The organism is Clostridium sp. AF19-22AC (assembly GCF_003479085.1).
Classification (GTDB): Bacteria; Bacillota; Clostridia; order Lachnospirales; family Lachnospiraceae; genus Faecalicatena_A; species Faecalicatena_A orotica.
The window spans coordinates 1-115,343 of sequence record NZ_QUGN01000006.1; the positions used below are offsets into that span (position 1 = coordinate 1).

The window sequence follows — 115,343 nt, forward strand, 5'->3', positions numbered from 1 at the left end:
AGTAGTCTTGATTGACTACATCATTATTATACTAGGAGGTGATTAAGGGACTGAAAAAGCAGGGGTTTGAGATCGTACCGGTGTCGGAACTGATCTATAAAGACGGATACCATCTGGATGCGTCAGGAAGACAGATTAAAAATTAAATATTGCTCTTAGGATATAACAGCTGTGTATCTACCGGAATATGGAGCATGAGAAGTGGTTAGAAAGTGCTGAATTACATTAAAAAATATCGTAAATATCGTTAATTTTTACACTATTCTTTTCCGCATAATTAGTGTACAATATTAAACCGTGGCGACTATTGCCAGTAACTAAATAATTTCCATCAGGATAGATGGAATACTCTAAGATATTCAGGAGGGAACAGCCATGCCGGGGGAAACTTTGACATTAAATGCAGTAAGAGTGGGATTTTCAAATGTAAACGAGATTCAGGAATTTGTGCAGACAATCAAGGATTATAGAGGAGACCTTGATCTTGTTCAGGGGAGAATGGTTGTAGATGCCAAGTCGATCCTCGGAATCTGCAGTCTCAATATGCAGGAAGAGATGGAACTTCAGGTACATAGCGGAGATTTTGACAGACTTAGAGAGAAGATTTATAAATTCACAAGATAAAAGGATGTCAGTTACATCAGGATATGTGATCGGCATACACGAGAATATATAACCGGGAATTGACATTTTTAAAACAGATAGTTATAATAGGACGAAACAAGGGCGTTTTTCTTTAGAGGAAGAGCGCCCATTTTTATATTGTACTTTCAGGCAGGAGGGATAAAGATGTATAATTATACGAAAAAAGATATCCTGAATATGGCGGAGGAAGAGGATGTAGGGTTCATCCGTCTCCAGTTTACTGATATCTATGGAACAATGAAAAATATGGCAGTCACGATGAACCAGCTTAAGAAAGCACTGGACAATAAGTGCATGTTTGATGGATCTTCTATTGAAGGTTTTTCAAGGACCGAGGAATCCGACATGTACCTGTATCCGGATCTTGACACGTTTGCAATCTTCCCCTGGAGGCCGCAGCAGGGAAAAGTGGCAAGGTTTATCTGCGATGTGCGGCGGCCGGATGGGACACCTTACGAGAGCGACCCGAGATATGTATTGAAAAAGGTTGTGCGGGAAGCTGCGGAAATGGGATATACTATGAATGCAGGACCGGAATGTGAGTTCTTTTTATTTCACACAAATGATGACGGGCTGCCTACGACAATTACTCATGAGCAGGGCAGCTACTTCGATGTAGGCCCGCTGGATTTTGGCGAAAATGCAAGACGGGATATGGTGCTGACACTCGAGGATATGGGGTTTGAGATAGAAACGTCCCATCACGAAATCGCCCCTGCACAGCATGAGATCGATTTCCGCTATGACGAAGCGCTTGCAACGGCAGATAATATCATGACTTTTAAGATGGTAGTCAAGACGATCGCGAAACGCCACGGGCTCCATGCGACCTTTATGCCAAAACCAAAGATCGAGGTCAACGGTTCCGGAATGCATATCAATCTTTCTCTGGCAAAGGACGGGAAAAATATTTTTCAGGACAGCACTGATCAAAATGGGCTGAGCAGGGAAGCCTATTATTTTATGGGCGGACTGATGAAACATATGAAAGCGATCACATGCATTACGAACCCGACCGTGAACTCTTACAAACGTTTTGTGCCCGGATATGAGGCTCCGGTTTATATGACATGGTCTGCTAAGACGAGGGAGCCGCTTATCCGGATTCCTTCCATGCGGGGGGATGGTACAAGGATAGAACTGAGAAGTCCCGACCCGTCGGCGAACCCATATCTTGCGCTGGCGGTTCTGCTTGCCGCCGGCATGGACGGGATAAAAAACGAAATCATGCCGCCGGAAAGTGTGGATGCCGACGTACAGTCCATGACGGATGAGGAGAAAAAACGTCTGAACATAGAAGCGCTTCCGAAGAACCTGATGGAGGCGGTCAGCGAGCTGGAAAAAGACACCTTTATCCAGGATGTGCTCGGAGCTGACCTGACTGCCAAACTGATAGAGACGCATAAAAATGAGTATCATGAATACTGCATGCAGGTGACAGAATGGGAAATCAACAATTACCTCCATAAGTTATAAAATTTGTCTGTAACAGATAGGAAACCTGTCAGATTATGGCGGGAAAACCGGAAACAAAGGGACAGGAGGTGTGCAGAAGTGTGGGCAGTATTGTAGTTGTATTTCCGAAAAAAGAAACGGCAGTTAATATCCGCAATGTTTTAATGCGGGGGGGAATCGAAGTTGCCGGTATCTGCACAACCGGTGCCCAGACGCTCCAGTTTGCGGATAATCTGGAAGAGGGGATTATCATATGTGGATATAAGATGCAGGATATGTTATATTCAGAATTGAGGGAATGCCTCCCGGAGAACTTCGAAGTCCTTTTAATTGCCTCTGCGGACAAATGGGGGCAGGGTCTTGTAAAAGGTGTAATCGGGCTCCCTATGCCGATCAAAGTATATGATTTACTGAATACGATAGAAATGATGCTTCAGAACATGCAGCGCCGGCGCCGTAAGAGGCGGGAAGCGGCAAAAAACAGAAATGCGGCGCAGCAGCAGGTCATAGATCAGGCAAAGTCATTGCTGATGGAACGCAATCAAATGACGGAAGAAGAGGCACACCGGTATCTGCAGAAATGCAGTATGGACAGCGGAACCAATATGCCGGAGACCGCGCGTATGGTTCTGACAATCATGGAAGAATAACCAAAAGGGATGAAGGAGAACAGGAAAATGAAGTTTACAAAAATGCAGGGACTGGGCAATGATTATGTCTATGTGAATGGATTTGAGGAAAAGATAGAAAATCCGTCTGAACTGGCAGTGAAAGTCAGCGACCGGCATTTCGGAATCGGCTCAGACGGGCTAATACTGATTAATCCGTCCAAGGTGGCTGATTTTGAAATGGAGATGTACAATGCGGATGGGTCCAGAAGCGAAATGTGCGGCAATGGAATCCGCTGTGTGGCAAAATATGTTTATGATTATGGCCTGACCGATAAAACACAGATATCAGTCGAGACACTGGGCGGGATCAAATATCTGGACCTGACAATTGATAATGGAAAAGCGGTCCGAATTAAAGTCGATATGGGAAAACCAATTCTGGAGCCGGCAAAGATACCGGTTGTATCTGAAGGGGATATTGTTCTGGATGAGCCGATTCTGGTTGACGGAACAGAATACCGAATGACAGCAGTGTCTATGGGGAACCCTCATACAGTCGTTTATATGGATGATATTGAGCATCTAGAGATCGAAAAGACAGGGCCTAAGTTTGAAAATCATGAACGCTTTCCAAACCGCGTTAATGCCGAGTTTGTAAAGGTTTTGGACAGACATACCGTGCAGATGCGGGTATGGGAAAGAGGTTCCGGAGAAACACTTGCATGCGGAACCGGTGCATGTGCTGTTGCTGTTGCGTGTATCCTCAATGGTCTGACGGAAGATAAGGTTACAGTGAAGCTTCTCGGCGGTGACCTTCTGATCGAGTGGGACAAGGAGAAAGACACTGTATACATGACCGGTCCGGCGGAAGTCGTTTTCGAAGGAGAATGGAATCAATAAAGCAAAGGAGGAAGTTATGTTTAAAATCAATGACAATTATTTGAAATTACCGGGCAGCTATCTGTTTTCAACGATCGCAAAAAAAGTGAATGCATATACAGAGGCAAACCCGGATAAATCTATTATCCGTCTGGGGATCGGGGATGTCACACAGCCTCTGGCCCCTGCAATTATCGAATCCCTGCACAGTGCAGTAGACGAAATGGGGAACGCAGAGACATTTCACGGGTACGCGCCGGATCTTGGGTATGAATTCTTAAGAAGCGCAATGGCAAAAAATGATTATCAGGCACGCGGCTGTGATATAGCAGCAGACGAAGTATTTATTTCAGATGGTGCAAAGTGTGATTCCGGAAACATTCAGGAGATCTTCAGCACTGACAATAAAATAGCAGTATGTGATCCCGTCTATCCTGTCTATGTAGATACAAATGTGATGGCCGGACGAACCGGGATTTACAATGCAAAAACAGAAACATGGAGTGATGTCATCTATATGCCATGCACTGCAGACACCAATTTTGCCCCGGAACTTCCGAAAGAAACACCGGATCTTATTTATCTGTGTTTCCCGAATAACCCGACTGGATCCACTTTGACAAAATCACAGCTTCAGGACTGGGTAGATTATGCAAACAGGGTGGGGGCAGTCATCATCTATGACGCCGCATATGAGGCTTATATCTCCGAGGAGAATGTGCCGCATACCATTTACGAATGCGAAGGTGCAAGGACGTGTGCAATTGAACTGAGAAGTTTCTCCAAGAACGCCGGTTTTACAGGCGTACGCCTTGGTGCAACGATCATTCCAAAAGACCTGAAGTGTGGCGAAGTAACCCTGCACTCCCTCTGGGCAAGAAGACACGGCACAAAATACAACGGCGCCCCCTATATCGTTCAGAAAGCAGGGGAAGCAGTATACTCCGAAAAAGGCAGAAAACAACTGAAAAAACAGATAGCATACTATATGAATAACGCGAAAATCATCTATCACGGATTAAAAGATGCCGGGTATAACGTCTCCGGAGGTGTCAACGCACCATACATCTGGTTAGAGACACCCGAAGGAATGAGTTCCTGGGATTTCTTCGATTACCTGCTCGAAAAGGCCAACGTGGTAGGCACACCGGGCTCAGGATTCGGCCCAAGCGGAGAAGGATACTTCAGACTGACCGCATTCGGCAGTTACGAAAACACATTGGCGGCGATGGAACGAATCAAGGCACTGTAAAGCAGATGGGCTTTAAAGGGGTCTGACCCTTTTGAAGCCCGTTTTCAGAATATTCTGAAAATAACCATAGAATTATTTTTTTGATGGAAATTAAAAAAAGGGGTTGATTTTTTCGGGGAGTCTGATATAATAACGATGTTGCGTCGGACAAGACAAAACAAAATGCTGATGCGGATTGGTGTAATGGCAGCACAACAGACTCTGACTCTGTTTGTGAAGGTTCGAGTCCTTCATCCGTAGTTGAGAATCTGCGAAAGCAGATTCTTAATTTTCTCTTTACGAGAAGACAAGTTCATACATATCGGAGTGTGGCTCAGCTTGGTAGAGCGCTACGTTCGGGACGTAGAGGTCGCGTGTTCGAATCACGTCACTCCGATTAACTGAGTAAGATACCGGAATCCTTTGTAAGATGGGGATTCCGGTATTTTCTTTTTGTGATTATACCGCAGCTTTATATGGTGGAGCACATTCTTTTTGAGGGGTGTCCCAGCCACTCTTGTATTTCTTTTGGATGCCATCCAAGTTCGAATAATATGGAAGCCGTTGAATGCCTAAGTGAATGGAAGGTCATATCGGGTCTGCCAAAAATCTCTGCTAACTTTTTAAAGTGGTGATAAACATAATCAGGGCGTATAGAATGTCCATCATCCCATACGAATATCTCCTTATTGTCGACATATGTATCTCCATAAAATAATTTGTTTTCTTCCTTTTTTAGTACTACACCTTTAAAGAAAGATTCCATTTCTTGTGTAAGATAGTACGTTCAATTTTCAGTAAATGCCTTTTAAAATCCAGCGACTTTTCTGTTATACCAAATACCTCTGATCGTCTTAATCCATAATGCAGTGTTGTGTATATTATATGCTTGGTATTTAGAATATATCCTTCCCAATGCGAGTGCATAAAATATATCCCAATGGTGGAAAATTGTCCTGAAATGTTGAAAGCAATGGTTGTAGAAATCAATGAATCACAGGTTTAAGAAAAGGAGCAGTTGGGAAACAGCATATATGCATATAACAGACAGTCAGGGAAGGTTTACATTGCCCTGTAGAAATAAAACTTAACCTAGCCATTGTGCATATGATTTGTTACAATAATTAAAAAGCCAGAAAGATTGTTAGGAGTGCAAAATGGATTTAAAGAGAGATATATACGAAAATCTGCTGCAGTGGAAAAAAAGAGATTCTGGAAAGGTTCTGGAAATTAATGGGGCGAGACAGGTTGGCAAGACATATATACTGACCAAGTTTGCCGAGGAGAATTATAATAATTTTATTTACATTAATATGATGCAGACATCCGGGCAGGAGTTTATCTCCTGTCTGGATAAAGCGACGGAATGGGAGCCGGGGCAGAAAAGGATAGAGAAACCAATCCATAAGGCATTGGAACTGTTTGATCAGGAATTTACAGATGACCGCGAAACCATTATACTGATAGATGAAATACAGGAATCTGCTAAAGTATTTTCTCTTATCCGGCAATTCTCCCGGGAATTTGAGGCACATTTTATCGTGACTGGCAGTTACCTTGGAAAGACCGTACAGAAAGAATATTTTCTTCCGGCAGGAGATATTGAAACCATGACTCTGGAGACATTATCATATGAAGAGTTTCTGGAGGCGGCGGGAAAAAGAGACATCTACGACGGACTGGATTTGTTTGGAAGGGGCAGCCATGAAAAATACGATGAATTAAAGCAGCTATATGACATATATTGCCAAATTGGCGGATATCCTGCAGTGGTGAATGAATATTTTGAGTCGGGAGATTTGGACAAATGCCAAAAACTTCTGCAGGAGCTGATCAGTATTTTTATAGAAGAATCAGAGCGGTATTTTGACAATGTACTGGAGATGAACCTTTTCGAACAGATATTTCCTGCAATAGCCCAGACTATGGTACGAGAGAAAAAAGGTTCAAAAGACCTGATGACGGACTTATCGAAGATTATTTTTAAGGAAGAATCGAACAAAGTAACGAAGACAAGCATCCACAATGCGATTGCATGGCTGTACCGTTCAAATATCATAGGATATTGTGATAGAGTGAATGAAGGAGATATTCTGGATGTGACCTTTAACTGCCGTTTTTATTTTAAAGACATAGGTGTTGCACGTCTGTTTCTTAAGATGGCAGGAGCAGACCGACGAAATATTGAAGGGATAATAAATGAGAACTTTGTATGCCGTTATATAGAACAGATGATTCGTGAGATGGAAGTGGCAGGACGGTCACCTATGTTTGGACTGTATAAGGGCGGTGAGATTGATTTTATTGTGAAGAGCCTTCAGGACGAATGTGTCTACGGAATAGAAGTGAAGGCAGGGAAAGATATCGGGAAAACAGCCAACCGGATGCTGAAAGAGGGGAAGATCAGATATCTGTTCTTATTGAAAGGAGACACTTATGGCGGTGTAGCGGAGGGGAGAAAATATACAGTGCCAATATATATGGCAGGAAAATTAAACTTTAATGACAGATGATTTATTAACAAATAATTGCCTTTCAGGCATTTTAAAATATTGAGAGATAAGACGGCTGCCAGAGGTGATATTACTCTGGCAGTTTTTAATTCTCGGTAAATGGTAATTGCGATGAATATATTAGAAAAGGACGCGTATGGTTAGAAAAACAGTTTATGGATATGCAAGGGTCAGCAGTAGGGAACAGAACTCGGACAGACAGATAGCTGCACTTAGTCAGTATGTTCCTGAAGAAAATATTCTTGTAGATAAAGCAAGCGGGAGCAGCCTTGAACGTGAATCTTATAAGGCGTTAAAAGGTGCACTTGGATTGAGGCCGGGAGATACACTGGTTATCACATCTCTGGATAGATTATCCAGAAACAAACAGGATATAAAACAGGAACTGGAGTGGTTTAAGGATAATGGTATTCGATTAAAGATTTTGGATTTGCCAACTTCTCTAATAGAAGCACCGGAAGGGCAACAGTGGATTATTGAGATGATACAGAATGTTTTAATTGAAGTGTTGGCAAGTATCGCGGAGCAGGAACGCCTGACTATCAGGAAACGGCAGAGGGAAGGAATTGATGCCGCCAAGTTAAAAGGCAAACATCTCGGAAGACCAGCAGTACCAAGACCTCCAGATTTTGAACAGATATATCAGAGATGGAAACAGAAAGAAATCACGGCCAAAAAAGCCATGATTCAGTTGCATCTGTCAAGCAGCACATTTTATCGGTTCGTCAGGGCTTATGAGGATGAACATGTATCAAAAGCCGGTTCTATTTTGGCAGATAAACTAGAATAGGTAATTATACTTTTTGGGAGACAGCCTGATGTGGAATTCAGGCTGTCCCATAAGGTAGAGGTTGTGGGGAATATTAATATTAAGAGAATGAAAAATAATTATTGGGAAATAATTCTATATATGTTAAAATGATATATCAGCATAAGGAAACTGAAAATAAGAAGGGGAAATGTATGAATCAATTAAATGAATTTATTATATATGGTTTATGGGGAGAAAAAAATTATAAACTGAACTTTAACAATAATCGTTTGATTATTGTTGGAGAAAATGGGAGTGGTAAGACAACCATCTTAAGAATACTATATTATTGCTTGTCGAGTAATTGGTCGGAACTGAATAAGGAAGATTTTCAGCAAATTAAAATTACTTTCGGAAAGGAAAGTCGGAAATTTGATAAGGAGCAGTTAAATGAAATTAGAGAGTATGCATTGGCAAGCGATAATGAGATATTCCAACATATGCCTAGTTCAATGAAAGATGAAATATTTGAATATAAAAAAATGTTTTATCCATCAGAGCTTATAGAGATATTAAATAATTGCTCATTTCCTAAAAGATTTTTAGAGGAAATTTTAAGTATTCTTGAAGAATTAAGTAAAAAAATGCCCGAAGACATGAAAGAAATTACTGAGTGGATCAGTAATAATTTAAAATGTAAAATTATATATATGCCTACATATAGACGTACTGAGCATGTGATGAGTAAAAGGGGAGAATATTTTGGGAGAATAAACAGACATAGAAATATTCGAAGAAGAACCCAGAATAAATTTATGGAAATTTCTAATATGGGTATGCAAGATGTGGCAGATGCCATTAATAAGAACATAGTTTCTATCAAAGATGCGTATAACATAACAGCATCACGATTGAATTTAAACTGTTTTAGAGGAATTCTTATTCAGGACTATCAAAATCATTTAGAGTTGACAGAAGAAAGCACAGAGCCGGAATATATAGAAATGGTTTTTAATGGAATGAATTATATTGATATGCCAGAAAGTGAATTAATGCAAGTCAAGGATACTCTATTAGAAGTATTGGAAAAAAAGGATGATTACCAAGAGTATGATAAGATTGTGATATATTTTTACAATATGCTTGTGGAAAGATATGAGCAGCTAAAGGACAAAGAGAATAAATTAGAACATTTTTTTCACTCATGCAATTTGTATTTAAGTAATAAAAACTTTATTTATAAGCCAAACGAATTTAAATATGCTATCGAGGTTGATAGTAATAAACCGGAAAGAAAGGAGATTGGTTTAGAACAATTGTCTTCGGGAGAAAAACAAATAGTTGCACTATTTAGTTATCTATTCCTGTCAGATGATGATTCAATAATGATTTTAATTGATGAACCTGAATTATCTTTATCAGTAATGTGGCAGGAGCGGATACTTGAAGATATTACCGAAGGGGAGAATTGTGTTGCCTTAGTTGCTACAACTCAATCTCCATTTGTGTATGATAATTCACTTAGAACGGATGCTCATGCACTTGAAGAATTTTTAATATTGGAGTAGCAAATGATGAGTATTATAGAAGAACATTTACTTTATACCCAAAAAACGAATGTTTATTACCATAAATTTCTTAATAAATATAAAAAATACCAAATGCAGTTATTTTTATTTTGCGAAGGAAATGAGGATTTGAGTTATTATAATTCAGCATTATGTAAAACAATTCAGCTTCCTGAGGTATGTAATATACATAAAATATTTGTTGGTGGCAAAGCTAATGTCCTTAAGCTGCATAGAAATATGGACTGGCAAACATTTTGCAAGAAACAATTATTGTTTTTTGTAGATCAGGATTTATCTTATTGGATAGGAGAAGAGTATAAGGATGTAAATATATACACAACGGATAAGTATTCATTTGAAAATGATGCTGTAAGTGAAGACAAATTCATAGAATATTTGGAAGAGATTTATGGATTTACCAATGCAGAGGAAGCAGAGATAGAGAGAATAAGGGATATTTATAAGCAAAAGTTTTTAGTGTTCCGTGAAAAATCAAAATATTTAATGGCATCGTTGTATGTTAGTAATACTAAAAATAAAGAGCACCTAGCGAAATATATCGATATGAAAAAGTTGATAAGAGTCAGAAGAACAGAGATTTATGTTGACAGTATTGAAAATCAGAGTATATATGACTACATAAATGAGAAACTAAAGCTGGATGTTAGTGATGAGGAATTAATAGGGAAATCCATAAGTATGTTTGAAAAAAATGATTCTCATTATTTTGTAAGAGGAAAATGGGAATTGATTTTTATGATTAAAATGTTAGATTATATATATGAGGAAGGGGCAGTGTTAGCTCCCTCCTTATATAAGGATCACGGGAAGAAACCTAAAAAATTATGTGAAATAAATCCAAATAATGCGATGGTTATATTAGGTCCAAGGATTCAACCGCCTGTCAGTCTGCAAACTTTTTTTATTCACGTTTGCGAAGATTATTTGAAGCAGAGTGAATGTCAAGATTGTGGAAAGCAGAACTGCTATAAGAAGGGAGTGAAGTTTCCAAATGAGTAAGGTGATTTTGTTTAGTGGAGTACATGGAGTCGGTAAAGGGTATTTTTTAAAACAAAATATAACAGAGAAGGATAATTTAGTTTGTTGTACGGCTAGCATTCTGATTGAAAAATATAAAGTAAGTGATGATGCAGGATACAAAAGAGTAAGCAATATTAATGATAATCAAGATATTTTACTAAAGGCATTGGCAGAATTCAAAACAGAATATAAAGAAAAGAATATTTTATTAGATGGTCATTTATGTATGCTTAATAAAGACGGTCAAGTAACACGCATACCAGAAAACTTTGTTAAAAAAGCTGATATTTGTGGAATTATTATATTATCTGATTCAGCGGAAATGATTTATGATAGATTAAATTTGCGAGATAGTAAAACGCTACAAATAGAAAAAATCATAGAATTACAAAGAGAAGAGCAACTGTATGCTAAATATTTAAAGAAAAAATATAGGGTGAATTTTGAAAATGTTACTCATAAGTGTGATAGGAATGAATTTCTAAATTATGTCGAAGGAATGTGGTGATGACCAATGATTTTCAATAATAGTATGAGTCATAAAATCTTTGGAGAGTTAAACTTAAATGATGAGTTTTTTGATTCTTTAAAAAATGATTACCCCGGATTTGAAAAATGGTTTGAGAAAAAGAGGTATCAAGATGCTTTTGTACAGTACAACCAGTTTGGACAAATAGAAGGATTTTTATATTTAAAAGTTGAGGAAGGGATAGTTGGAGATGTTATACCCCAAATAAGAGCAGACAGAATCCTTAAAGTGGGTACTTTTAAGATCAATGCTCATAAAACCAAGCTGGGAGAACGTTTTATAAAAATTATATTAGATTATGCGTTGGAAGAACGGGTTGATGTATGTTATATGACAGTATTTGAACGGCATGTTGGCTTAATAAATTTAGTAGAGAAATTTGGCTTTAGGCGATATGGGGTAAAAGACAAGGAAATTGTTTTATTAAAGGATATGCGCAAAATTCAAGGTGATATAAACAAAGACTATCCTTTGGTTGATTTTATGAATGCAAGGAAGTACCTTTTAAGTATCTATCCCAAATATCATTCAGTTATGTTTCCTGATTCTATACTTACTACAGAAAATAAAAAAATAATTACAGATATTTCATACACAAATTCAATCCATAAAATTTACATTTGTTCTATGGCGGGAGTAGAAGAATTGAAGCGAGGAGATATAATAGTAATATATAGGACTGCATCAGAAGGTAGAAGTGCGGAATATTCAGCAGTAGCTACCTCGGTTTGTGTTGTTGATGAAATACATTTACAACAAGAATTTAGTGGTTTTGAACAATTTTATGATTATGCTTGTCAATATAGTGTTTTCAATAAAAGTGATTTAAATTATTGGTATCGACGTGGAAGCTGTAAAGCAATAAAAATGACATATAATCTTGCGTTGAAGAGAAGAATTGTACGCCATGATTTAATTGAGAAGATTGGATTAGAGCGGAATCAGTATTGGGGATTTTTTGAACTTTCAGATCAAGAGTTTGATAGGATACTTTCATATGGCGGAGTTATTGACAAAATAATAAGAAAAACAGAACAAACGTTCTAAAATACTTGAAAAAAAATCGGCTATAGAGTATAATAAAGCAATAAAAATAGCTTAGAAAGGCTGATTATAATGTGTACAATTTTATTATCTATTAATCCTGAACATGTAAATAACATTTTTTCAGGGAAAAAACTATATGAGTTTCGAAAAGTAGTTTGCAAAAGGAACGTAGAGAAAATACTGATTTATTCTACGAGTCCAGTAAAAAAGGTTACAGGTGAGGCTTATGTAGAAAAAATACTATATGATAAACCTGAAAAGGTTTGGAAGAAAACAAAACAGGCTGCTGGAATTGATAAAGAATTTTTTGATCAATATTATGCTAATTCAACAAAAGCTGTAGCCTTTCAATTAAAAAAAATAAAACAGTATAAAAATCCAAAAGATTTAGAGGAGTATGGTATTAAATGTCCTCCTCAGTCTTTTATTTATGTAGAAAATGTAAATTGAAATAGATATCTGCCCATTCTAACATTTATTCTAACAACTTTAAAACTACTGAAATACAGTTTACGAACAATAAGGCTATTCATTTCTCGCAATCCCAGAAATTCAGGGTGTTTTAAGCATATGAAGGTAATTCGATTACCTTAGAGTGCAAAGCCACCAAATTGTTCGGGACGCAGAGGTCGCGTGTTCGAATCACGTCACTCCGATTGACTGGAAAGCCAGTAAATATAAGGGATTGCGAATTTTCGCGGTCCTTTATTTTTGTTACTTTGAAGCTTGTCTGATGGTTTTGCCTAATAAAAATTTTAATTTCTGTGATATTTGGCGATACAAGCAGAGGGAAGTATGTGTGTAGAAAATTGTGATTGTAGGAAAAGACATGATATGATAAAATATCCACGAGAACAATCGTGTTGCAGGGTGCGTTGACCTCATTCTATAAGAATGGGGGTGATGCCTATGAAAAATCAAAACAACCATTTTGATTTTAAGGATTTGATGACCTTTGGTCTTTTCCTTCTGGCATTACTTACATTCGTTTTTACGTTTTGTAAGTAGTACTACATAGAAAAACCACCCTGATACTTTGACCGGTGCAGGGTGGAGTTTCTATTCTTTTAACTGGTCAACCCCTTGTGGGCGGTTGTTCCATTTATATTTATAATATAGCATAAGTCTTCAGCTGTTTCAAGAGTTATTCTCATAGATAGAGCTATTTATCACGAATGCTTATTCCGCATACCTCCCCTGGCCTCAGTCCAAAATTTATCTGATTCAATCCCTTTATTCTTGTTGGAAGATTTTTGAATGTTTTCTTTTCAGGGATTGCTTGCTGTATTAGGCTTACTCTGCCAAAGGTAGAAATAAAAAATCGGAAGTCATCCACAAGCAACAGGATTTCTTCCGATTTTTTTCACATATAGTGCGGGGGATCGCTTAATTATTTATTTTGATAATTTCGCGACACCCCCTTCTTTGTTTTCAGAAAAGATAAAATCAGGTCATATATAAATTTTGAATTGTGCAAAATTACCTACAGGCTTTTGCCTGTAACTTGCAAAGTGTTTCTGTGTTAGACAAAGTGTGCTAAAAAGGTTAGTATTTTATTAAAGAAATAGTAAAAATGCATATAAGAAAATTACTTGTCTTTCGATTCAGTGAAAAGCAGGCGGGCCTCTTTAAGAAAACAGATTTCGGCGGTGTGCAGATGTTTTCCTTTTTCATAGCAGATAGCGAGCTTGGGTTCAAACCCTGTGATATTGCTTATGTGTGATAAAGAAGTAATAGAAGTGTAAAAAATTTTGCCGTTCCTATCCGGCACTTGGCCATTGTGTCGGATAGGTCGGGCGTTAGGCTTCGGGCAAGTCAATCTTGCCGACAAAGCTGTAATAAATCTCAATGTCCTGCCTGCGGGTGCCGTTCTCGTCATAGCTACACTCATGCACGACGATTTTCTCAATCATTTCCCGCAAGAGGGTGGGGGTAAGTTCCTCAAAGGCAAGGTGCTTTCGGACGATACCCATAAACTTTTCCGCGTTGACGGTGGCGGCCTGCGACTTGTCCAGTTCGGCCTGCAAAGCGGCGGCGCGGTCTTTCAGTTCCCGCTGTTCCTGCTCATAGTCTGCCGACAGTTCCATGAAACGCTCGTCGCTGATTTTGCCGTTCACATTGTCCTCATACAGCCGCTTGATAATGCGGCTCACTTCGGCAATGCGCTCCTGCGCCTGTTCAAGCTGCTTGGTGGCTGCGGCGGTCTTTCTCTTGCCGCCGATCTCGTTCTGCTGGATAAGCAGCTTCACAAAGCGGCTCTCGTGCTTGGCGGCGTATTCGGTCACTTGCCGGAGATTGGAGAGGACACCGGCGGTCAACAGGTCGGTGCGGATAAAGTGCGCCGTACAGTCGCGGGTGCGCTTCTTGTAGCTGCCGCAGATGTAACAGTCCTGCTTGCGGTTCTTGTTCTGATACCGCTGCTGGTACATCACATGACCGCAGTCGGCGCAGAACAGCATACCGGAGAACAGCCCCACTTCATCATAGCGGTTCGGGCGTTTGCGCTGCTTGCGTAACTCCTGCACGCGCTCCCATGTTTCCCGGTCTATGATAGGCTCATGGTGGTTCTCAAAAATGGCCTGCTTCTCTACGGGGTTCTCTACACTGTGCTTGACCTTGTAAGAGGGCTTCTCCGTCTTGAAGTTTACCAGACAGCCGGTGTACTCCCGGTTTTCGAGGATATGAACAACGGTGTTCGTCGCCCATTTGCACTCATAGCCGGGGTGGTAGCGGCGGGTGCTGCCCGTCCTGCGGTATTCCAGCGTTCCCGGCGTAGGGATTTGCTGCTCCGTAAGCATACGGGCAATCTTGGTCGGGCCATTCCCGGCAAGGCAAAGCTGGTATATCTGCTGGACAACCGGCGCGGTTTCCTCGTCAACGAGATAGTTCTCGTCCTCGTCCATGAGATAGCCATAGACCGGCTTGCTGGTAACGGGCTTGCCGCTCATGCCTTTTGCTCGTTTTACTGCTTTGATTTTCTTGCTCGTATCTCTCACCAGCCATTCGTTGAACAGATTTCGCAGAGGGGTAAAATCGTTGTCCATGCCGCCGTTTGCGCTGTCCACATTGTCGTTGACAGCGATAAAACGCACTCCCTTTTGAGGGAACAGCATTTCCGTGTAAAACCCTACCTGCAAGTAGTTTCGCCCTAACCGGCTCATGTCCTTGACGATGACCGTACCCACTTTCCCGGCTTCAATGTCTGCAAGCATGGCTTGAAAACCGGGGCGCTGGAAGTTCGCGCCGGAAAAGCCGTCGTCGGTGTACCAGCGCAGGTTGGTAAAGCCATTCTGTTTTGCAAAGGCTTCGAGTATCCTTTTTTGGTTCGATATGGAATTACTCTCACCTTGCAATTCGTCCTCATGGGACAATCTCGGATAAAGGGCGGTAATGAGGTTTTGGGTGGCTTGTCTTAACATAAAATCCTCCGTTTCCGACAGCCAGCCCCACTATTCCGTAGCTTTATTGTACCACGGAATAGCGGGGGCTGTATAGCGGCAAAAGTGTAAAATCTGCTTCTTTATGGTTTGTCAAATTGCCGGTTTTTGTGTAGCAGCGGCTTCCGCTTCCAGTACCCGCGCCATTTTGTCGGCGGCGGTGGTGGTAGTGTCTTTCTTGAAATAGCCGGACACGACAAGGACGGAATTGCCCATGCGGATTTCCGTCACGCAGTCGGGGCGGCGGGCGGTGCGGGTGTCGTGCTGCTTGTTATCTGTCATAGGCAATACTCCTTTCAGTCGGTAATCAGTTTCTTCATGCTCTCCATTTTCCGCTGCGCGGCTTCCTGCCGGAAGTTGTCGCCGGTAAAGCGTACCGGGACGCACATGGAAAGCAGGCGGTCATAAATCCGGGAATGGGCGGTGTCCTCCGGGTTCCGCAGGTCGTCCAGCGTGAGGTTGGTCGTGACGATCAGCGGCTTGCCGCTGCGGTAACGGCTGTCAATCACATTGAAAACCTGTTCCAGCCCGTACTCGGTGCCGCGCTCCATGCCGAAGTCGTCAATGATAAGCAGCGGATAGCGGCAAAGGCGGGAAATGTACTCGTTGCGGTTCTCAAAGCTGGCGGCAAGGTCGTTGAGGATAAGGGCAAAATTCGTCATGTGGACGGGGATTTCTTTCTCCATAAGGGCGTTTGCGATACAGCCCGCAAGGTAGCTTTTCCCGGTTCCCACGCCGCCCCAGAACAGGCAGCCGATATTGTCGGCTCGCATATCCTCCCAGTGTTCCACATACCGGCGGGCAATCCCGGCCTGCGGGTTCCTGCCGTTGTCGTTCTCAAAAGTCCAGTCCCGCATGGTGGGGTCGGTAAAGCCCCGGCGTTTCAGTTCCTCCACGGTGTCAAAGTGCCTGCGCCGCTTCTCGGCGGCCTCCCGTTCCTCGCGGGCGGCTCTCTGGCAGTCGCACTCTGCCGGGTGGCGGTCGCGGCCAAAGATAGCGGCCTTATCCGGCGCAAAATAGGCTTCTTTCGGCTTGCGGCACCTGCCGCAGTACAGTAAACCGTCCTCGCCGGTGTAGTCCTCCGGCTCCGGGGTGGCAGTCGTCATATTCTCCAAAACAGCGTTGATTTCGTTCTTCATAAACTCTCGCCCTCCTTGCATGAGTAGTCAGGGATGCCCTTTTTCGGGGCGCCCTTTTTGTCGTTCCCCGCCCATATCCGAAGGGCGGCGGCATAGTTCTGGTAGCTTTTCCCGCTGGCGGCAAGGTAGCGGCTCATTTCCTCGATGAACCGTTCCAGCCTGTCGGGGTACTCTGCCTGCAACTCGTCGTATTCGGTCTGTGACAGAAAAATATTCTGGTATCGGCCATAGGGCGCGGGCGGCTCCCCACTCACTCCCTTTGTTTGGTTCTCTGTAAGGTTGTTTATAGTAGTTTGGTTAGGGGACGGTTTTCCGACCATCATAAGGTCGGTTTTCTGACCATCAGTTGGTCGGTTTTCCGGCTCTATGAGGGTCGGTTTTCCGGCCATCAGTTGGTCGGAAAACTGTACCTGTGGCACACGCGGCACTTTCACATACAGTCGGTTCGGTGCGGAGAAGCCGCCCCGTTCCCGTTCCAGCAGCCCCGCCATGTCCAGTTCATTCAGCGCCCCCTTTATGGTGGTGCTGCCTTTATCCAGTATTTCGGCTATCTCCGCGATGGGATAGATAATATAAATCCTGCCCTCGCCGTCCTGCCACTTGTTCTTCTGGGAGAGGGTGGAGCGGTCTAACAGCAGCGCATAGAGCAGCTTGGCGGTCTGGGAAATCTCCATTTTCAGCAGGAAACGGGGATAGGGCAGATAGGCGGGCAGCTTCGTGTCTGCCATGATATAATCAGCGATAGGATCACCTCCCTGTGTTCGGGTTGATTTTGACGGTTTGTACGCATTTAGAACGCTGTTTCCGGGGGAAAAGGATAAATGTATCGCGTACCCTTTGACACCCACGAAAAAAGCCTTGATTTATGCGGGTTTGAAAGGCTCTAAAGCGTGACATTTCTGCCTTTGTTTCTGCTTTCGCTCGGCGGCTTTGATTTTCTTCATGCGTCCGGCGCAGCCGGGGCAGTATTTTCCCCGGTTGGATTTGGGGACAAAGGCCGCGCCGCAGACGGCGCACCGTTTCCGGCTCCCCCGGTACAAGAGGGCTGCGGCCAGCTCCCCGTCAAGGGGCAGGACAGCCACACGGAACCAGCGGCACATGAGGGAAAAGGAAATGCTCTGGACGCATACGCAAGGCTCCCCGTCGTCCAACAGCAGGCAGTTCCCCTCGTCGTAGTTACAGCACTCATGCACCAGCCGCCGCGCCCGCCGGTGCTGGCGGTAGTCCATGCGGGGCAGGTTATCGCTCATGGCTCTGCTCCTTTCTGCGGCGGGGTTCCTCCCGGCGCAAAATCTGGTCGATGTTCCGCTTGACGGTCTGCAACTCCTTAAACCGCTGTTTCTGTGCGTGATAGGTGTTATACAGGCCGGATTTCTTGGAAACAAGCTGCTCGATCTCGTCCTGCAACGCTTTCCGGGCGGGCAGCCTGGTAATGCCATGTGCCTTGAAATACCGGGCGGCTGCGTCGGCTATGATAAAATCGCTCTCATGCGCCTGCCGGTATGCTTCGCGGGCTTTGGGGGATTTCTGCGCTTTCAGGCCGTCGCGGACGGGTTTGGTCTTGGCGTAGGCCAGCACCTGTCGCTGCAATTCCTTTTTCCCTTGCAGCTTCGTTTCCAGTGCTTTCAGTTCGCCGCTGGTCTGGCGCATTTCCTGATAGGCGGTATCAACGGCGGCTTCTAACTGCTCCGGGGAAGTGAAGCCGTATTCCTGATACACATTCAGCGTCGCGGCCATCTGTTTGAGGTTGTGCATGGTCGCCCAGCGTTCATAGCCCCGGCCTTTCCCCTCGGCTTTCTTCTGCTCAATGTCCACAAGCCGCTGCACATTCGGGGCGGTTCGGGCGGCTCTGTCTGCCCGCAGTTGGTCTTGGATAGAGGGCGGGGTGCTGGATATAGCCGCGGCCTTTTCTGCGGCTCTGGCGGCGTTCTGCTCCAAAACGGCAAGGACAGCGGCGCGGTCAAAATCGTCGCCCAGCTTGCGGGCGGAAATGGGCTTTGTCCTGTCCGGCGTGAGGTAACTAAGCCGCCCCCGGCTCTCCTTGACGGTCACGCCCTCCCGCAGCAGCAGAGAGGAAAAATCCTCGAATGAGGCCGCCGCAGACAGCGCGGCGCGTATGGTCTGCCGCAGCTTCTCTTTGTTCGTTTCAAACTTGGTCTGCCGGGGCGTGATACCGCCTGCAATCATGGGGGCGTTCTGCTTGTCCAGCGCGGCCTGTCCCTTTTTCTGCGCCCAATACTCCCGGTCTGTGACGCGGTTCTTGCTGCCGTTCAAGAGGTCGATTTGGTAAAGCCCCTCCCGGTGGCACATCTCCATGACTTCGGACTTGAAGTAGCGCAAGGCCGCGTCGGTACAGCGGTGCTTGCACCCGGCTTTCGTGTCGGCTGGCCTGTCCATGTAGGGCAGGAACGGGACTTCCTCTATCCGCAGCGAATTGATAACGATATGCACATGGATATTGCCGCTGTGGTTATGCCCGTCCGGGTGGGTGCATACAAGGGCTTGGTGGCCGGGGAAATGCTCGGCGCAAAACTTCTCGCCCAATTCCTGCGCCCGGTCTACGGTCAGGCCGTTGTCCGGGCCGTCCCGTGGGTCAAAGCTGATGATATAGTGGTGACTTTTCACATCTTCCCGCCGTTGGTTTTTCTCATAGCGGAGATTTGCCCGCATACAGGCAACGGCAAAATCCTCCCCGCCGCAGTTCAGCGTGGACAGCCGGTAGTCCTCGCGGGGGATAAGCCTGCCGGTTTCATCAAGGACGGGCTTCATGGTAAACTCGTCATGCTCAAAAAGCAGGTATTGTTCGGCGGCTCCGTAGTCGGCGTTTTTAGAGTTGATATGCTTGAGTGTTGCCAACCGCGTCACCTACTTTCTGTAAGATTTCATACTTGAGGGCGGCAAGGTCGGCTATGGCGGCGCGTACCTCGCCGGACAGCGCATTGTAGGGTACGCCGTACTCGTTCAGATACCGGGCAATCTGGTTGAGGTTGCCGCCGATCCTGCCGTACTCGGCTGTGAGTTTCCCGACAGCGGAAAGCAGCTCGTCATTGACCGCCGACACATGGATAATTGGGCGTATGGCGGTGCGCCGTATCGCCTGCCGGAGAAATTCGGACTGGCTGATACCATAGGGCGCAAGCCGCGCTGTGAAGTCGGCGTATTCATCTTCGGACAGCCGGGTTTTCACAACGCGGCTGCGGTGGGGCGTGTTGTATCGCTTCGGCATGGGCTGTAAACCTCCTTTCACTTATCACAAAAAATAGGCTGGTCTGTTAGGTATTTCCGGGGCAGTTCTCGCAAAAAAACGGCCTGCCGAACGGAAATCTTTTTGCGGCGCAAGCCGCCATAGCAGGGTTTGGGGAAGGCACTCCCCAACAAGTTTCCCGCGAGGGACAAAACCGCAGAATTGCGGATTTTGGCACCGTGGTAGAAACTTGCTCTAAGACTGCCGCAGACTGCCCCTGTCTGGTTTTTCCGTACATAGAACGGACAGGACAGGGCTTGCGGCCCGCTGTGGGCGGCCTTTTTTCCTTTCGCCAATATGACGCCGGAACGGGGCTTTGCTGCCCGCTGGCTGCGGCTTTTTCCCTTTCCGCTAAAGATACATTTCAAAGGCCGCCAGCTACCCGCTGGACGGGGATTTTTCAAAATTTCTTTTGCCTTAGTAATCCGGGCAACAGGATTTTGGCAACCGGCGGGGCAGAGAATTTTTCCTTTCACTCCCCACACCACCGCTCTTAGAAATTTGCCAAACGGAGCAGGCAGTTTTTTCTGGCTTCACCTACCTACTACGGGTGATTTTCGATTTTGCCAAATGGACACAAAAAAAGCAGCAAATCTTTTTCAGACTTACTGCTTTCGCTGGCCGCTGGTGGGCGGCTGATATTCAGTTTTGAAAGTTCGGGTCAGGGTGCCCCGAAGATAAAAAAACAACAGTATTCAATTTATTAAATAATTTCCTGTCGATTCCCTTTAATCAATACAGTTTGACCGTCAGCCAATTCAATCAAATCGTTCTTCGATATATCTCCAAAAGGGCTCTCTTTTTCAGCGTGTGGTATCAACGGATTTGCTAAATATCCTAATCCATCGGAAAAATTTCCGGCAGCAATCATACTACCTGCGCTAATTCCCAGATACACCAATCCATTCTCTATTGCTTGCTTTAGGGGCTTCGAAAATCCTGTTCTGTTTATTTCGCTAAGAAGCGTATGGGCATTTCCTCCACAAAAAGCAATCATGTCATATTGAGTGAGTTCTTGAACACTCATTAAGCGAAACGGTACAGGTATGTCACTAATATAACTTGAATATGTTCTTTTATATCCATCGGAAAGTAAAAACGCAAGATTATATATAAGAATATTATTCATAGGTATTCCCATATTCATAAGGCGCTCCATACATACAATGATTCCTTCTCGCGCACCATCATTTCCAACTGCGGCGGATGGAACCAAAATCGCTTTTGTGTTAATCGGTTCTTTTCCGATACATTTCCAAAATAATACCATAGTCTTTTCGTTTAAGCCACTTGAAGTTAAGAACAGGGTTCTCATAAACTTAGTCCTCTTTTAATTTTTCAAATTTCTGATTCTATGTAAGATGATAAAACATCAATTCATACCGAAATAATCCCATAATGTTAGTTATTTTGTTTTTTTTCAATACAGCTTACCATTATTATCACTATTCCGCGAGTATTAGATGACCTTAAATTCAATCTCTCCTTCTTGTATCTAACAAATATATTCTACTACCCCTGTTGTTTTTACTTTCTAATATACTTTTATGGTTAACTCATTGAAATCTACTATCAACAAAATCCAGCATTAAATTCTCTTCTCAGATTTTCGCACTACCATGCACATTTTTATAGAAATTATCAATACTATCTATTTTTTGTACCATTAGAAGTATCAATCCTTGTTCTACATTTCTTATTGCTACTAGACTTTCGTAAAGATGTTCTGTTTTGCTTTTTCAATTTTTTATTCATTTTTTGAAGTTTTTTATATGCATCTTGAAACTTTTTTTTCTTTTCATCTGTCAATCCAATTTTGGAGTAATAATAAATATTCATCCACTGCTCGGCCGTGATTAACGTATATGAATTTGAAAGACTAATTCTATTGGCTTTTCCCAATCTTTTGATTTGCTCATTAGAAAATAAAATAGAAAGTCTCTCTTTAGCAGTCTCTCCTTTAATATTAGTGTAAAAAAAAGCCACTAAATCTTTATAATTTTGAAGATCATCACCACTCAATCTATCATCCCATAACTGCATATGAAGCATAACTGTATCAACATTAGGCGAAGGAAAAAAATCGCTCCTTTTAAAACTATGTGTAATTTCTACCTTATATTGTGCCTTTATTATAGCAGCACGAAAACCTTCATATTTTTGTAATGGAATACCGCAATTCTTTTTAGCTGCCTCTCTTTGAATTATGATATTTATATCTGATGGTGGATTTACATCGTCTGTTAATTTCCTAATAATATCCGCTGTTATCTGAAAAGGAATATTGGAGAATATTTTATATCTGCGATTTAAAGGCAACTTATATTTTAAAAAATCACCAAATATATATGTAACATTATCATGACTGTGATATCTTACTAAATTATTATATAATTCTTGATCATATTCAACTGCAACAACCTCTCCAGCATGCTGAGAAAGTACATCTGTTATTATCCCTTTTCCAGGACCAATTTCAATAACATAATCTGTTACATCAATATTTGACTTGCTTATTAAACGTTCTACCAACTTTTTATTAACCAAAAAATTTTGTGAATATCCAAGATTTTTCATCTAATCGCACCTCATTCTCTATTTATTTTCATAACTATATACGAGTAAGCCCTAACGTTGCATAAAAAACAGCCCCTGTAAAACGATATATAAGTAAAGTGCGCCAATAACCTATTCTTTCAAACACGATGAATGACCATTGTAATTTCTTAAAAAATGTACAATTACTTTAAAATATTATATATCTGATCTTTACCTGAATCATTTGCTCACTATTGTTGTATCTATTTTCTTGCATAGACCATTTTTTTTGGGCACATACCAGTCTCACGGAACGACTGTTGCACATTTTCTAAAACATAGAAGACAAAATATTTTTACTCTATAGAATTCTTTCAAAAAATATAATTACTATTTGTCGATGGCTTTATTATACTATGACCGCTTACTTATGGGAATAGATGAATTGTAAACTTGCTGGTGAAAATCGCTAATGACAGTCGGTGTTCGTTCTTTGCTTATCGGTCAAAGCGAAATTTGAACAGCGCGGCGATTAGCTTCTGTTTTATATGTTCCTCAACCTCGGCGCTGACTTTCCCGTGTACTTTGGAACAGTATCGGATATATCCGACGTAGTGGGAAAGAACGGTGTCGATTGCGTCCGGGTCGCCCTCATGCGCCTTGACGATTGTTTCATAGGGGAGAAGTTTACTCATAGCGTTTTCCCTCCATGAGCCGCCGGAGCCGCTTCAAGGCAAGCTGGATATGCCGCCCTGCTGTGCTGCGTGTCCGTCCGATATGTACGCCGATCACCCGCTGCGGCTGGCGCAGGAAATAGTAACGGAAAATTTCTTCCTGTGTCTGCTCTGGCAAAAGGGCAAGGGCGGCGGCGAGTTCCGCATGGTACAGAACGGCGGTCTGGCCGCAGGCGGTAAAAAGATATTCTTCAAGCTGCTCCGGCTCGGCAAGCTGGACAAACTTCTCATTCATCAGATAGTCAAGGGAAACTTCCCGTTCCCACCTCCGGCGCAGCTTCAAAATTATATCTATGGCGGCGTGACGAATGACAACCTTGCAAAAGGCGTTAAAGGTGTACTGGATATGCACTTTGTAGGCTTCATCTTCGGTCATGGAAATTCCCCCTCTCTGATAATAGTGCGGGGCGGCAGCACTCCTTGCTGTCGCCCCTTGATTGCCTACCAGCAAAGGCGGGCGGGGCTGTCAACGGCGGCGCGGTACGCGCCGTTCATCTTGACCGTTGACTGGCTCGGCTGGCTTTGCTATGACAATATAGTTATTTCCAGTGCTTTAATTGCGAAAGGTACAAATCAAACTGATTACGTCTGGTTTCTTCATCTGCGTTATCGGGATTTGGCATATTCGCAACCAGATAATCCAATAAAGATTCCTTGGATTGATATGCAAATTTCCCATTAGCATAGCACCATTTACAATAGTCCTCGTTATAGCTTCCGTCTGGTTCTCGGCTAATCAGACCATCTTCATTCAATGGCATTCCGCAACACTGACAAACAAGTTGCCGTGGAGAACCCAGAAGCGTATTGATTGACACATCAAAAACTCGTGATAACAGTTTTAAGGTATCTGTATTTGGCTGCGTTTCGCCTGTTTCCCAGCGACTAACCGCCTGTCGGGTAACTTGCACACGTTCAGCCAGTTGTTCTTGCGTAAGGTTGTTTTTCTCGCGTAAATTTTTAAGAATACCTTGTATTTCCATGCCCGTCCCTCCTAAAGGTTGTTTTTACTCATTATAACTTCAAAATGGGGTTTTAACAAGCAACTCGCTGTTGCTGCGGAATAGTGGGCTGCTGTCTATCAATTCTTATGTGTTACTTTATGGCACATGAGCATTTGATCGGGTAATGAAGCAAATTATCTGCGGGCCGGGAGGGGGAAGCAAAAAAGCGCCGGTTCATGAAATCTGTCGGGGCCAGGAGGCATCCGGCACCCTTTACGCACATCTCAGCATTGAGGTCTCCGTTTTCAGAAAGGAATCCTATCTCGGGTGTGAAATTGTACTGTTGGAAGATGCTGTTCAGGTCACGCGCAAGCTGTCCCTGCCGGTCTTTCAGGACAAGGAACGGCATCTCCTTTAAAAGGGAGAGATCACGGGTCTCTATTAGTTTTTCTTCGATGGAAGGCCAGCGGTCACCGTATACCTTCTCTGCGAGGCTTTTGTGGAATATGGCATGGTAAGGATCATGGTTAATCAAAATCACATGCTCCAGTTCCTCATCCAGAGGCAGATAACTGATGTACAGGTCAACCCCGCGCATGTTGTGGGAAATGTCCGTATGCAGGCGTTTAACAACACTGACATCATACTGTGGGTACTTTTCGGAGAAACGCATCAGCAGGTCGGGCAGGAACGGGGGGACATCATAGGTCGAGATCCCAATCGTAATCTTGCTCCGGCGTTTCGTTGTCACGTTGTCAATATTGGCAAGCATCCGGTCATAGGCACTGAGGAGCTCCTTACCACCCTCGAAGAAGCACTCACCGGCAACGGTTAAACTCAATGGGGTTTCACGGTTGAAAAGAGGCACTCCGATCTCGCTTTCCAGCTTCTTGAGATGTTCACTTAAGGACTGCTGGGAGACAAATAATTTTCGCGCAGCAGCGCTGATGCTTTGTTCTTCTGCAATTGCCATAAAATATTTGATGTTTAAAAAATTCATATGGATTCATCCTTTGCCAAAGTGTTTCATTTATTGTAACATCAAAAGAATTTTCTGCGCAAGTGAAAGCTTAATATGCAATTTATTATTTTCAAAAACTGATACTGTTTCTATAAACAGTAACTAAAAATTAATTCTGTGAAAACAGAAAGGAAAATGTACGAAGTGGAGGTACAAAAATGGCTGGGAAAAAAGTGAAGAGGATGCTGGCAGTTTTATTGGCCGGAGCAATGGTTGTTTCGACGGCGGCCTGCGGAGGGAACAAAGATGCAGACACAAAGAGCAGTACAGACAGTGGTGACGGGGCAGCAGGTCAGGAAACTGTGGCTGCAGAAGGCGAAGAAGGCGCCCTTGTCGTAGGAATCTACGGAGGGTTAGACTCCCTGAACCCCTGGACAAGCGGACGAATTACAAAGGATATGGTTACATATGTGCTCTACGAGACACTCGCGAGCTGTCAGAGTGGTTCAAAGGATCTGGACAATATCCTGATGAAAGGATACGAGAAGGTAGATGACAATACTTTTGATGTTGAAATTTATGATTACATAAAAGATGCAGAAGGCAATGCCATCACAGCAGCTGATGTGGTTTTTAGTTTTGAACAATATATGCAGAATTGGGCAACAACAGTAGAAGCGGTTACAGCAAAGGATGATTACCATGTGGAACTGAAGCTGAACACAACGGCGGCAGGAGCTTTTGAGTATATTGTATGTAAGGTGCCGATTGCAAGTGAGAAGGCATACAATGACAGCGCGGACCAATTTGCATCTACATCCTGCGGTACCCTGCCGTATACAGTGGCCGGCGGAAAAGACTATGTAAACGGGACTAAAATTGTTGCAAGGAAAACAGGCACATACTGGCAGACGGATGAGAGTCTGATTTATCCCGGAAGCGCTGCAAATGCAGAGGTAATCCAGTTTGACATTCTGGAAGAACCTACACAGATGGCACTTGCTGTAGAAGAAGGAAGAATCCAGTTTGCACAGTACATCGACCCCAGCCTCCTGGATGAGGTTGCCGCAAAAGACAATCTGGAACTGTGTATGGTGCCGTCTTCTGAGGACCGCGGTATTATGCTCTGCATGACAGAAGACAGTCCATTCTATGATAATCTTGCCCTGAGGCAGGCAGTCCTGTATGCAATTGACAACGAGGCAGTAGCCGAGGCGTGCGGATACGGTTACGGTTCTCCTTCTATCGTAACGTGTGGGAATGCCGACCTGACGATCGGTTATGACTCTTCATGGGAGACAAAACCATATGATTATGACCCGGATAAAGCAAGAGAACTTCTGAAAGAAGCTGGATACGATGAAGGTAAACTGCACTTAAGACTGCTCTGCAATAATAATAAAACAATTACAACCATGTGGCAGATTATACAGGCAAACCTGCTGGATGTAGGAATCGATGCGGAACTGAATGTATGTGAAGGAACCACATATGGCTCCTACCGTGACGGTACAAGCGGACAGTATGAACTGGCATACGCAGGACCGGGTAATGGCGGATATGTAACATCTGATTTATGGAATACATTGTTTAACCGCAAAAACTATGCGTCAGGAGCAACATGGGCCGGGGCAAAGGATGATAAGCTTCAGGAATTGTATGATAAGATTGCCGCGCCAGATGGATACACACAGGACAACATTAATGCTTTTTATGAATATATAACAGACAATGCATATTATTACAGGATTTATGACCTTCCTGAGTATGCGGCATATGACAAAGAAGCTGTCAGCGACTACTTTGTAGACTGGAACAGATTTATCCGTGCAAATACAATTGCCTTAAGTAAATAATAAGTCTTAACTGCTGCCATAAGTCTGGAATAACGGGATATGGGATGAGCTTACAGGGCCATATCCCGTTTGTAAAAAGGAAACAAGACCTGATACTTTGAGGCGGAATACATATGATACTGGATCTCAAGGATACAGTACAAGAAAACTGGAGTAATGATTTTATGGGTAAATATATTTTAAAACGAATTTTATTGATGATACCTGTTATCTTAGGTGTTGTAATTTTAGTTTTTACCTTAATGCAGCTGACTCCCGGCGATCCGGCACAGGTGATTCTGGGGACAACGGCTACAGATGCGCAGATTAATGCACTGCGGCAGGAGATGGGATTGAATGATCCGTATATCGTACAGCTTGGAAGGTACATATACGATGTATTTATCCGTTTTGATTTTGGAACCTCTTACATCAGCAATGTATCGATTACTTTAGAGCTTGCACAGCGTTTTCCGAAGACTCTCATTTTTGCGGTATCGGGAATGATCCTGTCTCTGGTGATCGGCATCCCTCTGGGAGTGACGGCGGCAGTACATCAGAACAGTGTCGCAGATTATGGTTCCATGACGCTGGCGCTTATTGGTACCTCCCTGCCGGGATTCTGGTTTGCATTAGTGCTGATTCTGTTTTTCAACGGCAAACTGGGCTGGCTCCCGGCTTACGGGACGGGCGGGCTGAAATTCTGGATTCTGCCGATTGCGTCGACTGCATTCGCCGGAATTACGACAATGGCAAGGCAGATGCGGTCAGGAATGCTGGAAGTGATCCATTCGGACTATATCACAATGGCAAAGGCAAAGGGGGTAAAGAAACGCTCCGTTATTTATAAACATGCCCTGCCAAACGCCCTCATACCTGTTATCACAGTTGCAAGCATGAGTTTTGGTACTTCACTCGGCGGCACGCTGATAGCAGAAACAATTTTTGCAATCCCCGGAGTGGGTGTTTACATAGTCAACGCAGTAAACAACCGCGATTATCCGGTTGTACAGGGAGGGGTAATTCTTCTGGCAATTACATTCTCCATTATCATGCTGCTTACGGATCTTCTGATCGCTTATGTTGACCCGCGTGTAAAAGCGCAGATTACCGGTGGTAAGAAAAGGGGTAGGAAAAAATGACGGATGCAATAAATGTGAAAACAAATCAGGAACCTGTAAAAAAGAAAAGTCAGTTTTTAGAGGTCTTAAAAAGGCTCTCTTATAATAAAGGCGCCGTGTTCGGCGGAATTCTGTTTTTAGCAGTTCTGCTGCTGGCTATTTTCGCCCCTCTGATTGCGCCATATGATTACGCCGCGATTAATATTAAAGACCGTTTCTTATCCCCCTGTCTGGCCCACTTGTTTGGAACAGACCACATGGGCCGTGACATTTTGAGCCGTGTCCTGTATGGCGCAAGGTATTCACTACTGATCGGAATCGGTTCAGTCATTTTCAGTGCTGTTTTTGGTATTATTATCGGGGCGATTTCGGGATATTATGGCGGATGGGCCGACAATCTGATCATGCGTATCTGCGATATCATCCAGTCAATCCCCGGTCTGATCCTGAACATCGCACTCGCCTGTGTACTTGGCCCCGGCGTATTTAATACCATCCTTGCACTTGGGTTTGAAGGGATTGCCGGAACGGCCAGACTGATGCGGTCTTCGATTCTGAACGTGCGGAAAATGGAATATCTGGATGCGGCACGTACGAGCAACTGCAGTAGTTACCGCATCATTTTAAGACATGTTTTCCCGAATACGTTTGCACCGATCCTTGTCCAGTCGACAATGGGGGTGGGGGCGAGAATTATGCTTGCGGCAAGCATGAGTTTTATTGGAATTGGTGTTCAGCCGCCGACTCCCGAGTGGGGAGCCATGCTGGCAGACAGCCGTGATTTCCTGATGAAGTTCCCTTATATGTGCCTGATTCCGGGTATTTGCATCATGTTGGTTGTCCTTGCGCTGAATCTGCTCGGAGACGGTCTGCGCGATGCATTAGATCCAAAGCTTAAGAAGTAGGGGAGAACGATATGAGTGAGAAAAAAACATTTTTACAGGTGAAAGACTTAAATGTGGAATATGTGACAAAAGAAGAGACGGTATCTGCTGTAAACGGGGTATCTTTTGAACTGGAAAAAGGCAGGGTGCTCGGTCTGGTGGGAGAAACCGGCGCCGGAAAGACAACCATCGCACGCTCCATCCTGCGGGTGCTTCAGGAACCTCCGGCAGTATTGAAAAAAGGTGAGATCCTGCTGGATGGAAAGAACCTTCTTAAGCTGTCAGAGGAAGAAATGTGCAAGGTACGTGGTGAGAAAATCACAATGATTTTTCAGGATCCGATGACTTCCCTGAACCCGGTTATGTCGGTAGGGGACCAGATCGCAGAAGTAATCGCACTGCATGATAATATACCGAAAAAAGAGATACGCAAAAAAGCGGAAGATATGCTGGAAACCGTAGGAATCCCGGCAGAACGGTATGATGAATATCCACACCAGTTTTCCGGCGGGATGAAACAGCGTGTCGTCATTGCGATTGCGCTGGCGTGTAATCCACAGCTGCTTCTTGCGGATGAGCCGACGACAGCACTCGATGTGACGATTCAGGCACAGGTGCTGGAGCTGATGCAGAAATTAAACAGGGAAAATAATACAACCACAATTTTGATTACCCATGATCTGGGTGTTGTTGCCCAGATGTGCGATGAGGTTGCTATCATATATGCAGGAGAAATCGTAGAATCCGGTTCTCTGGAAGATATTTTTGAAAACCCGGCGCATCCCTATACAGTTGGACTTTTCGGGGCGCTGCCAAAACTGAATGAGGATGTGGAGTGGTTAAGCCCCATAGACGGGATGCCGCCGGACCCGACCAATCTTCCAAAAGGATGCAAATTCAGCCCGCGCTGTCCTAAAGTCACCGGGCAGTGCAAATGTTCACAGGTAGAACTGAAAGAGATCTCGCCGGGGCATAAGTGCCGCTGCCTGTCAGACGTAGGGAGGAAACAGATATGTCCAGATTAATTGAAATCCAGAATTTAAAGAAATATTTTAAGACCGGCCGGGGTATGGTCCATGCGGTGGATGATGTAAGTTTCAGCATTGAACAGGGACGTACGATGGGAATCGTAGGGGAGTCCGGGTGCGGTAAATCAACGCTTGGAAGGATGCTCGTACATCTGGAGGAGAGCACCGGCGGACAGATTATTTTCAATGATGAGGATGTGACACAGCTCGGGAAAAATGATATGAAAAAGTTCCGTGAACATGCACAGATTATTTTTCAGGACCCATACTCCTCTCTGGATCCGCGCTATACGGTGGAGGACTCTATCAAGGAATCTCTGCTGATCTCGGGGAAGTATAACCGCACACAGGCGCTGGAGAAAACACAGGATCTGATGGAACTGGTCGGGATTGCGCCGAGGCTCCGCCTGTCCTATCCCCACGAACTGGACGGCGGGCGCAGGCAGCGTGTCGGGATTGCCCGGGCACTGGCACTGGACCCTGAGTTTATCGTATGTGACGAACCAGTGTCTGCGCTGGATGTATCCATACAGGCCCAGATTCTGAATCTGCTGAAAAAACTTCAGCAGGAGCATAACCTGACCTACATGTTCATTACCCATGACTTATCTGTTGTGAAGCATATATCCGATGATATCTGTGTGATGTATCTGGGACAGCTGGTAGAGACGTGTTCCTCACATGAATTATTTGAAAAACAGTTCCACCCATATACTAAGGCCCTGCTTTCTGCGATTCCTTCCGTGGACATCAGGCATAAGATGAACCGGATTGTACTGAAAGGTGAGATTACCTCTCCGATCGATCCGAAACCCGGATGCCGGTTTGCGGCAAGGTGCAGCTATGCCTGTGAAAAGTGCCATCAGCCGCAGAAGCTAGAAGAAATCAGCCCGAATCATTTTGTATCCTGCTGCAGGGCAAAGGAAATTAACGGGTAACAGGAAAGATAGAGAAACGTTTAAGGAGGGTGGATAGATGGATAATCAGTTTTACTGCGGTGCCGCACGTGAGAAGATAACGCCGCCGGGGAGCCTGCTTAAAAATCTGCGCGGACTGATGGACTCTCAGTTCGGGGGCATTGTGGATGATTTGTATGTGAGGGCGGTTGCACTGGAGAGTAAAGGGAAAAAGATGCTGCTGTTATCCTTTGATCTGGATAAGGTTCCTGATCCTGAGGAAAATCTGGCATTCCTTGAACAACATACCGGGGTGGAGCAGGAGTACATACTGCTTGCCAGTATTCACACACACTCGGCGCCGGTGACAGGTGACCGCCCGTACGAAGGCCCGAACTATATAGCACAGAAACCGGCTGAAGTTCAGGAGGCTACAAAAGAATATGAAAAATTGATTCGGGAAAAAATGCTGTCTGCGGCAAAGAAAGCTTTGGAAGGGCTGGTGCCGGCAGTCTGCGGATATGGTTACGGGAAAAGTTTCGTAAATGTAAACCGCGTTGGATTTTATGAAGTCACAGACCCGTCAGGGAAGACTGGGATTTACCTTGGAACCGGGACAAACTTTGAGCGGGAGGCAGACCACACGCTGTTTGTTTTGAGATTTGAGACTCTTCAGGGGAAGCCGATCGCATTTTTTATCAATTATCCGGTCCATAATACGGTTATGATACTGAACGGGTGCGGGGATGGCGGAAAAGTAGGTATTACCAGTGATCTGGGCGGAAATGTGAGTCAATATATGGAACAGGCATATGAAGGCTGCGTAGCCATATGGTCCAGCGGGGCGGCAGGCGACCTGAACCCGGTCATGTCGAACCAGGTTTACAGGGAAGACCCGGTAAGCGGCGCGCCTGTCGAATCCTATGAAAAGGAAGGCTGCATCGCCAAATCGATGTTACATACACTGTCGGCACATCATTTTGCGGATGTCCGAAAAACTGTGAGGCGGATTGAAAATACAAGGCAGGAGATCGAACTTTCTGCCGGCATAAAGTGGGCAGTTACACCGGGGGAAAAGGAAGACGAAAGCCCGGTTCCATATAAAGTACGCGTCCATAAGCTCCAGATAGGACCGGTAGTCCTGATGGGGTTCAGTGGGGAGATATATTCCGGGCTGGGTAAAGAATTACAGCGAAGGAGCGGGGAACAGAATCTGGTTCTTGTAAACCATGACGCAAGCCTTCTTTATAATGCGGGATATATCTACGGGGATGATATTTTTGCCCTGAAGGAACAGTATGCAGGGGAAATTGTAGGAATGAACCATACATGGCTTCAGCCGGGATACATTGAAGATGCCCTGGCGGAATGTATAGCCGGACTCTTGGAAAGCCGGCGGGAAAAAGGACGGGAGATAAAAGATGAACAATCATGAAATTTCTATAGAAGTGGCAGGGCACATCGAGAAAAAGCTGTTTGATATCCCATACTGCACACAGTCTCCGTCCCAGATATTGGATATCTGGTACCCCAATGAGGAAAGTACGGCACCGTATCCTGTTATCGTCCATTTTCACGGCGGAGGGTTCGTTGTGGGAGGTCACCGTGAAGACAGTCTGGAACCGATGCTCAGGGCGGCAGACAGGGGATATGCGGTAGTCAGCGTCGAGTACAGAAAGTGTAAGGAATCCCGTTTCCCGGCCATGCTGTATGATGCAAAAGCAGCAGTTCGCTTTTTGAAATGCCATGCAGCGAAGTACCATCTGGATCCGGATAAGATGGCACTGTGGGGACCGTCTGCGGGAGGGTGGATTGTAGCAATGACAGCGCTAACCCACGGAAATCCGGCGTTTGAAGACCTGGAGATGGGGAATGCCGGATATGACAGCAGCGTTGCGGCAGTGGTTGACTGGTGCGGTCCCTGCGGTGGATTTCTGGAAATGGATGAGGCATTTAAGAAAAGCGGTACCGGAAAACCAAACCACAATCTTCCAGACTCAGGAGAGTCACAGCTTCTCGGGGCACCGCTTAAGGGAATACCGGAGCTGGTGCGGATGGCGGACCCGTGTGTTTATGTGAACAGAAGTATGCCGCCATTTCTTATCATGCATGGTGCCCGTGATGCGGTTGTACCTGTGGAACAGTCTGTCCGGTTTGCAGATACAATCCGGAAAACGGCAGGAGAAAAGAAGGTGGAATTATTTATAGCAGATGAGGCGCCGCACCACGGACGGATATGGTGGCATGATGACTGGGTTTCAGATATGGTTTTGGACTATCTGGACAAAGTACTTAAGCCGTAATGAATAGGATGACGTAAGGAGGATTTGGATTTATGTCCAAAAAAGTATATACAATCGTGGGAAACTGGGGCTTTGCTCCTGCACCGAAGGGGATTTCCACATTTCACTATGATATGGAGGACGGAACGCTCGAAGCAATTGAGACGATCCATCCGGATATTGCAGCCGGACAGCTCTGTCTGGATGCAGAGAGAATGGTTCTCTATGCAGTGAATGAATGTGGGGAACGCAGGGGCGAAATTGGAGGAGGGGGCTATGTGCTTTCTTTTTCCATTAACCCGGAAACCGGAAAACTGACGCTCATGAACGAGCAGGCTTCTCTTTCACCGGAGCCGTCGTATCTGTGCATGAGCCTGAATAAAAAATACCTGATTACATGCCATTGTGCAGACCCCTGGCATGTGACAAAAATCGTGCAGCATGAGGACGGAAGCTACAGCAACGAGGTCCTGTTTGACGATACTGCACTGGTCCTGTTTCCAATTCGGGAAGACGGGACGATCGGACCGCCATGTGATGTATTGATTACGGAAGGCACGGGGGGAAAAGGACCCAATTCACAGCGCAATGTGGACCCGGTGACAAACCATATCCAGATGGTGGAAGTGATCTCCAGACTGCACGCTGTCATTGGGGCGCCGGGGAAGAATTTCTTCGTGGCATGTGACAAGGGAATGGATAAACTGATTACATTCAGGGTGGATGAGGAACAGGGGAAACTGGTGAAGCTGGATGAGTATACGGTAGAAGAAGTGGCAAGTTTCCCGCGCTATGGGGCTTTTCATCCGGAACTTCCGGTATTCTATTCCAACAATGAAAATCTGGCACTGCTCAATTGTTTCCGTTACGATGAAGGCGGCAGGCTGGAACTGTATGATAAGATTTCCCTGCTGTTTGAAGAAGTTGGCATGATAGACGGGAAACCGGTCGGAGCGCAGGATATACTCGTGCATCCAAACGGAAAAACCCTGTATGTCACCCTGTGCGGACTGAACGATATCGTTACGGTCTCACTGGATGAAGAGGGCAGGCCCAGACTGGTACAGCACATCAGCAGCGAGGGGGAGCTTCCGAGAGGAATCTGTCTGTCCCCGGATGAGCGGTTTTTACTATCAGGAAATATGGTGTCAGGAGATATTACGGTGTTCAGAGTCCTGAAGGATGGAACGCTTGAATATACAGGCAGGAAATATGAGGCAGTGTCACCGTCGGCAATCCGGATGCTGGCAGCAGGGAGTAAACAGTAGCAATTAAGAAACTAAAAATAGTGTAAAAGAAAGAAGGAATTGAACATGAGTTATTCAAAATTACCGGAATTATTTCCGGAGGAAAAAGCAATGCCGCTGGCAAAATATTATTATGATTACCCGATGAAGGATTTGCCGGAGGATTTAAAGAAACAGATTTTCGGGCCTCCTATGGATGTTGAAGATGCGGTGAAGCCAGAGTGCTTTCTGGACTGGCTCAAGCCGTGCGGGGAGTATGAAAAGGTGGAAAACGGATACTGCATGCTGCCGGATGGGAGCGGGTATATCTGTACTTATATGAAGATACCGGAATCTGTTGAGATGAAAAAGATATTCTGGTACCTGAACTGGCTTAATATCCATTCTAAGAGCATGGTTTTAGGACATGGGAACCTGAGATATAAAATCTGGAATCCGGCAGACCACTGGGACCACTATTTTGTAAACTGGACAGACAAAACCGATGGCATTCATACGACAGAAAGCCTTGATCTCGGGGAAGGTGACAGGCAGTATGATACGATCAGGCATGCCTTTAACCTGAGGGAATTCGGGCTGACAGATGAGCGGATCGAAGAGATAAAGGCCTCCGGCTGCAATGTAAATGAAACCTCAGACTGGGAGTCCTTCGACGAGCCGGGAGCACATCTGACACTCGGACAGATTCGTCCGTGCCCGGAAGGGGGATTTGAGAGAAGGTCCGTAGAATGGATTGGATGGCGTCCTGCAAAGGGGGGAGAACTGATCCGTGAAACACGCACGAAATGTGATGAAGCATATCTGCGCAAGGTGGCATACCATACTCTGCTTGAATGGCATCATCTTCTGGACTTTATTAATGACTTATATGAGGAGTATCATGACCAGCCGGCTGATGCAGACTGATGTCTCCCCTGAACGGAGCGTGCAAATGTGAAAAAAGGCAGATTAGGCGTTTTGATTTACCCGGACAAGATGTTTTATAAAGAAGTGGCAGTCATTGCAATCCCGGTGGCTTTACAGGGGCTGATCACGATAGGCGTCAATATAGCCGACACTCTGATGATCGGGATGCTGGGGGAGCGGCAGCTGTCTGCATCTGCACTGGCTACACAATATTTGAATATGTTCCACAGCTTTTGCATGGGGCTGAGCATGGGGGCATCCGTGCTCGCCTCCCGGTATTGGGGCATGAAGGAATTTCGGTCCCTTAAGAAAACCATTGCGATAATGTTCAGGTGCTGTCTTTTGATGGTGTTATTTTTTACTGCAACGACACTGCTGATTCCGAACCAGATTATGCATATGTATACAGGGGAGGAAGATGTGATTGCATATGGAGTCGAGTATCTGAAATTCTGTACGTGGAGTTATCTCTTTTACGGCATGTCCTTAACGACGACCATTATTCTGCGCAGCATGAAGAAGGTGAAGATTCCCTTGATTGTCTCTGTCCTGTCGTTTTTAATCAACATAGCGGGAAACTATATCCTGATGTTCGGAAAACTGGGAATCCCTGCAATGGGAATCGGAGGGGCGGCATTGAGTACGCTCTTGGTAAGGATTTTTGAATTTGTAATGATTTGCGGCTATTTATTTGTGGTGGAGGATGTACTGAGATTCCGGGTCAGGGACTTGTTTATGAAGGCGGGGGACCTGTTTCCGGAATATATCAGGATCGGATTCCCGGTGCTGGTCAGTGATGTTGTACTGGCCCTTGGCAATAACGTAGTCATGATGATCATCGGGCGCATGGGCGCGGCATTTGTGGCTGCCAATGCAATCACCGCGGTAGTGGACCGTTTATGCAATATCTTCATACAGGGAGTATCCCAGGGGAGTGCGGTCGTCACCGGCAACACTCTGGGACGCGGCGAAGTGGAAAATGTAGAACGTCAGGGCTGGGCATTTTTAGGGATCGGAATTGTTCTTGGGCTGGCATCGGCAGTAATTCTGCTGATTATAAAGGAGCCGGTGATCCAGATATACCATTTAACAGAGGAGACTGCGGATATTACGAGGCAGTTGTTATGGGCAATGAGCCTTATGGTGATTTTTCTTTCTGCAAACCATATTCTGACGAAAGGTGCGCTGCGTGGAGGCGGTGACACAAAAGCACTGATGGTGGCAGATAATATTTTCTTATGGATTGTGTCCATACCGTTAGGGTTTATAGCGGGACTGGTACTCAATATGCCCCCGTTCTGGGTCTACGTATGTCTGAAGATGGAGAATCCCCTAAAAACGGTCTGGTGTATCTCACGTCTCAGGAGTAAGAAATGGATTAAGAAAATTAATGCAGTATAGAGGAGCAAGGATATGGATGGAAGTATAAAAGCCGCTGACAGGGAAAAATCAAAGATTAGAATTGGAAATCAGGAGATTCGGATAGGTGTGGGGATTATCATATGTCTTTTTATTTCCTGGTTTCTGCCGCAGATACAGCGTCTGGCGGCGTGTACCGCTGTTGTTATGTGTACCCAGGAAATCAATCAGGGAACCCTGAAGTCGGGGCTGACCCGTATGAAGGGAGTAATCTGCGGCGGGGCGGCAGGCATAGCCGTAGTCCTGATAGATAATGTCATACAGATAGAGTTTGTGTTTTTCCTGCTTTGCGGGCTCGGAATTGTGCTGAATCTGTTTATTTGCAGGATGATCCATATGCCTCCTGTAACTGACCGGGTCAGTGCGATTACATTCTGTCTGGTAGTACTGCTGGCGGAAGGGAACGGGCGCATATTCTATGCGGTAAACCGTTTCATCGGAACACTGGCGGGGGCATTGGTAGCACTCATTCTTACTGCTGTCTGGTGTTCGTTTCAAAAAAAAGGGCGTAATAAAACAGCAGACAGTTGAAGCGTGGGTAAGAATGAAGTAAAATATATCATAAGGTAAAACATTTCGGAAAAGAGGTGTGGGAAAATGTTCGGAAGCTATAAGGAAACAGAAGACACAACAGAGGTTACCCGTTCCAATGCGGTTGTAAAAAAGGAGAATTCTATTATTAAGACCTATGAACAGCCGGTGCTTCCGGCATTGACCAGAATCATTTTCTGGCTTATGCTGATTTTAATGCTGGCAATGCTTCTGGTAGATATCAATGCATTTGCCCGTTATGATGCCCATCTTGGAGTTGCACATCTGATTTATAATATATCCGTGACCGGATTCTGGGGATGGATGTTTTTTTCTATTATACTCGTGTCCTTAAGCGAACTGGGGATGAACCAGAACCGGAAAATGTTCTGGAAACGGAAGGGAGAGAGCGAAAAATTACCACAGGATGATAACACAAAGGCAAGGAATGAGCGGGCACTGAAGAGGCTGAACCGGGGGTATATGCGGTATATCAAGGTCAGCCTGACAGGGCTTGGCATCTGGGCCATTGTCTATATAGCGGGTATATTTTTACATTGAAAAAAGACAAGTTTCACGATCCGGTTTTATATTCCTGAATAAGGAAAGTAGTCTGAATCGTGAAACTTAATAATGTATTCATCATTGTTCTGCGTAAGTCCGGAACAGTTGTATTTTCTGCCGGGCTGTCTTTATCACCTCATTCCGCCCTTCTTCCATGTATTCACGGATCGCTGCATTTTCCCCGTATATTTTAAAACCGCGCAGGATTCCCCTGTTAAAAGCATGATTCAAATCCGTCCCGATGTTAATCTTGGATACGCCCAGACTGCAAAGCTTAAGTATATCCTCATCCGGTGTGCAGGAGGCCCCGTGTACAACTGCGGGACAGGGCAGGGTCCGGAAGATTTGTCCGGCCCGCTCAAAATCAATGACCGGGGTGGATGAATAGACTCCGTGTGCAGTGCCAATAGAGACGGCGAGTGCATCTACACCGGTAAGACGAACGAACTCGATTGCCTTTTCGGGATCGGTCATACCGGAATTTCTAATTTCCAGCGGAGCATCCGCATCAAAAATGGTACCCAATTCTGCCTCGACCGAAACATTTTTTGCATGTGCATATTTCACGACTTTCTTTGTATCCTCTACGTTTTCATAGAAATCATTCTTCGATAAATCAATCATAACACCCGTAAAACCCTGTTCAATACAGCTGACTGCCTGTTCATAGCTTTGCCCGTGGTCCAGACTGATGCTGACCGGAACAGTGCAGTGTTCCGAAGCAGTTCTGGCAAGGGATGTCATGAAGTCAGCACCGGCGAATTCCAGATCCGCATGGTACAACTGGATGATTAAAGGGGAGCCTTCCATCTCTGCGGCTCGTGTAATGGCCTGAATGGTTTCCATGTCTGCGACGTTAAAAGCTGGTACGGCATAATGATATTTTCTGGCCTCATTGAGCATTTTTTGAAAAGGTACTAAACTCATTTGCTTTTCCTCCATTTGTGTATTTTTTAGAAATTAATAAGATTCTAACACGTTATTGTGTCGAAAACAATAAAAATATTAGACAAAAATACTAAAAATATCAAAAATAAAATTTGGATATTGACATATAAGTTGATAATAGATAGAATAATATTATCGAAAAAGAAATAATAAACAGGAGGAAGCCAATGAAAAAGCAGATATCTATTGCGGCAGACCTGGGAGCCAGCGGCGGAAAGATGGCCCGGGGATCTTTCAATGGAGAACATCTTGAAATTGGAGATTATTTTGATTTCCCAAACCAGCCGCTGTCACTGAACCGCAATCTGTACTGGGATTTGTTTGATCTCTATAAAAGCATATTAAAAGGAATTGATTATTACTCCAAAGAACAGGGGGCGGTCTCGGTCGGTATTGATACGTGGGGGGCGAGCTATGGATTTCTGGATAAAAGGGGACGGCTTCTGGAGCCTGTTTATCATTACCGGGATATGCGGACGGAACAGTCCCTTGAGAAGTCATGGGAAGTGCTTCCTAAGAAAAAGTTGTTTGAACTCACTGGATGCCAGCCCAACCGTTCTTATACACTGCCGCAGCTTTATTCATACATAGAGCACGGAGACCGGATCATAGAACTGGCGGATAAGATGCTTTTTCTGCCGGACCTGCTTGGATATTTCCTCTGTGGAGAGGTGTCAACTGAGCGTTCCATTGCAGGAACATCGGGACTGATGAAGCCGGAACAGGATGACTGGGCGGGGGATGTATTCCGGTATCTGGGGATACCGGACAGAATGCTGACAGACATTGTTGATACGGGGAGTATAAAAGGCAGGGTTCTCCCGGAAATCGCCGCGGTTACGAGGACGGCAGAGACAATGGTCATTGCAGTGCCCGGACATGACACGGCATCGGCGGTAGTCGGAATCCCCGGATTCGGTGTGAATCAGGTGTACTTAAGTATCGGTACCAATATTAATATGGGAATCGAGCTTTCACGCAGCATGGTCAGTGACAAGGTATATGAAGGTGGATTTAAAAATGCGGGAGTTATCGAAGACCGTAAGATTCTGTATCGAGATTTTGCAGCATTCTGGCTTTTAAATGAACTGAGAAGAACATGGAAAACCGAGGGGCACGATTATGGGTATGAGACAGTCATGGCGATGGCACTTTCCTGTGAATCAAAGCGGGTTTATGTCGATGCCGATGATACAGAACTAAATAATGCGGGCGGAAACGCAAAAGAGAAAATCAACAGCTTTCTTATGAGGACCGGGCAGCAGACCTTACAGACGGATGCAGAATTTGTACGCTGTATACTGGAAAGTATTGCACTGAAAGTGATGTACTGTGTTGAATATATGAAGCATGTGCTTGAGATTCCTGTAGAGAAAGTGTCGGGAGTCAATGGCGGAAGCCGGAACTATGTGCTGATGCAGATGATCAGCGATGCCCTGGGGGTGCCTGTTTATGGGGGGATGCCATATGCAACACTGGCCGGAAACATCATGACACAGATGTACTCCAGAGGGGAAGTGGCAACTGTCGGGGAGATCCGCCAATTGTCCGGAAATTCGTTTAAAATGAGGGAATACCAGCCTGATACCGCAAAGAGGGCGCGGTGGAAGGAAGATTTGCAGAGAATGACAGAGAAAGGAATCTGCAAATAATATATGCCAATGCGGGCATGCAAAATGAAGGAGGAGAAAGATGAGTGGAACTTACAGAGAGAGAATGAAAGAACTGGGAATTTCGGAGGAGGTGGTGCAGCAGGTGCTGGCCGTGGCCAAACGTATGGACGATAAGGGCCTTGTAAATTCTTTTGCGGGAAATATCTCGGCAAAGGTGGACGGCAAAATCTATATTACCCCGACAGGGCAGAATAAGGGGCTTCTGACACCGGAAAAGATTGCAGTCGTAAATCAGGACGGGGAGCGTATCTTTGGGATGAAAGAGACATCAGAGATCATCATGCACAGTATGGCTTATGAAATTTGTGAAGAAAATGGCTGGGACGTGGGAGGTGTAGTACACAGCCATTCCAGAGTACTGACTGCATTCTCTATGGCTGGACTGGATGTGGAGACAACGGCACTGCCGGAGATGATGGGCAACTTCCATAAGATTCCATGTGCACCATACGGGGCTCCTGGCACAAAGTTCATTATGACAATGGCAGAACCTTATTTTGCAGAGGGCTACAGAATCGTACTGCTGGGTAATCATGGCAGCCTTGCAGTAGGCAGGACCGTGGAGGAGGCTATGAATGTTGTGGAAGCATGTGAGTCTATAGCAGAGCAGATTCTGATTACAAAATATATTCTTGGCGGGGAAGCTTCACTGGATGTCGATGAAATAGCAAGATTTTTTGATATTTACAAAGAAAACCGTTCAGGGAGAGTAAAGTAACAGGAAAGGATTCTACTTCCAATGCCGGAAGAGAAGCATAGAAACGCAGAAACATGTAAAAAAGATGGAGGAAAAAAGTATGAAGTTGAAAAAAGTGGCAAGTGTATTGTTAGCATTGACAATGGTTGTAGGACTGGCAGCATGCGGCAGTTCTTCAGACGGCGGCAGTAAGGGCGGCGATACAAAAAGCAGCGAAAGCAAGGACAGCGGGACAGAAAAAACAAAGTTAACGATGTGGTCATGGTCCCCGATCACACGTACGTGTGATAAAATGATTGAGGCTTTTGAAAAAGAAAATCCTGATATTGAAATTGAGTTTACATATTATAACTACGATCCGGAATACCTGTCAGCGTTGTCTGCAGCCGCGGCATCAGACAATCTTCCGGACATTATCGGCCTTCAGCCGGGGTCCTTGACCGCCCAATATGCAGATTACCTTATGGATTATTCTTCTTATGCACAGGATGAATGGGGTGAAAGCTGGAAAGATAATTATCCGGAGATGATTGCAGACCAGATCCAGATGGGAAATAAGTCCGGCGATGAGGGCAATTATATTCTCCCGGTAGAGGCACAGGTAATTTCTATTGTTTACAACAAGAACGTATTTAAGAAATATAACCTTGATATTCCGAAAACATATGATGAATTCAAGGCAGTCTGCAAAACACTCAATGACAATGGAGTTGCACCGCTGTTCTTTGGCGGGGCAAACGGATGGCAGTGTGTCAACATGTTTACAATGCTCTGCTCACAATTAGATACAACAATGTTTGATAAGGCCCAGGCAGGTGAAATCAAATGGACAGATCCTTCTATTGTAGAGGCAATGAGCAACTTCAAGCTCCTGTTCGATGACGGAATTGTCCAGACGGGTGCAATGTCTGCGGATGCAAATACAAACGGAACACCTGCATTTGTATCTGATTCAGCAGCTATGATGGCGCTTGGATCATGGTGGTGTCAGGAATTTACGGCAGAAGACCCTGCAACAACGATTGCAGACTGGGATTTTGGATTCTTCTATCTGCCAGCTGTAGGAACAGCTAAAAATCCGGCAACTCCGGTAGGCGGAATTGATTTCGGCTATGGTATCACAAAGAATTGTAAAAATCCTGATGCTGCATGGAAAGCACTCAAATCATTCAGCGCAGGCGCCGGTATTCAGGCATGTGTGGACGATGTTAACAACCTTCCGGCTTTCAAGGGAATCGAGCCAAAGAATGATAAATTAAATAAAGATCTGGTTGAGCAGTATAACAGCTTCTCGGAAGACCTGAACAGCGCGATGAATCAGAGAATTGGCGAGCCTACTATTGAAACTGCACTGCAGAATGCACTTGCAGGTGTCGGCTCAGGAGAACTTACACCGGAACAGGGATGTCAGGCAGTACAGGATGCACAGGACGCATTATAAAAATCAGGGGGGAGCTGTCCATAGTTATGGACTTCTCCCCTATTTAAACACAACGGCGTGAACATTTTCGGCAATGCGGCCGGAAGGAGGAGAAAAGATGAGCAACAAGGCAGCAAAGACAAAAGTGAAGAAAAAATATAATATCCCGGGATATTTGTTCATTCTTCCATCTGTCCTGTTCTTCCTATTTTATATTTTATATCCGATAGGGTTCGTAGGCTGGAGCAGTTTGTTCAGCTGGTCTACCCTGAAAAATATGACTTTTGTCGGGATGGAAAATTATCACAGAATTTTTCAGGATAAAGTATTTTTGACCACAATGAGGAATTCTCTCTTCTGGATTATCACGACAGTGCCGATTCAGGCAGGTATCGGATTCTTTCTTGCATATATTATAGAAGAACAGCTCAGAAAAGGGAGAGGGATATTCAGAACAGTATTCTTCCTTCCGGTAGTTACGTCGGTAGTCGTGGTAGCTATTGTATGGGGGAAAATGCTGCAGCCGTATCAGGGTATTATTACACATTATCTGTCGGTCCTTGGAATCGGTGGACAGGTTAATATTCTGGGGATGCCGGGTACCGCAATTTTTGGATGTATTATAGCCAACATATGGGAATGGACGGGGTGGTCCATGATCATGTATGTGGCCGGAATGTCGCAGATTTCTGAAGATATGAAAGAAGCGGCGAAAATAGATGGAGCGACGAGATGGAAGGAAATTATATATATTTATTTTCCGTCACTGGCATCCACGCATAAGTCGCTTCTGATGCTGGGCATAATTGGTTCCCTCCAGACCTTTGGCCTGATCTATACTATGACGGGGGGCGGCCCTAATCATGCCTCAGAGATGCCCGGGACTTATATTTTCCAGTCCGGCTTTACAAACCAGCAGATGGGATATGCATCCGCGCTGTCAGTCGTTATATTATTATTTGCACTGGTGCTTACCGTATTTCAGGTGAAAGGGCTCGGGGCAGGAGAGTTTATGCGGAAGGAGGCGGATTAACCCATGACGGCAAAAGAAAAACGAAAACAGGTTATATGGAGTATCGTTCTTATCATCATTACATTAATTTTTATGGTTCCGCTGATTTTTATGGTCAGTATGTCTCTTCGGACACCAGATACAATCGGGCTGCCGCAGCTGTTTATATCTGACGTTACGTTTAAAAACTATGCCAATGTACTGAAACAAAATCCGGACCTTTGGAAAAATTTTATGGGCAGTGTCATCGTTACGGTCACATCGGTAGCACTTGTAACGATTTGTGCGAGTATGGCGGTGTTCGGATTTTCAAGAAAGAATGTGCATGGAAAGGTACTGATTTATAATATCCTGCTTTGTACTCTGATGGTGCCTATCGCAGGTCTGGTAGTCCCGATTACGCAGCTGAACAGCAGGCTCGGCTGGATCAACAACTATCTGGGGCTGATTTTCCCATATGCAGCACTCGGAATCCCGTTCGCCATCACGATTCTTCAGGGATTTATGGTAGGAATCCCAGAGGAACTGGAAGAGGCCGCGGTGATTGACGGCTGCGGAATCATCAGATTGTTTCTACAGATTGTATGCCCGCTTCTGAAGCCGGGAATCGTGGTCATTGTCATCTGGCAGTTCCTGACTTCGTGGAATGAGTTCTTTCTTGCAATGTGTACGCTGACGAAGGATTCAGTCAAGACACTGCCGCTCATCGCACAACAGTATAACGGAGCTTATTTCAGCCAGCCGGGTACATTATTTGCGGCCCTGACATTAATTACAATACCAATGCTTGTTTTCTATATGATTGTTCAGAAGCAATTTGTCAAAGGTCTGACAGCGGGAGCAGTGAAGGGGTAAAAGTATTACGGAAAAGCCTTAGAAATAGGCGTTAAACCTTGCATGCAGGATGGATTAAGGGTATGATATATGGGAAATATAGTATCTGTTTGTATTTCCGGGCAGATATGAAATTCATATAAAATTCATGAATCCGAGAGGTTGAGGGTATGAGCAGGGAATCCATCATGGAAAGTCGCAAATATTATCAGCGTAATAAAATGCTGAGTATTATCCGTTATCAAAAGGATGTTTCCAGATATGATGTGAAAAAAGCGACGGCATATAGTATGACTACAGTATTGAACACCATTGACGAGATGCTGGGTGAAGGTTTGATTTATGAGGAGGAGTGTGCAGAGGCAAGAGTTGGGCGCAAACCGGTGTGGCTGCGGATCAATCCGGACGGAGGATACTTCATTGGCCTGGAATTCAATGGCAGGATCATGCACTGTGTTGTTCTGGATTTTGCAGGTAATGTAATATATACAAAAGGGAGCGAGATTGCGGAGTCTCAGACCCATGCGGATGCGGTTCTGGAAATGCTGAAAGAAAATATTTACCGGGCAATGGACATCCTGCATGGTAAAAAGGGAAAAGTGCTTGGAATCGGTCTGGGCGTGCCCGGATACAGCAATAAGAAGAAGGGACTTGCTATTTCATACAGCCACATCAAAGGCTGGGATAATATACCGCTTAAGAAAATGATTGAAGAAGAGTTCGGGCTTCCGTGCTACATGGAGAACAATGTGAGCGGTATGATATATGCATATAAATGTCTGGTATATAACGGGAAATGCGAAGATATGCTGTTTGTATCTGTCCGTACAGGTGCCCGTGTCATGCCGATTATTAATAACATGCCGGTCAGCAGTGTCAACGGATTTCCGGGGGAACTCGGTCACGTGAAAGTAAGCGGGGGGAGCCGCATCTGTTCATGCGGGCGTTACGGGTGTCTGAATACGGAGGTATCGGATTATGCGATTGTGAGTAAGATTAAAGAAGGAATCCGGGTAGGGCGGTTTCAGGAAATTGCGGAGATGGTGAACGGTGACCTGAGTGACATCACGATTGTAACTTTTGTGGATTCTGTACTTTTAAAGCATCCTGATTCTTTGAATTTGATGAAGCAGGTGGCGGGCTATCTGGGGGAGACATTCAGCATGCTCGTGAATATATTCGCCCCCAGAAAGATTGTTTTTTATGGCGAGATGGTCAGGATTGGTGAGCCGTTTTTCGAAATACTGAGAAAATGCGTGAAAGAAAACTCCCTGAAAGAAAATTACAAAGGACTGCAGATACTTGGCTCTGAATTTGGCCGGGATTTAGGGGCCATAGGTGCGGCGGCGCTGGTTATGCAGGAAGAATTTGACTTTGTAGAGAAGACGATATAAAAATATATGTATAAAGAAAAGCTGTTGTAAAACGTGGTCTATCTTAAAGAATTTTAGAGATGCGCTTTGTAACAGCTTTTTGTTATCATTTATTATCTACATGTTATCAACACATTTCTTGGCTCAATATCAAGAAAGCATATTGTATTCTGACGGCAGACGTGCTATTCTAAATCTGCTCATGGAAATTCTATCCATGAAAACAGGGAATCAAAAAATTCAAATGGTCTGAAGTGACCATCTGGAAGGGGAAATCCCCCCAAATTATCAGTTCATTATTAACAGATGGGTTCCGTTTATATAGAGAAGGGGCTTGATTATACCTGTTATATTACTTATACTCAAAGTATACCCAAAGGACATCCAGTACTTGCCCTGTGGGCGGCAGGTATTCTCGCAGACTATTTAAAGAAGAAGGGCAGTGAGGTGATTAATATGCTGGTAGCCGAATACGATTATGATATGGATATTGAGGTGCAGCGGGAAGAAGCATATATGGAAGGCCGGAATGATAAGTTAATTGAGTTGCTGAAAAAGAAGCTGTCTAAAGGAAAAAGCCCGGAAGAAATTGCGGACGAGTTGGAGGAATCTCTTGAGACGGTTCAAGAACTGATCGCAGCATTAAAGGAATCTGAAAATATTTAAAACCGTCTCATTGCATGTCTTTTATAAATGGTCTATCCTGTAATCAGGAGGTGATACATATGGCAAATGAAGATAAAAAGGATTTTAATGCAATGCTGATGAAGGACAATGGGATGCCTAAGATTCAGATTATCACAGATGAGGCTACGATTAAGAAATATGGCGGAGAAAAGATGTACTTTGCCCCGCCCCGCACGTATGATGAGATTATGAGGAGAGTACCATATGGGAAGATTATTACGGTGGGGGAAATCCGTTCTTACCTTGCTAAGAATCATGAGGCAGACTTTACCGATCCGATAACGGCAGGAATCTTTGTGTCAATTGCAGCGTGGGCGAGCTATCAGCGGACAGAAGATGAGACGCCATACTGGCGGACACTGAAGGCGAATGGGGAATTAAATTCCAAGTATCCGGGAGGTATAGAAGCCCAGAAGGAGAAGCTGGAGGCGGAAGGACATACGGTTATCCAGAGAGGGCGTAAGAATATCAAATATTACGTTCAGGATTACGAGGAGGCGATGTTTGAAATACTATGATAGATTTTTTGGGGGGGCAGTGACAGGAAGGTGGATTAGATTTTCGATCCGGAAAGGAGAATTATTTGCGTACAAAAACAGGAAAGATCGTATTGAGCATCGCGGCCCTTATATTCAGTGGACTGGCAGCAGTGATTGGTTGTGGATTACTGGGAGGTTCGGGATGGAGTTTTGGAATCAGATTTCTCTGCGGATTGTGTTTTTTATGGCCGCCGATTTTGGTGATTGCTTTGATCAGTACATTGTTCAGGAAAGAAAAGTAGAAAGCAACATATTGCATCATGAAAGGGGATTACAGAGCGGTCTGTGGTCCCCCTCAATTTTTTTCGTCAGAATGTCCGACCAGATAATCAACGGTAACGCCGAACAAATCGGAAAGCATAATCAGCGAGTCTATTCCGCATTCTCTTTTTCCATGCTCGTAGTTGGCGATAGCCTGTCTGCTGGCGCCCAGATAATTAGCAACCTGATCCTGGGTCATTCGGTGTGACATTCTCAAAATTTTTAATCGTGAAGCAAATTTGTTCTCCATAGTCATGACTCCTTGGTATGTTTGAAAGTACTCTCATTCTATCATAATCATTCGACAAATGCTACAATAAAGCGTGAACAGGAACATAATAACGTGAAAATGCAAAATTTTCCATTCTATGAGTATATTATAATTCGCTTTACCGGGCAGCCGCAAAGAGGTTATAATATTTTATAAGGTTGGAGTGCCCATAGACCAGAGGAAACGGGGCACTGTTGTCCGGATCAGGCAGTCCGGCAGTGGTGGATAAAAGGAGGAAAAACTTATGATTCGGTTGTTAAAAGGCGACATTACAAAGGTGAATACAGACGCGATTGTGAATGCGGCAAACAGGACTCTGCTTGGCGGAGGTGGTGTGGACGGCGCTATTCACCGTGCGGCAGGTCAGGAATTATTAGAGGAATGCAGGACTCTGAACGGATGTGAGACCGGAGAGGCTAAGATTACGAAAGCATATCAGCTTCCGTGTAAATATGTGATACATACAGTCGGTCCGGTATGGCACGGCGGTAAGAAGTCAGAAGAGGAATTGCTGGGAAAATGTTACTGGAATTCAATGGTCATTGCGAAGGAAAACGAAATTAAGTCGATTGCATTTCCTGCTATTTCGACAGGAGTATATGGATATCCGAAGAGGCCTGCGGCTAAGATCGCTGTAGATACGGTAAAGAAGTTTATGGAACAGTTTCCTGAGACGGTTGAGGATATATATTTTGTCGTATTTGATGAGGAGAGCTTAAAGATATATGAATCTATTTTAGTGTAAAGTGAGAGAGGGAAGATGTATGGAGAAGGAAATCAAAAGGAGCTGTATTGACTGCGGGGTTATAAATTGCAGTAAGCAAAACAAATCATATCCCGCATTTTGCCTGACAACGGAAAATCTGGATGAAGAAATTTTAGAGGAGTCTTTGAAACTATATGAAGATGAGGAAAATCACAGAGTTATGATTCAGGCAGCCAATGTGGAGGCCGAATATTACGGCATCATGACGAGAGTGGAAGAGACAGCCGAATTTGCTGCAAGAATGGGATTTCATAAGCTTGGTATCGCCACCTGTGTCGGTTTGATCAACGAATCCCGGATTCTGGCATCTATTTTACGCAGGAAGGGGTTCGAGGTATTCGGTGTTGCATGTAAGGCGGGCGCAGTGGATAAAACACGTGTAGGGTTAGACGAGTTCTGTAAAAAGGCCGGGGCAAATATGTGTAACCCAATTCATCAGGCAAAGCGTTTGAATGCGGAAAAAACAGAACTGAACATTGTGATGGGTTTATGTGTGGGGCACGACAGTCTGTTTAACAAGTACTCCGAGGCGCTGGTAACGACACTTGTGGTGAAAGACAGGGTGCTGGGGCATAATCCGGCAGCCGCGCTTTATAATGCGAATTCATATTATCATCGTCTGTTGGAAGATTAAAGAAGAATGGATATGGATGAATACATTATCCGATGGTGTGAGGCAGAAAATGGAACGAAAAAAACGAATTGTCATAATTTTATTGGTATTTGCAGTTATTATAATCTGGACAGGCAGGGTCATGAAGATAAATATGCCGGAAAGTGAGCTGGATTTAACAAAGCTTAAAAGTGAGGACATTGAAAAAATCCACGGATATTTTTACTCAGATTCATATAATGGGGAGAATGATTCCAGTGTTGAATTGACGCGGGGACAGATTGAGAAATTTATAGAGATCATGAATCAGGTGAAACTGACAAAAAAGGTATCTGAGAAAAAGGCCCAGTCAAATGGGGCGTCGATTACATATACAGTTACTATGAAGGATGGCACACAATATGTATTGAGACCCGGACAATATTTCAAGGTAAATGATACATATTATAAATTTCAGAATTACGATATGCTATGGGACAAAATCACTACATTTATGAGTACCTGGTAATTTATATTAGAATATTTCGTTTCCAGATATACTGCAGTAATTTGTGCTTTTTTATCTCTGCTGCCCCGTGGTATATTTAAAACAAAAAGACTGGAGGACTATATGAACAAATATGTAATTTTCGACATTGACGGTACACTCAACCAGACGGCGCTGTACGCTCTGGAGGCATATAAAAAGGCGCTGAAGAAGCGGGGGAGAGAGGTTAAGGACAGTGAGATTATTTCCTGCATAGGACTGAGTCCGGCGGGGATCATAGAGAAACTTTTCCATAGTCTGCCGGATGAGGAACTCAAAGAGTGGAGGAAGGATATCCGTGACTGTGAGTTTGAATTAATGGAGAAAAATGCCGCGGCGTTTCCGGGGGTCAGAGAGAGTCTGGAAAAACTTCAGGAGGCGGGATACGGACTGGCAATCTGTTCCAATGCCTTCCCTGAACATATTGAGCGTGTGTTGGAAATGATTGGGGTAAGGCAGTATTTTCCTATCATCGGCTCCCTGCTGATGGGCGGCAGCAAGCCGGAGGTCCTGGGGGCACTGCTTAAAAAGCTCGGTTGTGAATCTGCATGTATGGTGGGGGACAGGAAATTTGACATAGAGGCGGCCAGAGAGAACCACATTCCTGTCATCGGCTGTGCGTATGGATATGCTCCGGATGAAATCAGTTCGGCTGACCGGGTTGTCAGGCACGCGGGAGAGATTGCAGGAGCTGTAATGGAGCTGATATAGAAGGCTGTGTACATATAATAAGAGAGGTTTCGTAAAATGAACAAAAGGACTGTGGCGATTATAAATGAATTGAATCAGCCAGACAGACAGGTACAGATCTGTGATCTGGCGGAGCAGTTTCAGGTATCGCAGCGGACGATACGAAATGACCTGAATGCGATTAATGAAATTCTGCAGGAAAATGATCTCATGCCGCTGGAACTCAAGGGCGGCGGCCTGATCCAAAGAGGTAACGATTTCGGACAGATATTGGAGCTGGTTTCTGAAAAAGACTATTATGTATACAGGCTTTCCAAAGAAGAGAGGAAGAAGATTGCGGCGGCCATGCTGATCAGTTCTTCAGAATACATCACATTGTCGACGATTGCGGACAATCTGTTTGTGAGCAGGGCTACTGTGATCAATGACCTCGACGACATTAAGAACTATATCCGGTCAGGAAATCTGGAAGTGCTGTCCCACCCGAATAAAGGGCTGCGCGTAGACGGCAAGGAGAGTGACAAGCGTCTGTTTCTTATGAATCTGGGAGATTCCGCGGATTCGCAGAACGCGGATGATGCGGCATCGAAATATATCAGCGTGCAGGCTGGAAATAAAATTACGATCCAGAAGATTGTCGGGGAGCAGGAGCATCTGCATAAAAGCTTCCTGACCGATGACTCCTTCCAGAAGCTTCTGCTGTATCTGGGAATCATGGTGAACCGGAATCTTCAGGGAGAGTACATGGAAGTCAGAAAGAAAAAGGATAACAGCAAGTACCGGATGGCACAGGACATTCTGAAGTATATTTCGCAGTACTGCCAGATCAACACAACGGAGGATGAGGTACAGTTCCTGAGCGAAATGCTGCTGATGGCTCGTTATATGAAACAGAAGTCAACGGAACGTGAGGCCGTAAAGATTCAGCTGATCACCCGGGCATTCATCGAATCAATATCCGAAGAACTGGAGATTAATCTAAACAGCGATTATGATTTCTTTGAGAATTTGTCGAACCATCTGGAGTCCGTATTTACGGCAGAACCGGCAGTCTATCCGGAGAACCCACTGATTAAAGAAGTGCTGGAGGATAACCAGGATGTACTCGAGGTGGTAAAAAACCAGCTCGGAAGCCTCAGCCAGCATGTAGGAAGAACCCTTACGGAGGATGAAACCGCATACATTACGATTCATGTATGCGCGGCGCTGGAGCGCAAGAAGAATAAAGAGATCGCGTTTCATGTGATCGTAGCCTGCCACGGAGGAATCGGGACTTCACAGCTTCTTATGGAGAAATTGAAGAAACACTTTAATTTCCAGATTGTTGATATTATTTCTTCTCACGAGGCAAAAAATATAACAGCGGATCAGGCAGACTTTATTATTTCAACGGTGCCCCTTCCGGAATGCCGTCTGGAATATGTGATTGTTTCTGCCATGCTCAATGATGAAGACTATATCCGTGTGGGAAATAAGATTGACGTGCTTCGCAACAGCCGTCATCTGCCGTCCCGTGTGGAAAGCAGGGAACTGACGGCCAAAGGGCTGCTGGAGCAGCTGGCCCCGGTTGTCTATCAGACTTCACCGGAGAATGCGCAGACGCTGATGAAAGAAATCCGTAGAGTAGTCAGGACTTATTTCAAACAGTCTGCCGAGGCGGATGCGGAGATATTTTCCCCGGACCTGCATCACCTTTTGATGGAAAGCCACATTCAGCTGGATATAGAATGCTCTGACTGGAAAGACGCTGTGCAGAAGTCGGCGAAGAAGCTTCTGGAAGAAGGCTATATAGAGGAGCGGTACATTGATGCAATGATTACTAATATAGAAGAAAACGGTCCCTATGTAGTCATCTCCAAAGGCTTTGCGGTTCCTCACGAGGGGCTGGAACAGGGCAGTGTCAAGGTAGGGATGAACCTGATCCGTCTGAAGACGCCAGTTCCATTTGACGATGAAGAAAACGATCCGGTGGAATTTGTATGCTGTCTGAGCGCAGTGGATCACAAGACACACCTGAAAGCGTTTTTCAATCTGGTCAATATGCTGCAGAACAGCGAATTTAAAGAAAAGCTCAAAAGCTGTTCGTCCCCTTCAGAAGCGGCACATATTATTGAGGATTATGAATACAGAACGGCCGAGTACTAAAGGTTTAGGAGGAATGGTCAAAATCTTTTCCAGAGTCTGTGAAAGGATTTTGACCGTTCTATTTTTTTGCAAAAAATGTGAAAGACCTTTGACTGTTTTTCTCATGGGCACCATGCTAGGATATATATAAAGAAAGAGACAGCCGGCAAGCAAAATTCTTTCATAAGTAAAAGAGGTTTGAAAAGACAAAACATAAGAATGGAGGAAGATATATGATTTGGGAAGAGTTGAAAGACTCCCTGATTTTCACAGGGCTTCAGGCAGAGACATCAGACGATGTTATGAGGCAGTTGGGAGCGGCTTTCATAAATGAGGGGTATTGTAAAGAAACATATGTGGAAGCATTGATTGCCCGGGAAAAAGAATTTCCAACAGGGCTGGATGTGGACGGGATCGGGGTGGCTATCCCGCATACGGATGTAAGCCATGTGAACGAACCGGGAATTGCAATCGCGGTACTTACAGATCCGGTGACATTTATACAGATGGGGACGGATGACGAGATAACACAAGTGAAGCTGGTATTCATGCTGGCTGTAAAGGACCCGAATGCACATCTGGAAAATCTCCAGCAGATTATAGCAATCATTCAGGATACAGAAGTATTGAAAAAATTATTAGAAGTAACTGAGAAAAAAGAAATCATCGAAATCATAAAAGAGAAGGAGAATTCATTATGAAAAAGAAAGTTATCGTAGCATGCGGAGGAGCAGTGGCAACTTCAACAATCGCAGCAAATAAGGTCGTAGAGTTATGTAAGAAAAACGGGATTGACGTAGAAATCTGCCAGATCCGTATTTCAGAGATAGAATCCAATCTTCCGGGCACGAGCCTGATCGTTACAACATCTAAAGTAAAAAGAGACTATGGTGTGCCGCTGATTACCGGAATGCCTTTCATCTCCGGTGTAGGAGTGGAGAAGACAGAGGCCGCAATACTGGATGTATTGAAAGCCTGAGCCAAAATAGAATAATCTGGAGGATGAAGAATCATGTTGGAAATGATAGGAAATGGGATTAATTACATTATAGATATGGGAGCATCGGTTATGCTTCCGATTGTAATTGCAATTATCAGTGTTTGTTTAGGAATTAAAGTGGGCAAGGCAATCCGTTCCGGGCTTATGATCGGCGTCGGATTCGTGGGACTCAGCCTGATCGTAGATATGATGAATGCCCAGTTAGGGCCTGCGGCACAGGCAATGTCCGAGAGATTCGGGCTGTCCTTAAGCGTCGTTGATATCGGCTGGCCGGGGGCGTCTCCGATTACGTGGTCCTCTAATATCGCAACGGTTGCCATACCGGTTGCTATTCTGGTAAATATTATTATGCTCGTGACAAAGCTTACAAGAACAGTAAATATTGATATCTGGAATATCTGGCACATGACGTTTACAGGGGCTATCGCTTATGCGGTGACAGGCAATTTCTGGATTGGTATTCTCGGGGTTGCCGTACATGCAGCAATTGCTTATAAGCTGGGAGATATCTGGGCACCGCTCATGTCTGACTACTTCGAGCTGGATGGCCTGACGGTTCCCCACGGGACATCGGCTTACATGGCACCGGTTGCCTGTGTGATTGATGCTGTGATTGACAAGATTCCCGGTGTGAAGAAGATTGACCTGACAGCCGATACTCTTCAGGAAAAAGTTGGTGTGCTGGGCGAACCGATCGTAATCGGAGGGATACTCGGTGCAGTTGTAGGATTTCTGGCAGGCTACGGCCCGCAGGCCGCACTTCCGCTGGGTGTAAAGATGTCAGCTGTCATGGTGCTGATGCCGAAGATCGTAAAATGTATTATGGAAGGCCTGATGCCAATTTCAGAGAGAGCCAAAGAATTGATGAATAAAAGATTTGGTAACTCACAGTATTATATCGGCCTCGATCCTGCAATCCTGCTCGGGGATGCACAGGTAGTCACAGCCGGACTGATCTTTATCCCGCTGACTCTGCTGATTGCGGTAATCGTACCGGGTAATAAGGTGCTTCCGTTTGGCGACCTTGCAACAATTGGGTTCTTCATTGCGATTGCTGTAGCAGTACATAAAGGAAATCTTTTCCGCACATTAATCTCAGGAAGTGCAATTATGTTTATCACCATCTGGATTACAAACCAGACAATCCCGTGGCTGACGAAACTGGCCGTGACGACGGGATCCACAGACGGCAGCAGCCTGATGGCGGCGATGGATCAGGGCGGATGTCCGATTACATATATATTTACTCAGATCTTTGCAAGAGAGAATCTGGCAGGAATGGCGGTGATCCTGATCGGTTATATTTTCTGCATGGTCTTTGCAGTGCGCTGTTCCCGAAAAAGGGCAGCCGAATTGAATGAAGAAGCCTGAAAGGAGGTTTAAGCGGATGAAAGCAGGAGTTGTTCATGCAAAGAATGATATTCGTTATGAAGAGATTGAAAAACCTGTCCCGAAAGAGGGGCAGGTGCTGATTAAGGTAAAATATACGGGGATATGTGGTTCCGATGTGCCGAGGGTGAATGGAAATGCATGCCACTTTTTCCCGAATGTTCTCGGACATGAATTTTCTGGTATTGTGGAAGCCGTTGGAGAAGGTGTCACGAAAGTGGCTCCCGGCAGCAGGGTTGCAGGGGTCCCCCTTGTACCGTGCATGAAATGTGAGGACTGCCAGAAGGGAAATTACTCCCTGTGCAGAAATTACAGTTTCATCGGTTCCCGTGAATTTGGAAGTTTTGCGGAATATGTCGTGGTTCCGGAACAGAATGCGGTTCCTTTTGAAGACGCGGTATCCTTTGAACAGGGGGCGTTTTTTGAACCTGCGACGGTTGCACTGCATGGGTTAAAAAGGGTTCCCTATGAAGGCGGAAAGACGGTTGCCATTCTCGGCGGCGGGACTATCGGGATGTTTGTGATGCAGTGGGCGAAGATATTTGGCGCCAAAAAGACTGTTGTATTTGATATCGCTCAGGAACGGCTGGAACTGGGAAACAGGCTTGGTGCATCCGCAGGAGTGAATACGCTCGATGAGGATTTTATGGAAAAAGCGCTTGCCCTCACAGATGGAAAAGGATTTGACTATGTATATGAAACAGCCGGAAACACGGCTACTATGAAAATGGCATTCGCACTGGCCGCAAATAAAGCCCATGTCTGCTTTGTAGGGACACCGACAAAAGAGCTGAGTTTTTCTGTCGCAGAGTGGGAGAATATGAACCGGAAAGAATTTATGCTGACTGGATCATGGATGTCCTACAGTGCCCCGTTTCCAGGTGAGGAATGGGAGCTTGCGGCACATTATTTTAAAAGCGGAGCGTTAAAATTTGACGATTCCTTTATTTTCAGGAAGATGCCGCTCAGTCAGATTGCAGAAGCGTTTGAACTGTTTAAGACGCCGGGAACCGTGAAAGGCAAGATACTAATTGACAGCGAGAGGTAACAGATATGATTACGACAGTAACATTGAATGCATCCATTGATAAAGCATATTTCATGGACAGCAGGATTGAAAACGGGACCGTAATGCGTGTGGCCTCCTGCCGCAATACCGCGGGAGGCAAAGGCTTAAACGTGGCGCGTATCATAAAGATCTGCGGGGAAAACGTGCAGGCGGCCGGGCTGGCAGGGGGATTCAACGGCGCGTATCTGGAATCCATGCTGGAACAGGATGGGATTTCTAGACAGTTTGTACATATACAAGGTGAGACAAGAAGCTGCATCAATATTCTGGATGAAGGATATGGATCTACGGAATATCTGGAACCGGGGTGTCCTGTCACGAAAGAAGAGGAAGAAGCGTTTTTAAAACGCTTTCCTGAAATTATTAAGGATAGCAAAGTTGTAACCATATCGGGCAGTGTGCCACAGGGCGTTTCAAAGGATATTTATGAAAAAATGATCCGTTGTACAAAAGAAGCGGGCCGAAAGGTAATTCTGGATACGAGCGGAGAGCTTCTTAAAAACGGGCTTAAGGCCTGCCCGGATATGGTGAAGCCAAACAAGGATGAGATTGAAGCATTGTTTGGCATTCAGGTAAACGGTTTTGAGGATGTCGTCAGTTATGCCGGGAAAATCTATGGGATGGGAATCCCCTATGTAGTAATTTCTTTGGGAAGAGACGGGGCCCTTCTCGTCTGCAGTGAAGGCATCTTTCAGGGAAGGCCGCCGGAAGTAAAGGCAGTCAATACCGTGGGATGCGGGGATTCGATGGTAGGCGCCTTTGCGGTGGCTTTGGAAAGAAACTACGGTCCGCAGGAAGCACTGAAATTTGCAGTGGCAACTGCGACGGCGGCTGCGCTCTCCCCGGGGACCGGAAGCTTTGAGGAATCAGTGCAGCAGGAACTGGCTGGCCGGATACAGATAGAAACGATAGAAAGTAAGGTCAGGATATAAGAAAGAAATGAGGTAGAAAAATGCCATTAGTGACAACAAAGGAATTATTACTGGATGCGCAGGCAAATGGATATGCTGTCGGCGCATTCAATGTAGAGAATATGGAAATGGTGCAGGCGGTGGCAGCGGCGGCAGAGGAACTTAGATCCCCGGTCATCATGCAGACCACGCCTTCCACGGTCAGGTATGCCGGTCTGGATTATTTTTATGCAAATGTCAAGGCAGCGGCAGAGAAGGCAGGCGTCCCCATTGTCATGCATCTGGATCACGGCAGCAGCTATGAACTCGCCATGCAGGCATACCGAACCGGATATACTTCGATCATGATAGACGGGTCACACGGAAATTTTGAGGAAAATATAGAGGTCAGCAGGGCCGTGGCCAATGCCTGTCATCCGTCAGGAATCCCGGTGGAAGCGGAACTGGGAAAAGTCGGCGGAAAAGAAGATGATTTGGAAGCAGGGGAGGGGAATCCGTATACAGACCCAGATGAAGCGGCGCGTTTTGTAGAATTGACAAAAGTAGATTCACTGGCAGTTGCAATCGGGACGGCACACGGAGTTTACAAAGGAATTCCGAAGCTGGATGTGGAGCGGCTTTCCGAGATCAGGCAGGCTGTTTCCATTCCATTGGTCCTCCACGGGACATCCGGGGTTCCGGATGAAACGGTGCAGGAGTGTATCAGAAGGGGAATCTGCAAAGTGAATTATGCCACGGATCTGCGGATTGCATTTACAAAGGGCGTACGGTCCGTGTTCGATACTGACCCGGATACGATTGATCCCAAAAAATATAATGCGGCAGGCAGGGAACAGGTTAAGCAGTATGTAATGGAGAAAATAAAAGTCTGCATGAGCCAAAACAGGGCGTAATGCCAGCAGCAGTAGGTTATCACTGGATAACTTTACTACTGCTTTTTTCTTTCATCTTTTCTTTTTACATAAATAATGGTAAGATAATATTCACAGGCAATGGCATAGTGGGAGGGCAGGTATGGAAGGGAAAAATTCAAAATGGCTCATACCGGGGACTGCGTTTGTTATTATTATTTTAGTGATTATATGGCTGGGGCGTGACTTTGTCTCGGGCACCCAAAAGGATGTGGACGAACAGAACCGGCAGTATCTGACTGAACTGGCAATCCAGAGTGCCCAGGCAATTAAGAATACAGTCAGCATGCAGTTGGAAAATATCGAGTCCATTGCGAATATTATTGGCAATCAGGATGAATTCAGTATGGATTACACGATGAGTGTATTGGATGCAGAGTTCCACAGCAGCAACTTTAAGAGGCTTGCCTATATCCCGCCGGATGGATATGCTGTTTCGACAGACAGTGAAGTATTCAGCGTACAGGACAGGGAGTATTATCATAAAGCTTTGAATGGAGAAAGCAATGTTTCTGATGTGATCGTTGATAAGATCGGGGGAGGGTATATTAATGTCTATGCGGTGCCGCTCTATCATGCAGAGAAATTAACCGGGGTGATTATAGCAACAAACGAGACGGACTTATTCTCAGAGATTCTTAATTTCCGTACTTTTTATGGAGAGGGGTATTCCTATATCATACAGAAAGACGGAACACCAGTAGTATTTAGTGCAGGAAAAGCGGATTTCCGCCAATTTGATAATTTGTTTGCGGAGCTTGACAAAAGCGGGGTGGAAGAATCTGAGATCGCCCAGATGAAACAGGATATGGAACAGAACGATGACGGCATTATAGAGTATAGTATGGATGATGTTCCGACAGTAGGGGCCTACAGAAAGATCGGTATTAACGACTGGTATGTTGTAACTGTTGTGCCAAGGGCATCGGTCTATGAGAATACGGATCGTATCGTCGTACGAAACCGCCAGATGGCGATGATTACTACAGTGCTTCTCACGGCGCTGTGCGTGCTGATTGTATTGCAGAATTATAAAAGTGATAAGAAACTCTCTTATCTGGCATATGTGGATTCATTTACCGGGGGCAATAACCTGAACAGATTCAAGATGCTTGCAGCCAGAAGAATCGAAAAGGGAGTTGATTCCCTGTATATGGTCTGGGTGGATATCGATAATTTTAAATTAATTAATGATATGTATGGATATCAGGAAGGAGATGCCATCCTGCTCGATATGAACAGGATGATATCGGAGATCATATCAACGGATGATATATACGGGCGTATGAGTAATGACAATTTTCTGTGTCTGGTATGCTGTAAAGATGATGAAGAGGTAAGGAACAGAGATGCATGTTTCCGGGAGCGTTTCCGGGAGCAGCAGAATAACCGTGGAAAACGGTATAATGTTATATTTACGACAGGTGTTTACAAGATTACGCCGGATGAGACTGATATCGGGAAAATCATCGACCGTACGACAATGGCCCACCGCAGGGCAAAGCAGATGAACAGCGAATGTAAGATCTGCTTCTACAATGATACTATGAGAGAAGAAGCTGTGCGTATCAAGGATATAGAGGACGTTATGCACGGAGCCCTCGGTAGAAAGGAATTTCAGGTTTACCTGCAGCCAAAGTGTAATATGAATACCGGAGCCATTGAAGGTGCAGAGGCACTTGTGCGCTGGATGAGGGACGGCAGGGTGATGTACCCGTCGGATTTTATCCCGGTGTTTGAAAGAAACGGATTCATTGTGAATCTGGATCTGTATACACTGGAAGAGGTATGCCGAATGCAGAGATACTGGCTGGATATGGGATTCAATCCGCCTGCTGTTTCCGTGAACCAGTCAAAACCTCTGGTTTACGGGAAAGATTATGTACAGAAAGTACTTAATATTGTCCGCAGATACGACCTGCCGCCGAATCTGATTGAAATTGAACTGCTGGAAAGCCTGATACATGACAATATCGATGCATTGCAGAAGATAACAGAAGAACTCGGGCAGAACGGGATACTTGTTTGTATTGATGATTTTGGCAGTGGCTATTCATCGCTGAACCTGATCAAGGATATTTGTGCAGATGTGCTGAAGATAGACAGGGCATTTTTAAATAATGCAGAGACCAACCAGCGTGCATGGATTGTTCTAAAGAATGTGGTCGAGCTGGCGAAGGGGCTTGACATGTCAGTTGTAGTCGAAGGTGTGGAGACGGAAAATCAGGCAGCGCTTCTGAAAGAGGTAGGGTGTACCACGGCGCAGGGGTATCTGTATGCTAAACCGATGCCTGTTTCCGAATATGAGAAGCGGATAAAGAATAATAGAGAGCAAAACGAATAGATTGATAAAAAACGAACGGAGGAGCCCATCGTCATAGCTCCTCCATTTTTTTCATGATCATGTCATAAAATATCTGCTGAGTTTCACTTTTTTCTCCCTGCGGGCGGATTAGTGTCTCCAGAATCAAACCGTCCTTCAGCAGAACGGTCTTGCTGCTGTAGCTTGCAAGCTTAGGATCGTGCGTCACTAGAATAATCGTCTTTCCCATATCCCCGTTAATCTCCTCCAGTGCGTGAATAACGATCTCCCCGGACTGGCTGTCGAGATTACCGGTAGGTTCATCAGCCAGAATGATATCCGGGTTATTAATCAGCGCGCGGCAGATTGCTGCCCGCTGCTTTTCCCCACCGGACAGCTCACCGGGATATTTCCCGGCCAGATGCAGGATATCGAAATGTTCCGCCAATTCTTCCATCCGTGCCTGCATGGTCTTTGTGTCCTTTTTGTCCAGAATCATAGGAAGCTTGATGTTCTGTGCAACGGTCAGACAATCCATCAGCCGGGCATCCTGATGCACATAACCGATCTGGCGGCGCCGGATATCAGCGAGCTGGGAATCCCATAAATCTTCCGAATCCTCACCCCGGAAATAAACCTTTCCATCCGTCGGCCTGTCTACCAGCCCCAGAACCTTCAGAAAAGTACTCTTTCCTCCGCCGGAACGCCCCATAATCGTAATAAACTCCCCTTCACCAGCAGAGAAACTGATTCCCTTTAAAACTTCTATCTTACCGTCATTGTAATCTCTTTCCAGATCCTTAACCTCAATAATAGTCTCCATACCTGCCTCCGGTCCGTTTCCTGAATTTAAACAGAAAACATATACTGAAATAACTATAACACGTTTACAGGTCAAACTTCAAGAAAATCGAAAACAAGAGAGCGCTTTGGGTTCGTGGGAGGATGTGGACGCCGATGGCAACGCAAGTCCAGAATCCGGCGGGGCAGTCTCTGTTGGCTTAAAGTCCATTAATTAGTCCTTAATTGCTATGACGCTTACGGGGCATCCGTCTGCTGCTTCTTTTGCCCCTTCTTCGGTATCTGAATTGACTTCACTGATTACCTCGGCGAGTCCGTCGTCTGCCATACTGAATACTTCCGGGCATGTTCCGGCGCAGAGTCCGCATCCGATACATCCATCTCTGTCAATGATTGCTTTCATGTAATAGTTCTCCCTTCAAAATGATACACGGCACTTCTGTATATAAAACGAAATAGTATACAGTTAAATGGCGTGTTCAGATATAGTATACCCAGTATATGGAAAGTTATAAAAAGGAATGAAAGGATATAGGCCTGTATATAGAAAAACGTTAACATTTTCAGGAAACCCGTAAGCAGTAACGCAAAAACAGCAGGTTCCTGATTCGGGGAATCCTGCTGTTTTATCCATTTAAATGTTTCTTATTCATTTTTTATTATCGTCTGGTACGGTCGGGAATGTAGATGTGTCCGTTTAATGCGGAAAGGCCTCCGAGGATGCACTCCTGATTGTCTAAGATATATTTGACAAAACGTTCTTTTAAAGAAGGTTTCTTTTTATAGTTTACGGAAGCATTTTCCCTAGTCATTGCTGCTGTACATGTATTGCTCATGATATAATCTCCTTTCGATCTTTTAGAATTCTTGATTACAGTAATTATATTATCACATGCATTTTTCGGTTATTAGATAAGTTTTTGACTTTTTATTAGGGCGGAATTGACATAGAAGTTACTGCTCTGGATTGAGAATGGCGGAAATAAGGATATGGTGGTATAATATGGTATTAATGGAGTACAGGTAAAACGCGGGTGCCGGAGAAAAATATATTTTTGCAGCCGGCATTATAATATGGAAAAGAAAGAGGGATTGCTGCTATGGTTAATATTGACCAGGAGTTATGTATAGGGTGCAGGGCCTGTGAGGAGGATTGTGCCGGCGATGTAATCATTGTGAAGGACGGGAAGGCAGAAGTTACGAAACGCTGTATTGAGTGCGGACACTGTGTGGCATTGTGTCCTGTCTGTGCGGTGTCAATTCCGGAATATGATATGGATGATGTGGAAGAATATCATCCCGGGACTTTTCATGTAAACCCGGAGAATATGCTCCATGCGGTAAAGTTCAGGAGAAGTATCCGCAGATATAAGCCCGCCAAAATAGAAAAAGATAAGGCGGGGCGTATTCTGGATGCCGGCAGGTATTCTGCCACGGCTAAAAACCAACAAGGGTGTACATTTACGTTTGTCCAGGATGGGATGGATGAATTCCGGAAACTGGTATGGGAAGTGATGCCGTCCATTGTGGAACGGTTAAAAAAAGAGGCGCCTCTGTATGGCAGGGTTTTTGGATTGTTTTATTCACAGTGGAAGGCAAATCCACAAAAGGATAAACTGTTATTCAATGCTCCGGCATTTCTCGTGATAACATCAGACAACCAGCTGGATGGAGGGATTGCTGCGGCGAATATAGAAAATGTAGCAGCAGCCGAGGGGGTCGGGGCCCTATATAACGGGTATATGATGCGAATTATCAGTAAAAGCCCGGAATTGAAGGAATGGCTCGGCATTGGTGATAAACCTGTGGCGTGCTGTATGCTTCTTGGCTATCCGGCAGTTACATATTTAAGGACGGCTCCGAGGAAGAAGGGCGACATTATCTGGAAATAAAACTGGTAAATGAAAAACAGCAGGTTCCCTGATTGAGGAGTACCTGCTGTTTATTCTTTCTTCTGTTTTTTGACTGCTTTTTCCCGATTCATATTCGTTCACACTATCTGTCGGAATATCTTGATGGGATATAAATACCGCCGTTCAATGATACGAGACCGGAACAGATCATTTCACTGTTTTCAGATAAGTATTTTTTAATACGTTCACGTAAAGTAGCCTTCTTCTCGTAGTTTACAGAAGTCCTTGTATTCATTGTTGCTGCACATGTGTTACTCATATTGCATTCTCCTTTCATTATTGACATTTCCTTTTGACAGTTATAATGATATCATGCGTGTTTAAAGGATGTTAGATAAGAATTTGACTTTTTATTATGTCAAAATTGACATTGCTTGAATAGTCTGATATGGTAGGAACATAAAAGTTTACCGGAAGGGAGGAATTAAGAAATGTTATATGAACCGTTATACAGGCTGGAGAAGACAGGGATTGACATTCAGTATCATACAAATAAGGGGAAATATGTTCCGGCTCACTGGCATGCAGCGGTGGAACTGATCTATATACTGAACGGTATTGGCAATGTAATCTTTGACGGGAAGGATCATCCTATGGTGGCCGGAGAGTTTATGCTTGTTGACTCTAACCAGATTCATGAGATGAAGTGTGCCAAGGCATCTATGATGGTGGTTATCCAGTATTCAAAAAACCGGATGAAAAACTATGTGGAGGATATTGATGAAATGCAGATCTCATGTACAAGGGAAAATCTGGAAAAGGAGAAGCTGGAGGCATACCTTGATATATGTAATCTGTTAAAACGTCTTCCCCCGCTCTATGTTACACAGCCCCTGGGGTATTATCTCCAGAGTCAGGCAATTGCTATGGAGGTCCTGTTTGAGGTAATCAACCATTTTGCAGAACGCAGGCCGGATTCTGCGGTTACTGAGAAAGATTCTGGTCTGGACCGTCTTGCCGAGATTACAGATTATATAGAAGAACATTATAAAGAACAGATTCTGCTTGAAGACATTTCTTCTCATTTTTACCTGAGCCGCGAGTATTTCAGCAGATTTTTCAAAAAGAATATGGGGGTTACGTTCTCCAGATATGTGAACCAGGTCAGGCTGATGCATATTTATTATGATATCTGTAATACAGGTGATGGGATTATGGAACTGGCAGAAAAACATGGCTTCACGAATTATAAATTGTTTAACCGGATGTTCCATGAGATATACGGATGTTCTCCGAGAGAGGTGCGGCAGAAGTAGGCTTTTGTCTGACTCCTGCCGGTTATTTAAACTGCTATCTTCTTTTTGTATTCTATTCCCCACTCGATCATGGAGTCCAGTATCGGTTTCAGACTCAGCCCTGTCTCTGTCAGGGAATATTCTACCTTTGGGGGTACTTCCGGGTAAACCTTTCTGCTTATGAGGCCGGAAGCCTCCATAGAACGGAGATTGCTTGTAAGGACTTTCTGGCTGATGCCGCCTACAGAACGCTTCAGTTCATTAAACCGTTTTGTCCCGCCCAGAAGATCTCTGATAATCAGCACTTTCCACTTATCTCCGATTAGCTGCAGTGTTGTTTCTACAGGACATTCCGGGATCTTGTTCACTTTTTCCATCTTAAATTACCTCCTTTAGGTTTCCCACGTTATTTCATTTAGTAAATCATACCATGAACAATCATAATAATACAATAGTATCTGATAGATACTAAGAAACTTTATTGTGCGTACTTTACGTTTGGAACCTGAAAAACTATTATATTAGTGTAACAATAACACAGCTTCATTTTACATAAACGAGAAATAAAATGTATTTCAGGGAAGGGAAGGTACTTTTTATGAATGAGAAAGCCAGAAAATATGTAGATATGTTCCGTCAGGTCAAGATTGCATCCGCAGCTACTGTGGATGAGGACGGACATCCTCACAGCAGGATTATTAATATCATGATTGCATCAGATGAAGGAATGTACATTGTAACATCCGCAGGGAAACCTTTTTATGAGCAGCTTGTTCAATCAGGGGAGATTGCGTTGAGCGCTATGTGTCCTGACTGCCAGTCTTTGAAATTTGAAGGCGGGATAAAAAAAGTGGGTAAGGAATGGCTTGAGAAAGTGTTTGTAGATAATCCGGGAATGAATGAGGTTTATCCGGGAGAAACGAGGCTGATTCTGGATGCATTTCTCATTTATGAAGGAAGCGGGGAATGGTTTGACCTGCTACACCACCCGATCAACAGAGAAACATTTTCCTATGGAACAGAAGAAGTCAGGGCTGGTTTCCAAATAATGGACAACTGCATTGGCTGCGGGAGCTGTATAAATGTTTGTCCGCAGGGATGTATTTCTGAAGGAATACCGTTTCATATTGAAGCGGAGCATTGTCTGCACTGCGGAGCATGCAGGGAAGTATGTCCGGCGGATGCGGTCAGAAAGCTACATTAAAGAGAATGTGGAAAAGAACATATATTCGAATATTTTCTTGCTTTCAGGAAGGAGATGTTTTATACTACACTTACAGTCTGTTGTCGATTTATAAGATATTTGGATGAACAGACACATCATAGCGGGATTTCTGCAGATAATATTCAGAAGTGCCGTGAAGTATTTTGACAGATAAGCCTGTCATCTTATTTCATACGAGGAAAGTACATCCTATATGAAGAATTACGAAAGACAGAGGAACTGGTTGAATGAATGAAGTTTTGACAAATATACAGTCATATTTTTCGAACCGTATGGATGAATACCTGACCTGTCTGTGGGAACATATCAGTATCAGCCTGATGGCTCTGGTTGTCGCTATGCTGATAGGAATTCCTTTGGGATACCTGTGCATCAGGTATGGGAAGTCCAGAAGATGGATCGTCGGTGTGTTTCAGGTTCTGCGCATTATTCCAAGCCTGGCCGTCCTGATCCTGCTGATCCCGGTTATGGGAACCGGTGTCAGGCCTGCAATGACAGCACTTGTGCTTCTGGCTGTGCCGTCTATACTGATGAACACGGCGGACGGGTTTGAGAATGTCCCGGAGTTTATGCTGGAGACTGCGGCCGGAATGGGAATGACAAAGAGACAGATATTCTGGAAGGTGAAAGTACCTCTTGCCATGCCGTCCATACTGACCGGGGCAAGAACGGCTATGGTAGAGATCATAGCCAGTGCCACGATTGCGGCCAAGATAGGGGCAGGCGGACTGGGCGGGATTATTTTGACGGGCCTGGGACTTTACAGGACGGACCTGCTGCTGATAGGCGGGATCTCGGTTGCGGTACTTTCTATTCTGACAGGAGTGTTCTTTAACCTGTTGGAAAAGCAGCTTATGAAATATAAATATACAGAAAAAGGAGAAAAAAAGAATATGAAATCAAGAATGAAAAGACTGACGGCAGCGTGTCTGTGCATAGTCATGCTGTTATCACTGACGGCCTGCGGGAACAAAAAGGATGCAAAAACAGGCGGAGATACATCAAATAAGAAAAGCACGGTAATCCGGGTGGGGTCAAAGGATTTTACCGAGGGTATGATCGTATCAGAAGTGTATGCGCTTGCGCTGGAGGACGCGGGATATGAAGTGGAGCGTGTGTTCGATATTGCAGGTTCGGTTATCCATACATCTATTGTAAATGATGAGATCGATATGTACCCGGAATACACGGGAACCGGGCTTCTTTCTGTTCTGGATATGGATTTGATTACGGATCCGCAGGAAGTATATGATACTGTGAAAGATGAGTATGAAAAGCAGTTCCAGCTGACGTGGCTGGATTATTCTAAGGCGAATGACGGGCAGGGGCTCGTAATACGGACGGAAGTGGCAGATAAACTGGGAATCAAGACAATCTCCGACCTACAGAAGCATGCCTCCGAGCTGCGTTTTGCCTCTCAGGGAGAATTTAATGAGAGAGAAGACGGAATTCCAGCGCTGGAAAAGGCTTATGGTAAATTTGACTGGAAGTCCTCTAAAGTATATGACGGCGGTCTGAAATATGAGGTGCTCTCAAAGGATGAAGCAGATGTGACCCCTGCTTACACAACAGAGGGCCAGCTTGCAAATAAAGACAAGTTTACACTGCTTGAGGATGACAAGATGGTATGGCCGCCTTATAATCTTGCCCCTGTTGTGCGGGACAATGTGCTTGAGGCGAACCCCGATATCGCAGATATTTTAAATGGAATCAGTGCGAAGATGGATACAGAATCCGTTACAGCCCTGAATGCAAAAGTTGATGTGGATAAAGAAGAGTATGAAGATGTTGCTCTGGACTATTACGAGTCGATAAAATAGGAGGACGCCCAGATGTCAGTACCGGCAATTGAATTCCGGGATGTTAGTAAAAAATTTAATGGATCAGGGTACTATGCGGTAGACCATGTATCATTTTCTGTAGAGGAAGGGGAATTCATTACTATATTGGGTTCATCCGGCTGCGGTAAGACGACACTGCTGAAGATGGTCAACCGCCTATATGAACCGGAAGCAGGAAAGATCTTCTTATTTGGAGAGGATACCTCTGGCCTTAATGTTGTAAAGCTGAGGAGGCGGATTGGATATGTGATCCAGCAGACCGGGCTGTTCCCCCATATGACGATTGAAGAAAATGTGGCAACAGTCCCGAAGCTTCTGAAGTGGGATAAGGAGAAGACAAAGAAAAGAGTGAGGGAACTCCTGAAAATGGTGGGGTTAGACCCGGAAGAATTCTGCGGCCGATATCCCTCACAGCTTTCCGGAGGGCAGCAGCAGAGGGTAGGACTTGCAAGGGCACTTGCGGTGGAGCCGAAGATCATGCTTTTGGACGAACCTTTCGGCGCGGTAGATGCCATTACGAGAATCGGCCTGCAGGAGGAACTGCTCCGGCTTCACGGCGGACTGAAGAAGACGTTCCTTCTTGTAACGCATGATATACATGAGGCGTTTAAGCTGGGAACAAAGGTCATGATCATGAATGAAGGGAAGATATGCCAGTTCGATACCCCGCAGAATATTATCCGGAATCCGGCGGACGGGTTCACTGCCGCGCTGATCCGGTCTGCCAGAGAGCAGGAAAAGCTGTGGGAGGGATATGTATGAGCGGCATGATGAAGTACCTGTCAAGGCATTACGATGATCTTCTGGAAGCGCTTCTGGAGCATCTGGAGCTGGTAGTCGTAACCCTTGTTTTTTCCCTGCTGATCGCTGCGGTACTGACTGTTGCGGCGGTGTATTCGAGAAGGGCGGGAGAATATATGATTCAGGCATTTTCTGTACTTTATTCCGTACCGAGTCTGGCGCTGTTTGCCCTGCTGATTCCGGTTACCGGTTTGGGTAAGACAACGGCGGAGATTGTTTTGATTGCATATAATCAATATCTGCTCCTGAGAAATTTTATATCCGGGCTTTACCAGGTTGATCCTGCAGTTATCGAGGCAGCTGAAGGGATGGGGATGAGGCGCCTGCAGGTGCTCTGGAAGGTGCGCCTGCCGTTGTCTAAAAAAGCCTTTTTCACAGGGATACAGCTTGCGGTTGTATCAACGATCGGGATAGCCACTATTGCAGCCATGATCAATGCGGGAGGTCTCGGGACAATCCTGTTTGACGGTCTGCGTACACTGAATATCTATAAGATCATAGCAGGAAGTGTACTGTCGGCGGGACTCGCCCTAGTTATCAACGGGGTGTTCAAGGCAGTGGAGAAGCGGATGTGAAAAGACGGAGATTACAGCTCCTTTTTCCACGTCCCGTCTCTGTGCATGCTGACAATCCCACGAATGCCGCAGTCTACCATCTCTTCAATGGCGGATTCGGTATAGAAAGCCATATGCTGCGTCATGGCTACATTTGGAAACTGCCTTAAGTACGCCATATCCCGGTTGGCTATGATGTCGTTGATTCTGCTCTCGTGATAGATGGAACGCTCATCTTCAAACACATCCAGGCCGAGGGCACCGATTTTCTGGGATTCTATGCCGTGTATCAGTGTTTTCCGGTCCATGAGTTCTCCGCGGGAAGTGTTGATCAGGATTACACCGTCTTTCATATGAGAGAGTGTTTCCCTGTTGACCATATACTTTGTAGACTCCGTAAGGGGAAGATGAAACGTGATGATATCACTTCTGGTATACAATTCTTCAAGTGAGACAAATTCAGCATACTCCTCTAATTCCTGGCGGGGAGTGCGGTTATAGGCGAGAATCCTGCACCCGAAGCCGCTCAGTGAACGAATAACGGTCTGCCCGATCTGCCCGGTCCCGACCACGCCGACTGTCATGCTCTTCAAGGTCCTGCCGCGCAGGCCGTTCAGAGAATAGTCATTTACATTCTGGCGGTATACGGCCGGTTTATACTTGCGCAGGACAAGAAGCATCAGCATAATCGTAAAATCAGCAACACTCTCCGGTGCGTATTCCGCATTTGAGATGTGTATCCCTATCTTTTTAGCGTAATTAACGTCTATGTGATTGTATCCAATCGTTCTTGTAGAAAGGTATTTTACCCCCAGTTCCTTTAAACGGTCCAGCACTTCCGGGCTGATCCTGCTCATTCCAAGCGTTGTTACACCGGCATATCCGGCACATTGGTCAACCGTATCCAGATTCAGTATGTCCGGAAGAAGCGTGACTTCGGCAGCCAGATCCCCGGCAGCCTTCTTAAAAATATCTTTTTCGTCATCCCTGACTTCAAAAGCCAGTATCCTGATCGTATTTTGTTCCATAAAGAGGGTCCTCCTGCAATGTGATAAATATTTGATTTCCCTATTTTAGAAAAATAAAGAGGGCTTGTCAAACACACGGGGGAACGCGTCAAAGTGGTAAATCATAACCAGCGAACGAGCTTTCGTATCGTGAGCGGATAACAGGATGCGGCCTGCTCGTTGTTTTCTGCATCACAGGTAAAGGACCAGTCCTGCCATTCCGCTGATGAGCATGACAAGCACGGGATTCAGTTTCCACTTGCGCAGAACGAGGAGCACGATGGAGAAGACCGCCAGTGCAGTCCAGTTCATCAGGGATATGACATTTTTGATTTCCAGTGCCTGTGTTCCCCAAAATGCAATCGAGATAATGGTCACGGCTGCCGAGATAATGAGGCCTAAAGATGCCGATTTTAGCCCCTTTAGTACTTCAAATACATAGGAAGATTCTTTGTGCTTTTGAAAAAAGCGATGCAGAAACAGACAGATAATCACGCCACAAAGCACACAGCCAAGCGTTGCTGCGACTGCCCCGACGATGCCTCCGATCTGGATTCCGACGAATGTGGCTGTGTTTACTGCCAGTGGCCCGGGTGTCATCTGGGAAATTGTGATGATATCCGTGAACATTTTAGGGCTGATGCTGCCGGAGCGTTTAACGACTTGTTCCTGGATCAGGGGAATGATTGCGTAACCGCCGCCGATACTGAGAAGTCCAATTTTTAGAAACACCCAGAACAGACGAAAAGCTGTATTCATTTTGCACCTCTCTTTCTACGGAAAACCTGCACAATGCAGAAAAAGCAGCAGACAATCAATATGAGGGCCACATTGATATGCAGGAAGAAATTTGCGAGAAAGGCGGCCGGGATCATCATGGTAAGGAAAAGGGAGCGCTCTTTTACGATCATGGCACACATATCGGCAACTAAATCAACCATGAGGGCGGCCACACCGGCCTCCATTCCTTTTAAAACGGCAGCAACGACCGCGTTGGAGATAAAAGCAGTGTAGAAGGCTGACACTATGCCGAGAATGAGCAGTGGCGGAAGAACCGCCGCTATGCAGCTGATCAGGACACCTGTCATCCCCGCAACGTGATATCCTGCAAGAGCGGATAAATTGATAGCGATTGCGCCGGGGGCAGACTGGGCGACTGCGGCCATATCCATCAGTTCTTCTTCCGTAAAATATCGTTTTTTCCACACAAAAAAACGGCGCACCATAGGTACAACCACATAGCCGCCGCCAAATGTGAAGGTGCTGATAAATAGATTGACCGCTAACAGCCATAAATGAGTATTTCTGTTCTTCATGAATAAAGTATCCTTTCTATGCATTGATTTGCGTATTGCCATAAGTATAGCGCTTGTAGTGGAATCTGTAAAATGATATAATTTTACCGTTACCATCAATTTTACTCATGTTGTTGAGGTGTATATGAATATTAGATATTTAGAAATTATGGAAGCAATTGCAGAGACCGGTTCTTTTACAGGCGCCGCTAAAAAGCTGTTTATTACACAATCAGCGGTATCGCATGCCGTGGCAGAATTAGAGGCGAAAGCTGGAACGGCCCTTTTCGAGCGCCGGCCAAAGGGAGTGGAAGTCACGCCATGCGGCAGGTCTCTTCTGGAAGAATCACGGGGGATACTGATTGCCAGCAGAAATCTGGACAGGCGGATCTCTCATTTAGAGGAGAACACGCCAATCCATGTCGTTTCCAGCATTACGATTGCCTCATTTGTGCTGCCTCAAATACTGAACCAATTTCGTGCAGTATATCCTGAACAGCAGATTTTTGTCAGAGTTGCAAGTGCGAAGGCGGTCCTTGATATTTTACAGCGTGGGGATGCGGATGTTGCTTTTTGGGAAGGCGCTGCGCCGAAAGGTGATTTTGAAACAATTACACTGGGGTCTTACCTGCTGCGGGCAGCCTGCTCACCGGGGTTTTCTGTTTCCAGACAGTCCGCTACCCTGCGGCAGCTATGCGGATATCCTTTGCTTCTGAGGGAACAGGGAAGCGCAGTCCGTGATACATTTGACCATATGCTTGTGGCGGCAAATCTGAAAGCAGAGCCGGTTTGGGAAAGCGTTAATTCACTTACACTGGCCAAAGCAGCAGAAGCTGGAATGGGAATTACGGTCCTGCCGGAAAAACTATTACTTGATTCCGTGGAGGCTGGGCGGCTGCGTTTCCTCCAAATAGAAGGTATTGAAATGGAAAATCAAATGCTGGTATTGCTTCATAGGAACAAATATGTTACAAAGCCACTCCAGCTTCTGTTAGAGAACATCAAAATTGGCAGCATAGCATCTGTACTGTAAATGTTCACATAAAATTTTAAATTTATAAAATTGACTTTTGGGATTCTAATTGATAAAATATGTATGTCGAGTGGCAAAAAGCGTAAATCCAGATTCGGGATTTACGTTTTTTTTGGTTGTGGCAGCTTTCCGAAAAAGACTCCGGGCGGCAACTGTTCATGGTTCTGAACAGTTGCTCCAAATTTATATTATCAGGAGGTTGTAATGGAAAAACGAGAAATTAAGAACAGGTTAAAAGCATTCCGAAAGAGAGGTGTGAGTAATGGAACAGAAATCTAACGCTTATCTGGAAACGGAAAAAATCGGAGTGTTAATGAGGAAATATGCGGTCCCTTGCGTGATCTCTCTCTTAGTAGCCGCCTTATACAACATTGTGGATCAAATCTTTATTGCTAATGCGGATTATCTTGGATCATACGGCAATGCGGCCAATACTGTTGTTTTCCCGCTGACTGTTGTTGCGCTGGCAGTTTCGGTTATGATCGGTGACGGGTGCTGTGCATTTGTAAGTATCAGTCTCGGTGCAGGCAGAAAAGACAATGCACATCGGAGTATCGGCAATGCAGTGCTGCTTTGTATAATCAGCAGTATGATACTGGCTGCCGTTTACTTTATTTTTCAGGACCAGATACTCATTCTATTTGGCGGACAGGTAAATGCGGAGACCTTTGCCTATTCGAAAGAATATTTTACCTATATTACGATCGGCGTGCCGTTCTACATGTTCGGGCAGGCATTGAATCCGGTTATCCGGTCCGACGGAAGCCCGAAGTTTGCCATGTTATCTACTCTGGCCGGGGCGGCAGTGAATATGATACTGGATCCTGTTTTCATCTTCGGATTTAAGTGGGGGATGATGGGGGCCGCGGCCGCTACCGTGGCGGGACAGGTACTGACAGCTGTTCTGGCAGTCTGGTATCTCTGCCACATGAAGGCTGTTAAGCTGGGCAGGGACAGCTTTAAAATCAGGGGGAGCCTGTTGAAACGGTTCCTGCCTCTGGGAGTCTGCAGTTTTTTATCACAGATTTCGCTCGTGCTTTGTATGGCCGCAGTACAGAATATGATTCTTAAGTACGGTGCCGGAGATGAGATATTCGGCCAGACGCAGTATGCACAGATTCCGATGGCTGTAGTAGGGATTGTCATGAAATTCTTCCAGATTGTTATTTCTGTATCTGTCGGCATGGCGGCAGGCTGTATCCCGGTTGTCGGATATAATGTGGGGGCGGGCCGCAGGGACCGGGCGGGAAATATCCTGACTTACCTGCTGGCTGCCGAAGCCGCAGTGGGGGCTATTGCCTTGCTGATTGTGGAAACATTTCCGCGCCAGCTGATTGCTGTTTTTGGCGCGGCAAATGAGAGTGTTTATTATACGGATTTTGCAGTGAAGAGTTTCCGGATATATCTCTGTATGATCGTATTTGCATGTGTGAATAAAGCAACTTTTATTTACCTTCAGTCACTGGGGAAGGCAATGCTTTCTACTATACTGTCCATGATAAGGGAGGTTATCTTTGGCATCGGTTTTGCGCTTATCCTGCCGGCTTTCTTTGGCCTGGACGGGGTATTGTATTCCATGCCGGTTTCGGATATCCTGACATTTTTAATATCTGCGGTGGTAATAAGGAACACCTACAAGGCGCTGGCGCCTGAAAACGAAGCGGTTATAGGGACGGGAAACGAAGTTATAAAAAGTCAGGTATAAAACGTTGACATTTAGAAATTCTCATGTTAAAATGTTAGATGTCAAACAGTTGAATGTATGACAGTTCGACTTCAAACTAACAGAGGGATGGAAATGAAAGAAAAAAAGTATATGGGAAGAGAGCTCCGGGTGCTGGATAATCTGATCAAGCGTTTTATTGATAATCAGATGAACAAGGTAAAGATTAACCGCATTACAGGCTCAAATGGATGGATTATCGGATATCTCAGGGATCATGAAGGAGAACCGGTATACCAGAAGGATCTGGAGTGTGAGTTCAATATAACGAGGTCTACTGCATCGAAGGTAGTAAATCTGATGGTTGAAAAGGGCCTGATCACACGTGAAAGCGTGCCGGGGGATGCAAGACTGAAGAGACTGCTCCTGACACCAAAGGCGATTGCACTTGGCGAAGAGATGGAACGGAACCGTGATCTTGTGGAGGCCCGGATCGTCAAAGGATTCTCCGATGAAGAACTGGAACAGTTTTATTCCTATATTGATAGAATTATAAAGAATGTAAGCGAAGGATGAGCCGGCAGATGCCGGCTTCCTTTTTCCTGAAGAAGTTTGATGTCGTACAATATAGATAAGGAGGTTGTGAAATGATTAAAACATTGGCAAAAAGTATCAGAGAATATAAAAAAGATTCCATTCTGACTCCCATACTGGTATCACTGGAAGTAGTAATGGAAGTAATCATTCCGCTGCTGATGGCGAACCTGATTGATTATGGTATCGATGAAGGTAATATGGGGTATATATGGAAAATGGGGATTACCCTTCTAATAGCAGCGTTTCTCTCCCTGTTTTTCGGAGCAGCGGCAGGAAAGACCGCGGCATATGCGTCTGCGGGGCTCGCAAAGAACCTGCGGAAGGATATGTACTATAATGTACAGAATTTCTCTTTTTCGAACATCGACAAGTTTTCTACGTCAAGTCTCGTTACCAGACTCACAACGGATGTTACAAATGTACAGAATGCATACCAGATGATGATACGTATGGCTATGAGGGCGCCGGTTATGCTGATATTCTCATTGGTCTGTGCCTTCCGCGTCAGCGCGAAGCTGTCTATGGTGTTTCTCATCTGTGTGCCGGTTCTTGGAATCGGCCTGTATGTGATCATGACAAGGGTACACCCGATTTTTAGGAGGGTGTTTAAGACCTATGATAAATTAAACAATGTCGTACAGGAAAATGTACGCGGGATCCGCGTCGTAAAATCATTTGTCAGGGAGGATTACGAGGATCAGAAGTTCGGGAATATTTCCGAGATGATCTACAAAGATTTTTCAAAGGCGGAGAAGACGATCGCATTTAACATGCCTCTCATGCAGTTCTGTATGTATGCCTGTATGCTTGTGTTTTCGTGGTTCGGGGCAAGGGCTATCATTGCAAGCGGCGGAAACCCGGCAGTTGGTCTGAGTACGGGCGGTCTTATGAGTCTGATCACGTATGCGATGCAGGTACTAATGGCCCTGATGATGCTGTCCATGGTATTCGTTATGATTACGATGTCAAAGGCATCTGTAGAGCGTATCTATGAAATTCTGACTGAGGAAAGCAGCCTGAAAAACGGGGAAAACCCGGTCATGGATGTGAGGGATGGTTCCATTGAGTTTGAAAATGTTTCGTTCAGCTATTCCAATAAGGCACATAAAAAATGTCTCGATAATATCAATCTGAGCATCCACTCCGGTGAGACAATCGGTATTATCGGGGGAACGGGTACGTCAAAATCGAGTCTGGTGCAGCTGATCCCAAGACTCTATGATGTTACCGAAGGCTCCCTGAAGGTGGGCGGTGTGGATGTCCGCGATTATGATATCGAAGCGCTCCGTAATCAGGTTGCTATGGTGCTTCAGAAGAACGAACTGTTCTCCGGAACGATCAAGGAGAATCTGCGCTGGGGAAATGAGCACGCATCGGACGAAGAACTGATCCATGCCTGCCAGCTGGCCCAGGCGGATGATTTTGTACGCCGGTTCCCGAATGGGTATGATACTTATATTGAGCAGGGTGGTTCCAATGTATCGGGCGGACAGAAGCAGCGCCTCTGTATCGCCCGTGCACTCCTGAAAAAACCGAAGATACTGATACTCGACGATTCTACGAGTGCAGTGGACACGAAGACGGATGCAATGATCAGAAGGGCATTCCGTGAGGAGATTCCGGATACAACCAAGATTATTATTGCACAGAGGATTTCCTCCGTGGAAGATGCGGACCAGATCATCGTCCTGGATGATGGAAAGATCGATGGTCTGGGAACGCATGAAGAACTGTTGAATAGCAATGCAATTTATAAAGAAGTTTTTGAATCCCAGCAGAAGGGAGGAAATGAAGATGAATGAGAAAAAGAAAGTTCAGAAACTGGATATGAGTACATTGAAGCGTATTCTGGATTATCTGAAGGAGTATAAGGGACGTTTTCTTTTCGTACTGATCTGTATTCTGGTAAGTGCGGGGGCAAGTGTCATGGCGTCCTTATTTTTACAGGTATTGATTGACGATTACATCACTCCGCTGCTTGTACAGGCGGTGCCGGATTTCAGCGGGTTGTTCAGGGCGATTATCCTGCTTGCCGGAGTCTACCTGATCGGGGTTCTTGCAACGCTGTTCTATAACCGAATCATGGCGGTTATTTCACAGGGGACTCTGAAGAAGATCAGGGATGAGATGTTTTCGCATATGCAGACTCTGCCAGTCAAATATTTTGATACACATTCCCACGGGGATATTATGAGTCACTATACGAATGACACAGACACACTTCGGCAGATGATCTCCCAGAGCGTTCCGCAGCTGTTTTCTTCAATCGTTACTATTGTGGCAGTATTCTTTGCCATGCTGTCCATTAGTGTCTGGCTGACCCTGTTCGTGCTCGTATTCATCGTGCTGATCCTGCAGGTTGTGAAAAAAGTAGCCGGCAACAGCGGAAAGTATTTTGTCAGGCAGCAGGCATCGATTGGTGATGTGAATGGTTATATAGAAGAAATGATTAACGGGCAGAAAGTGGTAAAAGTATTCTGTCATGAGGAAAAGGCAAAGGAAATATTCGATAAGAAGAATGAAAAGCTTTTTGGAGAGGCTGCACAGGCAAACACCTATGCAAACGTGCTGATGCCGATTATGAATAACTTTGGCTATGTCCTGTATGTGCTCGTTGCGATTGCGGGCGGTGCAATGGGGATCAGCGGAGTTACCAATATAAGCCTGACAGGGGTGGACGTGATCTCCCTCGGTATGATTGCATCCTTCCTGCAGTTATCAAGGAGCTTTATCCAGCCGCTCGGGCAGGTCTCCCAGCAGCTGAGTGCGATCATCATGGCTCTGGCAGGTGCGAAGCGTATCTTTGAACTGATTGATGAGGAGAGTGAAGTTGACGATGGTTATGTGACGCTTGTCAATGCCAGATATGTCGACGGGGAGCTTACAGAGACGCCAGAGCGTACCGGGCTGTGGGCATGGAAACACCCGCATGAGGATGGTACCCTGACTTATACGGAGTTAACGGGTGAAGTGCGCATGTTTGATGTAGATTTCGGCTATAATGAAGATAAAGTCGTGCTCCATAACATCACACTTTATGCCGAGCCGGGCCAGAAGGTGGCCTTCGTAGGGGCAACTGGGGCCGGTAAGACAACAATTACGAATCTGATCAACCGGTTCTACGATATCGCTGATGGAAAGATCCGGTACGACGGTATTAATATCAATAAGATAAAGAAGCCGGATCTGCGCCGGTCTCTTGGAATCGTACTCCAGGATGTCAACCTGTTTACGGGCACAGTCATGGAAAACCTGCGTTACGGGAAACTGGACGCCACGGATGAGGAATGTATCGCAGCGGCGAAACGCGCCAACGCGGATGGATTCATCCGGATGCTGCCGGACGGTTATGACACAGTTCTGTCGGGTGACGGAAGCGGATTGTCACAGGGGCAGCGCCAGTTGATTTCGATTGCCAGGGCTGCAGTTGCCGATCCGCCGGTTATGATACTGGACGAGGCGACGTCTTCGATTGACACAAGAACTGAGGCGATCGTGCAGCGGGGTATGGATGCCCTGATGAAGGGAAGAACGGTATTTGTAATTGCACACAGGCTTTCTACCGTACAGAATTCTGATGTGATCATGGTTCTGGAACAGGGCGAGATCATAGAGCGTGGAAGCCATGAGGAATTGATTGCGAAACACGGGAAATACTATCAGCTCTACACAGGGGCTTTTGAACTGTCTTAGATAAGGAGTATGAATATCTGGTTTGAAGAGGAAACGGAAGTGTTTTTTGAATACTTCCGTTTCCTCTTTTTTATTCTTTGAAATGTAAAAAAATGGTAAGAAAAAATATAAAAAAGGTATTGACCCTTAAGTCAACTTGAGGTGTAAAGTGAGTTCAAACAAAAGAGAGAGGAGCAATGTGAATGAAAAAGAGTGGTATTTTAAACGGAGAACTAGAGGGGGCATTGACAGACCTGCGGCATGGGGACGGGCTGGTAATCTGCGATCAGGGATTTCCGATCCCGAAGGGATGCCGCACAATCGATATCTCACTTGTGTCAGGGATTCCTACGTGGAAACAGGTTCTGACGGCCGTTCTGCATGAAATGCGGTTTTGTGGATACTATATCGTAGACTTCATGGGAGAAGCCAACCCAGAGTATTACGATTTAGTAAAGAAATCCTTTGTAAAATACGAAGTACAGAAAGAAATAACGATGGAAGAATTCATTGAAAAGACGAAGGAGGCAAAACTGGTTATCAGGACAGGAGAACCTCTTCCTGCATCGAATATTTATCTGGAGTCGTGTTCTGGTGATCCGTGGAGTGTGGAAGAGTATGAGGTGATGATACCAGATTAAAGGAATTTGTTGTATCAGACTCTGAAGATGAGGAGTTGGGAATATGAAAAGAAGTATGAGAGCCGGCAAAATACAGCAGACAGCGTTTTTGATTGCGGCCGCCAATATTTTCACAGGATTTGCAACACCCCTGACAAATAACTATACCACATACAGTTGGACAGATCTAAACGGGCTGAGTCCGGAGCTGTATGCATCCTGCACATCTGTTATGGGGATTCTGATGACGGCACTGGCGTGTATAAGCGGTATATTAGTTACGAAAACAAGGTCCAGATGGGGACAGACAAGGCCGTGGCTGATCATCCTGCCCCCGGTATGTATGGCGGGGGGCATCCTGACGTTTACTGGATGGGGAAGTTCTGCGGCAGAAAAGGCAGCGATTTTATGTGTGGCATATATTCTGGCATACGGAACCAATGACCTGATTACGGCTGCGAGGACTACTCTTTATGGGCTGATGGCAGGCGACCACTATGAAGCGAGGACCATATATGTATCTTATCACTGGCTTGGATCGAACGTGGGTATGCTGATCGCAGGGGGCGTGACACTGACTCTTGTAAACTTGTTTGGAAAAAACAGCCAGCACAGGGGATTTATTATCACCGAAATCATCATGACAGTCTTAGTACTTCTGGGATATGGCATGCTTGTGGTCATGGGGAAGAAGAGTGACCCGTCCAATATAGCGGATGTCAGGAAAAAGAAGAAAGAAACTGTCAGTATTAAGGAAATGCTGAAGGGAATCGTTACAAACCGCTGCATTATGAGCTGCATTTTCAGTGATGTGTTCCGTTTCACCGGATACTATGCGATGATCGGCATTACGGTATATCAGTGCACGTATGTATTCGACAATATGAATGCAATGACGCTGGTGCTGACAATTTCAGGTTTCAGTTGTGTATTAGGAAATTACTGTGCACCTTATATCGTGGAAAAAGTGGGAGGAAGAAAGAAGAACATGCAGATTTTCGGCGGACTGATCTCCATATCCAGTCTGATGATCGGAATCTTTGGAAAGTCTCAGGTGGGATTTATCGTCTGTCTTTCTGCCGCTTTTTTCTTTATGAGCTTTATTGATTCTGTAGATTATGCAATGTATCTGGATGCAGGAGAGTATCATATGTACCGGACCGGTACGGATATAAGGGCATTTTTTGTATCCATGTACGGACTTGCGGTTAAAATTTCGAGTGCCCTGTCTGCAATCGTGATTGGATTGATGTTAAAGGGAATCTCTTATCATGCGGGAATTGTGCTGGATGCGGTGGGGAAAACAAGGCTGAGCTGGTATACGGCCCTTACTATGGCGGTCGGATACGGCATGCCGGTTTTGATAATGAAGCTGCACCCGATTTCTGACAAGGAAATGGCCGAAGCGGCCAGGGCGAATGTAAAAAATGAGGAGGATTGAAATGAATAACCAAAAAACAAAAGTAATGAAGACCAGTATTATGATCGCATTAGCAAATATACTTATTGGTTTTGCACTTCCAATTACGGACAGTTATTTTGCATACAGTTGGACTGATTTAAATGGACTTAGCACAGGTTCCTATTCTGCATGCATGTCTGTGATTGGGATAGCTCTGACAGTGGTTTCCTGTATCAGTGGTGTCATTGTGAATAAGACGAGAAGCCGCTGGGGACAGAACCGTCCCTGGATCATCATCCTGCCGCCGCTGTGCATGGTTGGCTGCATACTGGCATTTTCCGGTCTGGGAGGCAGTAAAGCAGGCAGGACGGCTGTGCTCTGCATGGCTTACATATTAGCATACGGAACAACGGATTTAATTACATGTGCACGTACTGCACTTTACGGGCAGATGGCAGGGGCGGATTCAGATGCACGCAGCATGTACATTTCCTATCACTGGGTTGGGACTAATATTGGCCTTCTTGTCGCAGGCGGAATCGCGTTAACACTTGTACAGGTCTTTGGAAAAGGAAACCAGCAGCGGGGATTTATGCTGGCCGAGCTTCTTCTGGCAGTACTTGTCGTGGCCGGATATTTATGGCTGGCATGGATGGGGCGCAAAGCCGATCCGGCAAATCATAAAGCAGCACATAATGATGCGCTGGAGTTGCGGCGTGCAAATATCGGGGACATGGTAAAAGGGGTGCTTACAAACAGATGTGCAGTCGTCTGCGTCCTTTCAGATATCATTCGTTTCAGCGGATTCTTTGCAATGAGTACGATGCAGGTCTATGTTTGTAAATATGTATTAGGCAATATCAATGTGATGAGCCTTGCCGTTACGATTTCTGGGTTTAGTGCAATTCTGGGAAACCTGCTGGCTCCAAAAGTTATTGAAAAGCTTGGCGGGAGAAAGAAAAACTGCATGGTATTCGGAATCCTTACAGGGGCATCCAGCCTGCTGATTGGCGTCTTCGGGAGAAGTACCGCGGGATTTCTGATCTGCCTGTCACTGGCATTCTTCTTTATGAGCTTTATCGACTCCGTAGACTATGCGATGTATATTGATGCAGGAGAATATTATTTACATAAAACAGGCAAGGACACAAGGGCATTTGTGGTGTCCATGTACGGGCTGACTGTAAAGGTTGCGGTATCAGCAGCGGCAATTGTGCTAGGGGCTGCTCTGGGAGCGATTAATTATACGGAGGGCATGACGCTGACAGCAGGTAAAAGTTCTCTGCTGATCTGGATCTGTGCATGCACAATGGGAATTGGTTACTGTCTTCCATCCGTGCTTTTGAAATTCGTACACCCCGTTTCTGACCGGGAAATGTCGGAAATTATTAAAGAAAATGCGGCTGCTGTTGAGGCAGAGGGCGTTTAAAGATAAAAAGCAAAGGAGATAACAGATATGTTAGTAACATTAAAAGAGATTTTAAGTGAATCCGTAACGGGAAAATATGCAGTCGGTGCATTTGATACCATGAATCCGGTATTTACAGAAGGGATTCTCGCGGCTGCGGAAACGAAAAACGTACCCGTTATTATTATGGTTTGTGATTATTCCTTCACGATGCCAAATGCGGAAAACTTCATGCGTGATACGATAGAAAAATGCAGAAGTGCAAAAGTGCCGGTATGCGTACATTTAGACCACGGCCCGTCTATAGAGGCTGTCATGCAGGCAATTCATTATGGCTGTACGTCCGTTATGATTGACGGCTCATCCCTTCCGTTTCAGGAGAATATAAAGCTGACGAAAAAGGTTGTGGAGCTTGCCCACATGTGCGGTGTTTCTGTAGAAGCCGAAATCGGGCATGTGGCCGGTCATGAGGCGGAAGTACTGGGGGACCATGAGGCAGACGAGACAGCCTACACGAGACTTGAGGATGCTGCAACTTTCTATGAGGCTACCGGGGTAGACGCTCTGGCGGTTGCAATCGGCACAGTACATGGCATTTATAAAGGAGAGCCAAAACTGAATTATGAAAGACTGAAAAAATTAAGGGAAGCCCTGCCATGCCCGCTTGTAATGCATGGTGGAAGCGGTCTTTCACCGGAGCACTTTAAAAAGGCGATCGAATGTGGAATCAACAAGGTCAATTTCTATACCGGCATGGCAGTGGCGGCAGCGGATGTGTGCAGGAATTACCTGATGGAAAATGAACGTGCGGATATGACGGATGTTCTTGAGATGGCGGAGGAATCCATCACCGGTACGGTAGAGAAACATCTGGATATTTTCGGAACAAAAGAATTGGTGATAAGGAGATAAAACAATGGCAAAAGTAGCAGGTTTGAATGGATATTTTGATATAAGTGTTTATGATTACCCAGTGCCGAAACCGATGGACGACAGCGTCCTGATTAAGGTAGAGGCCGCGGCAATCTGCGGCAGTGAGCACGGGCTTGTGGAATGGAAGGGAGAACATGCACCGGGGGTTATGGGACATGAGTTCTGCGGCCATATTGTGAAAATGGGGAAAAATGCAGGTAAATCGCTGCATGTGTTCGGGGGAGAATTAAATGTGGGCGACCGGATTGTAGTATACCCTCATGTTACATGCGGACACTGTGGTGGATGTTTGAAATTTGGAGACGGGGTATGCGGCGCATGCGAGGATGAATTCTTTTACGGCGGCGGTTGGGATGACAGGGAAGTACCCGGTACATTAAGCGAGGAGTGTGCAAAATGGCCTCATTTCAAAGGAGGATTCGGAGAATACGTGCATGTGATGGGCAATACATACTGTTGGAAAGTACCTGATGATATGCCGTCTGAAATAGCTGTACTGCTCGATCCGTGTGCTGTTGCAATGCGTGCGGTTGAAGAGGCGATGACAACAATGGGTGCTCTGGACGAAGGATACAGTACTTCGGCCACGGCATTAATCGTAGGCGCGGGCCCGATCGGTATTATGGCGGCCATGATTTTGAAGCATATGGGTGTTGAAAAGGTGATAATTACAGATTTTCTGGATAAGAAACTAGAAATGGCAGCAGAAATTTCCAGAGCAGATCTCCTCCTGAATGTCAGCAGTATGACGGTGGAAGAACGGATTCAGAAAATCAGTGAAATCACGGGCGGAGGGGCGGATATTGTAATCAACTCAGCAAATCACCCGGCATCCTGCATTGAAGCACTGCAGATGGTGCGGTTTCTGGGGCATTATATAGAAATTGGAAATGCTAATTCCTGGGCGAACCCGGACTTTTCGATTTCTATCAATCCGGCAGCCGTTATCTTTGAGAAAAACGCCCATGTTACATCTGTCTGCGCGAATTCCCCCGGCACATTTGACAGAGCATTCCGTCTGTTGAAAAAGCACAAGGAACTTCCATTTCATAAACTGGTTACACACAAGTTCAGCACATTGGAAGAACTGCTCCCGACCATTCGGAAAATGAAAGACCCAGATTACCTGAAGGGGGTATGGATACCGGAAGAACAGGAGGAGAACGATGAAAAAGATTGTCATAATTAATGATGTAAATACCAGGGGGAACGACAGCATCGAAAGATTTCAGAAACTGGGGGAGGAATTCGGATATACAGTAGAGACTGTGGACGATCTCTGCTCAGACAGCATGGAGGAATTCGCCGAATGGTTTCTGAAAATGGAGAAGGAAGGGCCGGATGCGGTGCCGTTCAATGAAGCTCTGGCAAAGGCGGTGGAGGATGCAGAAATCGTTGTAACTGCCATGAGTGCGCTGCCTTCTAAAGCAATTGACCATGCGGCGGATTTGAAGGCTGCATGTATTATGAGGAGCGGGGTTGAGAATATAAATCTGGAGAATGCATCAAAACACGGCATAAAAGTGATTAATGCCCCGGGACGGCTGGCGGTGCCTGTATCAGAATTTACAGTCGGCCTTATGATTGCAGAGATGAAAAATATCGCACGGTCACATATGCGTATCATGAATCATGATTTTTCAGACGATGAATTCTGTAATACAGATTATACAGTGAATCTCAAGGGGAAAAATGTCGGTATCGTAGGATGTGGGGCAGTGGGAAGAAGAGTAGCTAATATTATGAAAGCATTTGAGGCAAATGTCCTGGTCTATGACCCGTTCTGTGACAAGGAGGCACTGGAAAAGGAAGGCTTCCATGTTATGGAACTGAATGAGCTTTGCAGGGAGTCCGACGTGATCTCTGTTCATTTCCGCCTGACACCGGACACGAAAGGAATGATTGGCAGAGAGCAGTTTGCGCTGATGAAGCCAACCTGTGTGCTGATTAATACGGCCCGGGCGGGACTCGTCGACGAGAACGCGATGATGGATGCACTTACAAACCACAAGATCGGGGGAGCAGGGCTGGATGTATTCCATCAGGAGCCGCTGCCTGATGACCATCCATTTTATACGATGGACAATGTAACTTTGACAGGGCACCTAGCCGGATGGAGTTCGAATGCCTTTGAAATGACGGTAGACATTATGATTCATGCGCTGCGGCATTACTTAGAGACAGGGGAATGGATCAACGTAGTGAATAAAGAGGTTTTATAATATGGAGCGGCTGATTCTGGTAGTAGACTTTGGGACTTCGAATGTTCATGTTAATATGGTGAATTGTGAGAACGGGGAAATCCTGTTCTCCGTATCAGAAAAATACAACATGATATGCCCGCAAAGTGGATATGTGGAGCTTGATCCCGATGAGATGTGGGAAAAATCGCAGACAGGAGTGGAAAAAATTATCGCAGACATGTATCTGTCAGGGAAAGCATATAGGATTGAGGCTCTGTCATTCTCTTTCTTCGGAGATAATATCATTCCGGCAGATGAGAAAGGAAATGCGCTTTATCATCTCATACAATGTTTCGATGTACGGGGAAAATCACAGGCAGAGCAGCTGAATCTTGCTGTAGGGGAAGAAAAATTAATTCAGGTGACAGGAGATGTCTGTGAATCGACGAGCTGTAGCTCTAAGATACGTTATATATTAGAAGAAATGCCTGATGTGGGAAGGCATGCTGTAAGATTTTACAATATTCAGCAGTTTATCCTGCACAGGCTGGGGCTTCCTCCAGTTAATGACCTGACTATGGCCTGTACAAAACGGATGGTGGATCTGGAACATGGAGAGTGGTATGAGCCTCTTCTGAAAGAGGTGGGGATTACGAAACACCAGCTTGGAAGAATCGTGAATTCGCAGGATGTTATCGGAAAAGTGGATTCCTATGGAAGGGTAAAGTTTCCGGAACCTGTTTCTGTAATTCCGGGCGCCCACGACTGTGACTGTGGATGGCTCGGTGTTGGTGTAACGGATGAAAAGCAGGATGTCATCGGGAATATCACGGGTACTTTTGAACACTTTGGCTTTCTGGCAAGCGGTTACCGGAATGTTTATGCCAGCCACCCCCAATGGGGACTCTATTCTTACAGGGGGCCTCTGAAAGATACGAGTGTAATGCTGACCGCTTTCGATACGTCCGGGGCTTTAGTGGAATGGTTTATGAGAGAAATCTACCGGGATACATCTCAGGCGGCCTATGCTAGGCTGTGGGAACAGGCGGAATTTACAGGTAAAAATATGGTGCGCATACGTCCTGATTTCGGTGCGAATGCCGGGTGTATAGAAGGTTTGAATCTGGGAGCCTCTTTAACCGACATTTTTGCAGGGATTATGGAGGCACTGACGTTTGAATCCAGAAGGCTGCTTGAAATATGCGGAAAGGCAAAGAAAGGCAGAACCGGACGGGTAAGAATCGGAGGCGGGGGTGCAAAATCAGCTGACTGGGTGCAGCTGCGGGCAAACATTACCGGAAAAACATACGAATGCATGGAGGAAAATGAAGTCTCCTCTATAGGGGCTGCGATTCTGGCTGCAGCGGCAGTGGGGATTTATCCTGATGTTAATAGTGCAGCAGAGCATATGGTACAGATCAGAAAGGTATACCATCCTGATAGTAAGGTTTACAATCTGTATCAGGAGAGGTATCAAGAATTTATAGGAACATACAGACAGCCACACAACACAGAGTGCGGCAAATAAAAACGCAGGAGGCAGAGAAATGAGATATAAAAAATTAGAAAGAGCCGGGGTGAAGATTTCCTCGCTTGCCGCAGGAAGCTGGGCGATCGGGGGCGAAGGCTGGGGTGATGTGAATACAGAGGATTCCATTGCGGCAATTCACAGAATGTTTGATTTGGGAGTTAATGTAATTGATACTGCACCTGCTTATGGCTCAGGTCATTCAGAGGAGATTGTTGGTCAGGCGCTGAAAGGATACCGGGACCAGGTGTATGTTTCTACAAAGTTTGGCCTGGATCCGAAGTTTGACTGGGCGGAGAACGGCAAATATGATTTCGTGATGCAGGAGTGTGAAAACTCACTGAGACGTCTAAATATTGATTATATCGACTTTTACTTTATGCACTGGCCGGATCCGAAAACTCCGGTTTCAGAAACGATGAGGGCGCTGGAGGTTTTGAAACAGCAGGGGAAAATCCGTTATGCCGGTGTCTCTAATTTCACGAAAGAGCAGATTATGGAGGCAGAGAAGTATGGAAAAATAGATGTCATACAGCCGCCATATTCTATGGTAAACAGAAGTGCGGAAGAACTGATGAAATGGGCAAAGAATCAGGGGATGGATGCATTTACCTATGGTTCACTCGGTGCAGGCATCCTGACCGGAGCAATCCGCACACTCCCGGAATTTGATGAAAATGATTATAGAAAAGAATTTTATGATTTTTATAGTGAGCCAAAGTTTTCAAAGGTAATGGAGCTCCTTAAGACACTGGATGCCATCGCGTTGGAACATGGGGGGACACCGGCCCAGGCGGCGGTGAACTGGAGCACGCAGAAGGCTTATGTCGGCACGGCTCTGTGCGGGGTACGCAAGCCTCTGGAAGCCGAAGAGAATTGCGCGGCATTTGACTGGCAACTGACAGAGGGGGAAATGCAGAAAATCGATGATGAGCTTCTGCGTCTGGAAATTTGATATAACAGGCCGGGGTGCAGACACCCCGGCCTGACATATTATTTTGTTTCATATCAGGAAACCTATTTCAGCGGAATACAGAGCTGGATAATTGGTTTGTTGACCGGATCATCAGAATAGTCTGCAACCATGAACCATACATAACAGTAATCCTCGGGAGTCCGTACAATCTCGTCGCAGTAGGTCAGCATACGATGAATATTATCGATGACATCTTCCTCGCTCATTGGTGCGATATAGTGTACCGTATCAGCCGCCGGGATGGTTTCAATACTGGTGACAGAAGCATTCGGATGCTGGCTGGGAAGGCGGAACATGAGTGTACCGTCGAGTTTGATTTCCTCCTCGGCCAGAGATACCTGATATCCGGTATCGGAGGCAAACCACTGCACGGACCCCATCGTTTCGCTGAGTTCTTTCATATAGAAATAGAACTCTGTATCGTCATCATTCCTGAAAAAATTCTCTTGAAAATAATCTGTTCTTACAATCTTAAAGGGCGGCTTTGGAGAGTAGAGAATCTGTCCGATTTTCAGCTCACGCGACAGCAGCGGGTAACTAAGAGCAAGGCTTTCATACTCATTTTTCATCTGTGTTAATAAGTCAATCTGACGGCACAGCTCTTCTACTTTTTCGTTGGCAAATTCAGCCATATGGTCAAAAAATCCGTATTTATCATTTAAAATCTGCACCATCTGCTGCAGGGACATTCCATGCCGCTGAAATGTTTTAATTGTTGCAACGCGGTCCAACTGAGAAGAATCGTAAATGCGGTAGCTATTATCTTTTCCCCGGGAATAGGGTTTCAAAAGACCGATTTCATCATAATAACGCAGTTTAGAGATGGACACATGCGCGAGTTTTGCAAATTCCCCTATCTTATAATAAGTCAAGTTGTTATCCTGATTGTTACCGGTATGATTGATTGAATCCATAAGCACCTCCTCATAATTTATAATATCTATATTATAACTGGTAAAACTTGATTTGTATATTGTAGTATTTGATGTTAAAATGGTAAAGAAACAGGCGGAATGATAGGAGAATTTATGGCAATTAATAATACTACCAGAATGATTTTAAAGGCACTTTCTTTTGACGGGATCGAGGTCGAGGCGTCAAGGCATCTGGCGGATCTGAAACGGCTGGACCCTATGAAGATTTTTTATAAGACGATTGATTATAAGATATATAACGGTGAGCATGAGGTGCCGACGAGGATTTTTTTCCCGAATGAGAAGGCATTTCATAATATGGGGCCGAACCAGCACAGGGTCATGCTCTTTATACATGGGGGCGGATGGGTGACCGAGAGCGTGGATAATTACGAGCGGATCTGTGCCCGCATGGCAAATGCAACGGAGCATGTGGTCGTAGCCGTGGATTACAGGCTGGCACCGGAGAACAAGTTCCCGGACGGTCTGGAAGACTGTTATGCAGTAGCGAAGGCTATTTTCAGGAACCGTTTTATTCTGAATGTGGAACCGGATGATATTACCCTGATTGGAGACAGTGCAGGAGGGAACCTTGTGGCGGCACTGTCGCTTATGGCAAGGGATAAAGGAGAATTCCTTCCGAAGAGGCAGATTCTGATTTACCCGGCGGTCAGCAATGATTACTCTGAGGATTCTCCTTTCGAATCTGTGCGGGAAAATGGAACAGATTATCTTCTGACGGCGGGAAAGATGAGAGACTACCTTAATCTCTATGCAAGGAGTGAGGAAGATAAACAGAATCCGTATTTTGCACCGATTCTGGCCAAAGATCTTTCGAATCAGCCGGATACATTGATTCTGACTGCAGAATATGACCCACTTCGGGATGAAGGAGAGGCATACGGGGAACGCTTGAAAGAAGCGGGTAACCGGGTGGAGATCTGCAGGATTCAAGATGCCCTGCACGGTTATTTTGCATTGGGAATTAAGAACTTTTATGTGCAGGAGAGTTTTGACCATATTAATGAATTCCTGAAAAATGAGTTTGTCCGGGAGGTGTAAGGTGTGCAGCAGACTAGAGCGTATTGGAGAAAACTGGATAATGCGGCGAAATTATTTTCGGCGACCAGCAACAAGAAGGACACCAGAGTGTTCCGCTTCTATTGCGTTTTAAAAGAGGAAGTAGACCAGGAGAGACTGCAGGAAGCACTGGACAAGACCCTTGTGACTTATCCTGTATTTTTGTCGGTCATGCGCAAGGGGCTGTTCTGGCATTATCTAGAGAAGAGCGGGCTTAGGCCGGTTGTGCGTGAGGAATACAGGGAGCCGTGCAGTAATCTTTATGTCCGGGATAAGAAGGACTTGCTGTTTGAGGTGACCTATTATGGAAGGCGGATTAATTTCGAGGTGTTCCACGCCCTGACAGACGGGACGGGGGCGACGGAATTTCTGCGTGAACTTGTGAAGAATTACCTGTATCTTACGCACCGGGGAGACGGCCTTGCAGACCAGCCCCTTCTGGACGGAGATGTGACGATACAGGATCAGGAGAATGACAGTTTTTCAAAGTATTATTCGGAAGTTAAGAAGAAAAAGGAGAAGAAGCCAAGGGCCTACCAGCTGAAGAAGCCGCGCAAGGAGACTGGCAGGCTTCAGGTAAATGAATCGGTTCTCTCGGTGAAAGCTGTACTTGCACGTTCCAGGGAGCTGGGGGTGTCGATGACGGTCTTCCTGACAACGGTCTTTTTGATGGCGATTCACAAGGAGATGACGAAGCAGCAGGAGAAGCATCCGGTCGTACTGATGGTGCCTGTGAATCTGAGGAAGTTCTTCGCGTCTGATTCTATGCTGAATTTCTTCAACTGGATTGAGCCGGGATATCATTTCGGAGAAGGCGGCGGCAGTTTTGAAGAAGTACTGCAGCACGTGAAGGAATATTTTGAGAAAGAACTGACAACGGAGCGTGTGGCAAAGCATATGAACGAATTGATTACGCTGGAGATGCACCCGATTCTCCGTCTTGCACCACTGGAATTGAAAAATCTCGGAATCCGGGCAGGGGCAAGGCTTGCCGAACGTGATGTAACTGCCATATTTTCGAATATGAGTGCCGTGAAAATGCCAAAGGATTACGAAGCTTACATTGAGAGGTTCGGCGTCTATACGAGTACGCCGAAGATTGAACTGTGTATGTGTTCGTTTGGAGATAAGCTTTCCTTAGGTTTTACATCCAGATTCGACACCTTGAATATCCAGCGGAATTTTTACCGTATTCTGAAGGAGCAGGGGATTGTGGCAGAGAAGGTTGAACCGGAATTTCCGGAGCCGGATGTGCCGAGTGAACTTGAGATGAAAGTATTCCGTTTCTTTTCATTCTTCTGCCTGGTGGCTGCGGTTGTGTTTGTGGCACTGGACTTTAATTACCATCCATCGGTGCGCTGGACCCTGTTTACGGCGGCGGGAATCGGAAGTATGTGGCTGGCTCTCGCGATCGGGTTTGTTAAGCGGTATAACCTTATGAAGAATGCTATGTGGCAATTGATTATTGTGACGGTGGGCTGTATCTTATGGGATGCCTTTACCGGCTGGCACGGGTGGTCGGTGGATTTTGTCCTTCCGATCGTGTGCATGGTCATCCTGTTTTCTATGTTTATTATTACAAAGGTGCAGAAAAACACGGCCCGTGAGTATATGATCTATTTTGTTATGGCGGGCGGCTACGGGGTGATTCTCCCCCTGATCCTGCTACTGACAAATGTGGTGAAGTTTAAGATTATATGTACAATCTGTGTCGGGGTATGTTTTCTGTTCCTTGCGGCTCTGGTGATTTTTAAGGGAAAAGAATTCAGGGAAGAGATGCATAAGAAGTTTCATGTGTGATGTGCCGGAAGGCAGTCATAAAAGCATAAGGAGCGGGCTTTAAAGGGCGGTTGGGACCAGATCGCCGGAAGGGGACTGCGTCTTATGCTTTTTTGACGGAAATATGCGGTTTTGGGACTTTGATTTTGGATTGTATTACTTGCGCTGTTTGTGGTATTATAAATCTATATATACAAATGTGTTATAGAAATGAGGAAGGACAAGACAATATGAAATTATTGATTCGAAACGGACACGTTTTAGATCCATTTACAGGGCTGGATGGCATCAGTGATGTGCTAGTGGAAGACAGCAGGATCGTGAAGGTTGCTGAAGATATTCAGGAGACGGCAGACCAGACGATCGATGCATCCGGCTCTTATGTTATGCCCGGATTTATTGACCTGCATGTGCATTTACGAGACCCGGGCCTGACACATAAAGAGACACTGGAAACAGGCGGCAGGGCCGCGGCGCGCGGCGGGGTTACAACCATGTGCGCGATGCCGAATACGAAGCCCGTCACTGATACGAAAGAGATGGTAGCTCACCTGCACAGAAGGGCGGCAGAAGAATCTCCTGTTCATGTGATACAGCTTGGGGCTGTCACGAAAGGGGAGATGGGGGAAGAACTTTCCGATATTAAGGGAATGGCGGAAGCCGGATGCCATGCCATCAGTGAGGATGGGAAGTCCGTCATGGACGCCTCCCTATATAGAAAGGCCATGAGAATAGCGAAGGAGAGCGGAATCTCCGTATTCGCCCACTGCGAGGATATTAATATGGTAGAAGGCGGCGTCATGAACGCCGGGGCAAAGGCAGAAGAACTGGGCGTGAAGGGTATCAGCAACGCGGTTGAGGATGTCATCGTTGCAAGAGACATCCTGCTGGCAAAAGAGACAGGCGTCCGCCTGCACCTGTGCCACTGCTCCACGGCAGACAGCGTGAAGATGATAGCCGCAGCAAAGAAAGAAGGACTTCCCGTAACCGGAGAAGTCTGCCCGCATCATTTCATCTTATCCACGGATGATATAAAGGAGAACAATGGCCAGTATAAGATGAATCCGCCGCTCCGTTCACCGGAAGATGTGGAAGCATTGCGGGAAGGCTTAAAGAACGGTATCATGGATGTGATCTCCACAGACCATGCGCCGCATGCGGAGGAAGAAAAGAACCTCCCGATGGAAAAAGCATTTTTTGGAATCGTCGGGCTTGAGACAAGCGCATGCCTGACATACACCGAACTGGTAGAAAAGGGAGTACTCACACCGATGCAGATGGCAGAGAAGATGAGCTACAATCCCGCGCAGATACTCGGACTTCAGGACAAGGGGTCAATATCCGTAGGAAAGACGGCCGATATCGTAGTCTTCGATCCGGCCGCAGAATACAGAATCGATAAGAATACGTTCCTGTCAAAAGGAAAGAACACACCGTTTGACGGATATCCGGTAAAGGGAGAAGTACTGTACACCATCGTAGATGGAGCAATTGTATATGCAAAATAAAAAATGGAATGCAAAGGGGTCTGACCCTTTTGCGGTCCGTTTACAGAACATTCAGATAATTTAGGAGGATTTTTCATGATTAACAAGCTGGTTGAGAAGATTAAGAAGACGGGTGCCCCGATTGTGGTTGGTTTGGATCCTATGCTTTCGTATATTCCGGAGCATGTGCAGAAGAAGGCGTTTGTTGAATACGGGGAGACGTTGGAAGGGGCTGCGGAGGCGATCTGGCAGTTTAATAAGGAGATTGTGGACAAGACGTATGACCTGATTCCTGCTGTGAAACCACAGATTGCGATGTATGAGCAGTTTGGTGTGCCGGGGATCATGGCTTTTAAGAAGACGGTTGATTATTGTAAGGAAAAGGACCTTGTGGTTATCGGTGATATTAAGAGGGGCGATATCGGCTCGACTTCAGCAGCTTATGCGGTTGGCCACCTCGGAAGGGTAAAAGTGGGAAGTAAGGAATATGTCCCGTTTGATGAAGACTTTGCAACGGTGAACCCTTATCTGGGGTCAGACGGGCTGAATCCGTTTATTGATGTGTGCAAGTCTGAGAAGAAAGGGCTGTTTATCCTTGTGAAGACATCCAATCCTTCCAGTGGAGAGTTTCAGGACCAGTTAATCGACGGCAGGCCGCTCTATGAGCTGGTCGGCGAGAAGGTGGCAGAGTGGGGCGAGCAGTGCATGGGAGACGAGTACAGCTATATCGGTGCTGTTGTCGGCGCAACTTACCCGGAGATGGGGAAAGTACTCCGCAGGGTGATGCCGAAGTCTTATATTCTGGTGCCGGGTTATGGCGCTCAGGGAGGACAGGGCAAGGACCTTGTTCATTTCTTCAATGAGGATGGACTCGGGGCAATTGTTAATTCTTCCAGAGGTATCATTGCAGCCTATAAGCAGGAAGCCTATGCGAAGTTTGGACCGGCGAATTTCGGGGATGCATCCAGAGCTGCCGTAGAAGCGATGGTATCTGATATCAGCCAGGCACTGGCGGGAAGATAAAGACAGGTAAAAGGAGAATAACAATGTCTAATAAACGTAAAGAATCTGCCATGATCGTTTCTCAGGAATACATCGGGGCAGACATCTACAGTATGTGGATTCAGACAGAAGAGATTGCGTCTCTGGCAGTGCCGGGACAGTTCATCTCTATGTATACAAAAGACGGGAGTAAGCTGCTCCCACGTCCGATCAGCCTCTGTGAGATCGACAGGGACAGAAAGCTGATCCGCGTCGTATACCGGGTAACTGGGGAAGGGACGGGAACGGAACAGTTTTCCGAACTGATTAAGGGAGACTGGATTGATATTCTGGGCCCTCTGGGAAATGGTTTCCCTCTGGAAGCGGCGGCAGGGAAAAAGGCAATGCTCATCGGAGGCGGAATCGGAGTGCCGCCGATGCTCGAACTGGCAAAACAGCTGGATACAGAGAAAGTACTTGTTATGGGATACCGTGATGAACAGTTCCTGGCAGATGAGTTTAGTATCTGCGGTAATTTCTACGTTGCTACAGAAGATGGCAGCGCGGGAACGAAAGGAAATGTTATGGATGCGATTGCTGCAAATGATCTGTCAGCGGATATTATTTATGCCTGTGGACCGGCTCCCATGCTTCGGGCAATCAAGCAGTATGCCGGAGAAAAAAACATTGTATGCTATATATCTGTGGAGGAACGGATGGCCTGCGGGATCGGTGTCTGTCTGGCCTGTGTGTGCAAGTCTAAAGAGATTGACAGCCACAGCCATGTCCATAATAAGCGCGTCTGCAAAGACGGCCCGGTATTCTTGTCAACGGAGGTGGAAATCTAATGAATACAACAGTGAATCTTGCCGGTGTTGAGTTAAAAAATCCGGTTATGACAGCCTCAGGGACATTCGGTTCCGGGGAAGAATACAGTGAATTCGTAGATTTGAACCGTCTTGGTGCAGTCGTGACAAAGGGCGTGGCGAATGTACCGTGGCCCGGGAACCCGACGCCGAGGATCGCGGAGACTTACGGCGGCATGATGAATGCAATCGGCCTGCAGAACCCGGGAATCGATGTATTCTGTGAGAGGGACATCCCTTTCCTGAAAAAGTTTGATACGAAGATCATCGTTAACGTCTGCGGAAAGTCCACAGAAGAATATTGCGAAGTCGTCGAGCGTCTGGCAGATGAACCCGTGGATATGCTGGAGATCAATATTTCCTGTCCTAACGTAAAGGAAGGCGGGATCGCATTCGGCCAGAATCCGAAAGCAGTGGAAGACATTACACGAGAAGTGAAAAAGTACGCGAAGCAGCCGGTCATTATGAAGCTGAGCCCGAATGTGACCGACATTACCGAGACTGCCAAAGCGGCCGAGGCCGGCGGGGCGGATGTGCTTTCCCTGATCAACACACTGACAGGGATGAAGATAGACATTCACAGACAAACCTTTGCAATCGCCAATAAGACTGGTGGATTGTCAGGCCCGGCAGTAAAACCTGTTGCCGTAAGAATGGTATATCAGGTGGCAAATGCCGTGAAGGTTCCGATCATCGGTATGGGCGGAATTTCCACATATGAGGATGCGGTGGAATTCATCCTTGCCGGTGCCAGCGCGGTTTCGGTCGGTACGGCAAACTTCTTCAATCCGGCGGCAACAATGGAAATCATAGAAGGCATTGAAAAGTACATGGAACGATATCATTTTGAAAACATACAGGATATGACAGGGATTGTAAAATAAAAGTTATATATTAGAAGGAGAACCATCATGGAACAGTATAAACAGGAATTTATTGAATTTATGATTGACTGTGAAGTCTTAAAATTTGGAGATTTTGTGACAAAGAGCGGAAGAAAAACCCCGTTTTTTGTAAACACAGGTTTTTACCGTACAGGGGCACAGTTACGCAGGCTGGGTGAGTACTATGCAAAGGCAATCAACGAGAAGTTTGGATTTGATTTCGACGTATTGTTCGGACCTGCATACAAGGGAATCCCACTGACCGTTGCAGCTACAATTGCAATCAGCGAAATTTATGGCAAAGATATTAAATACTGCTCTAACAGAAAAGAAGTCAAAGACCACGGCGATAAGGGAATCCTTCTGGGAAGCCCGATTCAGGATGGAGATAAGGTCGTAATTATCGAGGATGTTACAACTGCCGGGACATCCATTCAGGAGACGCTTCCGATCATTCAGGCACAGGGAAATGTATCCCCGATCGGACTGGTCGTATCTGTGGACAGGATGGAACGCGGGCAGGGGGACAAGAGCGCCCTGGCCGAAATTCAGGAGAAGTACGGACTTGAGACTACCGCGATCGTAACAATGGCGGAAGTGGTTGAACATCTGTACAACAGGCCGTACAAAGGCAAGGTGATTATCGATGATGCATTAAAGGCAGCGATCGATGCATATTATGAGGAATACGGCGTAAAATAGTGTAACTTCGGGACAGACAGCATAAATATTAGGAGGTAATCAAGATGGAAAAGGCTTATAAGACAATGTCAACTGCAGGAGCAGGGAGCATTGTACTGGGAATTATTATGATTGTGACAGGCGTTACGGCAGGCATCATTACGATTATCAATGGGGCACGTCTGCTGAAGAACAAGAATGAAATTACATTCTAAGTTCAGAATGTATCGTGAATAAGGTTACTGTCCACATTTTTCAGTCGTGCACAGTATAAAGGGGTAGAAATTTGAGCCAGAAACAAGTTAAGAAGCTTCGTACAATGGGGAAGGTGATGTTTGTACTTTACATTTTCTTCCTCCTGTACTTTCTGATTTTTTCAGACTGGTACGGCCGTACCGGTGTCTATGTGGAATACCGGTATAATTTGATACTTTTTAAAGAGATAAAGCGATTCATTGAATACCGGGAAGAACTGGGAGCCTTCGCGGTATTCACTAATTTATTCGGGAATATACTGATATTTGTGCCATACGGATTTTTCATCTCAATGGCCAGCAGAGCCAGAGGTTTTTTCATGACACTATTTTACAGCTTCGGTCTAAGCCTTTGTGTGGAGATTTTCCAGCTGATCACAAAAGTAGGCAGTTTTGATGTGGATGATATCCTGCTGAATACAATCGGAGGCTTGCTGGGGTATATTTTTTTCATAATTTGCAATATGATAAGGAGACGGCATAATGGGCGCAGGAAAAAAAGACGCTAGGGACAGGCAGAAGGAACAGGAGAAAGGGCGTAAAAAAAGAGGATCGAGGAAATACGGACAGGCGAAAATGAAACATTCCCGTATGGGAATCTATTCCTGTGTGTATGCAGGCGCATCCTTTGCACTGATTCTGAGCTGTATCCTCGTTGCGTTCATCATGCGTGGAAAGACATGGGCATTTCTGGGAGGGTTCGGCCTTCTGTCGGCCGTGCTGGCAGTTCTGGGAATACGGGCATCCATTAAGGGGATGCGTGAAAGAGAAAAAAATTATATTACCTGTAAGGCGGGACTGGCGGGGAATATCGTCATCCTGCTGGGGCTGTTAACGATATTTATAGGAGGGCTAAAGTAAATGGTGTGGAAGGAATGGCAGGCAGAGAGAAATTTACAGTGTCAGGAGAGGCATGAGCTTTCGATAGAAAGGATGAAGCAGATTGCGGCGGAGGAGACTGCCGGGGTACAGTTCCGCCCGTATTTTCAGGCTGTGAGTGCATTTTTGCTGGAACTGGAAGCTGTGCGCAGGAAGATTGAGAGCGGGCAGTGGGAGGAAGCCAGTATTGAAACGATGCAGAACTTTAACCAGGCGCTCTATGCGGATATTCTGGAGGGGCGGTATGAAACAAGTTATGCAGACCCGGCATATGCGGTGCGCCTGCTTGGCGAAGAGTATGGACAGCTTCTGAGTATGCTGTATACAGAAATGCGCGGGGGAATTCCATATGTCTTTGAGAACCGGATGGATTACCTGACGATTTTGAACGAGCTATTTATCGAAGTATACAACTGCTTCGAAACAGAAGAACTTCCGGAATATAAGACATTGAAGGAGATTATTTACTGGTATGCCAGTGATTACTGCGATGTATTTCTGGCGGACCGTATTGAAGAGCAGATCTGGCCGGATTATTCCTTTGCGGCAGACATTATCATGAATGCGGATCTGGATGATGAAAGATACCTGTACCGCTTCGGTGAATATATTACAGAAAATGAGCTGGGAACGGCCAGACATCTGCAAAGCCTCAGCGGGGATACACTTCAGAAGATGGCAGATGTCTACACGGAAGGCTATCGGGTTGGTTTTATCAATACCGGAAAAGACCTGTCAAAAAAGTCCGTTGTTAATATCCGCTACAGCCTTGGCTTTGAAAAAGTAGTCAGACTGGCCATCCGCAATTTTGAAAAAATGGGATTGAAACCGGTGATTTACCGCGCTTCTTCCAGTGTGATTACGAAAAAAGAACAATTTAAGGTTGGCTACTACGGTGCAATCGCAAATAAACAATACGAATATGACCATCGCTCGGATCAGGCACTGTTTATGGATAAACGGTATATTGAGCGAAAGCTGGATGTCATCCGGAATGTTTATGAGAAAAACAAAGAGCAGGCAGCGCAGTTTGCGGGCCCTGCCGTAATGGAGATATTCGGGGAGAAGCCGTTTTCACCGGAAGCGAAACCGGAGGCCGTTGGTTACAGCGAGTCACAGCGTTCACTGTCGCTTCTCTATGACAGCAAGTCAGGGCAGCTGACGAACCAGTATATCAAGGGCGAAGAACGCAGTTTCACAATCATCGCTTATCCGGTCCCGGAGATCGGGGACGAATATGCAGCCATCTTCGATGAGGTGATCCGCATCAACACTCTGGACGCCTCACTTTATGAGAGAGTTCAGCAGACATTGATTGATGCGCTGGATCAGGGAGAATACGTCCATGTTCTCGGGAAAGGCAGAAACGAGACGGATCTGAAAGTCAGGCTGTTCCATCTGAATGACCGTGAAAAAGAGACGATATTCGAGAACTGCGTAGCGGATGTCAATATACCGGTAGGGGAAGTATTCACCTCGCCCGTTCTGGAAGGAACGGAAGGAACACTGCATGTAAGCCGCGTGTACCTCAATGAACTGCAGTACCGGAACCTGAAAATCGTCTTCAAAGACGGGATGATTGAAGATTATACATGCACGAATTTCGAGAAGGAAGAAGATAACAAAAAGTATATTTATGAAAATGTACTGCATAACCATAAGACACTCCCGCTTGGTGAGTTTGCAGTCGGAACAAATACGACTGCCTATGTGGCGGCTAAAAAGTTTGGTATAGAAGATAAGATGCCGATCCTGATCGCTGAGAAGATGGGACCACATTTTGCGGTGGGGGATACATGCTACAGCTGGAGCGAGGACGTGAAAGTCTATAATCCCAATGGAAAAGAAATTGTGGCAAAAGATAATTCAGTGTCCGTTCTGCGCAGGGAAGACCCGGCAAAAGCATACTTCCAGTGCCATACAGATATAACCATACCTTATGAAGAGTTAGAAGAAATAAGTGTAGTGACAAAAGAAGGAAAAAATATTATACTATTGAAAGACGGAAGGTTTGTACTGGAAGGAACAGAGGACCTGAATAAGCCTTTTAATGTATAAAAGAAATACCAAATGAGAAAGGTGGATAAAATATGCCAAGAGTAGGAATTGTAATGGGAAGCGACTCTGACCTGAAGGTCATGAGTAAAGCCGCAGGCATGCTGGAGAAGCTGGGGATTGATTATGAGATGACGATCATTTCCGCACACCGCGAGCCGGATGTATTCTTTGAGTGGGCCAAGGCAGCAGAAGGAAAAGGAATCAAAGTAATCATCGCAGGTGCCGGCATGGCAGCACATCTGCCGGGAATGTGCGCAGCACTGTTTCCGATGCCGGTTGTAGGTGTTCCGATGTCAGGAAAGAATCTGGCAGGAGAAGATGCACTGTTTTCAATCGTTCAGATGCCGCCGGGAATCCCTGTGGCAACAGTTGCTATTGACGGTGGAATGAATGCCGCAATTCTGGCAGCAAAGATTCTCGCAACATCAGACGCAGAGCTTCTGGAAAAATTGAAAGCATACTCTGTAGAGATGAAGGAGACGGTTCAGGGCAAAGCCGAAAAGCTGAATGAAATCGGCTACGAAGCTTATCTGGCACAGAAATAAGAATAGATAAAATACCAAAAACCGTCGGACAGGCGGTTTTTGGCGTGTGAAAAAACAGATTGGAGAATAGGTATGGATTATAAGAACGCGGGCGTTGATATTGAAGCAGGTTACAAATCAGTAGAGCTTATGAAGAAGCATGTGCAGGAGACTATGAGGCCGGAAGTGCTCACGAATCTGGGAGGATTTTCTGGGGCATTTTCTATGGAAAAGTTTAAGGATATGGAGAAACCGACCCTTGTTTCCGGTACGGATGGTGTAGGAACAAAGCTGAAACTGGCATTTATCCTGGATAAGCATGACACGATCGGAATCGACTGTGTTGCAATGTGTGTCAATGATATTGCGTGTGCAGGCGGGGAACCGCTGTTCTTCCTTGATTATATTGCATGCGGCAAGAATGAACCGGAGAAGATTGCGACAATCGTAAGCGGTGTGGCTGACGGGTGTAAACAGTCCAATGCTGCCCTGATCGGCGGAGAGACAGCAGAGATGCCCGGATTCTACCCTGTGGATGAATATGACCTTGCAGGATTTGCAGTAGGTGTAGTGGATGAAAAAGACCTGATTACAGGAAAAGACTTAAAGGCAGGGGACGTCCTGATCGGTATGGCTTCTTCCGGTGTACACAGCAATGGTTTTTCACTTGTAAGAAAAGTATTCAATATGAAGAGAGAAGCGCTTGATACATATTATGACAGTCTGGGATGCACGCTGGGCGAGGCGCTTCTGGCTCCGACCAAGATTTATGTAAAGGCGCTTAGCAGCGTAAAAGCGGCAGGCGTTACGATTAAGGCATGCAGCCATATCACAGGCGGCGGATTCTATGAGAATGTGCCCCGTATGCTGAAAGATGATACACATGCTGTTATTAAGAAAGACAGTTACCCGATCCCGCCGATCTTTAAGATGTTATCCGTGGACGGAGATATCGAAGAACAGATGATGTACAACACCTTCAATATGGGACTCGGTATGATTCTTGCAGTGGATGCGGCTGACGTAGAGAAGACAATGGATGCCATCAAGGCAGCAGGGGAAGCTCCGTATGTAGTCGGACAGATCGAAGCAGGTGAAAAAGGAGTCAGCTTATGCTAAAGATAGTAGTTCTCGTTTCCGGGGGCGGCACGAATCTGCAGGCGGTCATCGACGGTGTTAAGGATGGTACAATCTCCAACACAGAGATCGCGGGGGTAATCAGCAACAATAAGAATGCTTATGCTCTGGAACGTGCGAAGGAAAACGGAATTCCGGAATTGTGTGTATCGCCGAAGGATTATGCCTCCAGAGAGCTTTTCAATGAGAAGTTTCTCGAGGCTGTAGATAGTTTTGAACCGGATCTGATCGTTTTGGCAGGTTTCCTTGTCGTGATTCCTGCTGCTATGATTGAAAAATACAGAAACCGTATGATCAATATTCACCCGTCCCTGATTCCGTCGTTCTGCGGAAAGGGATATTACGGGCTGAAGGTTCACGAGGCGGCGCTTTCACGCGGTGTGAAGGTTGTCGGGGCGACGGTGCATTTTGTGGATGAGGGGACGGACACCGGACCGATTATCCTGCAGAAGGCAGTGGAAGTGGAAGCCGGGGATACCCCTGAGATCCTGCAGCGCCGGGTGATGGAACAGGCTGAGTGGAAGATCCTGCCGAGGGCAATCGACCTGATTGCAAACGGGAAAGTAACTGTCAGGGACAACAGGACGATTATCGCAGAGTAACTTATGATAACAGATGACAAGAAAAAGAAGATACAAAGTATAGAGGAGGCTGCCATGAAGGTATTGATTGTAGGAAGCGGTGGAAGAGAACATGCAATTGCAGAAAGTGCTGCAAAAAGCGACAAGGTTGAGAAGATGTATTGTGCACCGGGCAACGCAGGAATTGCAGAATATGCAGAGTGTGTGGATATCGGCGCGATGGAATTTGACAGACTGGTTGCTTTTGCAAAAGAGAAGGCGGTTGACCTCGTGATCGTCGGCATGGATGATCCGCTGGTCGGAGGGCTGGTCGATGAGATGGAGGCGGCAGGCATCCGGACATTCGGACCGCGTAAGAATGCGGCAATCCTGGAAGGGTCCAAGGCATTTTCAAAGGACCTGATGAAAAAATACAATATACCAACAGCAGCTTATGAAAACTTTACTGACCCGGACAAAGCACTTGCTTATCTGGAGAATGCAAAGTTCCCGATTGTCTTAAAGGCCGACGGGCTTGCACTCGGCAAAGGTGTGCTGATCTGCAATACGCTGGAAGAAGCAAAAGAAGGCGTGAAGACAATCATGCTGGATAAGAAGTTCGGTTCAGCGGGGAATGAAATGGTAATCGAAGAATTCATGACAGGCCGTGAAGTTTCCGTGCTTTCTTTCGTAGATGGCAAGACAATTAAGACCATGACCTCTGCGCAGGACCATAAACGTGCAGGAGACGGGGATACCGGTCTGAATACGGGAGGAATGGGAACATTTTCCCCTAGTCCGTTTTACACGAAGGAAGTGGAAGACTTCTGTAATAAATATGTATATCAGGCAACAGTCGATGCTATGGCAGCAGAGGGCAGGGAATTTAAGGGGATTATTTTCTTCGGCCTGATGCTGACAGAGGACGGGACAAAAGTGTTGGAATATAATGCACGTTTTGGGGATCCTGAGGCACAGGTTGTTCTTCCGCGTATGAAAAACGACCTGATCGATGTGATTGAGGCGTGCATCGACGGGACACTGGATCAGATCGACCTGCAGTTTGAAGATAATGCCGCTGTATGCGTCGTTCTGGCTTCTGACGGTTACCCGGTTAAGTATGAAAAGGGGCTGCCGATCACGGGGCTGGATGAATTCAAGAAGCATGAAGGATATTACTGCTTCCATGCAGGAACAAAATTCGATGGAGACCAGATCGTGACAAACGGCGGACGCGTCCTCGGTGTGACCGCGAAAGGAAAAGACCTGAAAGAAGCACGCGCCAATGCATATGCTGCAACGGAGTGGGTACATTTTGATAATAAATACATGAGGCACGATATCGGAAAAGCGATCGACGAAGCGTAAGGGATTGCTAACGAAAAGCGCAGCGGCCGAAGGGGCAGCGGCGGAGTTTACTACATCATTTTGAGGATGGTGCGGTCCGCCCGGAAAGTTGTTTAAGTAACAGCGTTTCACTCTTCATCCGCTGCGATTTTTTCTTCTTTTCATAAATAATTTTGAGTATTCTGGCGCTTCTGATTGACAGACAAAGATTACAATTGTAATATTAGAAATATAGTTTGCATGGAGATGTGTTTCAAAGAAAGGCAGGGGAGCGTTTTGGCGAGCAGGAAAGATTATCTTAAAAAGAAGAACCATAAGGGGAGCAGCAGAGGAAATATGAATAGCAGGGGCCACAGGAAAAAGTGGATATTGCCGGTGGTTATCATCGTGATACTTGTGGTGGCGGCTGTGGCAGGTTTCTTTGTCTGGAAGATGTTCCAGATGAAGGCCACACCTGAGGAGACTGTGGCGGAATATTTTTCGTACCTGAATCAGGGGAAGTACGAAAAGATGTATGAGATGCTGAGTGAAGATTCGAAAAAGGAGATTTCCAAGGAAGACTTTGTGACGCGCAACCAGAATATTTATGATGGAATTGAAGCATCTGATATTCAGGTTAAAGTGAAAGGGGATGCTGAGTTAAAGGATGGGAAGAAACAGGCATATGTTTCCTATTCCACGGTCATGGAGACTTCGGCGGATGAGATTTCTTTTGACAATAAAATGAAGCTGGTCAAAGAGGATAAATATTATCGGATTGACTGGGATTCTACTTTGATCTTTCCGTCCCTTAAGAATGAGTACAAGGTACAGATTAATACAGAACCGGCGGTCCGGGGTTCCATTCTGGACAGGAACGGACAGATGCTTGCAGGGCAGGGAATTGTGTCAGAGGTCGGGATTGTGCCGGGCAAGCTGGGAGATAATAAGGATGAGTCCGTGAAAAAGATTGCAGACATTCTCGGAATAACTGCAGATGATATCAACCAGAAGCTGGGAGCTTCTTATGTGAAGGATGATTCATTCGTTCCTGTGAAGGAGATTCGGAAGGAAGACTCTGCCACGGAAGAGGCGCTTTTGAAGATTGCAGGCATCATGATTAATGATAAAGAAGAACGTGTGTATCCACTCGGGGATGCGGCCGGGCACCTGACGGGCTATGTTCAGGCCGTGACAGCAGAAGACCTGGAAGAGCTGAAAGGGAAAGGGTATCATGAGAACAGCGTGATTGGAAAAGCAGGTCTGGAGAGGGCGCTTGAGGATGACTTGAGGGCCGTTGACGGATGCACAATCGATATTGTGGATGCCGATGGTGTGAAAATAGAAACGCTGGCCCTGAAGCCTGCCGAGAACGGGAAGGATGTCAAGGTTACGATTGATTCACAGATGCAGAAGAATGCACACCAGCAGTTTGCTTCAGACCCGGGAACGGCGGTGGCCATGAATCCAAAAAACGGGGAGGTGCTCGCGCTGGTCAGCACGCCGGGATATGACCCGAATGAATTTATCATGGGCATGTCCGATAAGCGCTGGAAGGAACTTAACGATGACAAGAATAAACCTCTCACGAACCGATGGTATAATACATGGGTTCCGGGCTCAACTTTTAAGGCCGTGACTGCGGCGATCGGCGTGGACAGCGGGAAGCTTAAACCGGATGAAAATCTGGGGTATGTAGGCTTAAGCTGGCAGAAAGATGCGAGTTGGGGAGACTATTTTGTGACGACGCTGACAGATTACGGGCAGGAAGTAAATCTGGAAAATGCACTTGTTTATTCGGATAATATTTATTTTGCAAGGGCAGCTCTTATGATTGGTGAAGATACCCTGAAAGAGAAGTTCAAGGCAATGGGATTTGATGAGGATATCCCGTTTGAGATGGGGATTGTCAGTTCAACGTATGACGATGATGACAAGATAGATTCCGAAATCCAGCTGGCTGACACAGGATACGGACAGGGGCAGCTTCTGGTAAATCCGGTCCATATGGTGTCTATGTACACGATGTTTGTCAATGGCGGCAGTATGATTGAACCGACGATTTTATATGAAGATAATGCACAGCCCAAGATATGGAAGAAAAATGTTGTTTCAGCAGAGACGGCGGAACTTGTAAAAAATGACCTGATCCAGGTGATTGAGAATCCGTCAGGAACCGGTGCCAGCGCCAAGATAGACGGCGTGACGATGCTCGGAAAAACCGGGACTGCTGAGATCAAGGAAAGCCAGGATGATACCGACGGTGTGGAGCGTGGATGGTTTGTGTGTGAGACAACGGAGGATATCGCGAAACCGGTAGTCGTTGCAGGAATGGTAGAGGACGTCAAGGATAAGGGCGGAAGCGGCTATGTAACCGCTAAAGTGAGGGAGATTGTGGCAGCATATGAGCAGTAATAAAAGGATTGGTATAGGTGAGGTATAAATGAGAGAATTACTGGAACAGACTCTTCCTTTCTGGGAAGAACTTACAAAGAGTGAGCAGGACGCACTCGTTGAAAAGGTGACGGAAAGTTCTGTGAAAAAAGGGACCATGCTCCATTATGGCGGCAAGGAATGTGCCGGGGTGCAGATTATCAAAGAGGGGCAGGCGAGGGTCTTTGTTACATCTCCCGGTGGCGGTGAGATTACGCTGTTCCGCCTGCTCGATGGAGATGTCAGCATCTTAAGCGCGGCGTGCATGATGAAAGGTCTGGACATTGAACTGGATATGGAGCTGGAAGAGGATTCCGTAATCTGTACGATTCCCAAGTGCCTGTACAAGGAAATCAGCGAGCAGAATGCAAAGGTTAAGGATTATACACTGGAGATGATATCTGAAAAGTTTTCGGACATCATGTGGCTGTTTAACCAATATGTGTTTTCAAATGTCGCGTCGAGACTTGCGGATGCGATTCTGGAACACCGGGCGCTTGCCGGTTCAGATACACTGGCAATCACACATGATGCCCTTGCACGCGATCTCGGTACGGCAAGGGAGGTTGTAACAAGACTTCTGAAACAATTTCAGACGGACGGTCTCGTAAAACTGACCCGCGGGCATATTGAAGTATTGGATGCAGCAAAACTGGGCAAAGTATAAAAAGGGCTGCGGTGAGCTTCCTTTGGGGGGCCACAGTAACTAAAAAAGCTCGTTTTGTGATTTTGTCACAGAAGAAACACGGGAATGTGATATACTATTTACACTTAGCGAGGTTTTAACGAGCTTAGTGAAAATGCATACCTGAACACTTGGTGAGGTTCTTTCGAACCTAGTGTTCATGGTATACTGTAACCATAGTCAACAAATCTTAATTCATATATCTAAGGAGGAAATAAAAATGTCAGTAGTGAAACTTACAACAGAAAATTTTGAACAGGAAGTTTTAAAGTCAGATAAGCCGGTGCTGGTTGATTTTTACGCAGACTGGTGCGGTCCATGCAAGATGATGGGACCGGTAGTCGAAGAGATTGCATCCGAAAAGTCAGATGTAAAGGTTGGCAAACTGAACATAGATGAAGAGATGGAGATCGCCCAGAAATATGGCGTTATGAGTATTCCGACCTTTATCGTGTTTAAAGACGGTAATGTATCTAAAAAGGATATGGGAGCAAAACCAAAGAGTGCGGTTCTCTCTTTATTTGAGTAAAAGTAGTAATTGTTTAGTCGGACTGTGCATATACTGCACAGTCCGTATGTGCCTGCTTATCGGTAGTGTAAATAAATTTATGTCTTTGGTAAAAAGTGGATCCTTCCCTGTAATTTCTCTGTCATCTTCCGCAGTCGAACAATTCCTCTTGTTGGCTCATCGCGTCCTTTTTCTTTTGCGTGTTTAACTTCTTTCATAATACCATTTTCCGACGTTTCATGCACGGAGGTATAAAAAACAACTGAAAATCATTGATTTTATCAGCATTGCAGCTAGTTTTATTAGCATTTTTACGTAACGAAATGTAGTTATCGCTGTTTGCTCAGTAGCAGACATTTTCAGTCGTTACATGGACGGGGGGGATGGGCTTTGTAGTTAGGAAGCATCTGTACCCATTCCTGTTCCGTTTTAGAAACAGAATTTGTTTGGTGAAATACGTCTAGTGAGGTTGCCTTTTGATCTATGGAATACATAAAATGTCTCCCTTAGCGACTTATGATAGTCTCGTTTTTGTCCGTATCCTCAGAATATACGTGAAGAAAGAGGGCTGCATATAAGGTGATAAAGTATAGATAAAAATATTATTTTGTCAAGGAAAGTTAAGAAAAGAATGTTAAAAAATAGACAGATATAGAGGACTGAATTTGTGAAAAATTAACATTGAATACATTTTTTTATGAGAGTATTATGTGGTTAATACATATGTGACAATATATGGTAACGTAATATTGTTAATTATAATGAAAAATTTGAAAATTAAAAATTGTAGAAAATCATTTTTCGAAAGAAATTGGTGAAATAAAACTGAATATTTGTCAGAACAAATTGGTATGAATTATAATCAAAATGAATATGGGAAAGCGCAATATCAATATTGGTGGTCAACATCACTAATATTGTTAGGATATTACGTAGATAGTGAGTTGAATACATACCGCTGCATAACGACAGTTGCTAATAGAAAATATAGTCTTGGAAAATTGGACGATACAACATATTCCTCGTATTTGGAGAGAGATAATTTCTCCCAAAGTGTCTTTTCGGATCCAAAATGCATTCATTGTGAAATCAGGGGATTCTGTGGAGGAGGATGTATTTTAGAAAAAGAATATCGTAAAAATGAGGCTTGTATTTATGAAAAAAACTCATTTGATGATTTTATCAATCGGATTTTTAAACCTAAGTTTTAAAAATTATATGAAGGAATTATGTAGAAATGAGGAACTTTTTAAATAAACATAGTGGTACATTTTTGTTTTTTGTAGTATTAGAGCAGATAATAGTTGCTTTTTCAACTTTTTGTATGATTAAATTAGGAACAGGAATTATGGATGAACATGGTTTAATATGGTTTTGGGAGTTTGTAATATCTCTTGTTATTGTTTTTGTTCCAAGAATATTTAAGCAAAAATGTATGATAAAGGCAAAATATGTATCCTTTAAACGCTATGTTTCTTTATATGAAAAAAATTTGTATAATTACCCTTTTTTAAAGACAAATCATGAATTTTGTAAAAAGAGACAATCCTTTTTTCATAATCAAACATGGCAAGTCATTGAAGAAACATATGCTTTTGTGGGAGATTTCTCTGCAACAGTTCTAAATGTTTTATTTAATATCTTAGTAATAGGATTATCTTTAAATATCAGATTTTTTGTGGCATATATTTGTTCCGCATGTGTTATTGCGGTTGGTCTGTTTTCGACAAAAAAAATTATTGGAAAAAAAGTAGTGTTGCACAAGTTACTCAGAGCAGTGTGCAGGGGGCAATGTTTGATGGATGGGATACTCTTTTAATCGGCAATCGTTATAACTGGTCTCAATGGATGCAGTCATTTAAAGCAAAAATGAAAGAAGCTGAACAAGCAGAAGTGAATTATAATATACTTAATAATTTTATATCCTTTCTCATTATGGCTGGAAGCATTATACCGATAATTTTTGTAACTGTAAAAATGATTTTGAATAATTTGAATAGTGTAGGGATGTTAACGGCCATACTTGTAACATTGCCAAGACAGGTTAGTAATATACAATATTTAAGCATTGTGATTGAATATCTTACAGAACTTGTTGGGATTAAGGAAAAGATAAATAATATCAATGATGCTTTGAAAAAAGTAGAGCATCCCGAAAAATATTATGGAACAATAGAATGGAATAATATTTCTTTTTCTATTTGTGGACGAGAGTATATATTTTGTAATTTGGAAGAATGCATGAACTTTTTAGTGGAATGTGTAAATAATGGTGAATCTGGAAGGGTGGTTATAAAAGGGAAAAATGGAAGTGGGAAAACTACGTTACTAATGCTAATAAAAGAATATTTCGGTAATGATGCATATCTTTTTCCAAATCATACGCGACTTTACTTTGAAAAGAGCGATGTGAAAGAGTATTCTACTGGTCAGAGATTTAAAGCGAACATAGAAGAACTTATTAAGAATAATATTCAAAGTCAAGTGAAACTATTTCTTTTTGATGAATGGAACGCTAATCTGGATATACATAATCAAGCAGCAGTTTCAGAATACATAGATCAGTTAGCAGCTACATTAATGGTTGTTGAAGTGAGGAATAGAGAATTGTGATTTTAAAATGTAGCAGAAAAATTATTATACATTGCAGATTGGTGGATTATTGATATTCTTCATACTAACAATCCAACAGGGAGGCCAGACAAATGTCGGCCCAGATTAAAAAGTGCGATTATCATGCCGATCGACATACGGCACGTCGGTACATGAATGAAATAGATATTTATCCAAGCTACCGAAAAAAATAACTATGACGATATTTCAAGAATTTCCTGTAATAAGGAAAGATCCATATCATAGCACCTCCCTATATAGTATAAAATACACTATTTTGGGAGATGCTGTGGGTGGCTTAAGATTATTTCACAATTTTAAAAATGATATATTCAGAATATCACATATTAGGCGTTTCATCTTTTTTAGAAGCATCAATAATTTGAGTTGCGATTTTTTGCTGGAAGGATTCATCGTGTTCCACGAACAGCATGGCAGGCTGGTATTCCGTCAAGAGCGCCTCTATCTGCATACGGGAAAAGATATCGATAAAATTCAATGGTTCATCCCATATAAACAGATGTGCAGGTTCGCACAGGCTCTTGGCCAGAAGGACTTTCTTTTTCTGGCCTTCGCTAAATTCCTCCATATTTTTTTCAAATTGAATCCTGTCAAAGTCAAGTTTTCTTAAGAGCGCTTTGAAAATAGTTTCATTCAGCCGATATTCTTTTGCAAAATCAGTAAGTCCTCCTCTTAGCCAGGAGGTATCCTGAGAGATATAAGAGATCTTGATGCCGCTGCCGAGGCGGAAGGTGCCTGTATAGGGGATGGGATCTCCGAGTATCAGCCTGATCAGGCTTGTCTTGCCGCAGCCGTTTTTCCCACGCAGGCAGATCCGGTCCCCTTTTCTTATCGTAAGATTGATATTCAGGCAGACCGGCGTTTCACCATAGCAGATGCCAATATCTTCCATTGTAAGCAGTACATCGGTGTGGTATGAAAGCAGATTTAATTTCAAATCGTCTGTAGTTTCTATGTTTTTCAGCAGCCCTTGTTTTTCCGTGATTGCATTCTGCTGCCGCTTTTGTGTGGACTTTGAGCGCTTCATCATTTTTGCGGCCTGATGACCAATATGGCCCCTGTCCGGCCGCAGCCCGGCTACCCGCGTCCCAGTTTTGGTCTTTTCTATCTGATCGGACCATCGTTCTGTCCGGCGTGAGGCTTCCTCAAGATGGCGGATATCCTGTTTTAGCTGTGCATTTCTTTCTCTTTCCATTTGATCCGCCGCTTCTTTATTCGCATACCACGAGGAAAAATTCCCTTTCTGGATTTCAATATTCGTCTTATTGATAGAAAGAACATGGTCAATGCATTTGTCTAAAAAGGTCCGGTCGTGCGATACGAGTATAAAGCCTTTTTTGGTGTTCAGATATCCGGCCACTTTTTCCCTGGCTCTGATATCCAGATGGTTTGTCGGCTCGTCGATGAGCAGGAAAGCATTCTCCTTTAAAAAGAGTGCAGCGAGGAGCACCTTGGTCCTCTCGCCGTTGCTTAACGTCGAGAAGGGACGGTAAAGAACTCCCGGATCAGCATCCATAAGATTCAGCTCTTTTATAATCTGCCAGCTCTCAGACGTGGGATTGATCGCCTCCACAATCTGCAGAGTCATATCGTCAGGATTTTTTACAGGATAAGGGAAATATTCAAAATCAACACTGGCGGAAATCCGTCCGCTGTAATCGTATTTTCCCAGAAGCAGATTCAGAAAAGTAGTCTTCCCGCGCCCGTTCCGGCCAATAAAGCCAAGTTTCCAGTCTGTGTCGACCTGAAAAGATACATGTTCGAAAATAGGATCATAACTGCTCTCATAAGCAAAGGTTAAATCAGATACTTGAATTCTGGACATAAACATACCTCCTTGTCGGTTCTTTGATGTGTTGCAGCAGGGACCGTCATGCCCTGCATGCATTATAAAAGCCGCAGAAAAGTCAATTCCTGCGGCTCCTGATAACACATAAAAAGGATCTGACCATGCCCGCTTCAAAAAAAGCGGTTCCCGGGCGTAATCAGTCTGGTATGCTATGAGAAGAAAAATGAATAGACTTTCCTGCGATTGCACAACAAAAAAACGGACAATGTCCTCTCGTCTGTCTGTTTTGTTATGCGTGTGTCATTAGCAAGAAAAAGTCTTCATTCTTTCATCTCCTGTCTTTATAATCTGAAAATATCGTATCAGAAAAAATCTGGGAAGTCAATACAAAATCATATAACAATGGCGGTCCAACAGGGGACGGAAGTTAAAAACAATTCATACATTTTAGAATATTCAGAAAACGGAGCGCAAAGGGGTCTGACCCCTTTGCGTGTTTGCGTTTATCTTCATACCTATGTTAGAATAATGTAGTTAGTGAAAAGGAGGATACTATGTCATTACAGTTTATTTTCGGGAATTCCGGTGCAGGGAAGTCCTATTATTTATATCAGACGGTTATTGAAGAATCTATGAAGAATCCGGACCTGAATTATCTTGTTCTTGTTCCGGAGCAGTTTACGATGCAGACGCAGAAGGATCTGTGTACGATGCATCCCCGGCATGGGATTATGAATATTGATATACTGAGCTTTGGAAGGCTGGCGCACCGTATCTTTGAGGAAACGGGAGGGGATACGAAGCGGGTGCTGGATGATGAGGGGAAGAATCTGATCCTGCGCAAGATTGCGGGGGATTATGAGGAGGACCTGAAGGTTTTGAAGGGGAATCTGAAGAAACAGGGGTATATCAGTGAGGTGAAGTCTGTTATTTCGGAGTTTACCCAGTATGGCATTGGGTTTGATGAGCTGGATGAGTTTATGGAGGAAATTGAGCCGGAGAGTTATCTTTACTATAAACTCCAGGACATCCGGAAGGTGTATGAAGGTTTTGAAGAGTATCTGGCGGATCAATATATTACAAAGGAGGAACTGCTGGATGTTTTGAGTGATGCGGTTCCGCAGTCTGCTCTTTTGAAGGATAGTGTGGTTGTGCTGGACGGGTTCACGGGATTTACCCCTGTGCAGAATAAGCTGCTCGGAGAACTGATGCGTGTCTGCAGGAAGGTTATGGTTACGGCGGTGCTGGATGGGCGGGAAGACCCATATGTGTACCAGCATCCTTACCAGCTTTTTGCGCTGAGCAAGCAGATGGTTACGAGTCTGGTGAAGATTGCCGGAGACTGCCATGTGGAGATTGAAGACGCGGTCTGTCTGTACAAGCGGCCCCTTTACCGCTTTAAAGACAACGAGGTGCTTGGATTTCTGGAGTCGGAAATCTTCCGGTATTCGAAGCGGCAGTATGAAAGGGAACAGGACGTGCTTACTGTGCATGCAGCCAGAAACCCGAAGAAAGAGGCGGAATATACGGCCTCCCGGATCCGGTATCTGGTCAGGGAGAAAGGAATGCGTTACCGGGATATCGCGGTAATCGCCAGTGACCTGAATGCCTATGCCGTTTGTCTGGAAAAGGCCTGTGACAGTTATGGGATACCTGTGTTTATGGACCACAAGAAAAGCATTCTCCTGAATGCTTTTGTAGAATATTTAAGAAGCCTGCTGGCTATGGCTGAACAGGGATTTTCTTATGAGAGTGTCTTCCGGTTTCTCCGGACACAGATGGCGGGATTTACCCACGAGGAAGTGGACCGGATGGAGAACTATGTGCTCGCTCTGGGCCTGAAAGGGTATAAGAAATGGCAGGGCGCATGGGTACGCCGGACGGCCGGGGTTGAGGAGGAAGAGCTTGCCACACTGAACCATCTGAGGGTCCGCTTTGTGGAAAATATAGATGCTTTGGTCTACGTACTAAAGCAGCGGCGAAAGACCGTGAAGGACATCACCGCCGCGATTTACACGTTTCTGGTAAAACAACAGTGCCAGATCCGGTTAAAGGAAATGGAAGACCGCTTTCAGGAGCAGGGGGAGCTTGCACTTGCCAAGGAGTATGCCCAGGTATACAGGATCGTCATCGAACTGTTCGATAAGTTTGTAGAACTTCTGGGGGATGAGCAGATTTCCTTAAAAGAGTACTGTGAACTTCTGGATGCAGGGCTGGAAGAAGCAAAAGTCGGAGTCATCCCGCCCAGTCTTGACCAGGTGGTGATCGGCGATGTGGAGAGAACACGTTTAAAGGATGTAAAAGCCTTATTTTTCGTGGGGGCCAATGACACACTCCTGCCGGGAAATCTGGGGCAGGGCGGGCTTTTATCGGAGCGTGACAGGGAGCATTTTACGGAGAAAAAAATCGCACTCTCACCGGGATCAAAAGAAAAGACCTATATTCAAAAATTCTATTTATACATGAACCTGACCAAACCGACAGAATATCTGTCGCTCTCTTTCAGTAAAGTTTCGGCGGAAGGAAAAAGCCTCCGCCCAGCCTATCTGATTCAGGATATCAGGCGTCTGTACCCTGAACTGAAGATTGTGGATGAGGAGAAGATGGGACTTACGGATCAGGAGCTTACCCAAAAGACCGCAATGGAGTACCTGATCGATGGTCTTCGCAGCCGTGCTTTCGGACTGAGCGGGGAATGGAAGGAACTCTATTCATGGTATATTGCCAGCGAAACACAGAACCGTCTGAAAGACAGCGGCAAAGGTGCGGCAGAGATGATGCTGGAAGCCGCGTTTTTCAGGAAAGAGCCGGACAGACTGACGAAAAAAGCGGCGGAACTTCTGTACGGTGATGCATCCAGATTCAGTGTCACCAGGCTGGAGCGTTTTGCATCCTGCGCTTATGCACATTTTCTCACATACGGGCTGCGGCTTTCGGAGAGGGAACAGTACCAGTTTGAGGCAATGGATCTCGGAAACATCGCACATCAGTCGATGGAACGGTTTGCCAGGAAGGCAGATGCAGGCAGGGTTACATGGCCGGATATGGATGAAAAGATGCGCACGCAGCTGATTGAAGAGAGTGTGGAGGAAAGTATTGTGGACTACGGAAATACGGTCCTTTTCAGCAGCGCGAGAAACGAGTATATGGTAACGAGGATTAAAAAACTGATCCACCGTTCCGTATGGGCACTGACAGAACAGCTTAAAAAAGGTGATTTTGTGCCGAGCGGTTATGAGATGAAATTTGGAAGCGGCAAGATCGACAGGATTGATACATGCGAGGACGAGAATAAAGTCTATGTGAAAGTCACGGACTACAAGACCGGCTCCAAAAGTTTTGACATCACATCCTTTTACCACGGCCTGCAGATGCAGCTCCCGGTGTACCTCAATGCGGCGATGGACATCGAGAAAAAGCGCCATCCCGGGCAGGAAATCCTGCCGGCCGGAGTTTTTTATTACCGCATGAAGGACCCCATAGTGGAGAAAGAGAAGAATGAGGTACTGTTGGAGGAAAAATTACTGAAGGAGCTGAAGCTGGACGGACTTGTCAATGCAGACGATGCCGTAATTGAACATTTGGAGAAGGGATTGAGCGGGACCTCGAATCTGATCCCAGTCGGAAAAAATAAAGACGGAAGCCTGAACCGTTATTCTAAGGTGCTTGCTCCGGCAGAGTTTTCCACGTTGTTAGAGTATACGAAACAGAAAGAGCAGGAACTAAGAACACGGATCATGAACGGAGAGGCAGGGGCACGGCCGTTTGAAATGGGAAACAGTACCGGGTGTGACTACTGCGCTTACCGCGACATCTGCGGATTTGAGCCCGGACTGGACGGATACGAGTATCAGCGGCTCGAAAAGCTGAGTAAGGAAGAGGTTGTGGAACAGATGAAACAGAAAACAGGAAAGGAGGGTCAGGAAAATGGGCGTTAAGTGGACAAGCGAACAGCAGCAGGTCATTGATTTAAGAGAACGGAATATACTTGTTTCGGCAGCAGCAGGTTCCGGAAAGACGGCCGTTCTGGTAGAAAGAATCATCCAGATGCTTACAGATGCAGAGTATCCGGTGGATGTGGACAGGCTCCTCATTGTGACCTTTACGGAGGCTGCGGCTGCTGAAATGAAGGAGAGAATCCGTGAGGCCATCGAAAAATCTCTGGAGGAGCATCCCGAAAACGTACATCTCCAGCGTCAGGCCACTCTCATACACAGTGCCCAGATCACAACTATACACAGTTTCTGCCTGTCGGTAATCCGTGACCATTTCCATGTGCTGGACATTGACCCGGGATTCCGCATCGCGGAAGAAGGGGAGCTGAAGCTTCTCAAGCAGGATGTGCTGGATGAACTGCTGGAAGAGCGCTACGCAGAAGGTGAGATTCCCTTTCTGGAATTTGTCGAAAAGTTTGGGACGGGCAGGAATGACAGGAAGATTGAGGAAATTATCCTCAAACTATATGAATATTCCAGAAGTTATCCACAGCCAGACGCGTGGCTGGAAGGCTGTGCACAGGATTACAGGACCCACGGGGAAGACCTGGAAGAATCTGCGTGTATGAGGCGCGTAAAGGAACTTGTCCGCCAGAAGGCGGGGGACATGCTTTCTATATTAGAAGAAGGGCTCGTGGTGTGTGATATGCCGGATGGCCCGTATATGTACGGGGACATGCTCGAAGCTGACCGGAGTGTGATTGGCCGGATAGCAGAGGCCGGTTCCTTTGAGGAAATGTATCAGGCAGTGGGGCAGACCACCTGGAAACGGCTCTCTGTGAAGAAAGATGAGTCTGTTGATGTGGATAAAAGAGAAAAAGTCAAGGCCATGCGTGAAAAAGTCAAAAAAATGTGCAAAGACATGGCGGCTATGTACTTTTATGAAGAACCACAGGAAATCATGCAGGATATGCAGGAGGCGGCAGATTCGATGGCCGTTTTGTCAGGACTGGTACAGCAGTTCGGGGATCATTTTTCGGAGAAAAAACAGAGCAAAAATATGATTGACTTCAGCGATATGGAGCAGTTTGCATTGAAGATACTGACCGTTACAAAGGACGGGGAGCTTGTCCCGTCCCCGGTAGCCCGTGAATATCAGGAACAGTTCACAGAGGTCATGATCGACGAGTATCAGGACAGCAACCTGATTCAGGAGGCAATCCTGACAAGTGTCTCTACCGTGAGCAGAGGGAAAAATAATGT

The 115,343-nt window shown here is 45.3% G+C and carries 113 protein-coding genes, 2 tRNA genes and 1 pseudogene (1 of these 116 running past the window's edge); 90 read left to right on the forward strand and 26 right to left on the reverse strand.

Annotated elements, in window-relative coordinates; genetic code table 11:
- The first annotated feature begins 375 nt into the window (after positions 1-375).
- From DWX43_RS08440 to DWX43_RS08510, 14 genes are all read left to right on the forward strand, one after another.
- Positions 376-624, forward strand: coding sequence for an HPr family phosphocarrier protein (locus DWX43_RS08440; RefSeq protein ID WP_109730909.1), 249 nt, complete (start codon positions 376-378; stop codon positions 622-624).
- A gap of 165 nt (positions 625-789) precedes the next feature.
- On the forward strand, positions 790-2,121 hold the full coding sequence (locus DWX43_RS08445; RefSeq protein ID WP_109730910.1) for a glutamine synthetase family protein: 1,332 nt from the start codon (positions 790-792) through the stop codon (positions 2,119-2,121).
- A 35-nt stretch (positions 2,122-2,156) separates the two neighbouring features.
- A complete protein-coding gene (locus DWX43_RS08450; protein ID WP_330582235.1) occupies positions 2,157-2,750 on the forward strand; it encodes an ANTAR domain-containing protein in 594 nt (197 codons plus the stop codon).
- A gap of 27 nt (positions 2,751-2,777) precedes the next feature.
- Complete coding sequence (gene dapF / locus DWX43_RS08455) at positions 2,778-3,611, forward strand: diaminopimelate epimerase (RefSeq protein WP_109730912.1); 834 nt, start codon at positions 2,778-2,780, stop codon at positions 3,609-3,611.
- 16 nt (positions 3,612-3,627) lie between these two features.
- A complete protein-coding gene (locus DWX43_RS08460; RefSeq protein WP_118620004.1) occupies positions 3,628-4,842 on the forward strand; it encodes an LL-diaminopimelate aminotransferase in 1,215 nt (404 codons plus the stop codon).
- A gap of 169 nt (positions 4,843-5,011) precedes the next feature.
- Positions 5,012-5,082: transfer RNA gene (locus DWX43_RS08465), tRNA-Gln, on the forward strand.
- Between the two features lie 62 nt (positions 5,083-5,144).
- Positions 5,145-5,218 (forward strand) — tRNA-Pro (locus DWX43_RS08470).
- Positions 5,219-5,978: 760 nt separating this feature from the next.
- Positions 5,979-7,334, forward strand: a complete 1,356-nt coding sequence (locus tag DWX43_RS08480) for an AAA family ATPase (RefSeq protein ID WP_118620006.1) — start codon at positions 5,979-5,981, stop codon at positions 7,332-7,334.
- Between the two features lie 136 nt (positions 7,335-7,470).
- Positions 7,471-8,124 (forward strand): recombinase family protein, encoded by a 654-nt coding sequence (locus DWX43_RS08485; protein ID WP_118620007.1) that lies wholly within the window; start codon positions 7,471-7,473, stop codon positions 8,122-8,124.
- Positions 8,125-8,297: 173 nt separating this feature from the next.
- The gene (locus tag DWX43_RS08490; RefSeq protein ID WP_182440654.1) at positions 8,298-9,653 is read left to right on the forward strand and encodes an AAA family ATPase; all 1,356 of its coding nucleotides are present in this window, start codon (positions 8,298-8,300) and stop codon (positions 9,651-9,653) included.
- A gap of 3 nt (positions 9,654-9,656) precedes the next feature.
- The gene (locus tag DWX43_RS08495; protein WP_147356294.1) at positions 9,657-10,676 is read left to right on the forward strand and encodes a DUF4435 domain-containing protein; all 1,020 of its coding nucleotides are present in this window, start codon (positions 9,657-9,659) and stop codon (positions 10,674-10,676) included.
- The gene (locus tag DWX43_RS08500; RefSeq protein ID WP_118620010.1) at positions 10,669-11,205 is read left to right on the forward strand and encodes an ATP-binding protein; all 537 of its coding nucleotides are present in this window, start codon (positions 10,669-10,671) and stop codon (positions 11,203-11,205) included. Before DWX43_RS08495 ends, DWX43_RS08500 begins: the two co-directional genes overlap by 8 nt.
- Positions 11,206-11,211: 6 nt before the next feature.
- On the forward strand, positions 11,212-12,273 hold the full coding sequence (locus tag DWX43_RS08505) for an N-acetyltransferase (protein WP_118620011.1): 1,062 nt from the start codon (positions 11,212-11,214) through the stop codon (positions 12,271-12,273).
- Positions 12,274-12,342: 69 nt separating this feature from the next.
- Positions 12,343-12,723, forward strand: coding sequence for a hypothetical protein (locus tag DWX43_RS08510; RefSeq protein WP_118620012.1), 381 nt, complete (start codon positions 12,343-12,345; stop codon positions 12,721-12,723).
- A 1,349-nt stretch (positions 12,724-14,072) separates the two neighbouring features.
- On the opposite strand, the gene DWX43_RS08515 is transcribed toward DWX43_RS08510, so the two are convergent.
- From DWX43_RS08515 to DWX43_RS08580, 14 genes are all read right to left on the reverse strand, one after another.
- The gene (locus DWX43_RS08515) at positions 14,073-15,692 is read right to left on the reverse strand and encodes a recombinase family protein (RefSeq protein WP_002571010.1); all 1,620 of its coding nucleotides are present in this window, start codon (positions 15,690-15,692) and stop codon (positions 14,073-14,075) included.
- Between the two features lie 111 nt (positions 15,693-15,803).
- Positions 15,804-15,992, reverse strand: coding sequence for a transposon-encoded TnpW family protein (locus tag DWX43_RS08520; RefSeq protein WP_002571011.1), 189 nt, complete (start codon positions 15,990-15,992; stop codon positions 15,804-15,806).
- A 14-nt stretch (positions 15,993-16,006) separates the two neighbouring features.
- Positions 16,007-16,849, reverse strand: a complete 843-nt coding sequence (locus DWX43_RS08525; protein ID WP_002571012.1) for an ATP-binding protein — start codon at positions 16,847-16,849, stop codon at positions 16,007-16,009.
- Positions 16,846-17,577 (reverse strand): replication initiator protein A, encoded by a 732-nt coding sequence (locus DWX43_RS08530; protein ID WP_009273433.1) that lies wholly within the window; start codon positions 17,575-17,577, stop codon positions 16,846-16,848. The genes DWX43_RS08525 and DWX43_RS08530 overlap by 4 nt, the downstream gene beginning before the upstream one ends.
- A 135-nt stretch (positions 17,578-17,712) precedes the next feature.
- Positions 17,713-18,099 (reverse strand): cysteine-rich VLP domain-containing protein, encoded by a 387-nt coding sequence (locus DWX43_RS08535; RefSeq protein WP_002571014.1) that lies wholly within the window; start codon positions 18,097-18,099, stop codon positions 17,713-17,715.
- Positions 18,089-19,705 (reverse strand): relaxase/mobilization nuclease domain-containing protein, encoded by a 1,617-nt coding sequence (locus tag DWX43_RS08540; protein ID WP_002571015.1) that lies wholly within the window; start codon positions 19,703-19,705, stop codon positions 18,089-18,091. The genes DWX43_RS08535 and DWX43_RS08540 overlap by 11 nt, the downstream gene beginning before the upstream one ends.
- Positions 19,677-20,075 (reverse strand): plasmid mobilization relaxosome protein MobC, encoded by a 399-nt coding sequence (gene mobC, locus DWX43_RS08545; protein ID WP_002578912.1) that lies wholly within the window; start codon positions 20,073-20,075, stop codon positions 19,677-19,679. Before mobC ends, DWX43_RS08540 begins: the two co-directional genes overlap by 29 nt.
- Before the next feature lie 17 nt (positions 20,076-20,092).
- Entirely contained in the window at positions 20,093-20,569 is a 477-nt protein-coding gene (locus DWX43_RS08550; protein ID WP_040013272.1) for a hypothetical protein, read from the reverse strand.
- A 227-nt stretch (positions 20,570-20,796) separates the two neighbouring features.
- Positions 20,797-21,408 (reverse strand): Type 1 glutamine amidotransferase-like domain-containing protein, encoded by a 612-nt coding sequence (locus tag DWX43_RS08555; RefSeq protein ID WP_002571017.1) that lies wholly within the window; start codon positions 21,406-21,408, stop codon positions 20,797-20,799.
- Positions 21,409-21,740: 332 nt separating this feature from the next.
- On the reverse strand, positions 21,741-22,670 hold the full coding sequence (gene erm(52), locus DWX43_RS08560) for a 23S rRNA (adenine(2058)-N(6))-methyltransferase Erm(52) (protein ID WP_002571018.1): 930 nt from the start codon (positions 22,668-22,670) through the stop codon (positions 21,741-21,743).
- 458 nt (positions 22,671-23,128) lie between these two features.
- A complete protein-coding gene (locus DWX43_RS08565; RefSeq protein WP_002571019.1) occupies positions 23,129-23,326 on the reverse strand; it encodes a helix-turn-helix domain-containing protein in 198 nt (65 codons plus the stop codon).
- Positions 23,319-23,741, reverse strand: coding sequence for a sigma-70 family RNA polymerase sigma factor (locus DWX43_RS08570; RefSeq protein ID WP_002571020.1), 423 nt, complete (start codon positions 23,739-23,741; stop codon positions 23,319-23,321). The genes DWX43_RS08565 and DWX43_RS08570 overlap by 8 nt, the downstream gene beginning before the upstream one ends.
- 163 nt (positions 23,742-23,904) lie before the next feature.
- Positions 23,905-24,348: a zinc ribbon domain-containing protein gene (locus tag DWX43_RS08575; RefSeq protein ID WP_002571021.1), complete on the reverse strand. Its 444-nt coding sequence runs from the start codon at positions 24,346-24,348 to the stop codon at positions 23,905-23,907.
- A gap of 112 nt (positions 24,349-24,460) precedes the next feature.
- The gene (locus DWX43_RS08580) at positions 24,461-25,309 is read right to left on the reverse strand and encodes a LysR family transcriptional regulator (protein ID WP_118620013.1); all 849 of its coding nucleotides are present in this window, start codon (positions 25,307-25,309) and stop codon (positions 24,461-24,463) included.
- Between the two features lie 179 nt (positions 25,310-25,488).
- Between DWX43_RS08580 and DWX43_RS08585 the strand changes: the two genes are divergently transcribed.
- The 12 genes from DWX43_RS08585 to DWX43_RS08640 all read left to right on the forward strand — a co-directional run bounded on the left by DWX43_RS08585 (position 25,489) and on the right by DWX43_RS08640 (position 37,980).
- Positions 25,489-27,126, forward strand: a complete 1,638-nt coding sequence (locus DWX43_RS08585; protein ID WP_118620014.1) for an ABC transporter substrate-binding protein — start codon at positions 25,489-25,491, stop codon at positions 27,124-27,126.
- A gap of 164 nt (positions 27,127-27,290) precedes the next feature.
- Positions 27,291-28,247, forward strand: a complete 957-nt coding sequence (locus tag DWX43_RS08590) for an ABC transporter permease (protein ID WP_109731112.1) — start codon at positions 27,291-27,293, stop codon at positions 28,245-28,247.
- Complete coding sequence (locus DWX43_RS08595; protein WP_109730919.1) at positions 28,244-29,131, forward strand: ABC transporter permease; 888 nt, start codon at positions 28,244-28,246, stop codon at positions 29,129-29,131. The genes DWX43_RS08590 and DWX43_RS08595 overlap by 4 nt, the downstream gene beginning before the upstream one ends.
- Positions 29,132-29,142: 11 nt before the next feature.
- Complete coding sequence (locus tag DWX43_RS08600) at positions 29,143-30,135, forward strand: ABC transporter ATP-binding protein (RefSeq protein WP_118620015.1); 993 nt, start codon at positions 29,143-29,145, stop codon at positions 30,133-30,135.
- Positions 30,123-31,076 (forward strand): oligopeptide/dipeptide ABC transporter ATP-binding protein, encoded by a 954-nt coding sequence (locus DWX43_RS08605; protein WP_109730921.1) that lies wholly within the window; start codon positions 30,123-30,125, stop codon positions 31,074-31,076. The genes DWX43_RS08600 and DWX43_RS08605 overlap by 13 nt, the downstream gene beginning before the upstream one ends.
- Before the next feature lie 37 nt (positions 31,077-31,113).
- Entirely contained in the window at positions 31,114-32,469 is a 1,356-nt protein-coding gene (locus DWX43_RS08610) for a hypothetical protein (protein WP_118620016.1), read from the forward strand.
- Positions 32,456-33,337, forward strand: a complete 882-nt coding sequence (locus DWX43_RS08615) for an alpha/beta hydrolase (RefSeq protein WP_118620017.1) — start codon at positions 32,456-32,458, stop codon at positions 33,335-33,337. Before DWX43_RS08610 ends, DWX43_RS08615 begins: the two co-directional genes overlap by 14 nt.
- Before the next feature lie 32 nt (positions 33,338-33,369).
- Positions 33,370-34,584, forward strand: coding sequence for a beta-propeller fold lactonase family protein (locus DWX43_RS08620; RefSeq protein WP_118620018.1), 1,215 nt, complete (start codon positions 33,370-33,372; stop codon positions 34,582-34,584).
- A gap of 45 nt (positions 34,585-34,629) precedes the next feature.
- Positions 34,630-35,469 (forward strand): hypothetical protein, encoded by an 840-nt coding sequence (locus DWX43_RS08625; protein WP_118620019.1) that lies wholly within the window; start codon positions 34,630-34,632, stop codon positions 35,467-35,469.
- A 27-nt stretch (positions 35,470-35,496) separates the two neighbouring features.
- Positions 35,497-36,870 (forward strand): MATE family efflux transporter, encoded by a 1,374-nt coding sequence (locus DWX43_RS08630; protein WP_243099281.1) that lies wholly within the window; start codon positions 35,497-35,499, stop codon positions 36,868-36,870.
- A 12-nt stretch (positions 36,871-36,882) separates the two neighbouring features.
- The gene (locus tag DWX43_RS08635; RefSeq protein ID WP_118620020.1) at positions 36,883-37,419 is read left to right on the forward strand and encodes an FUSC family protein; all 537 of its coding nucleotides are present in this window, start codon (positions 36,883-36,885) and stop codon (positions 37,417-37,419) included.
- 66 nt (positions 37,420-37,485) lie between these two features.
- Positions 37,486-37,980, forward strand: a complete 495-nt coding sequence (locus DWX43_RS08640; RefSeq protein ID WP_118620021.1) for a hypothetical protein — start codon at positions 37,486-37,488, stop codon at positions 37,978-37,980.
- Positions 37,981-38,061: 81 nt separating this feature from the next.
- On the opposite strand, the gene DWX43_RS08645 is transcribed toward DWX43_RS08640, so the two are convergent.
- Positions 38,062-38,910, reverse strand: a complete 849-nt coding sequence (locus DWX43_RS08645; protein WP_182440655.1) for a class II fructose-bisphosphate aldolase — start codon at positions 38,908-38,910, stop codon at positions 38,062-38,064.
- A gap of 188 nt (positions 38,911-39,098) precedes the next feature.
- On the opposite strand from DWX43_RS08645, the gene DWX43_RS08650 reads away from it, so the two are divergent.
- The 9 genes from DWX43_RS08650 to DWX43_RS08690 all read left to right on the forward strand — a co-directional run bounded on the left by DWX43_RS08650 (position 39,099) and on the right by DWX43_RS08690 (position 47,408).
- Positions 39,099-40,583: an FGGY-family carbohydrate kinase gene (locus tag DWX43_RS08650; protein ID WP_118620023.1), complete on the forward strand. Its 1,485-nt coding sequence runs from the start codon at positions 39,099-39,101 to the stop codon at positions 40,581-40,583.
- Positions 40,584-40,623: 40 nt separating this feature from the next.
- Positions 40,624-41,322 carry a class II aldolase/adducin family protein gene (locus DWX43_RS08655; protein WP_242996023.1) on the forward strand — a complete coding sequence of 233 codons (699 nt, stop codon included), beginning with the start codon at positions 40,624-40,626 and terminating at the stop codon, positions 41,320-41,322.
- Between the two features lie 79 nt (positions 41,323-41,401).
- Entirely contained in the window at positions 41,402-42,742 is a 1,341-nt protein-coding gene (locus tag DWX43_RS08660) for an extracellular solute-binding protein (protein WP_182440656.1), read from the forward strand.
- 97 nt (positions 42,743-42,839) lie between these two features.
- Positions 42,840-43,754, forward strand: a complete 915-nt coding sequence (locus tag DWX43_RS08665) for a sugar ABC transporter permease (protein WP_182440657.1) — start codon at positions 42,840-42,842, stop codon at positions 43,752-43,754.
- Between the two features lie 3 nt (positions 43,755-43,757).
- Positions 43,758-44,588: a carbohydrate ABC transporter permease gene (locus tag DWX43_RS08670; RefSeq protein ID WP_109730932.1), complete on the forward strand. Its 831-nt coding sequence runs from the start codon at positions 43,758-43,760 to the stop codon at positions 44,586-44,588.
- A gap of 167 nt (positions 44,589-44,755) precedes the next feature.
- Positions 44,756-45,961 carry an ROK family protein gene (locus DWX43_RS08675; RefSeq protein WP_181368644.1) on the forward strand — a complete coding sequence of 402 codons (1,206 nt, stop codon included), beginning with the start codon at positions 44,756-44,758 and terminating at the stop codon, positions 45,959-45,961.
- A 285-nt stretch (positions 45,962-46,246) separates the two neighbouring features.
- Positions 46,247-46,606 carry a hypothetical protein gene (locus tag DWX43_RS08680; protein ID WP_118620026.1) on the forward strand — a complete coding sequence of 120 codons (360 nt, stop codon included), beginning with the start codon at positions 46,247-46,249 and terminating at the stop codon, positions 46,604-46,606.
- A 59-nt stretch (positions 46,607-46,665) separates the two neighbouring features.
- Positions 46,666-47,145, forward strand: a complete 480-nt coding sequence (locus tag DWX43_RS08685; protein ID WP_118620027.1) for an MGMT family protein — start codon at positions 46,666-46,668, stop codon at positions 47,143-47,145.
- Positions 47,146-47,210: 65 nt separating this feature from the next.
- Positions 47,211-47,408, forward strand: a complete 198-nt coding sequence (locus tag DWX43_RS08690; protein WP_118620028.1) for a hypothetical protein — start codon at positions 47,211-47,213, stop codon at positions 47,406-47,408.
- 53 nt (positions 47,409-47,461) lie between these two features.
- On the opposite strand, the gene DWX43_RS08695 is transcribed toward DWX43_RS08690, so the two are convergent.
- On the reverse strand, positions 47,462-47,677 hold the full coding sequence (locus DWX43_RS08695) for a helix-turn-helix transcriptional regulator (protein WP_181368645.1): 216 nt from the start codon (positions 47,675-47,677) through the stop codon (positions 47,462-47,464).
- Between the two features lie 265 nt (positions 47,678-47,942).
- On the opposite strand from DWX43_RS08695, the gene DWX43_RS08700 reads away from it, so the two are divergent.
- From DWX43_RS08700 to DWX43_RS08755, 12 genes are all read left to right on the forward strand, one after another.
- A complete protein-coding gene (locus DWX43_RS08700; RefSeq protein ID WP_109730937.1) occupies positions 47,943-48,443 on the forward strand; it encodes an O-acetyl-ADP-ribose deacetylase in 501 nt (166 codons plus the stop codon).
- Positions 48,444-48,462: 19 nt separating this feature from the next.
- Positions 48,463-49,098 carry a DUF1847 domain-containing protein gene (locus DWX43_RS08705; RefSeq protein WP_118620029.1) on the forward strand — a complete coding sequence of 212 codons (636 nt, stop codon included), beginning with the start codon at positions 48,463-48,465 and terminating at the stop codon, positions 49,096-49,098.
- A gap of 49 nt (positions 49,099-49,147) precedes the next feature.
- Complete coding sequence (locus DWX43_RS08710) at positions 49,148-49,585, forward strand: hypothetical protein (RefSeq protein WP_147356295.1); 438 nt, start codon at positions 49,148-49,150, stop codon at positions 49,583-49,585.
- A gap of 102 nt (positions 49,586-49,687) precedes the next feature.
- Positions 49,688-50,314 (forward strand): HAD family hydrolase, encoded by a 627-nt coding sequence (locus DWX43_RS08715; protein WP_118620031.1) that lies wholly within the window; start codon positions 49,688-49,690, stop codon positions 50,312-50,314.
- 36 nt (positions 50,315-50,350) lie between these two features.
- Positions 50,351-52,438 carry a BglG family transcription antiterminator gene (locus tag DWX43_RS08720; RefSeq protein ID WP_118620032.1) on the forward strand — a complete coding sequence of 696 codons (2,088 nt, stop codon included), beginning with the start codon at positions 50,351-50,353 and terminating at the stop codon, positions 52,436-52,438.
- Positions 52,439-52,650: 212 nt separating this feature from the next.
- The gene (locus DWX43_RS08725; RefSeq protein ID WP_118620033.1) at positions 52,651-53,118 is read left to right on the forward strand and encodes a PTS sugar transporter subunit IIA; all 468 of its coding nucleotides are present in this window, start codon (positions 52,651-52,653) and stop codon (positions 53,116-53,118) included.
- The gene (gene gatB, locus DWX43_RS08730; protein WP_109730943.1) at positions 53,115-53,396 is read left to right on the forward strand and encodes a PTS galactitol transporter subunit IIB; all 282 of its coding nucleotides are present in this window, start codon (positions 53,115-53,117) and stop codon (positions 53,394-53,396) included. The genes DWX43_RS08725 and gatB overlap by 4 nt, the downstream gene beginning before the upstream one ends.
- 33 nt (positions 53,397-53,429) lie before the next feature.
- Positions 53,430-54,788: a PTS transporter subunit IIC gene (locus DWX43_RS08735; RefSeq protein WP_118620034.1), complete on the forward strand. Its 1,359-nt coding sequence runs from the start codon at positions 53,430-53,432 to the stop codon at positions 54,786-54,788.
- Positions 54,789-54,804: 16 nt separating this feature from the next.
- Positions 54,805-55,854 carry a galactitol-1-phosphate 5-dehydrogenase gene (locus DWX43_RS08740; protein WP_118620035.1) on the forward strand — a complete coding sequence of 350 codons (1,050 nt, stop codon included), beginning with the start codon at positions 54,805-54,807 and terminating at the stop codon, positions 55,852-55,854.
- Between the two features lie 5 nt (positions 55,855-55,859).
- The gene (pfkB, locus tag DWX43_RS08745) at positions 55,860-56,807 is read left to right on the forward strand and encodes a 1-phosphofructokinase (protein WP_118620036.1); all 948 of its coding nucleotides are present in this window, start codon (positions 55,860-55,862) and stop codon (positions 56,805-56,807) included.
- 20 nt (positions 56,808-56,827) lie between these two features.
- Positions 56,828-57,679 (forward strand): tagatose-bisphosphate aldolase subunit GatY, encoded by an 852-nt coding sequence (gene gatY / locus DWX43_RS08750; RefSeq protein WP_118620037.1) that lies wholly within the window; start codon positions 56,828-56,830, stop codon positions 57,677-57,679.
- 121 nt (positions 57,680-57,800) lie between these two features.
- On the forward strand, positions 57,801-60,041 hold the full coding sequence (locus DWX43_RS08755; protein ID WP_118620038.1) for an EAL domain-containing protein: 2,241 nt from the start codon (positions 57,801-57,803) through the stop codon (positions 60,039-60,041).
- Positions 60,042-60,072: 31 nt separating this feature from the next.
- Here DWX43_RS08755 and DWX43_RS08760 read toward each other — a convergent pair whose 3' ends face one another.
- The 3 genes from DWX43_RS08760 to DWX43_RS26925 form a co-directional block, all read right to left on the reverse strand.
- Positions 60,073-60,822, reverse strand: a complete 750-nt coding sequence (locus DWX43_RS08760; protein ID WP_118620039.1) for an ABC transporter ATP-binding protein — start codon at positions 60,820-60,822, stop codon at positions 60,073-60,075.
- A 192-nt stretch (positions 60,823-61,014) separates the two neighbouring features.
- On the reverse strand, positions 61,015-61,203 hold the full coding sequence (locus DWX43_RS08765) for a ferredoxin (RefSeq protein WP_109730950.1): 189 nt from the start codon (positions 61,201-61,203) through the stop codon (positions 61,015-61,017).
- Between the two features lie 256 nt (positions 61,204-61,459).
- The gene (locus DWX43_RS26925; protein ID WP_181368646.1) at positions 61,460-61,636 is read right to left on the reverse strand and encodes a hypothetical protein; all 177 of its coding nucleotides are present in this window, start codon (positions 61,634-61,636) and stop codon (positions 61,460-61,462) included.
- A 264-nt stretch (positions 61,637-61,900) separates the two neighbouring features.
- Between DWX43_RS26925 and DWX43_RS08770 the strand changes: the two genes are divergently transcribed.
- Positions 61,901-62,692: a nitroreductase family protein gene (locus DWX43_RS08770; RefSeq protein WP_118620040.1), complete on the forward strand. Its 792-nt coding sequence runs from the start codon at positions 61,901-61,903 to the stop codon at positions 62,690-62,692.
- A gap of 103 nt (positions 62,693-62,795) precedes the next feature.
- Here the strand turns inward: DWX43_RS08770 and DWX43_RS26930 are convergent, their stop codons facing one another.
- A complete protein-coding gene (locus DWX43_RS26930; RefSeq protein ID WP_181368647.1) occupies positions 62,796-62,972 on the reverse strand; it encodes a hypothetical protein in 177 nt (58 codons plus the stop codon).
- Between the two features lie 172 nt (positions 62,973-63,144).
- Here DWX43_RS26930 and DWX43_RS08775 point away from each other — a divergent pair, with 172 nt between their 5' ends.
- On the forward strand, positions 63,145-63,969 hold the full coding sequence (locus DWX43_RS08775) for an AraC family transcriptional regulator (RefSeq protein ID WP_118620041.1): 825 nt from the start codon (positions 63,145-63,147) through the stop codon (positions 63,967-63,969).
- A 26-nt stretch (positions 63,970-63,995) separates the two neighbouring features.
- On the opposite strand, the gene DWX43_RS08780 is transcribed toward DWX43_RS08775, so the two are convergent.
- Positions 63,996-64,325 carry a helix-turn-helix domain-containing protein gene (locus DWX43_RS08780; protein WP_118620042.1) on the reverse strand — a complete coding sequence of 110 codons (330 nt, stop codon included), beginning with the start codon at positions 64,323-64,325 and terminating at the stop codon, positions 63,996-63,998.
- A gap of 221 nt (positions 64,326-64,546) precedes the next feature.
- Between DWX43_RS08780 and DWX43_RS08785 the strand changes: the two genes are divergently transcribed.
- The 5 genes and pseudogenes from DWX43_RS08785 to DWX43_RS08800 all read left to right on the forward strand — a co-directional run bounded on the left by DWX43_RS08785 (position 64,547) and on the right by DWX43_RS08800 (position 68,390).
- Complete coding sequence (locus tag DWX43_RS08785; RefSeq protein ID WP_118620144.1) at positions 64,547-65,152, forward strand: 4Fe-4S binding protein; 606 nt, start codon at positions 64,547-64,549, stop codon at positions 65,150-65,152.
- A 359-nt stretch (positions 65,153-65,511) separates the two neighbouring features.
- Positions 65,512-66,015 (forward strand): annotated as a pseudogene (locus DWX43_RS27175) (ABC transporter permease); the annotation flags it as partial.
- A 99-nt stretch (positions 66,016-66,114) separates the two neighbouring features.
- Positions 66,115-66,993, forward strand: a complete 879-nt coding sequence (locus DWX43_RS27180; RefSeq protein WP_243099285.1) for a glycine betaine ABC transporter substrate-binding protein — start codon at positions 66,115-66,117, stop codon at positions 66,991-66,993.
- Positions 66,994-67,005: 12 nt separating this feature from the next.
- Entirely contained in the window at positions 67,006-67,776 is a 771-nt protein-coding gene (locus DWX43_RS08795) for an ABC transporter ATP-binding protein (protein WP_118620044.1), read from the forward strand.
- Positions 67,777-67,781: 5 nt separating this feature from the next.
- The gene (locus DWX43_RS08800; protein ID WP_118620145.1) at positions 67,782-68,390 is read left to right on the forward strand and encodes an ABC transporter permease; all 609 of its coding nucleotides are present in this window, start codon (positions 67,782-67,784) and stop codon (positions 68,388-68,390) included.
- A gap of 11 nt (positions 68,391-68,401) precedes the next feature.
- On the opposite strand, the gene DWX43_RS08805 is transcribed toward DWX43_RS08800, so the two are convergent.
- From DWX43_RS08805 to DWX43_RS08815, 3 genes are all read right to left on the reverse strand, one after another.
- Complete coding sequence (locus DWX43_RS08805) at positions 68,402-69,397, reverse strand: D-isomer specific 2-hydroxyacid dehydrogenase family protein (protein ID WP_243099282.1); 996 nt, start codon at positions 69,395-69,397, stop codon at positions 68,402-68,404.
- A 171-nt stretch (positions 69,398-69,568) separates the two neighbouring features.
- Positions 69,569-70,135, reverse strand: coding sequence for a chromate transporter (locus DWX43_RS08810; protein WP_118620045.1), 567 nt, complete (start codon positions 70,133-70,135; stop codon positions 69,569-69,571).
- Positions 70,132-70,692 (reverse strand): chromate transporter, encoded by a 561-nt coding sequence (locus tag DWX43_RS08815; protein WP_118620046.1) that lies wholly within the window; start codon positions 70,690-70,692, stop codon positions 70,132-70,134. Before DWX43_RS08815 ends, DWX43_RS08810 begins: the two co-directional genes overlap by 4 nt.
- Before the next feature lie 124 nt (positions 70,693-70,816).
- Here DWX43_RS08815 and DWX43_RS08820 point away from each other — a divergent pair, with 124 nt between their 5' ends.
- The 13 genes from DWX43_RS08820 (at position 70,817) to DWX43_RS08880 (ending at position 86,665) form a co-directional block, all read left to right on the forward strand.
- A complete protein-coding gene (locus DWX43_RS08820; protein WP_118620047.1) occupies positions 70,817-71,704 on the forward strand; it encodes a LysR family transcriptional regulator in 888 nt (295 codons plus the stop codon).
- A gap of 262 nt (positions 71,705-71,966) precedes the next feature.
- Positions 71,967-73,409 carry an MATE family efflux transporter gene (locus tag DWX43_RS08825; protein WP_118620048.1) on the forward strand — a complete coding sequence of 481 codons (1,443 nt, stop codon included), beginning with the start codon at positions 71,967-71,969 and terminating at the stop codon, positions 73,407-73,409.
- Positions 73,410-73,502: 93 nt separating this feature from the next.
- Positions 73,503-73,943 carry a MarR family transcriptional regulator gene (locus tag DWX43_RS08830; RefSeq protein WP_181368648.1) on the forward strand — a complete coding sequence of 147 codons (441 nt, stop codon included), beginning with the start codon at positions 73,503-73,505 and terminating at the stop codon, positions 73,941-73,943.
- A gap of 71 nt (positions 73,944-74,014) precedes the next feature.
- On the forward strand, positions 74,015-75,766 hold the full coding sequence (locus DWX43_RS08835) for an ABC transporter ATP-binding protein (protein ID WP_118620049.1): 1,752 nt from the start codon (positions 74,015-74,017) through the stop codon (positions 75,764-75,766).
- On the forward strand, positions 75,759-77,657 hold the full coding sequence (locus DWX43_RS08840) for an ABC transporter ATP-binding protein (protein ID WP_242996027.1): 1,899 nt from the start codon (positions 75,759-75,761) through the stop codon (positions 77,655-77,657). Before DWX43_RS08835 ends, DWX43_RS08840 begins: the two co-directional genes overlap by 8 nt.
- Before the next feature lie 182 nt (positions 77,658-77,839).
- On the forward strand, positions 77,840-78,277 hold the full coding sequence (rbsD, locus tag DWX43_RS08845; protein ID WP_118620050.1) for a D-ribose pyranase: 438 nt from the start codon (positions 77,840-77,842) through the stop codon (positions 78,275-78,277).
- 43 nt (positions 78,278-78,320) lie between these two features.
- Complete coding sequence (locus tag DWX43_RS08850) at positions 78,321-79,697, forward strand: MFS transporter (RefSeq protein WP_118620051.1); 1,377 nt, start codon at positions 78,321-78,323, stop codon at positions 79,695-79,697.
- Position 79,698: 1 nt separating this feature from the next.
- Complete coding sequence (locus tag DWX43_RS08855; RefSeq protein ID WP_182440658.1) at positions 79,699-81,087, forward strand: MFS transporter; 1,389 nt, start codon at positions 79,699-79,701, stop codon at positions 81,085-81,087.
- 27 nt (positions 81,088-81,114) lie between these two features.
- Positions 81,115-81,978, forward strand: coding sequence for a class II fructose-bisphosphate aldolase (locus DWX43_RS08860; RefSeq protein WP_118620053.1), 864 nt, complete (start codon positions 81,115-81,117; stop codon positions 81,976-81,978).
- 4 nt (positions 81,979-81,982) lie between these two features.
- On the forward strand, positions 81,983-83,188 hold the full coding sequence (locus DWX43_RS08865; protein WP_118620054.1) for a zinc-binding dehydrogenase: 1,206 nt from the start codon (positions 81,983-81,985) through the stop codon (positions 83,186-83,188).
- Positions 83,166-84,221: a 2-hydroxyacid dehydrogenase gene (locus DWX43_RS08870; RefSeq protein ID WP_118620055.1), complete on the forward strand. Its 1,056-nt coding sequence runs from the start codon at positions 83,166-83,168 to the stop codon at positions 84,219-84,221. Before DWX43_RS08865 ends, DWX43_RS08870 begins: the two co-directional genes overlap by 23 nt.
- Position 84,222: 1 nt before the next feature.
- A complete protein-coding gene (locus tag DWX43_RS08875) occupies positions 84,223-85,710 on the forward strand; it encodes an FGGY family carbohydrate kinase (RefSeq protein ID WP_118620056.1) in 1,488 nt (495 codons plus the stop codon).
- A gap of 19 nt (positions 85,711-85,729) precedes the next feature.
- A complete protein-coding gene (locus DWX43_RS08880; RefSeq protein ID WP_118620057.1) occupies positions 85,730-86,665 on the forward strand; it encodes an aldo/keto reductase in 936 nt (311 codons plus the stop codon).
- 62 nt (positions 86,666-86,727) lie between these two features.
- On the opposite strand, the gene DWX43_RS08885 is transcribed toward DWX43_RS08880, so the two are convergent.
- Positions 86,728-87,600: a MerR family transcriptional regulator gene (locus DWX43_RS08885; RefSeq protein ID WP_118620058.1), complete on the reverse strand. Its 873-nt coding sequence runs from the start codon at positions 87,598-87,600 to the stop codon at positions 86,728-86,730.
- A gap of 114 nt (positions 87,601-87,714) precedes the next feature.
- On the opposite strand from DWX43_RS08885, the gene DWX43_RS08890 reads away from it, so the two are divergent.
- From DWX43_RS08890 to DWX43_RS08985, 21 genes are all read left to right on the forward strand, one after another.
- The gene (locus tag DWX43_RS08890; RefSeq protein ID WP_109730962.1) at positions 87,715-88,662 is read left to right on the forward strand and encodes an alpha/beta hydrolase; all 948 of its coding nucleotides are present in this window, start codon (positions 87,715-87,717) and stop codon (positions 88,660-88,662) included.
- 3 nt (positions 88,663-88,665) lie between these two features.
- Complete coding sequence (locus DWX43_RS08895) at positions 88,666-90,480, forward strand: DUF6320 domain-containing protein (protein WP_118620059.1); 1,815 nt, start codon at positions 88,666-88,668, stop codon at positions 90,478-90,480.
- 209 nt (positions 90,481-90,689) lie between these two features.
- Positions 90,690-91,967: a dihydroorotase gene (locus DWX43_RS08900; RefSeq protein WP_118620060.1), complete on the forward strand. Its 1,278-nt coding sequence runs from the start codon at positions 90,690-90,692 to the stop codon at positions 91,965-91,967.
- A gap of 75 nt (positions 91,968-92,042) precedes the next feature.
- A complete protein-coding gene (pyrF, locus tag DWX43_RS08905) occupies positions 92,043-92,969 on the forward strand; it encodes an orotidine-5'-phosphate decarboxylase (RefSeq protein WP_118620061.1) in 927 nt (308 codons plus the stop codon).
- 23 nt (positions 92,970-92,992) lie between these two features.
- Positions 92,993-93,775, forward strand: coding sequence for a dihydroorotate dehydrogenase electron transfer subunit (locus tag DWX43_RS08910; RefSeq protein WP_118620062.1), 783 nt, complete (start codon positions 92,993-92,995; stop codon positions 93,773-93,775).
- The gene (locus DWX43_RS08915) at positions 93,775-94,677 is read left to right on the forward strand and encodes a dihydroorotate dehydrogenase (RefSeq protein ID WP_118620063.1); all 903 of its coding nucleotides are present in this window, start codon (positions 93,775-93,777) and stop codon (positions 94,675-94,677) included. The genes DWX43_RS08910 and DWX43_RS08915 overlap by 1 nt, the downstream gene beginning before the upstream one ends.
- A 27-nt stretch (positions 94,678-94,704) precedes the next feature.
- Positions 94,705-95,379: an orotate phosphoribosyltransferase gene (gene pyrE, locus DWX43_RS08920; RefSeq protein ID WP_109730968.1), complete on the forward strand. Its 675-nt coding sequence runs from the start codon at positions 94,705-94,707 to the stop codon at positions 95,377-95,379.
- 44 nt (positions 95,380-95,423) lie between these two features.
- On the forward strand, positions 95,424-95,573 hold the full coding sequence (locus DWX43_RS26935; RefSeq protein ID WP_182440659.1) for a hypothetical protein: 150 nt from the start codon (positions 95,424-95,426) through the stop codon (positions 95,571-95,573).
- A 71-nt stretch (positions 95,574-95,644) separates the two neighbouring features.
- Positions 95,645-96,121 (forward strand): VanZ family protein, encoded by a 477-nt coding sequence (locus DWX43_RS08925; RefSeq protein WP_109730969.1) that lies wholly within the window; start codon positions 95,645-95,647, stop codon positions 96,119-96,121.
- Entirely contained in the window at positions 96,096-96,473 is a 378-nt protein-coding gene (locus DWX43_RS08930) for a DUF6142 family protein (protein ID WP_118620064.1), read from the forward strand. The genes DWX43_RS08925 and DWX43_RS08930 overlap by 26 nt, the downstream gene beginning before the upstream one ends.
- Positions 96,474-98,549, forward strand: a complete 2,076-nt coding sequence (locus DWX43_RS08935) for an aminopeptidase (RefSeq protein WP_118620065.1) — start codon at positions 96,474-96,476, stop codon at positions 98,547-98,549.
- Between the two features lie 32 nt (positions 98,550-98,581).
- Positions 98,582-99,094: a 5-(carboxyamino)imidazole ribonucleotide mutase gene (gene purE, locus DWX43_RS08940; protein ID WP_109730972.1), complete on the forward strand. Its 513-nt coding sequence runs from the start codon at positions 98,582-98,584 to the stop codon at positions 99,092-99,094.
- A 72-nt stretch (positions 99,095-99,166) separates the two neighbouring features.
- Complete coding sequence (gene purM, locus DWX43_RS08945) at positions 99,167-100,192, forward strand: phosphoribosylformylglycinamidine cyclo-ligase (RefSeq protein ID WP_118620066.1); 1,026 nt, start codon at positions 99,167-99,169, stop codon at positions 100,190-100,192.
- Positions 100,186-100,812, forward strand: a complete 627-nt coding sequence (gene purN / locus DWX43_RS08950) for a phosphoribosylglycinamide formyltransferase (protein WP_118620067.1) — start codon at positions 100,186-100,188, stop codon at positions 100,810-100,812. Before purM ends, purN begins: the two co-directional genes overlap by 7 nt.
- 54 nt (positions 100,813-100,866) lie before the next feature.
- Positions 100,867-102,138, forward strand: coding sequence for a phosphoribosylamine--glycine ligase (gene purD / locus DWX43_RS08955; RefSeq protein WP_118620068.1), 1,272 nt, complete (start codon positions 100,867-100,869; stop codon positions 102,136-102,138).
- 255 nt (positions 102,139-102,393) lie between these two features.
- Positions 102,394-104,511: a penicillin-binding transpeptidase domain-containing protein gene (locus tag DWX43_RS08960; RefSeq protein ID WP_330582237.1), complete on the forward strand. Its 2,118-nt coding sequence runs from the start codon at positions 102,394-102,396 to the stop codon at positions 104,509-104,511.
- 28 nt (positions 104,512-104,539) lie between these two features.
- Positions 104,540-105,196: a Crp/Fnr family transcriptional regulator gene (locus DWX43_RS08965; protein WP_118620069.1), complete on the forward strand. Its 657-nt coding sequence runs from the start codon at positions 104,540-104,542 to the stop codon at positions 105,194-105,196.
- 238 nt (positions 105,197-105,434) lie between these two features.
- Positions 105,435-105,743 carry a thioredoxin gene (gene trxA / locus DWX43_RS08970; RefSeq protein ID WP_109730977.1) on the forward strand — a complete coding sequence of 103 codons (309 nt, stop codon included), beginning with the start codon at positions 105,435-105,437 and terminating at the stop codon, positions 105,741-105,743.
- Positions 105,744-106,573: 830 nt separating this feature from the next.
- On the forward strand, positions 106,574-106,933 hold the full coding sequence (locus tag DWX43_RS08975; protein ID WP_118620070.1) for an SPASM domain-containing protein: 360 nt from the start codon (positions 106,574-106,576) through the stop codon (positions 106,931-106,933).
- Between the two features lie 26 nt (positions 106,934-106,959).
- The gene (locus tag DWX43_RS08980; protein WP_118620071.1) at positions 106,960-107,541 is read left to right on the forward strand and encodes a hypothetical protein; all 582 of its coding nucleotides are present in this window, start codon (positions 106,960-106,962) and stop codon (positions 107,539-107,541) included.
- Positions 107,514-108,335, forward strand: coding sequence for a hypothetical protein (locus DWX43_RS08985; protein WP_109730980.1), 822 nt, complete (start codon positions 107,514-107,516; stop codon positions 108,333-108,335). The genes DWX43_RS08980 and DWX43_RS08985 overlap by 28 nt, the downstream gene beginning before the upstream one ends.
- Before the next feature lie 340 nt (positions 108,336-108,675).
- Here DWX43_RS08985 and abc-f read toward each other — a convergent pair whose 3' ends face one another.
- On the reverse strand, positions 108,676-110,181 hold the full coding sequence (gene abc-f / locus DWX43_RS08990; RefSeq protein WP_109730981.1) for a ribosomal protection-like ABC-F family protein: 1,506 nt from the start codon (positions 110,179-110,181) through the stop codon (positions 108,676-108,678).
- A 518-nt stretch (positions 110,182-110,699) separates the two neighbouring features.
- Here abc-f and addB point away from each other — a divergent pair.
- Both addB and addA read left to right on the forward strand, forming a co-directional pair.
- Positions 110,700-114,083: a helicase-exonuclease AddAB subunit AddB gene (gene addB / locus DWX43_RS08995; RefSeq protein ID WP_118620072.1), complete on the forward strand. Its 3,384-nt coding sequence runs from the start codon at positions 110,700-110,702 to the stop codon at positions 114,081-114,083.
- Positions 114,073-115,343 carry the 5' portion of a helicase-exonuclease AddAB subunit AddA gene (gene addA, locus DWX43_RS09000; RefSeq protein ID WP_118620073.1) on the forward strand. Its footprint extends 2,419 nt past the window's final position, so only the first 1,271 of its 3,690 coding nucleotides appear in the window; it begins with the start codon at positions 114,073-114,075; its stop codon lies off the right edge, out of view. The genes addB and addA overlap by 11 nt, the downstream gene beginning before the upstream one ends.

Bases quoted from the DNA above. Each gene is read 5' to 3' on its own strand.
- DWX43_RS08440 (WP_109730909.1), top strand. From the start codon at position 376: ATGCCGGGGGAAACTTTGACATTAAATGCAGTAAGAGTGGGATTTTCA.
- DWX43_RS08445 (WP_109730910.1), top strand. From the start codon at position 790: ATGTATAATTATACGAAAAAAGATATCCTGAATATGGCGGAGGAAGAG.
- DWX43_RS08450 (WP_330582235.1), top strand. From the start codon at position 2,157: ATGGCGGGAAAACCGGAAACAAAGGGACAGGAGGTGTGCAGAAGTGTG.
- dapF (WP_109730912.1), top strand. From the start codon at position 2,778: ATGAAGTTTACAAAAATGCAGGGACTGGGCAATGATTATGTCTATGTG.
- DWX43_RS08460 (WP_118620004.1), top strand. From the start codon at position 3,628: ATGTTTAAAATCAATGACAATTATTTGAAATTACCGGGCAGCTATCTG.
- DWX43_RS08480 (WP_118620006.1), top strand. From the start codon at position 5,979: ATGGATTTAAAGAGAGATATATACGAAAATCTGCTGCAGTGGAAAAAA.
- DWX43_RS08485 (WP_118620007.1), top strand. From the start codon at position 7,471: ATGGTTAGAAAAACAGTTTATGGATATGCAAGGGTCAGCAGTAGGGAA.
- DWX43_RS08490 (WP_182440654.1), top strand. From the start codon at position 8,298: ATGAATCAATTAAATGAATTTATTATATATGGTTTATGGGGAGAAAAA.
- DWX43_RS08495 (WP_147356294.1), top strand. From the start codon at position 9,657: ATGATGAGTATTATAGAAGAACATTTACTTTATACCCAAAAAACGAAT.
- DWX43_RS08500 (WP_118620010.1), top strand. From the start codon at position 10,669: ATGAGTAAGGTGATTTTGTTTAGTGGAGTACATGGAGTCGGTAAAGGG.
- DWX43_RS08505 (WP_118620011.1), top strand. From the start codon at position 11,212: ATGATTTTCAATAATAGTATGAGTCATAAAATCTTTGGAGAGTTAAAC.
- DWX43_RS08510 (WP_118620012.1), top strand. From the start codon at position 12,343: ATGTGTACAATTTTATTATCTATTAATCCTGAACATGTAAATAACATT.
- DWX43_RS08515 (WP_002571010.1), bottom strand. From the start codon at position 15,692: ATGTTAAGACAAGCCACCCAAAACCTCATTACCGCCCTTTATCCGAGA.
- DWX43_RS08520 (WP_002571011.1), bottom strand. From the start codon at position 15,992: ATGACAGATAACAAGCAGCACGACACCCGCACCGCCCGCCGCCCCGAC.
- DWX43_RS08525 (WP_002571012.1), bottom strand. From the start codon at position 16,849: ATGAAGAACGAAATCAACGCTGTTTTGGAGAATATGACGACTGCCACC.
- DWX43_RS08530 (WP_009273433.1), bottom strand. From the start codon at position 17,577: ATGGCAGACACGAAGCTGCCCGCCTATCTGCCCTATCCCCGTTTCCTG.
- DWX43_RS08535 (WP_002571014.1), bottom strand. From the start codon at position 18,099: ATGAGCGATAACCTGCCCCGCATGGACTACCGCCAGCACCGGCGGGCG.
- mobC (WP_002578912.1), bottom strand. From the start codon at position 20,075: ATGCCGAAGCGATACAACACGCCCCACCGCAGCCGCGTTGTGAAAACC.
- DWX43_RS08555 (WP_002571017.1), bottom strand. From the start codon at position 21,408: ATGAGAACCCTGTTCTTAACTTCAAGTGGCTTAAACGAAAAGACTATG.
- DWX43_RS08565 (WP_002571019.1), bottom strand. From the start codon at position 23,326: ATGAGTAAACTTCTCCCCTATGAAACAATCGTCAAGGCGCATGAGGGC.
- DWX43_RS08570 (WP_002571020.1), bottom strand. From the start codon at position 23,741: ATGACCGAAGATGAAGCCTACAAAGTGCATATCCAGTACACCTTTAAC.
- DWX43_RS08575 (WP_002571021.1), bottom strand. From the start codon at position 24,348: ATGGAAATACAAGGTATTCTTAAAAATTTACGCGAGAAAAACAACCTT.
- DWX43_RS08580 (WP_118620013.1), bottom strand. From the start codon at position 25,309: ATGAATTTTTTAAACATCAAATATTTTATGGCAATTGCAGAAGAACAA.
- DWX43_RS08585 (WP_118620014.1), top strand. From the start codon at position 25,489: ATGGCTGGGAAAAAAGTGAAGAGGATGCTGGCAGTTTTATTGGCCGGA.
- DWX43_RS08590 (WP_109731112.1), top strand. From the start codon at position 27,291: ATGGGTAAATATATTTTAAAACGAATTTTATTGATGATACCTGTTATC.
- DWX43_RS08595 (WP_109730919.1), top strand. From the start codon at position 28,244: ATGACGGATGCAATAAATGTGAAAACAAATCAGGAACCTGTAAAAAAG.
- DWX43_RS08600 (WP_118620015.1), top strand. From the start codon at position 29,143: ATGAGTGAGAAAAAAACATTTTTACAGGTGAAAGACTTAAATGTGGAA.
- DWX43_RS08605 (WP_109730921.1), top strand. From the start codon at position 30,123: ATGTCCAGATTAATTGAAATCCAGAATTTAAAGAAATATTTTAAGACC.
- DWX43_RS08610 (WP_118620016.1), top strand. From the start codon at position 31,114: ATGGATAATCAGTTTTACTGCGGTGCCGCACGTGAGAAGATAACGCCG.
- DWX43_RS08615 (WP_118620017.1), top strand. From the start codon at position 32,456: ATGAACAATCATGAAATTTCTATAGAAGTGGCAGGGCACATCGAGAAA.
- DWX43_RS08620 (WP_118620018.1), top strand. From the start codon at position 33,370: ATGTCCAAAAAAGTATATACAATCGTGGGAAACTGGGGCTTTGCTCCT.
- DWX43_RS08625 (WP_118620019.1), top strand. From the start codon at position 34,630: ATGAGTTATTCAAAATTACCGGAATTATTTCCGGAGGAAAAAGCAATG.
- DWX43_RS08635 (WP_118620020.1), top strand. From the start codon at position 36,883: ATGGATGGAAGTATAAAAGCCGCTGACAGGGAAAAATCAAAGATTAGA.
- DWX43_RS08640 (WP_118620021.1), top strand. From the start codon at position 37,486: ATGTTCGGAAGCTATAAGGAAACAGAAGACACAACAGAGGTTACCCGT.
- DWX43_RS08645 (WP_182440655.1), bottom strand. From the start codon at position 38,910: ATGAGTTTAGTACCTTTTCAAAAAATGCTCAATGAGGCCAGAAAATAT.
- DWX43_RS08650 (WP_118620023.1), top strand. From the start codon at position 39,099: ATGAAAAAGCAGATATCTATTGCGGCAGACCTGGGAGCCAGCGGCGGA.
- DWX43_RS08655 (WP_242996023.1), top strand. From the start codon at position 40,624: ATGAGTGGAACTTACAGAGAGAGAATGAAAGAACTGGGAATTTCGGAG.
- DWX43_RS08660 (WP_182440656.1), top strand. From the start codon at position 41,402: ATGAAGTTGAAAAAAGTGGCAAGTGTATTGTTAGCATTGACAATGGTT.
- DWX43_RS08665 (WP_182440657.1), top strand. From the start codon at position 42,840: ATGAGCAACAAGGCAGCAAAGACAAAAGTGAAGAAAAAATATAATATC.
- DWX43_RS08670 (WP_109730932.1), top strand. From the start codon at position 43,758: ATGACGGCAAAAGAAAAACGAAAACAGGTTATATGGAGTATCGTTCTT.
- DWX43_RS08675 (WP_181368644.1), top strand. From the start codon at position 44,756: ATGGAAAGTCGCAAATATTATCAGCGTAATAAAATGCTGAGTATTATC.
- DWX43_RS08680 (WP_118620026.1), top strand. From the start codon at position 46,247: ATGGGTTCCGTTTATATAGAGAAGGGGCTTGATTATACCTGTTATATT.
- DWX43_RS08685 (WP_118620027.1), top strand. From the start codon at position 46,666: ATGGCAAATGAAGATAAAAAGGATTTTAATGCAATGCTGATGAAGGAC.
- DWX43_RS08695 (WP_181368645.1), bottom strand. From the start codon at position 47,677: ATGGAGAACAAATTTGCTTCACGATTAAAAATTTTGAGAATGTCACAC.
- DWX43_RS08700 (WP_109730937.1), top strand. From the start codon at position 47,943: ATGATTCGGTTGTTAAAAGGCGACATTACAAAGGTGAATACAGACGCG.
- DWX43_RS08705 (WP_118620029.1), top strand. From the start codon at position 48,463: ATGGAGAAGGAAATCAAAAGGAGCTGTATTGACTGCGGGGTTATAAAT.
- DWX43_RS08710 (WP_147356295.1), top strand. From the start codon at position 49,148: ATGGAACGAAAAAAACGAATTGTCATAATTTTATTGGTATTTGCAGTT.
- DWX43_RS08715 (WP_118620031.1), top strand. From the start codon at position 49,688: ATGAACAAATATGTAATTTTCGACATTGACGGTACACTCAACCAGACG.
- DWX43_RS08720 (WP_118620032.1), top strand. From the start codon at position 50,351: ATGAACAAAAGGACTGTGGCGATTATAAATGAATTGAATCAGCCAGAC.
- DWX43_RS08725 (WP_118620033.1), top strand. From the start codon at position 52,651: ATGATTTGGGAAGAGTTGAAAGACTCCCTGATTTTCACAGGGCTTCAG.
- gatB (WP_109730943.1), top strand. From the start codon at position 53,115: ATGAAAAAGAAAGTTATCGTAGCATGCGGAGGAGCAGTGGCAACTTCA.
- DWX43_RS08735 (WP_118620034.1), top strand. From the start codon at position 53,430: ATGTTGGAAATGATAGGAAATGGGATTAATTACATTATAGATATGGGA.
- DWX43_RS08740 (WP_118620035.1), top strand. From the start codon at position 54,805: ATGAAAGCAGGAGTTGTTCATGCAAAGAATGATATTCGTTATGAAGAG.
- pfkB (WP_118620036.1), top strand. From the start codon at position 55,860: ATGATTACGACAGTAACATTGAATGCATCCATTGATAAAGCATATTTC.
- gatY (WP_118620037.1), top strand. From the start codon at position 56,828: ATGCCATTAGTGACAACAAAGGAATTATTACTGGATGCGCAGGCAAAT.
- DWX43_RS08755 (WP_118620038.1), top strand. From the start codon at position 57,801: ATGGAAGGGAAAAATTCAAAATGGCTCATACCGGGGACTGCGTTTGTT.
- DWX43_RS08760 (WP_118620039.1), bottom strand. From the start codon at position 60,822: ATGGAGACTATTATTGAGGTTAAGGATCTGGAAAGAGATTACAATGAC.
- DWX43_RS08765 (WP_109730950.1), bottom strand. From the start codon at position 61,203: ATGAAAGCAATCATTGACAGAGATGGATGTATCGGATGCGGACTCTGC.
- DWX43_RS26925 (WP_181368646.1), bottom strand. From the start codon at position 61,636: ATGAGCAATACATGTACAGCAGCAATGACTAGGGAAAATGCTTCCGTA.
- DWX43_RS08770 (WP_118620040.1), top strand. From the start codon at position 61,901: ATGGTTAATATTGACCAGGAGTTATGTATAGGGTGCAGGGCCTGTGAG.
- DWX43_RS26930 (WP_181368647.1), bottom strand. From the start codon at position 62,972: ATGAGTAACACATGTGCAGCAACAATGAATACAAGGACTTCTGTAAAC.
- DWX43_RS08775 (WP_118620041.1), top strand. From the start codon at position 63,145: ATGTTATATGAACCGTTATACAGGCTGGAGAAGACAGGGATTGACATT.
- DWX43_RS08780 (WP_118620042.1), bottom strand. From the start codon at position 64,325: ATGGAAAAAGTGAACAAGATCCCGGAATGTCCTGTAGAAACAACACTG.
- DWX43_RS08785 (WP_118620144.1), top strand. From the start codon at position 64,547: ATGAATGAGAAAGCCAGAAAATATGTAGATATGTTCCGTCAGGTCAAG.
- DWX43_RS27180 (WP_243099285.1), top strand. From the start codon at position 66,115: ATGCTGTTATCACTGACGGCCTGCGGGAACAAAAAGGATGCAAAAACA.
- DWX43_RS08795 (WP_118620044.1), top strand. From the start codon at position 67,006: ATGTCAGTACCGGCAATTGAATTCCGGGATGTTAGTAAAAAATTTAAT.
- DWX43_RS08800 (WP_118620145.1), top strand. From the start codon at position 67,782: ATGATGAAGTACCTGTCAAGGCATTACGATGATCTTCTGGAAGCGCTT.
- DWX43_RS08805 (WP_243099282.1), bottom strand. From the start codon at position 69,397: ATGGAACAAAATACGATCAGGATACTGGCTTTTGAAGTCAGGGATGAC.
- DWX43_RS08810 (WP_118620045.1), bottom strand. From the start codon at position 70,135: ATGAATACAGCTTTTCGTCTGTTCTGGGTGTTTCTAAAAATTGGACTT.
- DWX43_RS08815 (WP_118620046.1), bottom strand. From the start codon at position 70,692: ATGAAGAACAGAAATACTCATTTATGGCTGTTAGCGGTCAATCTATTT.
- DWX43_RS08820 (WP_118620047.1), top strand. From the start codon at position 70,817: ATGAATATTAGATATTTAGAAATTATGGAAGCAATTGCAGAGACCGGT.
- DWX43_RS08825 (WP_118620048.1), top strand. From the start codon at position 71,967: ATGGAACAGAAATCTAACGCTTATCTGGAAACGGAAAAAATCGGAGTG.
- DWX43_RS08830 (WP_181368648.1), top strand. From the start codon at position 73,503: ATGAAAGAAAAAAAGTATATGGGAAGAGAGCTCCGGGTGCTGGATAAT.
- DWX43_RS08835 (WP_118620049.1), top strand. From the start codon at position 74,015: ATGATTAAAACATTGGCAAAAAGTATCAGAGAATATAAAAAAGATTCC.
- DWX43_RS08840 (WP_242996027.1), top strand. From the start codon at position 75,759: ATGAATGAGAAAAAGAAAGTTCAGAAACTGGATATGAGTACATTGAAG.
- rbsD (WP_118620050.1), top strand. From the start codon at position 77,840: ATGAAAAAGAGTGGTATTTTAAACGGAGAACTAGAGGGGGCATTGACA.
- DWX43_RS08850 (WP_118620051.1), top strand. From the start codon at position 78,321: ATGAAAAGAAGTATGAGAGCCGGCAAAATACAGCAGACAGCGTTTTTG.
- DWX43_RS08855 (WP_182440658.1), top strand. From the start codon at position 79,699: ATGAATAACCAAAAAACAAAAGTAATGAAGACCAGTATTATGATCGCA.
- DWX43_RS08860 (WP_118620053.1), top strand. From the start codon at position 81,115: ATGTTAGTAACATTAAAAGAGATTTTAAGTGAATCCGTAACGGGAAAA.
- DWX43_RS08865 (WP_118620054.1), top strand. From the start codon at position 81,983: ATGGCAAAAGTAGCAGGTTTGAATGGATATTTTGATATAAGTGTTTAT.
- DWX43_RS08870 (WP_118620055.1), top strand. From the start codon at position 83,166: ATGAAAAAGATTGTCATAATTAATGATGTAAATACCAGGGGGAACGAC.
- DWX43_RS08875 (WP_118620056.1), top strand. From the start codon at position 84,223: ATGGAGCGGCTGATTCTGGTAGTAGACTTTGGGACTTCGAATGTTCAT.
- DWX43_RS08880 (WP_118620057.1), top strand. From the start codon at position 85,730: ATGAGATATAAAAAATTAGAAAGAGCCGGGGTGAAGATTTCCTCGCTT.
- DWX43_RS08885 (WP_118620058.1), bottom strand. From the start codon at position 87,600: ATGGATTCAATCAATCATACCGGTAACAATCAGGATAACAACTTGACT.
- DWX43_RS08890 (WP_109730962.1), top strand. From the start codon at position 87,715: ATGGCAATTAATAATACTACCAGAATGATTTTAAAGGCACTTTCTTTT.
- DWX43_RS08900 (WP_118620060.1), top strand. From the start codon at position 90,690: ATGAAATTATTGATTCGAAACGGACACGTTTTAGATCCATTTACAGGG.
- pyrF (WP_118620061.1), top strand. From the start codon at position 92,043: ATGATTAACAAGCTGGTTGAGAAGATTAAGAAGACGGGTGCCCCGATT.
- DWX43_RS08910 (WP_118620062.1), top strand. From the start codon at position 92,993: ATGTCTAATAAACGTAAAGAATCTGCCATGATCGTTTCTCAGGAATAC.
- DWX43_RS08915 (WP_118620063.1), top strand. From the start codon at position 93,775: ATGAATACAACAGTGAATCTTGCCGGTGTTGAGTTAAAAAATCCGGTT.
- pyrE (WP_109730968.1), top strand. From the start codon at position 94,705: ATGGAACAGTATAAACAGGAATTTATTGAATTTATGATTGACTGTGAA.
- DWX43_RS26935 (WP_182440659.1), top strand. From the start codon at position 95,424: ATGGAAAAGGCTTATAAGACAATGTCAACTGCAGGAGCAGGGAGCATT.
- DWX43_RS08930 (WP_118620064.1), top strand. From the start codon at position 96,096: ATGGGCGCAGGAAAAAAAGACGCTAGGGACAGGCAGAAGGAACAGGAG.
- DWX43_RS08935 (WP_118620065.1), top strand. From the start codon at position 96,474: ATGGTGTGGAAGGAATGGCAGGCAGAGAGAAATTTACAGTGTCAGGAG.
- purE (WP_109730972.1), top strand. From the start codon at position 98,582: ATGCCAAGAGTAGGAATTGTAATGGGAAGCGACTCTGACCTGAAGGTC.
- purM (WP_118620066.1), top strand. From the start codon at position 99,167: ATGGATTATAAGAACGCGGGCGTTGATATTGAAGCAGGTTACAAATCA.
- purN (WP_118620067.1), top strand. From the start codon at position 100,186: ATGCTAAAGATAGTAGTTCTCGTTTCCGGGGGCGGCACGAATCTGCAG.
- purD (WP_118620068.1), top strand. From the start codon at position 100,867: ATGAAGGTATTGATTGTAGGAAGCGGTGGAAGAGAACATGCAATTGCA.
- DWX43_RS08965 (WP_118620069.1), top strand. From the start codon at position 104,540: ATGAGAGAATTACTGGAACAGACTCTTCCTTTCTGGGAAGAACTTACA.
- trxA (WP_109730977.1), top strand. From the start codon at position 105,435: ATGTCAGTAGTGAAACTTACAACAGAAAATTTTGAACAGGAAGTTTTA.
- DWX43_RS08975 (WP_118620070.1), top strand. From the start codon at position 106,574: ATGAATTATAATCAAAATGAATATGGGAAAGCGCAATATCAATATTGG.
- DWX43_RS08980 (WP_118620071.1), top strand. From the start codon at position 106,960: ATGAGGAACTTTTTAAATAAACATAGTGGTACATTTTTGTTTTTTGTA.
- DWX43_RS08985 (WP_109730980.1), top strand. From the start codon at position 107,514: ATGTTTGATGGATGGGATACTCTTTTAATCGGCAATCGTTATAACTGG.
- abc-f (WP_109730981.1), bottom strand. From the start codon at position 110,181: ATGTCCAGAATTCAAGTATCTGATTTAACCTTTGCTTATGAGAGCAGT.
- addB (WP_118620072.1), top strand. From the start codon at position 110,700: ATGTCATTACAGTTTATTTTCGGGAATTCCGGTGCAGGGAAGTCCTAT.